Source organism: Paraburkholderia sp. A1RI-2L (genome assembly GCF_048957375.1).
Classification (GTDB): domain Bacteria; phylum Pseudomonadota; class Gammaproteobacteria; order Burkholderiales; family Burkholderiaceae; genus Paraburkholderia.
The window spans coordinates 688,060-800,274 of record NZ_JARBTA010000004.1 but is presented as its reverse complement, the minus strand read 5'-3'; the positions used below and the strand labels follow the sequence as shown (position 1 = coordinate 800,274).

General features: G+C 63.0%; 105 protein-coding genes and 9 pseudogenes (1 of these 114 only partly in view). 74 read left to right on the top strand and 40 right to left on the bottom strand.

What is annotated here, in order from left to right:
* Together PWP93_RS32105 and PWP93_RS32100 are read left to right on the top strand one after the other, a co-directional pair.
* A protein-coding gene (locus PWP93_RS32105) for an aldehyde dehydrogenase (NADP(+)) (RefSeq protein ID WP_421047593.1) crosses the window boundary here: on the top strand, positions 1-833 show its 3' portion. Its footprint begins 760 nt before the window's first position; the window shows 833 of its 1,593 coding nt (coding positions 761-1,593); the start codon falls outside the window, past its left edge; it ends in the stop codon at positions 831-833.
* The gene (locus tag PWP93_RS32100; RefSeq protein WP_421047592.1) at positions 826-1,848 is read left to right on the top strand and encodes an Ldh family oxidoreductase; all 1,023 of its coding nucleotides are present in this window, start codon (positions 826-828) and stop codon (positions 1,846-1,848) included. Before PWP93_RS32105 ends, PWP93_RS32100 begins: the two co-directional genes overlap by 8 nt.
* Positions 1,849-2,053: 205 nt before the next feature.
* Here the strand turns inward: PWP93_RS32100 and PWP93_RS32095 are convergent, their stop codons facing one another.
* The gene (locus PWP93_RS32095; protein WP_421047591.1) at positions 2,054-3,499 is read right to left on the bottom strand and encodes a DEAD/DEAH box helicase; all 1,446 of its coding nucleotides are present in this window, start codon (positions 3,497-3,499) and stop codon (positions 2,054-2,056) included.
* Positions 3,500-3,681: 182 nt separating this feature from the next.
* Between PWP93_RS32095 and PWP93_RS32090 the strand changes: the two genes are divergently transcribed.
* Complete coding sequence (locus PWP93_RS32090) at positions 3,682-4,218, top strand: transferase hexapeptide repeat family protein (RefSeq protein ID WP_421047590.1); 537 nt, start codon at positions 3,682-3,684, stop codon at positions 4,216-4,218.
* Positions 4,219-4,244: 26 nt separating this feature from the next.
* Here the strand turns inward: PWP93_RS32090 and PWP93_RS32085 are convergent, their stop codons facing one another.
* On the bottom strand, positions 4,245-4,979 hold the full coding sequence (locus PWP93_RS32085; RefSeq protein ID WP_421028156.1) for a metallophosphoesterase family protein: 735 nt from the start codon (positions 4,977-4,979) through the stop codon (positions 4,245-4,247).
* Positions 4,980-5,141: 162 nt separating this feature from the next.
* On the opposite strand from PWP93_RS32085, the gene PWP93_RS32080 reads away from it, so the two are divergent.
* From PWP93_RS32080 to PWP93_RS32065, 4 genes are read left to right on the top strand one after another with little or no spacing between them, the layout of a single operon-like run.
* A complete protein-coding gene (locus PWP93_RS32080; protein WP_421047589.1) occupies positions 5,142-5,513 on the top strand; it encodes a GFA family protein in 372 nt (123 codons plus the stop codon).
* The gene (locus PWP93_RS32075; protein WP_421028154.1) at positions 5,510-5,659 is read left to right on the top strand and encodes a hypothetical protein; all 150 of its coding nucleotides are present in this window, start codon (positions 5,510-5,512) and stop codon (positions 5,657-5,659) included. Before PWP93_RS32080 ends, PWP93_RS32075 begins: the two co-directional genes overlap by 4 nt.
* Positions 5,660-5,666: 7 nt before the next feature.
* Positions 5,667-6,407, top strand: a complete 741-nt coding sequence (locus PWP93_RS32070) for a response regulator (protein WP_421028153.1) — start codon at positions 5,667-5,669, stop codon at positions 6,405-6,407.
* Complete coding sequence (locus PWP93_RS32065; protein ID WP_421047588.1) at positions 6,404-7,780, top strand: ATP-binding protein; 1,377 nt, start codon at positions 6,404-6,406, stop codon at positions 7,778-7,780. Before PWP93_RS32070 ends, PWP93_RS32065 begins: the two co-directional genes overlap by 4 nt.
* Before the next feature lie 46 nt (positions 7,781-7,826).
* Here PWP93_RS32065 and arsH read toward each other — a convergent pair whose 3' ends face one another.
* The 5 genes from arsH to PWP93_RS32040 all read right to left on the bottom strand — a co-directional run bounded on the left by arsH (position 7,827) and on the right by PWP93_RS32040 (position 11,624).
* A complete protein-coding gene (arsH, locus tag PWP93_RS32060) occupies positions 7,827-8,549 on the bottom strand; it encodes an arsenical resistance protein ArsH (protein ID WP_421028151.1) in 723 nt (240 codons plus the stop codon).
* A 43-nt stretch (positions 8,550-8,592) separates the two neighbouring features.
* A complete protein-coding gene (gene arsB / locus PWP93_RS32055; protein ID WP_421047587.1) occupies positions 8,593-9,666 on the bottom strand; it encodes an ACR3 family arsenite efflux transporter in 1,074 nt (357 codons plus the stop codon).
* 17 nt (positions 9,667-9,683) lie between these two features.
* On the bottom strand, positions 9,684-10,178 hold the full coding sequence (locus PWP93_RS32050) for an arsenate reductase ArsC (protein ID WP_421028149.1): 495 nt from the start codon (positions 10,176-10,178) through the stop codon (positions 9,684-9,686).
* Positions 10,175-10,519 (bottom strand): ArsR/SmtB family transcription factor, encoded by a 345-nt coding sequence (locus PWP93_RS32045; RefSeq protein ID WP_421047586.1) that lies wholly within the window; start codon positions 10,517-10,519, stop codon positions 10,175-10,177. Before PWP93_RS32045 ends, PWP93_RS32050 begins: the two co-directional genes overlap by 4 nt.
* Positions 10,520-10,610: 91 nt before the next feature.
* Entirely contained in the window at positions 10,611-11,624 is a 1,014-nt protein-coding gene (locus tag PWP93_RS32040; protein ID WP_421047585.1) for a LysR family transcriptional regulator, read from the bottom strand.
* 243 nt (positions 11,625-11,867) lie between these two features.
* Here PWP93_RS32040 and PWP93_RS32035 point away from each other — a divergent pair, with 243 nt between their 5' ends.
* From PWP93_RS32035 to PWP93_RS32025, 3 genes are all read left to right on the top strand, one after another.
* The gene (locus tag PWP93_RS32035) at positions 11,868-13,163 is read left to right on the top strand and encodes an MFS transporter (RefSeq protein WP_421047584.1); all 1,296 of its coding nucleotides are present in this window, start codon (positions 11,868-11,870) and stop codon (positions 13,161-13,163) included.
* Positions 13,164-13,202: 39 nt separating this feature from the next.
* The gene (locus tag PWP93_RS32030; RefSeq protein ID WP_421047583.1) at positions 13,203-14,414 is read left to right on the top strand and encodes a M20 aminoacylase family protein; all 1,212 of its coding nucleotides are present in this window, start codon (positions 13,203-13,205) and stop codon (positions 14,412-14,414) included.
* Positions 14,415-14,552: 138 nt separating this feature from the next.
* Positions 14,553-14,804: a hypothetical protein gene (locus tag PWP93_RS32025; RefSeq protein WP_421047582.1), complete on the top strand. Its 252-nt coding sequence runs from the start codon at positions 14,553-14,555 to the stop codon at positions 14,802-14,804.
* Positions 14,805-14,839: 35 nt separating this feature from the next.
* On the opposite strand, the gene PWP93_RS32020 is transcribed toward PWP93_RS32025, so the two are convergent.
* From PWP93_RS32020 to PWP93_RS31995, 6 genes are all read right to left on the bottom strand, one after another.
* Positions 14,840-15,076: a hypothetical protein gene (locus PWP93_RS32020; RefSeq protein WP_421047581.1), complete on the bottom strand. Its 237-nt coding sequence runs from the start codon at positions 15,074-15,076 to the stop codon at positions 14,840-14,842.
* Between the two features lie 186 nt (positions 15,077-15,262).
* Positions 15,263-16,444 carry an ABC transporter ATP-binding protein gene (locus tag PWP93_RS32015; RefSeq protein ID WP_421047580.1) on the bottom strand — a complete coding sequence of 394 codons (1,182 nt, stop codon included), beginning with the start codon at positions 16,442-16,444 and terminating at the stop codon, positions 15,263-15,265.
* Positions 16,441-17,094, bottom strand: a complete 654-nt coding sequence (locus tag PWP93_RS32010) for an ABC transporter permease (RefSeq protein ID WP_421047579.1) — start codon at positions 17,092-17,094, stop codon at positions 16,441-16,443. Before PWP93_RS32010 ends, PWP93_RS32015 begins: the two co-directional genes overlap by 4 nt.
* A gap of 10 nt (positions 17,095-17,104) precedes the next feature.
* Positions 17,105-17,989: a glycine betaine ABC transporter substrate-binding protein gene (locus PWP93_RS32005; RefSeq protein ID WP_421047727.1), complete on the bottom strand. Its 885-nt coding sequence runs from the start codon at positions 17,987-17,989 to the stop codon at positions 17,105-17,107.
* 47 nt (positions 17,990-18,036) lie between these two features.
* Positions 18,037-18,753: an ABC transporter permease gene (locus PWP93_RS32000; protein WP_421047578.1), complete on the bottom strand. Its 717-nt coding sequence runs from the start codon at positions 18,751-18,753 to the stop codon at positions 18,037-18,039.
* A gap of 408 nt (positions 18,754-19,161) precedes the next feature.
* On the bottom strand, positions 19,162-19,905 hold the full coding sequence (locus PWP93_RS31995; protein WP_421047577.1) for a GntR family transcriptional regulator: 744 nt from the start codon (positions 19,903-19,905) through the stop codon (positions 19,162-19,164).
* Positions 19,906-20,199: 294 nt separating this feature from the next.
* Between PWP93_RS31995 and PWP93_RS31990 the strand changes: the two are divergent.
* Positions 20,200-20,425 (top strand): annotated as a pseudogene (locus PWP93_RS31990) (hypothetical protein); the annotation flags it as partial.
* Positions 20,407-20,763, top strand: coding sequence for a hypothetical protein (locus PWP93_RS31985; RefSeq protein ID WP_421047576.1), 357 nt, complete (start codon positions 20,407-20,409; stop codon positions 20,761-20,763). The pseudogene PWP93_RS31990 and the gene PWP93_RS31985, both read left to right, overlap by 19 nt.
* A 21-nt stretch (positions 20,764-20,784) precedes the next feature.
* Here the strand turns inward: PWP93_RS31985 and PWP93_RS31980 are convergent, their stop codons facing one another.
* From PWP93_RS31980 to PWP93_RS31965, 4 genes are read right to left on the bottom strand one after another with little or no spacing between them, the layout of a single operon-like run.
* The gene (locus PWP93_RS31980; RefSeq protein ID WP_421047575.1) at positions 20,785-21,642 is read right to left on the bottom strand and encodes an SDR family NAD(P)-dependent oxidoreductase; all 858 of its coding nucleotides are present in this window, start codon (positions 21,640-21,642) and stop codon (positions 20,785-20,787) included.
* A 53-nt stretch (positions 21,643-21,695) separates the two neighbouring features.
* Complete coding sequence (gene ribBA / locus PWP93_RS31975) at positions 21,696-22,865, bottom strand: bifunctional 3,4-dihydroxy-2-butanone-4-phosphate synthase/GTP cyclohydrolase II (RefSeq protein ID WP_421047574.1); 1,170 nt, start codon at positions 22,863-22,865, stop codon at positions 21,696-21,698.
* Positions 22,862-23,731: an enoyl-CoA hydratase-related protein gene (locus PWP93_RS31970; protein ID WP_421047573.1), complete on the bottom strand. Its 870-nt coding sequence runs from the start codon at positions 23,729-23,731 to the stop codon at positions 22,862-22,864. The genes ribBA and PWP93_RS31970 overlap by 4 nt, the downstream gene beginning before the upstream one ends.
* A 42-nt stretch (positions 23,732-23,773) precedes the next feature.
* Positions 23,774-24,721, bottom strand: a complete 948-nt coding sequence (locus PWP93_RS31965) for an alpha/beta hydrolase (RefSeq protein WP_421047572.1) — start codon at positions 24,719-24,721, stop codon at positions 23,774-23,776.
* A 320-nt stretch (positions 24,722-25,041) separates the two neighbouring features.
* Here PWP93_RS31965 and PWP93_RS31960 point away from each other — a divergent pair, with 320 nt between their 5' ends.
* On the top strand, positions 25,042-26,217 hold the full coding sequence (locus tag PWP93_RS31960; RefSeq protein ID WP_421028121.1) for a helix-turn-helix transcriptional regulator: 1,176 nt from the start codon (positions 25,042-25,044) through the stop codon (positions 26,215-26,217).
* 104 nt (positions 26,218-26,321) lie between these two features.
* Here PWP93_RS31960 and PWP93_RS31955 read toward each other — a convergent pair whose 3' ends face one another.
* On the bottom strand, positions 26,322-26,672 hold the full coding sequence (locus PWP93_RS31955) for a VOC family protein (RefSeq protein WP_421047571.1): 351 nt from the start codon (positions 26,670-26,672) through the stop codon (positions 26,322-26,324).
* A gap of 238 nt (positions 26,673-26,910) precedes the next feature.
* Between PWP93_RS31955 and PWP93_RS31950 the strand changes: the two genes are divergently transcribed.
* From PWP93_RS31950 to PWP93_RS31910, 9 genes and pseudogenes are all read left to right on the top strand, one after another.
* Positions 26,911-28,050, top strand: a complete 1,140-nt coding sequence (locus PWP93_RS31950) for an LLM class flavin-dependent oxidoreductase (protein ID WP_421047570.1) — start codon at positions 26,911-26,913, stop codon at positions 28,048-28,050.
* Positions 28,051-28,215: 165 nt separating this feature from the next.
* The gene (locus PWP93_RS31945; RefSeq protein ID WP_421047569.1) at positions 28,216-29,409 is read left to right on the top strand and encodes an acyl-CoA dehydrogenase family protein; all 1,194 of its coding nucleotides are present in this window, start codon (positions 28,216-28,218) and stop codon (positions 29,407-29,409) included.
* A gap of 10 nt (positions 29,410-29,419) precedes the next feature.
* On the top strand, positions 29,420-31,174 hold the full coding sequence (locus tag PWP93_RS31940; RefSeq protein WP_421047568.1) for an FAD-dependent oxidoreductase: 1,755 nt from the start codon (positions 29,420-29,422) through the stop codon (positions 31,172-31,174).
* The gene (locus tag PWP93_RS31935) at positions 31,171-31,707 is read left to right on the top strand and encodes a flavin reductase family protein (protein ID WP_421047567.1); all 537 of its coding nucleotides are present in this window, start codon (positions 31,171-31,173) and stop codon (positions 31,705-31,707) included. Before PWP93_RS31940 ends, PWP93_RS31935 begins: the two co-directional genes overlap by 4 nt.
* Before the next feature lie 20 nt (positions 31,708-31,727).
* Positions 31,728-33,497 (top strand): FAD-binding protein, encoded by a 1,770-nt coding sequence (locus PWP93_RS31930; protein ID WP_421047566.1) that lies wholly within the window; start codon positions 31,728-31,730, stop codon positions 33,495-33,497.
* A gap of 18 nt (positions 33,498-33,515) precedes the next feature.
* Positions 33,516-34,280, top strand: a complete 765-nt coding sequence (locus PWP93_RS31925; protein WP_421047565.1) for an SDR family oxidoreductase — start codon at positions 33,516-33,518, stop codon at positions 34,278-34,280.
* 11 nt (positions 34,281-34,291) lie between these two features.
* Positions 34,292-35,374, top strand: a complete 1,083-nt coding sequence (locus PWP93_RS31920; RefSeq protein ID WP_421047564.1) for a 2Fe-2S iron-sulfur cluster-binding protein — start codon at positions 34,292-34,294, stop codon at positions 35,372-35,374.
* Between the two features lie 110 nt (positions 35,375-35,484).
* On the top strand, positions 35,485-37,077 hold the full coding sequence (locus tag PWP93_RS31915) for a FadD3 family acyl-CoA ligase (protein ID WP_421047563.1): 1,593 nt from the start codon (positions 35,485-35,487) through the stop codon (positions 37,075-37,077).
* Between the two features lie 8 nt (positions 37,078-37,085).
* A pseudogene (locus tag PWP93_RS31910) lies at positions 37,086-37,346 on the top strand (transposase); the annotation flags it as partial.
* Positions 37,347-37,382: 36 nt separating this feature from the next.
* On the opposite strand, the gene PWP93_RS31905 reads toward PWP93_RS31910, so the two are convergent.
* The 3 genes and pseudogenes from PWP93_RS31905 to PWP93_RS31895 all read right to left on the bottom strand — a co-directional run bounded on the left by PWP93_RS31905 (position 37,383) and on the right by PWP93_RS31895 (position 39,098).
* The gene (locus PWP93_RS31905) at positions 37,383-37,616 is read right to left on the bottom strand and encodes a tautomerase family protein (protein ID WP_368602461.1); all 234 of its coding nucleotides are present in this window, start codon (positions 37,614-37,616) and stop codon (positions 37,383-37,385) included.
* Positions 37,617-37,706: 90 nt separating this feature from the next.
* Positions 37,707-38,395, bottom strand: a pseudogene (locus tag PWP93_RS31900) (SDR family NAD(P)-dependent oxidoreductase).
* A gap of 280 nt (positions 38,396-38,675) precedes the next feature.
* A complete protein-coding gene (locus PWP93_RS31895) occupies positions 38,676-39,098 on the bottom strand; it encodes a VOC family protein (RefSeq protein WP_421027326.1) in 423 nt (140 codons plus the stop codon).
* A 272-nt stretch (positions 39,099-39,370) separates the two neighbouring features.
* Between PWP93_RS31895 and PWP93_RS31890 the strand changes: the two genes are divergently transcribed.
* From PWP93_RS31890 to PWP93_RS31870, 5 genes are all read left to right on the top strand, one after another.
* Positions 39,371-39,760 carry a MarR family transcriptional regulator gene (locus tag PWP93_RS31890; protein WP_421047562.1) on the top strand — a complete coding sequence of 130 codons (390 nt, stop codon included), beginning with the start codon at positions 39,371-39,373 and terminating at the stop codon, positions 39,758-39,760.
* 132 nt (positions 39,761-39,892) lie between these two features.
* Positions 39,893-41,455, top strand: a complete 1,563-nt coding sequence (locus PWP93_RS31885; RefSeq protein WP_421047561.1) for a DHA2 family efflux MFS transporter permease subunit — start codon at positions 39,893-39,895, stop codon at positions 41,453-41,455.
* A gap of 106 nt (positions 41,456-41,561) precedes the next feature.
* The gene (locus tag PWP93_RS31880) at positions 41,562-41,999 is read left to right on the top strand and encodes a MarR family winged helix-turn-helix transcriptional regulator (protein ID WP_421027330.1); all 438 of its coding nucleotides are present in this window, start codon (positions 41,562-41,564) and stop codon (positions 41,997-41,999) included.
* A 56-nt stretch (positions 42,000-42,055) separates the two neighbouring features.
* Positions 42,056-43,579 carry an efflux transporter outer membrane subunit gene (locus tag PWP93_RS31875; protein WP_421047560.1) on the top strand — a complete coding sequence of 508 codons (1,524 nt, stop codon included), beginning with the start codon at positions 42,056-42,058 and terminating at the stop codon, positions 43,577-43,579.
* Positions 43,580-43,612: 33 nt separating this feature from the next.
* Positions 43,613-44,908 (top strand): HlyD family efflux transporter periplasmic adaptor subunit, encoded by a 1,296-nt coding sequence (locus tag PWP93_RS31870; RefSeq protein WP_421047559.1) that lies wholly within the window; start codon positions 43,613-43,615, stop codon positions 44,906-44,908.
* Here the strand turns inward: PWP93_RS31870 and PWP93_RS31865 are convergent.
* Both PWP93_RS31865 and PWP93_RS31860 read right to left on the bottom strand, forming a co-directional pair.
* Positions 44,905-45,840: a LysR family transcriptional regulator gene (locus PWP93_RS31865; protein WP_421047558.1), complete on the bottom strand. Its 936-nt coding sequence runs from the start codon at positions 45,838-45,840 to the stop codon at positions 44,905-44,907. The two genes, PWP93_RS31870 and PWP93_RS31865, sit on opposite strands and share 4 nt — an antisense overlap.
* Positions 45,841-45,878: 38 nt before the next feature.
* Positions 45,879-46,211 (bottom strand): ArsR/SmtB family transcription factor, encoded by a 333-nt coding sequence (locus PWP93_RS31860; RefSeq protein ID WP_421047557.1) that lies wholly within the window; start codon positions 46,209-46,211, stop codon positions 45,879-45,881.
* Positions 46,212-46,808: 597 nt separating this feature from the next.
* Here PWP93_RS31860 and PWP93_RS31855 point away from each other — a divergent pair.
* From PWP93_RS31855 to PWP93_RS31760, 20 genes and pseudogenes are all read left to right on the top strand, one after another.
* On the top strand, positions 46,809-47,816 hold the full coding sequence (locus PWP93_RS31855; RefSeq protein ID WP_421047556.1) for an AraC family transcriptional regulator: 1,008 nt from the start codon (positions 46,809-46,811) through the stop codon (positions 47,814-47,816).
* 480 nt (positions 47,817-48,296) lie between these two features.
* On the top strand, positions 48,297-49,661 hold the full coding sequence (locus tag PWP93_RS31850) for a Rieske 2Fe-2S domain-containing protein (RefSeq protein WP_421047555.1): 1,365 nt from the start codon (positions 48,297-48,299) through the stop codon (positions 49,659-49,661).
* Positions 49,662-49,829: 168 nt separating this feature from the next.
* Positions 49,830-51,236 carry an amidase gene (locus PWP93_RS31845; RefSeq protein ID WP_421047554.1) on the top strand — a complete coding sequence of 469 codons (1,407 nt, stop codon included), beginning with the start codon at positions 49,830-49,832 and terminating at the stop codon, positions 51,234-51,236.
* Positions 51,237-51,271: 35 nt separating this feature from the next.
* Positions 51,272-52,297 carry an FAD-binding oxidoreductase gene (locus tag PWP93_RS31840; RefSeq protein ID WP_421047553.1) on the top strand — a complete coding sequence of 342 codons (1,026 nt, stop codon included), beginning with the start codon at positions 51,272-51,274 and terminating at the stop codon, positions 52,295-52,297.
* Positions 52,298-52,306: 9 nt separating this feature from the next.
* Positions 52,307-53,635 (top strand): M20 family metallopeptidase, encoded by a 1,329-nt coding sequence (locus PWP93_RS31835; protein ID WP_421047552.1) that lies wholly within the window; start codon positions 52,307-52,309, stop codon positions 53,633-53,635.
* A gap of 46 nt (positions 53,636-53,681) precedes the next feature.
* On the top strand, positions 53,682-54,422 hold the full coding sequence (locus tag PWP93_RS31830) for an aspartate/glutamate racemase family protein (protein ID WP_421047551.1): 741 nt from the start codon (positions 53,682-53,684) through the stop codon (positions 54,420-54,422).
* 34 nt (positions 54,423-54,456) lie between these two features.
* Entirely contained in the window at positions 54,457-55,905 is a 1,449-nt protein-coding gene (gene iaaH / locus PWP93_RS31825; RefSeq protein WP_421047550.1) for an indoleacetamide hydrolase, read from the top strand.
* 79 nt (positions 55,906-55,984) lie between these two features.
* Positions 55,985-56,938 carry a VOC family protein gene (locus PWP93_RS31820; protein WP_421047549.1) on the top strand — a complete coding sequence of 318 codons (954 nt, stop codon included), beginning with the start codon at positions 55,985-55,987 and terminating at the stop codon, positions 56,936-56,938.
* Positions 56,938-57,768: an alpha/beta fold hydrolase gene (locus tag PWP93_RS31815; protein WP_421047548.1), complete on the top strand. Its 831-nt coding sequence runs from the start codon at positions 56,938-56,940 to the stop codon at positions 57,766-57,768. Before PWP93_RS31820 ends, PWP93_RS31815 begins: the two co-directional genes overlap by 1 nt.
* Positions 57,769-57,782: 14 nt before the next feature.
* Complete coding sequence (locus PWP93_RS31810) at positions 57,783-58,208, top strand: lipocalin-like domain-containing protein (RefSeq protein WP_421047547.1); 426 nt, start codon at positions 57,783-57,785, stop codon at positions 58,206-58,208.
* A 9-nt stretch (positions 58,209-58,217) separates the two neighbouring features.
* Positions 58,218-59,162, top strand: a complete 945-nt coding sequence (locus PWP93_RS31805; RefSeq protein WP_421047546.1) for a 3-carboxyethylcatechol 2,3-dioxygenase — start codon at positions 58,218-58,220, stop codon at positions 59,160-59,162.
* Between the two features lie 11 nt (positions 59,163-59,173).
* On the top strand, positions 59,174-59,974 hold the full coding sequence (locus PWP93_RS31800; protein ID WP_421047545.1) for a 2-keto-4-pentenoate hydratase: 801 nt from the start codon (positions 59,174-59,176) through the stop codon (positions 59,972-59,974).
* A gap of 82 nt (positions 59,975-60,056) precedes the next feature.
* Positions 60,057-60,998 (top strand): acetaldehyde dehydrogenase (acetylating), encoded by a 942-nt coding sequence (locus PWP93_RS31795; protein ID WP_421047544.1) that lies wholly within the window; start codon positions 60,057-60,059, stop codon positions 60,996-60,998.
* 11 nt (positions 60,999-61,009) lie between these two features.
* Positions 61,010-62,014, top strand: coding sequence for a 4-hydroxy-2-oxovalerate aldolase (gene dmpG, locus PWP93_RS31790; protein WP_421047543.1), 1,005 nt, complete (start codon positions 61,010-61,012; stop codon positions 62,012-62,014).
* 140 nt (positions 62,015-62,154) lie between these two features.
* Positions 62,155-63,198: a porin gene (locus PWP93_RS31785; protein WP_421047726.1), complete on the top strand. Its 1,044-nt coding sequence runs from the start codon at positions 62,155-62,157 to the stop codon at positions 63,196-63,198.
* 172 nt (positions 63,199-63,370) lie between these two features.
* Entirely contained in the window at positions 63,371-64,735 is a 1,365-nt protein-coding gene (locus PWP93_RS31780) for a purine-cytosine permease family protein (RefSeq protein WP_421047542.1), read from the top strand.
* A 257-nt stretch (positions 64,736-64,992) separates the two neighbouring features.
* Positions 64,993-66,126: an alcohol dehydrogenase catalytic domain-containing protein gene (locus PWP93_RS31775; RefSeq protein WP_421047541.1), complete on the top strand. Its 1,134-nt coding sequence runs from the start codon at positions 64,993-64,995 to the stop codon at positions 66,124-66,126.
* 60 nt (positions 66,127-66,186) lie between these two features.
* A complete protein-coding gene (locus PWP93_RS31770) occupies positions 66,187-66,672 on the top strand; it encodes a cupin domain-containing protein (protein ID WP_421047540.1) in 486 nt (161 codons plus the stop codon).
* Between the two features lie 26 nt (positions 66,673-66,698).
* On the top strand, positions 66,699-67,199 hold the full coding sequence (locus PWP93_RS31765; protein WP_421047539.1) for a hemerythrin domain-containing protein: 501 nt from the start codon (positions 66,699-66,701) through the stop codon (positions 67,197-67,199).
* 56 nt (positions 67,200-67,255) lie between these two features.
* Positions 67,256-68,247 (top strand): annotated as a pseudogene (locus PWP93_RS31760) (IS3 family transposase); the annotation flags it as partial.
* 20 nt (positions 68,248-68,267) lie between these two features.
* Here the strand turns inward: PWP93_RS31760 and tnpC are convergent.
* From tnpC to tnpA, 3 genes are read right to left on the bottom strand one after another with little or no spacing between them, the layout of a single operon-like run.
* On the bottom strand, positions 68,268-69,854 hold the full coding sequence (tnpC, locus tag PWP93_RS31755) for an IS66 family transposase (RefSeq protein WP_421044971.1): 1,587 nt from the start codon (positions 69,852-69,854) through the stop codon (positions 68,268-68,270).
* Positions 69,855-69,872: 18 nt separating this feature from the next.
* On the bottom strand, positions 69,873-70,241 hold the full coding sequence (tnpB, locus tag PWP93_RS31750; RefSeq protein ID WP_421043126.1) for an IS66 family insertion sequence element accessory protein TnpB: 369 nt from the start codon (positions 70,239-70,241) through the stop codon (positions 69,873-69,875).
* Positions 70,241-70,567, bottom strand: a complete 327-nt coding sequence (tnpA, locus tag PWP93_RS31745) for an IS66 family insertion sequence element accessory protein TnpA (protein ID WP_342964817.1) — start codon at positions 70,565-70,567, stop codon at positions 70,241-70,243. The genes tnpB and tnpA overlap by 1 nt, the downstream gene beginning before the upstream one ends.
* An 86-nt stretch (positions 70,568-70,653) precedes the next feature.
* On the opposite strand from tnpA, the pseudogene PWP93_RS31740 reads away from it, so the two are divergent.
* From PWP93_RS31740 to PWP93_RS31720, 5 genes and pseudogenes are all read left to right on the top strand, one after another.
* Positions 70,654-70,806, top strand: a pseudogene (locus tag PWP93_RS31740) (IS3 family transposase); the annotation flags it as partial.
* A gap of 161 nt (positions 70,807-70,967) precedes the next feature.
* Positions 70,968-71,711, top strand: a complete 744-nt coding sequence (locus PWP93_RS31735) for an SDR family NAD(P)-dependent oxidoreductase (protein ID WP_421047538.1) — start codon at positions 70,968-70,970, stop codon at positions 71,709-71,711.
* A gap of 22 nt (positions 71,712-71,733) precedes the next feature.
* Positions 71,734-72,488, top strand: a pseudogene (locus PWP93_RS31730) (alpha/beta fold hydrolase); the annotation flags it as partial.
* A 772-nt stretch (positions 72,489-73,260) separates the two neighbouring features.
* A complete protein-coding gene (locus PWP93_RS31725) occupies positions 73,261-73,548 on the top strand; it encodes a transcriptional regulator (protein ID WP_421047537.1) in 288 nt (95 codons plus the stop codon).
* Complete coding sequence (locus PWP93_RS31720; protein ID WP_421047536.1) at positions 73,538-74,830, top strand: HipA domain-containing protein; 1,293 nt, start codon at positions 73,538-73,540, stop codon at positions 74,828-74,830. Before PWP93_RS31725 ends, PWP93_RS31720 begins: the two co-directional genes overlap by 11 nt.
* Positions 74,831-75,418: 588 nt before the next feature.
* Here PWP93_RS31720 and PWP93_RS31715 read toward each other — a convergent pair.
* The 4 genes from PWP93_RS31715 to PWP93_RS31700 all read right to left on the bottom strand — a co-directional run bounded on the left by PWP93_RS31715 (position 75,419) and on the right by PWP93_RS31700 (position 78,750).
* Positions 75,419-76,539, bottom strand: a protein-coding gene (locus PWP93_RS31715; RefSeq protein ID WP_421047535.1) for an IS3 family transposase whose coding sequence is annotated in 2 segments (ribosomal slippage) — positions 75,419-76,281 and positions 76,281-76,539 — 1,122 coding nt in all. Because the reading frame shifts where the segments join, the coding sequence is not laid out codon by codon here.
* 104 nt (positions 76,540-76,643) lie between these two features.
* A complete protein-coding gene (locus tag PWP93_RS31710) occupies positions 76,644-77,441 on the bottom strand; it encodes an acetoacetate decarboxylase family protein (RefSeq protein WP_421047534.1) in 798 nt (265 codons plus the stop codon).
* An 89-nt stretch (positions 77,442-77,530) separates the two neighbouring features.
* Positions 77,531-78,232, bottom strand: a complete 702-nt coding sequence (locus PWP93_RS31705; protein WP_421047533.1) for a type 1 glutamine amidotransferase domain-containing protein — start codon at positions 78,230-78,232, stop codon at positions 77,531-77,533.
* A gap of 77 nt (positions 78,233-78,309) precedes the next feature.
* Positions 78,310-78,750 (bottom strand): cupin domain-containing protein, encoded by a 441-nt coding sequence (locus tag PWP93_RS31700; protein ID WP_421047532.1) that lies wholly within the window; start codon positions 78,748-78,750, stop codon positions 78,310-78,312.
* Positions 78,751-79,214: 464 nt separating this feature from the next.
* Here PWP93_RS31700 and PWP93_RS31695 point away from each other — a divergent pair, with 464 nt between their 5' ends.
* Positions 79,215-80,096, top strand: coding sequence for an NAD(P)-binding domain-containing protein (locus PWP93_RS31695; protein ID WP_421047531.1), 882 nt, complete (start codon positions 79,215-79,217; stop codon positions 80,094-80,096).
* Positions 80,097-80,622: 526 nt separating this feature from the next.
* Here PWP93_RS31695 and istB read toward each other — a convergent pair.
* From istB to PWP93_RS31680, 3 genes and pseudogenes are all read right to left on the bottom strand, one after another.
* Positions 80,623-81,407, bottom strand: a pseudogene (istB, locus tag PWP93_RS31690) (IS21-like element helper ATPase IstB).
* A 7-nt stretch (positions 81,408-81,414) separates the two neighbouring features.
* Positions 81,415-82,908 (bottom strand): IS21 family transposase, encoded by a 1,494-nt coding sequence (gene istA / locus PWP93_RS31685; protein ID WP_421047725.1) that lies wholly within the window; start codon positions 82,906-82,908, stop codon positions 81,415-81,417.
* A gap of 218 nt (positions 82,909-83,126) precedes the next feature.
* Positions 83,127-83,987: an IS5 family transposase gene (locus PWP93_RS31680; protein ID WP_421047530.1), complete on the bottom strand. Its 861-nt coding sequence runs from the start codon at positions 83,985-83,987 to the stop codon at positions 83,127-83,129.
* Between the two features lie 370 nt (positions 83,988-84,357).
* On the opposite strand from PWP93_RS31680, the gene PWP93_RS31675 reads away from it, so the two are divergent.
* Together PWP93_RS31675 and PWP93_RS31670 are read left to right on the top strand one after the other, a co-directional pair.
* Positions 84,358-84,645 (top strand): hypothetical protein, encoded by a 288-nt coding sequence (locus PWP93_RS31675; protein WP_421047529.1) that lies wholly within the window; start codon positions 84,358-84,360, stop codon positions 84,643-84,645.
* 203 nt (positions 84,646-84,848) lie between these two features.
* A complete protein-coding gene (locus PWP93_RS31670; RefSeq protein WP_421047724.1) occupies positions 84,849-85,133 on the top strand; it encodes a hypothetical protein in 285 nt (94 codons plus the stop codon).
* Between the two features lie 307 nt (positions 85,134-85,440).
* Here the strand turns inward: PWP93_RS31670 and PWP93_RS31665 are convergent, their stop codons facing one another.
* A complete protein-coding gene (locus tag PWP93_RS31665) occupies positions 85,441-85,638 on the bottom strand; it encodes a hypothetical protein (RefSeq protein WP_411187418.1) in 198 nt (65 codons plus the stop codon).
* A 291-nt stretch (positions 85,639-85,929) separates the two neighbouring features.
* Entirely contained in the window at positions 85,930-86,163 is a 234-nt protein-coding gene (locus PWP93_RS31660; protein ID WP_421047528.1) for a hypothetical protein, read from the bottom strand.
* 1,086 nt (positions 86,164-87,249) lie between these two features.
* Between PWP93_RS31660 and PWP93_RS31655 the strand changes: the two genes are divergently transcribed.
* Positions 87,250-87,987, top strand: a complete 738-nt coding sequence (locus tag PWP93_RS31655) for an IS6 family transposase (protein ID WP_421047527.1) — start codon at positions 87,250-87,252, stop codon at positions 87,985-87,987.
* A gap of 23 nt (positions 87,988-88,010) precedes the next feature.
* Here the strand turns inward: PWP93_RS31655 and PWP93_RS31650 are convergent.
* From PWP93_RS31650 to PWP93_RS31640, 3 genes and pseudogenes are all read right to left on the bottom strand, one after another.
* Positions 88,011-88,280: pseudogene (locus PWP93_RS31650) on the bottom strand (transposase); the annotation flags it as partial.
* Positions 88,273-88,753 (bottom strand): annotated as a pseudogene (locus PWP93_RS31645) (type VI secretion system amidase effector protein Tae4); the annotation flags it as partial. The pseudogenes PWP93_RS31645 and PWP93_RS31650, both read right to left, overlap by 8 nt.
* Positions 88,743-89,057 (bottom strand): hypothetical protein, encoded by a 315-nt coding sequence (locus PWP93_RS31640; RefSeq protein WP_421047526.1) that lies wholly within the window; start codon positions 89,055-89,057, stop codon positions 88,743-88,745. The gene PWP93_RS31640 and the pseudogene PWP93_RS31645, both read right to left, overlap by 11 nt.
* Before the next feature lie 681 nt (positions 89,058-89,738).
* On the opposite strand from PWP93_RS31640, the gene PWP93_RS31635 reads away from it, so the two are divergent.
* The 18 genes from PWP93_RS31635 to PWP93_RS31550 all read left to right on the top strand — a co-directional run bounded on the left by PWP93_RS31635 (position 89,739) and on the right by PWP93_RS31550 (position 109,637).
* Entirely contained in the window at positions 89,739-90,656 is a 918-nt protein-coding gene (locus PWP93_RS31635) for a VOC family protein (protein ID WP_421047525.1), read from the top strand.
* A 3-nt stretch (positions 90,657-90,659) separates the two neighbouring features.
* Positions 90,660-91,547 carry a CoA transferase subunit A gene (locus tag PWP93_RS31630; protein WP_175195112.1) on the top strand — a complete coding sequence of 296 codons (888 nt, stop codon included), beginning with the start codon at positions 90,660-90,662 and terminating at the stop codon, positions 91,545-91,547.
* Positions 91,548-91,593: 46 nt separating this feature from the next.
* Positions 91,594-92,355 (top strand): CoA-transferase subunit beta, encoded by a 762-nt coding sequence (locus tag PWP93_RS31625; protein WP_421047723.1) that lies wholly within the window; start codon positions 91,594-91,596, stop codon positions 92,353-92,355.
* A gap of 17 nt (positions 92,356-92,372) precedes the next feature.
* A complete protein-coding gene (locus tag PWP93_RS31620) occupies positions 92,373-93,275 on the top strand; it encodes an enoyl-CoA hydratase (protein WP_421047524.1) in 903 nt (300 codons plus the stop codon).
* The gene (locus PWP93_RS31615; RefSeq protein WP_421047523.1) at positions 93,272-94,396 is read left to right on the top strand and encodes an NAD(P)H-dependent flavin oxidoreductase; all 1,125 of its coding nucleotides are present in this window, start codon (positions 93,272-93,274) and stop codon (positions 94,394-94,396) included. Before PWP93_RS31620 ends, PWP93_RS31615 begins: the two co-directional genes overlap by 4 nt.
* A gap of 40 nt (positions 94,397-94,436) precedes the next feature.
* Positions 94,437-95,312, top strand: coding sequence for an enoyl-CoA hydratase family protein (locus PWP93_RS31610; RefSeq protein ID WP_421047522.1), 876 nt, complete (start codon positions 94,437-94,439; stop codon positions 95,310-95,312).
* Positions 95,309-96,478, top strand: coding sequence for an acyl-CoA dehydrogenase family protein (locus PWP93_RS31605; protein WP_421047521.1), 1,170 nt, complete (start codon positions 95,309-95,311; stop codon positions 96,476-96,478). The genes PWP93_RS31610 and PWP93_RS31605 overlap by 4 nt, the downstream gene beginning before the upstream one ends.
* Before the next feature lie 84 nt (positions 96,479-96,562).
* The gene (locus PWP93_RS31600) at positions 96,563-97,636 is read left to right on the top strand and encodes an acyl-CoA dehydrogenase family protein (protein WP_421047520.1); all 1,074 of its coding nucleotides are present in this window, start codon (positions 96,563-96,565) and stop codon (positions 97,634-97,636) included.
* A gap of 2 nt (positions 97,637-97,638) precedes the next feature.
* The gene (locus PWP93_RS31595) at positions 97,639-98,790 is read left to right on the top strand and encodes an acetyl-CoA C-acetyltransferase (RefSeq protein WP_421047519.1); all 1,152 of its coding nucleotides are present in this window, start codon (positions 97,639-97,641) and stop codon (positions 98,788-98,790) included.
* Between the two features lie 34 nt (positions 98,791-98,824).
* Positions 98,825-99,703 carry an SDR family oxidoreductase gene (locus PWP93_RS31590; protein WP_421047518.1) on the top strand — a complete coding sequence of 293 codons (879 nt, stop codon included), beginning with the start codon at positions 98,825-98,827 and terminating at the stop codon, positions 99,701-99,703.
* Positions 99,704-99,707: 4 nt separating this feature from the next.
* Positions 99,708-100,955 carry an acyl-CoA dehydrogenase family protein gene (locus PWP93_RS31585; RefSeq protein ID WP_421047517.1) on the top strand — a complete coding sequence of 416 codons (1,248 nt, stop codon included), beginning with the start codon at positions 99,708-99,710 and terminating at the stop codon, positions 100,953-100,955.
* Between the two features lie 101 nt (positions 100,956-101,056).
* Complete coding sequence (locus PWP93_RS31580) at positions 101,057-102,220, top strand: acyl-CoA dehydrogenase family protein (RefSeq protein ID WP_421047722.1); 1,164 nt, start codon at positions 101,057-101,059, stop codon at positions 102,218-102,220.
* Positions 102,217-103,023, top strand: coding sequence for an SDR family oxidoreductase (locus tag PWP93_RS31575; protein WP_421047516.1), 807 nt, complete (start codon positions 102,217-102,219; stop codon positions 103,021-103,023). The genes PWP93_RS31580 and PWP93_RS31575 overlap by 4 nt, the downstream gene beginning before the upstream one ends.
* Positions 103,020-103,511 (top strand): MaoC family dehydratase, encoded by a 492-nt coding sequence (locus tag PWP93_RS31570; protein WP_421047515.1) that lies wholly within the window; start codon positions 103,020-103,022, stop codon positions 103,509-103,511. The genes PWP93_RS31575 and PWP93_RS31570 overlap by 4 nt, the downstream gene beginning before the upstream one ends.
* A 37-nt stretch (positions 103,512-103,548) precedes the next feature.
* Positions 103,549-104,754, top strand: coding sequence for an acetyl-CoA C-acyltransferase (locus PWP93_RS31565; protein WP_421047514.1), 1,206 nt, complete (start codon positions 103,549-103,551; stop codon positions 104,752-104,754).
* A gap of 86 nt (positions 104,755-104,840) precedes the next feature.
* On the top strand, positions 104,841-105,929 hold the full coding sequence (locus PWP93_RS31560; protein ID WP_421047513.1) for a WD40/YVTN/BNR-like repeat-containing protein: 1,089 nt from the start codon (positions 104,841-104,843) through the stop codon (positions 105,927-105,929).
* A gap of 86 nt (positions 105,930-106,015) precedes the next feature.
* Entirely contained in the window at positions 106,016-108,469 is a 2,454-nt protein-coding gene (locus tag PWP93_RS31555) for an efflux RND transporter permease subunit (protein ID WP_421047512.1), read from the top strand.
* 85 nt (positions 108,470-108,554) lie between these two features.
* Positions 108,555-109,637 carry a Rieske 2Fe-2S domain-containing protein gene (locus PWP93_RS31550; protein ID WP_421047511.1) on the top strand — a complete coding sequence of 361 codons (1,083 nt, stop codon included), beginning with the start codon at positions 108,555-108,557 and terminating at the stop codon, positions 109,635-109,637.
* Positions 109,638-109,692: 55 nt separating this feature from the next.
* Here PWP93_RS31550 and PWP93_RS31545 read toward each other — a convergent pair whose 3' ends face one another.
* Positions 109,693-110,829: a YncE family protein gene (locus PWP93_RS31545; protein WP_421028095.1), complete on the bottom strand. Its 1,137-nt coding sequence runs from the start codon at positions 110,827-110,829 to the stop codon at positions 109,693-109,695.
* A gap of 364 nt (positions 110,830-111,193) precedes the next feature.
* Positions 111,194-112,111: a LysR family transcriptional regulator gene (locus tag PWP93_RS31540; RefSeq protein ID WP_421047510.1), complete on the bottom strand. Its 918-nt coding sequence runs from the start codon at positions 112,109-112,111 to the stop codon at positions 111,194-111,196.
* Between the last annotated feature and the right edge of the window lie 104 nt (positions 112,112-112,215).

Below are 112,215 nucleotides of genomic sequence, written 5' to 3'. Positions count from 1 at the left end.
ACGCGCGTCCCGAGCCGATTCCTGTCTATGCGGAAATGAGCGCGATCAATCCGGTGGTGCTGTTGCCGGGCGCGCTGGCCGCGCGCGGCGCGGCGATCGCGCAGCCGTTCACGGTTTCGCTCACTCAGGGTGCGGGCCAGTTCTGCACCAATCCGGGCCTGGTGCTCGCCGTGCAAGGCGAGCCCCTGCACGCCTTCGAGCAGGCCGCGAGCGCGGCGCTTGCGAATACGAGCGCAGCGACGATGCTCACGCCCGGCATTCACGCGAACTACTGCAAGGGCGTCGAGCGTCTCGCGGCGAACCCCAGCGTGGAGCGGCTTGCAAGCGGCGCTGCAGGCGGGCGTTTCGACGCTCAGGCGGCGCTCTTCGCGACCACGGCTGATGCGTTCCTTTCCCAGCCCGAACTGCGCGACGAAGTTTTCGGCCCGGTGTCGCTGATCGTGCGCTGCAAGGATCTGAACGAGCTGCATGGCGTGCTCAAGGCGCTGGAAGGTCAATTGACGGTGGCCATGCATCTGGACGCCGCCGACCACGCAGCGTGCCGCGCTCTGTTGCCAACGCTCGAGCGCAAGGCGGGCCGAATTCTCGTGAACGGTTTCGGCACGGGCGTGGAAGTCGGTCATGCGATGGTGCACGGCGGCCCGTTCCCGGCAACCACGGATGCGCGCACGACTTCGGTGGGCAGCCGCGCCATCGAGCGCTTCCTGCGCCCGGTTTCGTATCAGGATCTGCCTGACGCCTTGCTGCCCGCAGCGCTGCGCGCAGCCAATCCTCTCGGGCTCACGCGGCGCGTGGACGGCGTGATCGTTCGCGAGGTGCATAAGGATGACTAATCAAAATCCGGGCGTCACGCTGTCGCTCGACGAACTATTTGCATTGGCGCGCAAGGCGCTCATCCATCATGGCCTGTCGCTCGCGCACGCGGAAGCGATCGCGCACGTCATCACCCAGGGCCAGCGCGACGAGTGCCATTCGCATGGCATCTACCGTTTGCTCGGCTGCGTGCGCTCCGTGCGCAGCGGCAAGGTCGATCCGGGTGCGGAGCCCACCTTGCGCAACGTGTCGCCGGGCGTGCTCGCCGTGGATGCGCATTACGGCTTTTCGCTGCTCGCCTTCGAGCGGGGCTTGCCGGTGCTCGCGGAAAAAGCCCGCACGCAAGGCATCGCGGCGATGGCCATCAATCGCTGCTTCCATTTTTCGGCGCTATGGCCGGAGGTGGAAGCCGTTGCGGCGCAAGGCCTGGTCGGTCTTGCGATGAACCCGAGCCATAGCTGGGTCGCGCCGGCCGGCGGCACGCGCGGCGTGTTCGGCACCAATCCGATTGCGTTTGCGTGGCCGCGCGAGCATGGGCATCCGTTCGTGTTCGACTTCGCGACCAGCGCGATCGCGCGCGGCGACATCGAACTGCATGCGCGCGAGGGCAAGCCCATTCCCGACCATTGGGCAATCGACAGCGAAGGCAAGCCGACCACCGACGCGCGCGCCGCGCTGGAGGGCGCGATGCAGACGTTCGGCGGCCACAAGGGCTCGGCGCTGGCGGCCATGGTGGAGCTGCTGGCAGGCGCGCTGATCGGCGATCTCACGAGCATGGAGTCGCAGGCGTTCGACGATGGCGCGGGAGCGGCGCCCTGTCATGGCGAACTGGTGATTGCGATTGATCCGCGCCGGTTCCTGGGCGCGGACTACGCGGCGGGGCAGGAACGGGCCGAGCGGTTGTTTGCGGCGGTGGTCGGGCAGGGCGCGCGCTTGCCGTCGCAGCGGCGCTTCGAGGCGCGCGAGCGCAGCGAGCGCGATGGCGTGCGCATTCCGCAGGCGCTGTATGACGATGTGATGAAGTTGTTTGAGTGACACCCGAAGGGTGCTTGTGCGCGCGGCGCGGTTTATGCTGCGCCGCGCAATATTTGTATCTGCGCCATCATTCTCCACGTGGAGATTTATTGCAAATTTGGCAATTTTCCCAATTACGCGGAATAACGCTTTGATCGCCGGTGCCCCAGAGATCGCGTGCTGCCCGTGACGATCTGGCGTTGCGAGGTGGCGGAGACCCCACGGATCAGGGGCGGCGCTTGCCGCGGCCACCAGCGGGTTTTCCTGCCGGCGTACGTGGCCCCGCGGCTGGCTTGCCGGCGGCTTTGCTGCGTGGCTTTTGCACGCTGAATGGACTACCGGCGATCAAGCTCGTGTCCATACCCGTGGCTGCAGCGGGCTGTGCCGCGGGCTTGCGTTTGTTTTCGCCACCTTGCGGGCGCGGTTTTTTGCCGGGCATCTGCGCAGCGACCGGCGCAGCTTGCGGCACCTTGGGCTTCTTGGGCTTTTTGGGTTTCTTGATGATCTGGCCCGTCGCGCTGGTTTCCGGCACGCGGTGGTCGGCTTCGAAACCCGGCTCTTCTTCACGACGCAGCGTTTGCCCGATCAGCGCTTCAATGGCGGCCAGCTGCGGGGCTTCATCGGCACACACGAGGGACACTGCCACGCCACTGGCGCCCGCGCGGCCGGTGCGGCCAATACGGTGCACATAGTCTTGCGCCACGATCGGCAGATCGACGTTGATCACCAGCGGCAGGTCGTCGATATCCAGCCCTCGCGCAGCCACATCGGTAGCTACCAGCATGTTGACTTCGCCCGCCTTGAAGCGCTCCAGCGCTCGCAGACGCGCGGGTTGTGGTTTGTCGCCGTGGATGGTGTCGACCGCATAGCCCGCGTCGTCCAGTATGGCCGCCAGGTAATCCGCGCCTTTGCGGGTTTTGACGAACACCAGCGCGTGGTCCCACTTGTTCTCGGCCACCAGGTGCATGAAGAGATCAGGCTTGTTCTTTTTATCCACCGGCACCACCCACTGCTTGATCTTGCTGGCCGTGGCATTGGGCGGGCTGACACTGATATTGACTGGGCCGCGCAGAATGTTCGCCGCCATGGCGCGGATATCGTCGGTAAACGTGGCGGAGAACAGCAGGGTTTGGCGCCGGGCGGGCAGGGCCGCAAAGACGGCGTTGAGTTCGCGCGCAAAGCCGAGATCGAGCATGCGGTCGGCCTCGTCCAGCACCAGCGTTTGTACCTGATCGAACTGCACGGCGTTCTGGCGATTGAGGTCCAGCAAACGGCCCGGCGTGGCAACGAGCACATCCACGCCCTTGCGCAACTTCATCATCTGCGGGTTAATGCTCACACCGCCGTAGGCGGCCAGAAATCGCAAGTCGAGACCTTTGCCGTAGGCGATAAAGCTTTGCAGCACTTGTTCAGCCAGTTCGCGCGTGGGCACCAGTACCAGAACGCGCGCGCGGTTGCTGGGCACTGCCGGGCCGTGTTGCACCAGCCGTTGCAACAGCGGCAGCGCAAACCCCGCCGTTTTGCCCGTGCCGGTCTGTGCCGCGGCCATGACGTCCTTGCCACCGAGCACAGCAGGAATCGCCTTGGCCTGCACCGGCGTGGGTGTCTGGTAATTGAGGTCCTGCACATTGCGCAGCAAGGGATCGATCAGGCCAAGCGAGGCAAAGGACATTGGCGTATTCCGGGAAAAAAACGCAATTCTAGCGGTTGCCGCCCGCTTGCGCCGCGACGGCACGCTGCACTACGAGACATCGACGAGCCGTGCCGCCACCCGCGCGAGCCTCGATTACATCAACAACAAACACGCCGGGGCCGCCGCGAACCCGGCGACCTCAACTGCAACGGAGCCGCTTCATGGCGTTTTTTGAACTCAACGGCATGCGTCCTCGCGTCGACGCATCCGCGTATGGGCATCCTTCCGCAGTCGTGATTGGCGACGGGACGATTGGCGCGCATTGCTATATCGGCCCGCACGCGAGCCTGCGCGGCGACTTCGGGGCGATCGTGATCGAAGAAGGCAGTAATGTTCAGGATAACTGCACGTTGCACGTCGGCGTTCGCGAGACCTGCTGGCTGGGCGTCAATAGCCACATCGGACATGGGGCGGTCGTGCACGGCGCCCGTCTCGAACCGGACGTGATGATCGGCATGAACGCCGTCGTCATGGACGGCGTCGTGGTCGGCAGGCAAACGATCGTCGCCGCGTGTGCTTTCGTCAAGGCGGGCTGGGAAGTGCCGGCCGCCGTGCTGGTGGCCGGCGTGCCGGGACGCGTCGTGCGGCGTCTGGATGAAGCGGAGATTGCCGGCAAGGCGGAAGGCACGCGGCTTTATCAGCAGCTTGCACGGGATTGCTTGCGTACGATGACGGAGGTGGAGGGCGAGGCGCGATGATCGACACACCAACCCGCACGTTCCCCTCAACACCGCCCCTCACGCAACGCCCGTTCCCACTCGGGCCGCCCATTGGCGCGCGCCAGATCCGCTGCCGCATCCCAGTCATACTCCACCGCATGAAACTCGGCGCGCCAGCCTGACGCCGTGCGCGTGACCGTTGCATAGCGCGCGTGCGGCGAACCCGTCTCGATGCGATGCGGCCATGGGCGGTCATCGTCGTAGGCCTGAAGTCCCACGCTGCCCGGATTGACCACGAGCCGCCCATCGCCAAGTGTCGCGCAGCGCGGCATGTGTGTATGACCGCACAGAATCAGGCGTTCCGCACCATGGCCCGCGCGGCGCTCGACTTCCTCCAGGGTGGCGGCGCGGCATCCCGCATCCGTCACGGTCTCGAGAAAATAGTCGAGATCGTTGTCCGGGGTGCCGTGAACCATGAGCACGTCATCGCCGATGCTCAGCGTGGCCGGCAGCCGCGTGATCCAGTCGAGCTGGTCGGCGCGCAACGCCGCGCGCGCGAAGCGGTCGGATTGCCTCATAGGCTCGATGTCACTGCCCAGCAGTTGCCGTTCGTGGTTGCCGCGAATGGTGGGCAGGTCGAGCGCCATCAGCCGGTCGGCCGTTTCGGCTGGCAAGAGCGATCCGGACACGATGTCGCCGAGATTGACGATCAGGTCTGCGTCCTGCGAGCGGATGTGGCGCAGGACGGCGTCGAGCGCGGCGAGATTGCCGTGAATGTCCGAGAGTGCAGCGATTTTCATGACATCGCAATGGGTGAGAAGAGGTCTTCATTCTCGACCATGCCAGCGTGCATGTGCAATCTTTTGTATCGGCCATCCGCCCGGATACATTGGGATACATGCCGCCGCGCACGCTGCGCTATAACGTAGCCAACGCTATCGACGCGACGAGGAGAATGCACCATGAATGCCGAAACGCTGCACGGTTCCTGTCACTGCGGGGCCGTGCGCTTCGCGGTCCGCACCGCGCTCACGCCCGCTTCGCGCTGCAATTGCAGCCTGTGCCGTCGCAAGGGCGCGCTGATGTCGCCGCTGTTCGCCGCGAGCGAGCTGACCATCGTGAGCGGCCAGGACAACCTCACGCTCTATCAATTCAATACGCGCGTGGCGAAGCACTACTTTTGCAAGCACTGCGGCATCTATCCATTTCATCAGACACGCAAGGACCCCGCGCGATGGCGCGTGAACCTCGGTTGTCTCGACGGCGTGGACCCCTATGCGCTGGAAGCCGGCCTGAACGACGGCGCCAGTCTTTCCGTCGTGGAGGATGCGTGAAGCGGCTCTTGGCGGTGCTCGCGCTGCTGGCCGGCGGGCTGGCGACCGAGGCAGTGCATCCGCTGTCGTGCTCGCTCGCGACGCTCACGCGTCGCGAGAAAGTCACGCGTCATGGCAGGCGCAAGCCGGCGCCACGCAGCGTATGATCGGCGCATGGAAAAGACCGACCACATTCTGATCGTCGACGACGATCGCGGTATTCGCGAGCTGATTGCCGAGTACCTGGAAAAGAACGGCATGCGCGTGTCGCTCGCTGCGAACGGGCGCGAGATGCGCGCGGCGCTCGAGAACGGCGCGCCCGACCTCATCGTGCTCGATCTCATGATGCCCGGCGAAGACGGTCTCGTGCTGTGCCGCGACCTGCGTGCGAGCCGCTTGCGCGCGGTGCCGGTGCTCATGCTCACGGCGCGCGGCGAGGAAACGGACCGCATCGTCGGCCTCGAAATGGGCGCCGACGACTACCTTGCGAAACCGTTCGCCGTGCGGGAGCTGCTCGCGCGTATCCGCTCGGTGCTGCGCCGCACGCGCATGCTGCCGCCGGGTATGCAGGTGAGCGAGACGGCGTCGATGCTCGGCTTCGGCGAATGGCGGCTCGACACCACGGCGCGCCATCTGCTCGACGAGGACGGCACGCTCGTCGCACTGTCCGGCGCGGAATACCGGCTGCTGCGCGTGTTCCTCGACAACCCGCAGCGCGTGCTGACGCGCGATCAACTGCTGAACCTCACGCAAGGGCGCCAGGCGGACGCGTTCGACCGCTCGATCGATCTGCTCGTGAGCCGCTTGCGGCAGCGCCTGCGCGACGGCGCGCGCGAGCCTCGCTACATCAAGACGCTGCGCAATGAGGGCTACGTGTTCTCGTCGGCAGTGAACGTGATCGAAGGGGCGCCATGAACACCGCGAGTCACGACGCGCAGCGCGGCGCGGCCGCCGCGGCGGCGTCGCGCGGCCCGAGGTTGCGCTGGCCGCGCACGCTGTTTGCCCGGCTCGCGTTGATACTCTGCGTGGGCCTCGCACTGGCGCAGACGCTGTCGGTCTGGCTGACGCTCACCGAGCGCGACGAATCCACGGCCAATATGATGATGGATTATGTCGAGCGCGAAGTGGCCAGCTCGGTGGCCTTGCTCGACAACCTGCCGCCCGCGCAGCGCGCCGCCTGGCTGCCGAAGCTCGCGCGGCGCAGCTATGTCTTCATGCTCGATCCGGGCATGCCTGGCGTTGCGCCCGACGCACAGCTTTCGCGGCGTTACGAGTCGGCTATCGCGAAGGGCATCGGCAAGTACTACGCGCTCACGGTCAATGCGATTCCCGGCGAGCGCGAGCATCTGCAAGTCCATTTGCGGTTGAGCGACGGCTCGCCGCTTACCATCGACGTGCGCCCCCAGGCGGCGCTGCCGCTCTCGCGCTGGCTGCCGCTCGTGCTGATTCTGCAGCTCGTGGTGCTGGCCGTGTGCTGCTGGCTCGCGGTGCGCATCGCGACGCGTCCGCTCGATGCGCTCGCGCGCGCCGCCGACGCGCTGGGCCCCGACCTCAAGGCCGGGCATCTGGACGAGAGCGGCCCTTCCGAAGTCGCGCGCGCCGCGCGCGCATTCAACGCGATGCAGACGCGCATCGCCGGCTATATGACCGAGCGCATGCAGATTCTCGCGTCCATTTCGCACGATCTGCAAACGCCAATCACGCGCATGCGCCTGCGCGTGGACACCATGGACGACGACGTCCAGAGCGCGAGGCTCAGGCAGGACCTGCAAGAGATGGAGCAGCTCGTGAAAGAGGGCGTGGCCTACGCGCGCACGCTGCATGGCACCGCCGAGACGCCGGTGCGCGTGGACCTCGACGCGCTGCTCGACAGTCTCGTGTGCGATTACGCCGATGCCGGCAGCGACGTGCGCTACGAGGCGCGCGCGCCGCTCGCGGTGGTGACGCGCGCGCAGGCGCTCAAGCGCATCGTCGGCAATGTCGTCGACAATGCGCTGAAATTCGCGGGCGCGGCGGAGATTGCATTGAGCGAGGGGCCGGGCGAAGCGCAGGTCACGATCGCGGTGCTCGACCGTGGGCCGGGCATTCCCGAGCATGCGCTGGAAGCGGTGTTCGAACCGTTCCACCGGCTCGAAACCTCGCGCAATCGCGGTACGGGCGGCACGGGGCTGGGCCTCGCGATTGCACGTCAACTGACTAGTGCAATGGGGGCGCGGCTCTCGCTGCACAACCGCCCGGGCGGCGGGCTGGAAGCGCGACTCGTGCTGCATGACGAGCGCCGGCAATGACCCCGATGTGTTCAACGCGCATCGGGGTTTTCAAATATCCACGGTTTCAGATGCGAGTCTGATTCACCCGCTTCGACAATTCCTCTGCGCTTTCCTTGCGTTCGCTATACCGGTCCACCAGATAAGGCCCGATGTCGCGAGTCAGCAAGGTGAACTTCACGAGTTCCTCCATGACGTCCACCACGCGGTCGAAGTACGCAGACGCCCTCATGCGCCCGGCTTCGTCGAATTCGAGAAACGCCTTGGCAACCGACGACTGATTGGGAATGGTCAGCATGCGCATCCAGCGGCCGAGCACGCGCATCTGGTTGACGGCGTTGAACGACTGCGAGCCGCCGCTCACCTGCATGACCGCGAGCGTCTTTCCCTGGGTCGGCCGAACGGCGCCCACGGACAACGGAATCCAGTCGATCTGCGACTTCATGATCCCGGTCATGGCGCCGTGGCGCTCCGGCGAGCACCAGACCATGCCTTCGCACCATTGCACGAGTTCGCGCAGCTCGACCACTTTCGGATGCGTTTCGGGCGCGTCGTCCGGCAAGGGCAAACCGCCTGGATTGAAGGTGCGCACGTCGGCGCCCATTGCCGTGAGCAGCCGCGCGGCTTCCTCGGTCAACAATCGGCTGAACGAGCGTGTCCGCAGCGAGCCGTAAAGCAGCAGAATGCGCGGCGGATGTGTCGAAATTTTCCCCGGCTGCAACTGGCTGATATCGGGAATTCTGAAGTGCGCCGTATCGAGTTGCGGCAAAACGGTGGTGAGATCGGGCAAATGGGTTCTCCGGATTGGCGCCGAATGTGGGCGCGCGTGTTGTTCACGCGCATTCGTACCAGTCTTTAGAGCGGTTGACGATGCGCACGACGAGCAGCATGACCGGCACCTCGATCAGCACGCCAACTACGGTTGCGAGGGCAGCGCCCGAGTGAAAGCCGAACAGGCCAATTGCGGTGGCCACGGCCAGTTCGAAGAAATTGGACGCACCAATCAACGCGGATGGGCAAGCAATATTGTGCTTTTCACCGACTGCGCGATTAAGCCCATAGGCAAGCGCCGCATTGAAAAAGACCTGAATCAGAATCGGGACTGCCAATAAAAATATCACGAGCGGCTGCTCGATAATCGCCTGACCCTGAAAGGCGAACAGCAGGATAAGCGTTGCCAGCAGCGCAGCGATGGACCAGGGGCCGATCTTCGCCATGATTGCGTCGAATGCCGATTGCCCGTTGGCGAGCAGCAGCTTTCGCAGTATCTGCGCGAGCATTACCGGAATCACGATATAGAGCACGACCGACGTGAGCAGTGTCGCCCACGGCACCGTAATGGCGGAAATGCCGAGCAGCAGGCCGACCAGCGGCGCAAATGCGACCACCATGATGCTGTCGTTCAGGGCGACCTGCGACAGCGTGAAAAGCGGATCGCCGCCGGTCAGCCGGCTCCAGACGAACACCATGGCCGTGCATGGCGCGGCAGCCAGCAGAATCAGGCCGGCTACGTAACTGTCGAGTTGCGCGGCGGGCAGCAGCGGCGCGAATACGTGCTTGATAAACAGCCAGCCCAGCAACGCCATGGAAAACGGCTTGACGAGCCAGTTCACGACGAGCGTGACGCCGATGCCCTTGATGTGCTGGCGGACTTCATGGAGCGAGCGGAAGTCGACCTTGACGAGCATCGGTACGATCATCACCCAGATGAGCAGGCCGACCGGCAGATTGACCTGTGCGTATTCCAAGCGGCCGATGGCTTGGAACACGCCCGGAAAAACCCGACCCGACACGATGCCAGCGACAATGCACAGCGCGACCCAGACGCTCAGGTAGCGCTCGAAGAAGCTGATGGCGGGCTTGGGCGCGGCGTTCGCAGCGGTGGCTGCATTGGTGGGCGTATTCATCGGGATTGTGGAGCGTGTCAGCTGTGCAGGATGCCGTTCAGCGCGTGCTGGAGATCGGCATTTGATAAGTTATCCAGAGGAAGCGCGAGCAGCTGCAGCATGCGATAGCCGATGGCCTGGCGCGTGAGCTCGAACGCCTGGCGCTTGCCTTCGTCGCCGCCAGCGGCATGCGAGGGGTCGGGGTATCCCCAGTGCGCCGTGACCGGACTGCCCGGCCAGTATGGGCATGGCTCTGCCGCTGCGCTGTCACACACGGTAATGACCACGCGCATTGGCTGGGCATCGCTTGCTGCAAATTCGTCCCAGCTTTTGCTGCGGTAGCCTCGCGTGTCGACGCCGGCGTTCGCAAGCGCCTCCAGCGCGAACGGGTTGATGCGTCCGCTCGGGGCGCTGCCAGCGCTATAGGCCCGCACGTCCTTGCCGAGCTTGTGCGCCCAGTGATTCAGCATGCCTTCGGCAAGCACGCTGCGCGCTGAGTTGTGGGTGCACAGAATGAGTACGTTGGTGGTCATCGCGAAGATTTGTGATGGCTGCCGCAGGCTTGTGGAGGCGCGTTCACGGCGCACGCCGCGCCAGCGCAGCAGTTTTCCGTAAGAAAGCCCAGCAGATCGGTCATTGCATCGAAGTTCGCTGTGTAGATGACAAAGCGTCCTTCCTGGCGCGACTTCACGAGTTCCGCGTGGGACAGATCCTTGAGATGGAACGAGAGGCTCGAAGGAGCGAGATCCAGTTGCTGTGCGATTTCGCCGGCCGCCATGCCGTTTTCTCCGGCAACGACGAGCGAGCGGAAAATCGCGAGACGCGAATCATGAGCAAGCGCGCCGAGGGCGCGTACGGCAAGGCTGGAGTCCATGGCCGAGAGCATACACGTTATATTTCGATATTTCAAGAGTTATCGAAATGATGCGGCGGCCAGACGAAAGACGATGAGGCGGGCGTGTGGCTCATTTCGCCGTGCTTGCGCCTTTGCGCGTTCGCGCCGCCGCTGGTGCCGGTGCCGCTCGTGCCGCCTGCGCCCCCTGTGCCCCCTGTGCCGCAACACGCGGCGACGCCATCTTGCGGCCCCGATGACGCACCTCCTTGCTGAATTCGAGGCAGGTCTGCGTCATCAGATCGGGCGAGCGGTACACCATGAACACGTGATAGTCCGGCAGCTCATCGCGAATCGGCAGGGGCTTGAGCGCATCGGGATTCAGCACGAGCGGTCCGGTGCGGCCGTAGAACACGAAGTCGGACCATACGCTGATAAGGTCCGTGCACGTGGCCAGTTGCAGCCCGAGCAGGTTCGAACTGCTCTGCACGATATTGCGCGGCATCTCCAGCCGGTGCAGGCGCATCAGGCTCGCGAGCGGGCTGCCGGGGTCGTCGAGCGGATCGAGGGTGAGCCACTCCGCATCGATTAGCGAGCGGATGCGCGTCGCGCGCGCGAGCGGATGACCGGGGCGAGCAGCCACCAGCATACCGACCGAAAAAAGCGGCTCCCATTGAAACGCGCTGGTGCCGGGGCCGCTGTTCGTGGAGATGAGCGCGAGATCGAGATGACCTTCGCGCAGGCCTTCGAGAATCTGCTGCGGGCGCATCTCATAGGCACGAATGGCGACCGAGGGAAAACGCGCGCGAAAAGCGGCGATGGCCTCCGGCAAAGGGCCGCTCGATGCGACCGCCGAGAAACCGATATTGAGTTGCGCCTCGGCGTGGCCGCGCATCGATTCGATGTCTTCGAGCGCGTGACGCAATTCATGCTCGACCACGCTCGCGCGCTTGACCAGCGCGCGCCCGTAATTCGTGAGGCTCACCCCGCGCACCGAGCGCGAAATGAGCGTCACGCCCAGTTCGCGTTCCAGCTCGGCAATCGCCTTGGAAAGCGCGGGCTGCGAGACGTGCAGGCTGCGCGATGCCTCGTGCATGCTGCCGTGCTGCGCGAGCGCGAGCAGCACGCGCAATTGGTGCAGTTTCATCCGACGATTGCCTCCAGTGCTTCGCATGACCGGGGCGGCATGTCCAGGAGCGTCGGTATTTGTCCCGATGTCCGCTGACCGATGGTTATGACGGCGATTCTATCTGGTTATCACGATGAAAATTTCTCACTTTTTTCAAAAATGAACCTTGCCTGAATATCGATGCGTGCCTGCCGGCTCTCACTCGCGGCGCACGACGAACGCCACGAACGCGATGTTCAACCCCGCTTGCGGAGATCCGCCATGAATGACGCCACGCTCGCCATCGCGGGCGCCACCACCGCCCACGCGCCGGTGCGCCAGAGCCAGTTCCGCCTCATTGCCGCATGCTCGATTGGCAATGCGCTCGAAATGTACGACTTCACGGTCTACAGCTTTTTCGCGCTTCTGATTGGCCGGCTCTTCTTTCCATCGGAGAGTCCGTTTGGCTCGCTGCTGCTCGCGGTGGCCACCTTCGGCATCGGCTTCGTGATGCGTCCGCTCGGTGGCCTCGTGATCGGCAGCTATGCCGACCGGCGCGGCCGCAAGGCGGCCATGACGCTCACCATTGCGTTGATGGTGGCCGGCACGCTGTGCATTTCGCTGGCGCCCACCTATGCGCAGGCGGGCGTGTACGGCTCGCTCGTGCTGCTCGCGGGGCGCTTGCTGCAAGGCTTTTCTCTCGGCGGCGAGATTGGCGCGGCCACCTCCATGCTGATGGAATCGGGTTCGGTGGGGCAGCGCGGCTTTCGCGTGAGCTGGCAACTGGGCAGCCAGGGCATTTCCGCGCTGGTCGGCGCGTTCACGGGCGCCGTGCTTTACGCAACGCTTACGCCGCATGCGCTCGAAAGCTGGGGCTGGCGCGTGCCGTTTCTCATCGGCCTCGCGATCGCGCCGGTGGGACTCTATATCCGCGCGAAGCTCGACGAGACGCACGAGGCCGCGCCCGATGCGCCCAGCCCGCTCGGCACGCTCATGCGCGAGCACGGCGGCAAGGTGCTCCAGGGCATTCTCTCGGTCACGGCGGGTACGGTCGGCATGTATCTCGTGGTGTTTTTCATGCCCACCTACATGATTCGCGTGCTGAAAATGCCGCCTTCGCTGTCGCTGCTCTCGGGCTGCGCCACGGGGGTCACGATGCTGGTCGCCTCGCTCGTCTCGGGGCGGCTCGCCGATCGTCTCGCGCGGCGCAAGCCGCTCGTGATGGGCGCGGTCGCTTTCAACCTCATCGCGGTGGTGCCTGCGTTCTGGCTCATGACGCGCTTTCCCAGCGTGCCGCTGGTGCTGGTGCTCTCGGTGCTGCTGACGGCGTCCGCGAACCTCGGCTCGACACCCATGCTGCTCGTGTTCATGGAAATGTTGCCGGCCGGGGTGCGTGCGAGCGGCCTCTCAGTGATCTACAGCGTGGGCGTGACGGTGTTCGGCGGCAGTTCGCAGTTCGTCGTCACCTGGCTCATCGCGAAGACCGGCAACCCGCTTGCTCCGGCGCTCTACATGGTGGCCTGCGGCCTCGTCACGCTGCTCGCGGTCTGGAGCATTCGCGAGCGCCGCGCCGACTGATTCATTCGAACCTCTGGAACACCACAAGGACCCGCCCCTATGAAGCGCGAACCCACGCTCACGCCGTTTCAACTGCTGCCCACGCTGCTGCCCGAGATCGAAATCGATGCCGAAGCGTTCATCGATATTCGCAGGCAGATTCATTCGCAGCCCGAATTGGGCTTCGAGGTCGGGGCGACTGCGAAGCTCGTGGCGATGCTGCTCGAGAAGTGGGGCTACGAGGTTCACACGGGGATCGGGCGCAGCGGGGTGGTGGGGCAACTGAAAGTGGGCGAGGGCAAGCGGCGCCTGGGCATCCGCGCCGACATGGATGCGTTGCCCATTGTCGAGAACACCGGTCTGCCTTATGCGAGCCAGAACGCGGGCAAGATGCACGCATGCGGTCACGACGGCCACACGGCCATCCTGCTTGCGGCAGCCAAAACGCTGGCGCAGCGGCGCGACTTCGATGGCACCCTCAACCTCATCTTCCAACCCGACGAAGAGAACCTGTGCGGTGCGAAGGCGATGATCGACGACGGACTGTTCGAGCGCTTTCCGTGCGATGCGGTCTACGCACTGCACAACATGCCGGGCGTGCCGGCGGGTACGTTCCGTGTGCTCCCGGGTTCGGTGAGCCTTTCATCCGATGTGGCCGACGTCACGCTCGAGGGCGTGGGCGGCCATGGGGCCATGCCGCACCGCGTGAAGGATCCGGTCGTGGCGGCTGCCGCGTTGATCACGGCGCTGCAGACGATTGTTGCGCGCAACGTCGCGCCCGACGACACCGCCGTGGTGTCGGTGGGCTTCATCAAGGGCGGCGCGACTCACAACGTGATACCCGAAACGGTGACGCTGGGCGTCAACATACGCGCGGCGCGCCCCGAGACGCGCGAGCTGGTGGAGCAGCGCGTGCGCGAGATCGTGGCGGCCACGGCGCAGGCGCACGGCGTCCAGGCGCAGATCGACTACCGGCAACTCACGCCGCCGATGGTCAATACGCCTGACGAAACGTTGCTTGCGCAACAGGTTTGCGCGGAACTGGTGGGAGCGGAGAATGTCGTCGTTCAGGCCCCCAAGGGCCTGAACGGCAGCGAGGACTTTGCGTGGATGCTCAACGCGGTGCCGGGTTGTTATTTGCTGATCGGCAATGGCGAGGGCGAGTTCGGCGGCTGCATGGTGCACAACCCCGGCTACGACTTCAACGACCAGGTGCTGCCGCTGGGCGCGGCGGCATGGGTGCGGCTCGCGCAGCGCTTTCTTGCAGGATGAAAGTGTCGTGCTGACAAGCGGCTTTCATTGCGGCATGAAGGCCGCTTGTCCATCGTGAGTCCGCCATGTGCTTAAGCTTCTCTTCAGCCAGGCTTCGCTAACATCGCGAAACCTCTGCGCCCTGAAGTGAGTCTTGCCATGAAGCCGCTGCCGTCTGCACCGTTTCTTGCACGATTGCGTGCAGATCTGTTCGTCATCGCCATGGTGACGATGTTCATTCAAGCTGCCGTGTTCGTCGCGATCGTGGTGCTGCGCGTGCCGGAGATGTCGTTTGCGACGCCGGAGTTTCGTCTGGGCGTGGTGGGGATCGCGGCCGCAACGGTATTCGCGGTGCGCTGGATCGCGCGGCGTGCGACGCTTGACGCGATCAAGACGCATTCGCCGTCGTGAATCGCCGGGTCGCGGCGGTATCTCAGGTATCCGAATTAAATTGCGCCGCTGGCGATTCTCGCCGTCATCAACTCGCCGCCGGCGACGAGCTTGTCGACGATGCTGTAGCCCCCCATCAACGCTTCCGCTTCCGATGCAAACGCCCGCCCCGCCACGTGGTCGATGCGCAGCGAAGCGAACGGCATGGCTTCATCCGAGAAAATCAGGACCAAGGCGACGTGGTCGAGCGCAGCGGTGCCCTTGCGCGTGCGGCAGACCGTTTCGACGCTCACGTGGAGCGTGTGGCCGCGATGTTGATACGTGCGTTTCTTGCGTGAAACCTGGAGCGCCGGCGATTTGCGGCGTGTTGCGGGAGCCGGACATTATGCGCGTGTGAAACTTGGGAAACGCTTGACAACGCCGGCGCAACGCGCGCCCATGTGATGCGGGTACGCGCTGCGCCAACCCGGCCGTGCCGGTCAGGCCGTCGCGTTGATGGCGGCGGCTGCGAAGGCAAGCGGGCCGCCTGGCGGCTGGCCAGCTTGCTGCCGCGAGCGTCCCGAGCTCAGATAAGCGGCAATCGAGTCCTGCGTGATTTCGCCCATCCATGCGCCGTCGCCGTCGAGCACCGGCATCCATGAAGCGCTGAACTGGTACATCTTCGAGAGCACGATGCACAGATTGTCGTCCGCCGAGACGCTGGCCGGGAACGGCGTCACGCGTTCGCCGCATGCGCCGTCGCCACCACGCGCCGCGCGCCGCGTCACGTAACCGAGCGCATGGCCCGCATCGTCGAGCACGGTCAGATAGCGGCAATCGGTTTCGTCCATGACCGCGAAGGCGTGCGCGAGCGGCGTGTCCACGCGCGCCGTTTCGGGCTGCGTGGCGGCGTCGCCGGCCTTCACGAGCAACAGGCGCTTGAGTGTGCTGTCCTGGCCCACGAACTGCGCGACGAATTCGTCGCGCGGGCGCGCGAGCAGCGTGTCGGGGTGATCGTATTGCACGAGCTGCCCGCGCCGGAACACGGCGATGCGGTCGCCCAGCTTGATGGCCTCGTCGATGTCGTGGCTCACCATGATCACGGTCTTCTTCAACTGCCGCTGCATCTGGAAGAACTCGTTCTGAATGGTTTCGCGGTTGATCGGATCGACCGCGCCGAACGGTTCGTCCATCAGCAGCGCGGGTGGATCGGCTGCCAGCGCGCGAATCACGCCCACACGCTGCTGCTGGCCGCCCGAGAGCCCGCGCGGATAGCGCTTCAAATACTGCTTCGGATCGAGCGCGACCATCGACATGAGCTCCTGCGCACGCCCGGCGCAGCGTTTCTTGTCCCAGCCGAGCAGGCGCGGCACCACCGTGATGTTCTCCTCGATGGTCATGTTCGGGAACAGGCCGATCTGCTGGATCACATAACCGATATGGCGGCGCAAGTCGACTTCGTCGAGCCCAGAGGTGTCCTCGCCGTTGATGAGCACGCGGCCCGAAGTGGGCTCGATGAGGCGGTTGATCACCTTGAGCGTGGTGGTCTTGCCGCAGCCCGACGGGCCGAGGAACACGCAGATTTCGCCTTCGGCCACCGAAAGGCTCACCGAGTCGACGGCGCGCACGGCTTGGCCGTCCTTCTGCGTGAAGGTCTTGGTCAGCTTTTCGAGTTCTATCATATCTTCTGCACTCCTTTCGGTGTCAACGCGCGCTGCAGCCATTGCAGGATCAGGTCGGCGACGATCGCGAGCACGCTCACGAGCACCGCGCCCACCAGCAGCTTCATCATGCTGCTCTGGCCGATGGCGCGCAGGATCAGCGAGCCGAGACCTCCAGCGCCAATCACGGCGGCAATCGTCATCACGCCAATGTTCATCACGACTGCTGTGCGTACGCCCGCGAGAATCACGGGCACCGCGAGGGGCAGCTCCACGAGGCGCAGGCGCTGCCACGAGGTCATGCCGATGCCGGTGCCGGCTTCCTTGATACCGGCTTCCACGTTGTGTAGCGCGAGCCAGGTGTTGCGCACGATCGGCAGCAGCGAATAGAGGAACACCGCCGTGATCGCGGGCACCGCGCCGATGCCCTGGCCGAAGCGCGAAAAGAACGGGATCATGAGACCGAATAGCGCGATCGAAGGCAGCGTGAGCACGATGGTGGCGAGGCCGAGCAGCGGTCCCGCGAGCCACTCATGACGATTGATCAGGATGCCTGGTGGAACACCGGCAACGATCGCGCAGCCCACCGCGATGCTCACCAGCCAGATGTGCTGCACGGTGGGTTGCAGCAGCTCAGGCCAGCTGGAAGAGAGATAGTCGAATACGCTCATGAGATCTCCTTCAGGGCAGCGCGTGCGCGCGCAGGAACGCGTCGGCCACTTCGCGCGGCGACTTGCCGTCGAGATCGACCGCCTTGTTCATGTCCTGCATCACATCGTTGTTGATCACCGCCGAAAGCGCATTGAGTTGCGCCGCGAGTTTCGGATTGCGCTCGAGCGCCTCCTTGCGCACCACGGGCGTGGCGTTGTACGGCGGGAAGAAGCGCTTGTCGTCGTCGAGCGGCACGATGCCGAAGCCCTTCACGCGGCCATCGGTCGTGTAGACGAGGCCGATCTTCAGCTGGTTGGTGTGCAGCGCCGTGTAGACGAGCCCCGGGTCCATCTGCTTCAGTTGCGAGCGCTTGAAATGCATGTCGTAGGTTTCGAGCAGCGGCTTCAGGCCGTCTGGGCGGTTCGAAAATTCCGCGTCCATGCCGAACACGATGTGGCTGGCGTCGGGGCTGGTCTTCAGATAGTCGGCGAGCTGCGAAACCGTTTTGATGACGGTGGCCTGCATGAACGGGCTCGGCAGCCCGATTGCGTAGGTGTCGTTGAGCGGCGAGGCGTCGAGCCAGACGAGCCCGCGCGGCACGTCAAGCGCTTTCACGCGCTGGTACATTTCTTCGGGTGTGAGCTTTTCCGTGAGCTTGTCGTAGACGAGCGCCGCCGTGCCGGTGTAGTCCCACGCCAGATCGAACTGGCCGTTCTCCAGCGCGCTGCGCATGAGCGTGCTGCCGAGCCCGGAGCGGACTTCCACCTCATAGCCACGCGAGCGCAGATATTGCGCCGTCACTTCCGCGAGCACGTACTGCTCGGTGAAATTTTTCGCGCCCAGCACCAGCCTGGCGGAGAACGCCGAAGAACTTGCCGCCACGCACAGCGTGCCGACGGCGAACAGCCGCGCGATCTATCGAATCGTACTGCGAAACATGTGAAAGCCTGGGAACAGGGCGCTCATGCTGCACCTCCGCGGCGCGCCTGCCACCGGCGGCTTGCGGCCGCGACGGCGCCGTCCAGCACGAGCGCGAGTATCGCGGTGAGCGAGGCGCCCAGCAACAGCAACGGTTGATCGTTGAGATAGATGCCGGGAAAGATCAGCGAGCCGAGGCTGTCGGCGCCAATCAAATAGGCGAGCGGCGCAGTGCCCACATTGATCGCGAGCGCCGTGCGCACGCCGCCCACAATGATGGGCAGCGCCTTGGGCAACTCCACGCGGGTGAGCGACTGCCAGCCGGTCATGCCGATGCCCTTGGCGGTTTCGCGCAGCGCGGCGGGCACGTTCTTGACGCCTTCATAGGTGTTGCGCGTGATAGGCAGCAGCGAGGCGAGGAACAGCGCGATGATGGCGGGCAGGTCGCCGATGCCGAAAACGCCGAGCGCGATGGCGAGCACGGCCAGCGACGGAATCGTGTTGCCGATGTTGAAGACCTGCATGAAGCGCTCGGCCTGGCGCTGAAAGCGCGGCTGGCTGAGCAGCACGCCCGCAGGCACGCCGACGATGATGGCGAGTGCCATGGAATAGCCCACGAGCCGTATGTGCTGGCCCGCGTACCAGGCGAGATCGCCGGCGTGGCTGGCGAACGTTTCAGCGCCGATCCCAAGGGCGAGCGCCCATGCGATGACGGCAATGGCTATCAGGCTGCCCAGCCACTGGACAGTGCGTCGAGTCATGAAGATGCGCCCCCTCAATCTCGGTGCGGCGCGCGTGACCGAAAAAAAGCGCGTGCGCCGCGATGACGCCAGATGGCGCCGCGATGGAAGTTCGTGATCCCGGCATGGCCGCGATTGAACTGACGGAAACAGTCCTTGCTGGCCGCAACAAGAGGCGGTCAGCAGTCGAATGAACGCGCCGATGCGTTCGTCTGATTGTCATGTTCAGCCCAGCAGCGCAACGACGCCGTAGCGGGAAAGGTGCCCACACGTGTCATATCAGGTAAATGATTTGGATATCGAAATAAATTATGCAGGTATCATTTCCCGATTGAATTCAACAGGCTCCAGCGGAAATTATGTAATCGCGCGTGCGGGCATGCAGCGGTCAAACGCGGTCCGCTGCATGCCCGCCACAGTGCTATGGCGTCACGCCTCGCGCTTAGCGCCCGTGACGCCGAGAGTGCGCTCGGCCAGCACCGCATCGCGCTTGGCAAGCAGGTGGCCGCGCAGGATTTTCGCCAGTGCGGGGCCGTTGCGCGCTTCGAGCGCGGCAATCATGCCTTCGTGGTCGCGTATCGCGCTGTCCCACTTGCTGGTCTGAAAGTTGGAGCGAAAGCGCAGCGCTTGCAGACGGCGGTTCAGCGTCACGTAAGTCTGGCGGAGCGCTGCATTGCGCGCGGCGATGTTGATGAGGTCGTGAATCGCATGATTGCGCGAGTAATAGCCGGACAGGTCGTTCTGCGCACGGCTCAGCAGCATGGCGGCGTGCAGCGCCTTGATTTGCGCAAGCTCCGTATCGCTGATGCGCTCGCACGCGAGTTCGCCCGCGAACGCCTCGAGCCCGCTCATGAGCTCGAACATGTCACGTATCTCCGCTTCGCTCAACTGTGCAACCGTTGCGCCGCGGTTCGGCGAGATCTCGATGAGCCCTTCGGCGGCCAGCACCTTGAGCGCTTCGCGCAGCGGCGTGCGCGAAATGCCCAGCACTTCGCAGAGCTTGCGTTCATTGAGTTTCACGCCGGGCGCGAGCTGCCCTTCGACGATGAATTCGCGCAGGTGATCGACCACCGTGTCGTGCAGGCGCTGACGCGCGAGCTTCGGCAGCGCGAGCTCCGGTGCGCCAGGCGGGGCGGACGCGAGTTGCGCGTCCGGAATGTCTGGATTTTGCATACGAGATCCCGATCGTCCGACTTGCCACATTCTAGCCGAGAGGCCGCCGGCGCATTGCTGAGCCTTGCTGCCGGGTTTCCCCTGGGCGTTCGCCGACAAGTTGACCTGCATCTGCTCAATCATGCATTTGAGTATTTTGCATGCAAAATTCTATTCTTTGCGGCTTCGGCACCGCCGCATGCTCGCGCTCGATCGGGTACGGCATCATGGTGCACAACGTGGCCGCGATCGACGCGATGCTGGCCGATGGTCACGAAACCCGATTTTGTAAGTTATCCAAAATGTGGGGTAGCAGGCGCGTTTTTGGGCGAGCACGGCGAAGGCCCGTGCCGGGGGCGGATGAGTTGCCTGGCAGTACGGACCACGAATCAACGTGGCATTCGCCGAAATTAAGGCGCTCTTCTATCGCGCGAATCGCACGAGTCCGGACCGCATCGTTCATCCGCCGAAAATGGACGATGTCGAGAATCTCCGCTTCGCGCCCTGCTATCACGAGCGCGCGTGGCGGCCCGTGCCCGGCTGATCGGCATGGAATATCACGCGCGATCCGCTCACGGGCGCAGAAGGACGCTGCTTGGCTGGATCCCGGGCGTTGCGGCTGCGCCCGTCGAATCGTCGTGCTGCGGCATGGCCGGCAGCTTCGGCTACGAAAGGGAGCATTACGCCACCTCGCTCGCGATGGCGGAGCTGTCACCACTGCCCGCCATGCGCGCCACGCAGGCAGCCGGCGACGCGCTGGTGGTCGTCGACGGCACGAGCTGCCACCATCAGAACGCCGACGGCGCAAGCGCGCAGGCGCTGCGCGTCGCTCAGGTTCTCGAGCGCGCGCTGGATGTGGCGCTTACCAGGGCGCGGTAAGACGCGTCGGGGCGCATAGCGTCAGGCTACGATGGCCGGATGCGCCTGCACCGGCCCGCCTAGCTGCTCGCGATGCGAGGGCGGCTGGCGTCCGTCGATATCGGTGATGCCGTACTCGCGCGCGAGTTCGGCGCCCACGAGCACAAGTCCGGATTTTTCGGTGCGGTGCGGATCGCGATAGAGCGCGTCGACGAGCCGCCCCGTGAACTGCGGGCTTTCCGCAAGCTCGCAGAAGCCGGCGTACTGCTCGGGATGCGCGGCGATTACGCGTTCGGTGCGCTCGGTCTTGAGCATGCCCATCCAGATCGACACTGCCGCCACGTTGAACGCGCGCAGATCCACGGCCATGTCTTTCGCGAACTTGTCCACGCCGGCTTTTTGCGCCCCATAGGCCGCGCCATGCATGTAGCAGCTCGCGCCGAACGATGAGGTGAACGCGATCAGGCCGTCGCGCTGCGCGGCCATCATGCGTGCCGCGTGCCAGCTTGCGACGTAGGCTGAGCGCAGGCCCACGTCCAGAATGTTCACCAATTCCAGCGGTTTTTCCCAGAACGGTGCGGGGCGGATCAGCTCGTCGTGCAGGACCGTGGCGTTGTTGACGAGCACGTCGATTCGGCCTTGTTCGTCGCGGATGCGCGTGAAGATGGCTTTGACCTGGTTGTCGTCGGCGTGGTCGCAGGCTAGCGCGATGCCGTGGCCGCCCAGGCGGGTGATTTCTGCCGCGGTGGCGTGGATGGTGCCGGGTAGCGGCGCGTCGCCATCGTTCTGCGAGCGGCCCGTTACGTAGACTGTTGCGCCGGCAGCGCCTAGTGCTAGCGCGATGCCTTTGCCTGCGCCGCGCGAGGCGCCGGTGACGAGGGCGATGTATGGGGTGGGCATTAAGGAATCCTTCGGGTGGTTATATCAGCGAAAAAGCGCGACCCAAACCGCGCTCACGCGTCAACAAGCTTTCGTGCATCGCACGCAGCAAACGCAGCAGCCCGTATCGCGCCAACTGCATCCGCAGAAACATCCGGCAAGTCCCCAAGTGGAATAAACGCACTGATCTCCAGCCCATGCCCCGAAAGCGCGGGCAACTTGAGCGGTGTCGCAAGCACGTTAAGACGAGACAGACCCAAATCGCGCAGAATCTGCGACCCGATACCGTACTGGCGATTGCCCGATTCAGCACCGTGGCCGCTGTTCGCATGAGCCGCCTCACCCGCGCCGGTGCGCAAAGCACAATCGAGCAGCACGGCTACGCCACACCCTGCCTGCGCGATGCGCGTGAGCGCGCCATGCAGCGCAAGTCCATGCGCATCCGGGTCTTCATCGAACAAATCGAGCAGCGCGGCGCGCTCCTGCACACGCACGAGCGTGGGCGCGTCCGCGCTGGGCTGGCCGCGCACGAGCGCGAGATGCGTCGCGCCGCGCACGCGGTCACGATACTCGATCGCCTCGAACGGCCCCCAGGCAGTGGCCAGCGTGCGCGACGCCACGCGCTCCACCAGCGATTCGCGCTCGCTGCGATAGCGGATCAAATCGGCGATGGTGCCGATCTTCATGCCATGCTCGCGCGCAAAGGTCATCAGCTCGGGCAGGCGCGCCATGGTGCCGTCGTCGTTCATCACCTCGCAGATCACGGCGGCCGGCGTCAGGCCCGCGAGCGCAGTGAGATCGCAGCCAGCTTCGGTATGGCCCGCGCGCACCAGCACGCCGCCTTCGCGCGCGATGATCGGAAATACATGGCCCGGTTGCACGAGATGCTCGGCGCGCGCGCCCGGCGCGATGGCCGTGCGGATCGTATGCGCGCGATCGGCCGCGCTGATGCCCGTGGTTACACCTTCGGCTGCTTCGATGCTCACTGTGAAGGCCGTGCCGTATTGCGCGCCGTTGTGCGCGCTCATCGGGCCCAGTTGCAGGCGCGCCGCGTGATCGGCGCTCAGCGTGAGGCAGACGAGGCCGCGCGCGTGGCGCGCCATGAAATTGATGGTCTCGGGCGTGACGCAGTCGGCGGCAATCACGAGATCGCCTTCGTTCTCGCGGTCTTCTTCGTCGACGAGAATCACCATGCGGCCTGCGCGCAGTTCTTCGACGATGGCGGGGGTGTCGGCCAGTTTCATACGGTCTGCTCCTCGCGATTGGCGCTATTGACGCGGTTGCCTGGATGGGTGGCGTGAAGGGCGGTGCGATCGGCCGCGCCGAACGCGGGCGCGCGGCGCTCCGTGAATGCGCGGGTGCCTTCGCGGAAATCGTCTTGGGCGGTGCAGGCGAGGAAGGCGCGCTGCTCGGCCACGAGTTGCGCGCCCAGCGTGTGGCGCGGCGCATCGGAGATCAGATGCTTGGTGTGCGAGAACGCGGCGAGCGAGAGCGCTGCGAGGCGAGCGGCGCGCTCAGTGGTGGCCCTGGCCAGCTCGGCGGCGGGCACGACCCAGTTCACGAGGCCGACACGCAGCGCATCTTCAGCGCTGTAGCGTTCGTCCAAATAGAGCCATTCGGCGGCCGTGCGCGCGCCCATCAGGCGCGGCAGCGTGAAGGTCGCGCCGCCATCGGGCGAGGTGCCGAGGCGGTTGTACGCCGAGGTGAAGGTGGCGTCGGCGGCGGCAATCGCCACATCGCAGGCGGCCACCAATGAAAGGCCGAAGCCAGCTGCGGTGCCGTTCACGCTCGCCATTACCGGCTTGGCCGAGTGGGAGATCAGCTCGACCGCGCGCTGTGCATGACGCACGAGCTTGCCGATGGTGCGCTCGCGTCGCGCGGCGGAGAGTTCGAGCGCCGCGCGCATGGCGTGCACGTCGCCGCCCGCCATGAATGCACGGCCTGCGCCGGTCAGCACGATGGCCCTCACGGCGGGCTCCTGGGTGAGGCGCTCGAGCCGCGTGCACAGCTCGACGGCCATCGCTTCGCTCAGTGCGTTGAGTGCGTCGGGCCGGTTGAAGGTGAGCGTGGCTACGCCGTTGGCGTGCGTGGCGAGAATCGTGTCGGTCATGAGGCGTCCGCGCGCGTAGGTGCGTAAAGGTGTAGGAAGGTATCAGGGATGCAGCGCGGCGCGCAGGGCGCGGGCGCCCAGTTCGAGCGCGGCGCTTGCGGCGTCGAGCACGCCGATCATGCTGGCGAAGCCGTGCATCTGGCCTGGCCAGCGCACGTGCGTGACGGGCACGCCCGCCTGTGCGAGCCGCGCGGCGTAATGTTCGCTCTCATCGCGCAAGAGATCGCATTCGGCGCTCACGATGGTTGCGGGCGCAATGGCTTCGATGCGCTCCGCGCCCAGCGGACTCGCGAGCGGCGAAGCGCGGTCCGCTTGCGGTTCGAAGTACTGATCTTTGAACCAGCGCATGAGGCCCGCATCGAGGAAATAGCCGCTGCCATACGTTTCGTATGAAGGATGATCATGTGCGCAGTCGACCACCGGATAGAGCAGCAACTGGTGCGCGATCGCCACTTCGCCGTGCAGCTGCTGCGCGCAGACGGCGGCCAGATTGCCGCCCGCGCTGTCGCCGGCCACCGCGAGCGCGCCCGGAATCGCGCCCAGTTGCGCGGCGTGGGCTGCGGCCCAGCGCACCGCCGCGATCGCGTCGTGTGCGGCGGCCGGAAAGCGCGCCTCCGGCGCGAGCCGGTATTCGACCGATAGCACGAGCACGTTTGCGCGCGCCGCGAGCGTGCGGCAAATATTGGCGTGCGTGTCGATCCCGCAAGCGACGAAGCCGCCGCCATGGAAGAACACGAGCAGCGGCAGGGTTTTCCCGCCCTCATGGGGCTGAGGGATCGGACGATAGAGCCGCGCGGCGAGCGGGCCGGCCGCGCCTGGCAGCGCCAGGTCTTCTTCGGCAGCGATGGCGTCGCCCTGGTTGACCAGGCTGGATGCGCCGCCCGCCGCAATGGCGGCGCGATAGCTGGCGGCGTCGAGCCGGCTGTAATCGGGGGCGGGCATGCCGGCGAGCGTGGCGAGCAGTGCGGCGGCCTGTGGGTCCAGCGCCATGAAGGTGTCTCCCTGAAAACGTCATCGAAGCGCGCCTTGTTGGCGCTGTTTAGCGCATTGGAGCGCTTGCGCGAAGCGCTTGCATCGTCCGATTAGACGAGGAGCGTGGACCGTGACCGGCGTAATGTCCGGACATCCGCAATGCAGGCACACGGCCCGCACGATCGCCCCAAAAAAAGCCCGAAGCAGTTGGGGGACGCGGATGAATACAAATGAAAAGGCGAACGCGCCAGCCAGGGGAATATCCCGATGGCAGCGGCGAGACAGCCCCGTAAAGTTTGCCGTCGCTAGGGGCGGCATGGAGGACGGAGACTGTGTTGATGGAGACAAGATGGGCCCCGGAAGAGGGCCAGGACGCCGGTGTCATGGCTGGCGTCGACCTTTCGCAATTCAGCGCGCTGATGGCGCGCGTGTACCAGGGGCCGCTGGAAACGGTGCCATGGTCTGGGGCGCTCGAACTGGTGCGCCAGCATCTGGACGCAGCCTATGCCACGCTGATCCTGCGCTCGCCTTCGAGCGACCGGCGCGGGTTGATGGTGCACGCATCGGAGAGCGGCATACCCGATGAGTCATCGTATAACGACTATTACTATTCGCTCGATCCCTTTGTCGGCCTGCCGGCGGACCGTGTCGTGACCGTGGACGAGGTGTTCGGCGAGACCGGCTGGCTCTCGAGCGAGCTGTACAAGCAATTCCTGAAGCCCAGTGACGTGCGCTATATCATGGGCGCCGACCTGCGCACCGAGTCGGGCGTGGAGTGCCGTTTCCGCGTATGCCGCAAGCACGCCGGCACGCAGTTCACGGCGCGCGACAAGGCGTTTTGCGCGCTGCTGCTGCCGCATCTTCGCCGCGCGGTGGAGCTGCATTCGCGTCTGGACGTGGTGGAGTCGGAGCGCACGCTCTATGCGAGCGCCATCGACCGCATGCTGGTGGGCATGGTCACGCTCGACGAGAGCGGGGCGATCATGAACACCAATAGCGTCGCCGATGAAATCCTCGCGGAAAGCGACGGCCTGCGCATTTCGAAGGGGGCCGTCGAGGCGATGGACAGCCAGGAGAACCGCACGCTGCAGCGGCTGATCCGCCACGCGATGATGGGCCACTTCGGCACCGCCGGCCCGCTGGTGGAGGCCATGCCCGTGACGCGCAGCGGCGACCGGCCGAAGCTCGGCGTGCTGGTGCGCACCGTGCCGCTTTCGGAGTGGTCGGAGGACAATCGCCGCCGGCCCGCGACCGTGCTGTTCCTGCGCGATCCGGACCGCAAGTCGCAGCGCTCGCAGGAAATCGTGCGCAAGCTGTTCGATCTCACGCCTGCCGAGACCTCGCTCGCGCTGCTGCTGACCAATGGCCCTACGCTGGAAGAGGCAGCAGAAGAACTGGGCATCAGCAAGAACACGGCGCGCGCGCATCTACGCTCGATTTTCTCGAAGACGGGCGTGACGCGGCAGGCGACGCTCGTGCGCATTCTGCTTGGCAGCGTGGTGCCGCTGGGTTGAAGGGCGCGCGCGCTTTGTGGCGCTTTCTTCGTACTTCAAAGCGCCTGATGTTGTCTATCGTTGGTAAGTAAAGGGCGGCCTCATGCAGGCTGCCCTTTTGCATTTCACGGCCGGTTCTTTTGCGTGAGCACGAGCAGCGCGCCGTTGCGGTCCTCCAGTACTGCGCGCAATTCGTGCGGACCCTGCTGCACGGGTGCTCGCACGCTGGCGCCCGTGGCCACTACGCGCTCCATGGCCGCATAGAGATCGTCATCCTCTGCAATCCGAAACGTTAGCGCGGGACGATCGACAATGCGCTCGTCGCCGGCTACCAGCGCGATCGTGAGCGGACCGCCCTCCAGCGCGCAATACCGCTCGCCGTCGCGCATTTTCACCGTGAGCCCAAGCCCGTCGACGAAGAACGGCAGCGCCGTCTCGATCGCGTCCACCGGGTACAGCATCATCGAAGCCTTCATTGCATTTTCCCCTTGAGTTGGTCTGGCGCGGCTGTGCCATGTGGGGATGCTAGCGCGCGTATGGGCGCGCGCCATGTCCGATTGGACTAGGGGTGTGCCTAAACCTCCGCTAATCCAAACAGACGATGCATCGCTTGCCTTGCGCACAGAAACTTCATCTCGTGGACCGTCACGATCACACCTGCGGCGGCAGCGCGGCACCCGCCGCCCCCGTCCGACAAACAAGGAGACAGCTGCGATGAAGTTTTCCCTGATTTACGAAGCCCAGACGACCGATGCCTCCCGCGAAGGCGACCACCGCATCTTCAAGGAGACCGTCGAGCAGGCACTGCTCGCCGAGCAGATGGGCTTCGATACCGTCTGGTGCGTCGAGCACACCTCGCTCACCAACTATGCGCACATGAGCGCGCCGGAAACGTTCCTCGCCTATCTCGCGGGCCGCACCACGCGCATCGGTCTCGGCCATGGCGTTGTCTGCCTGCCCCCCGCGATGAATCACCCGATCAAGGTGGCCGAGCGCGTTGCGCTGCTCGACATTCTTTCGCAGGGCCGCGTGCACTTCGGCGTGGGCAAGGGCGGCAGCCAGCAGGAAGCGGGCGCATTCGGCTATGACCTGGGCGAGTTGCAGCCGATGATCGACGAGTCGATGTATCTCGTGCCCAAGATGTTCGTGCAGGAAGAGATCGAGCACGACGGCAAATACATCAAGATTCCTAAGCGTCCGATTCACCCGAAGCCGTATCAGGATCCGCATCCGCCCATGTACATGGCCTGCACCAACAGCGACGCCCTGACGCGCGCTGGCCAGCGCGGTCTTGGCGCGCTCGTGCTCGGCTTCGGCGGCCCCGACGAAGTGGCGAAGAAGAACGCACTCTATCGCCAGGCATACAGCACGCGCAAGGCCGAGGACCAGGTGGGCTTCCGCCCGACCGAGCACCTCGCCGCGCTGTGCCCGGCTATCGTGATGGGCGACGGCCAGCAGGCCCGCAAGATCGGCATTCGCGGCCAGCGCTATTTCATGGAGTCGCTCGCGTACTGGTACACGGGCGGCGAGCGTCCGGACCCGTCGAAGTGGGGCGACGACCTCGTGCAAGCCGATAGCGGCCAGATGGTGATCCGCTCGCGCTTCGCTTCGGAAGAAGTGGTGGTGGACTTCAGCGACCCCGCGCTCTCGATGATGAACCCCAACCACGCGTACGGCACGGTGGACGATTGCATCGGCTACGTAGGACGCCTGATGGAAGCGGGCGTGGACGAAGTGCTGTTCCTCGTCCAGATGGGCACGGTGCCGCATGAAGCTTCGATGGAATCGATCCGCAATATCGGCGAGCACGTGATTCCGTACTTCAGCCGCGTCAAGGCGCGCGCCGCCGCCTGATCCAGGCGCAAGCGCACACGCGCCCCGCCCGGCGCAGGTCGTGATGCAAGTTGCGACAGGCCGCGACTGAAAAGCGGCCAGCCGGGCTCGGGCGCCCCAGCAGATCGAATCGACGACGAACCACCGTGGCGCACGGCGCCACCGAAGAAGACATAGGAGACAGCGGTGCACCGAGACCACGAATCGAATGCCCTTGCGGCGGAACTGATCGCACGCGCCCACGCGCTCGCCCCCATGCTGGCCGAGCGCGGCGACGCGGCGGAGGCCGCGGGCCGCATCCCGGCGCAGACCATTGCCGACATGCAGGCGGCGGGCTTCTTCAAGGTGCTCCAGCCGAAGCGCTACGGCGGCTATGAACTGGAGCCGCAAACGTTCTTCGAAATCCAGATGGCGCTCGCGCGCGGCTGCATGGCCACGGCATGGGTGTACGGCGTGGTGGGCGTGCACAACTGGCAACTCGCGCTGTTCGACGAGCGCGCGCAGCAGGATGTCTGGGGCAAGGACCCGGCCACGCTCATCGCTTCCACGTATATGCCGGTAGGCAAGGTTACGCCGGTGGAAGGTGGCTTCCGGCTCTCGGGCCACTGGAAATTCTCCAGCGGCAGCGAACTGTGCGAGTGGGTGTTCCTCGGCGCGCTCGTGCCGCCGGCGCGCGCGGGCGAGCCTCCCGAATACCGCACCTTCCTGCTGCCGAAGTCCGACTACAAGATCGAGCGCGACTGGGACGTGTTGGGCCTGCGCGCGACGGGCAGCCACGACATCGTGGTGAACGACGTGTTTGTGCCTGAATACCGCACGCACAAGGCCGTGGACGGCATGATGGGCACGAGCCCGGGTCTCGCGTTGAACGATGCGCCGCTGTTCCGTTTGCCGTTCGCGCAGATCTTCGTGCGCGCGGTTTGCACGGCGTGCATCGGCGCGCTGCAAGGGGCAGTCGACGACTTCCGCGCCTACGCGACCAACCGCGTGAGCGCCAATAGCGGCGCAAAGACCGCCGACGACACCGGCGCCCAAAGCGCCTGCGCGAACGCGGCTGTTGCCATCGACGAAATGCAGGTGCTGTTGCGCCGCAACTTCGATGAACTGCTCGCTGGGGTGCAGGGTGGCCCCGAAGTATCGATCGAGCGGCGCGTGCATTTCCGCTATCAGTCGGCGCAGGTGGCGGAGCGCTGCGCGCAGGCGGCCAATGCGCTGCTGCGCTACGCGGGCGGCAACGGCATTTACCGGCGCAACCCGCTCGTGCGGCGCTTTCTCGACCTGCACGCGGCGCGCGCGCACTACGCCAACAATCTCGACCGCTTCGGCCAAAACCTCGGCGCGGTGATGCTCGGTCGCACCAACACCGACTTTTTTATCTGAGGCGGCGCTCATGAACGATCGGTCCACGGAAACTGAAACGTTCGATGTGCTGATCGTCGGTTCTGGCGCGGGCGGCATGCTCGCCGCGTGCCGCGCCGCCGATCTCGGCCTCTCGGTGCTGGTGCTCGAAAAGAGCCCGCATTACGGCGGCACGTCGGCGGTGTCGGGCGGCGGCATCTGGGTGCCGTGCAATCACCATATCGCTGAGGAAGGCGGCATGGATACGCGCGAGGCCGCCCGCATCTATATGGAAGCGTGCACGCAGGGCGCGGCAACCAACGGGCGTCTCGACGCCTATCTCGACACTGCGCCCGAGATGCTGCGCTATCTGGAGGCGCGCACGCCTGTGCGCTACCAGTCGCTTTCGCGCTATGCCGACTACTTCCAGAGCCAGCCCGGCGCGATGCCCGGTTATCGCGCGCTCGATCCGCTGCCGTTCGACGGCGGGCGTCTGGGTGCCGAACTCGCGCGGCTGCGTCCGCCTTCGCCCGGCACGCTGATCGGCGGTCGCGTGGCGGTGACCTCCAAAGAGGCGCACACGCTGCTCGCGAAGGAGCGCGGCTTTATCACGCTCGCGCTGCGCGAATTCGGGCGCTACTGGTTCGATATCGGCGCGCGACTACGCTCGCGGCGCGACCGGCGGCTCACGCTCGGTAATGCGCTCGTGGGCGGCCTGCGTTACGCGCTGCTCGAACGCAAGGTGCCGCTGTGGCTTTCCACGCCCATGCGCGAGCTGATCGAGGAGAACGGCCGCATTACGGGCGTGGTGGCCGAGCACCGGGGCAAGACGGTGCGCCTGCTTGCGCGGCGCGGCGTGATTCTCGCGGCGGGCGGCTTCGAGCGCAATCAGGCGATGCGCGAGCGCTATCTGCCGCAGCCCACTGAGACGCAATGGAGCGCAACGCCGCCGTACAACACCGGCGATGCCATCGTGGCCGGCGAACAGGCGGGTGGCGCGCTCGCGCTCATGGAACACGTTTGGGGCGCACCCACGGTGCGCGTGGAAGGCGAGGAAAAGCAGCGTGCGCTGTTCGTGGAGCGCAACCTGCCCGGCTGCGTGATCGTCAACGCGCTCGGGCGGCGCTTCGTCAACGAGGCCGCCCCGTACTCGGAGTTCGTGCCCGCGATGTACCGCGATCACGCGGCAACAGGCGCGAGCGTGCCCGCGTGGATGATCTTCGACGCGCGCTTTCGCAAGCACTACCCGTGCGGCCCGATCATGCCCGCATCGATGATGCCGGACTCGCGCATTCCCGCCGCGTTTCGCTCGATTCTGCAGCGCGCGGATTCGCTCGATGCGCTGGCCGCGCAAATCGGCGTGGATGCGGCCGGCCTGCGCGAGACCGTCGTGCGCATGAACGGTTACGCGGCAAGCGGCGTGGACGAGGAATTCGGCAAGGGCGGCAATGTGTTCGATACCTACTATGGCGACCCGTCGGTGCAGCCGAACCCGTGCCTCGCGCCGATCGGCGAAGCGCCGTTCTACGCGGTGCGCATCGATGCGGGCGACATCGGCACGAAGGGCGGCCTGCTCACCGACGCCGACGCGCGCGTGCTGCGCGCCGATGGCAGCGCCATCGCGGGCCTCTATGCCATCGGCAACACGAGCGCCTCGATGATGGGCGCGAGCTATCCCGGCGCGGGATCGACGCTCGGGCCAGCGATGACCTTCGGCTACCGCGCCGCCAATGACCTCGCTGAACCAAAAAATTCGGTATCCGTATCAAACGACCACCAAGACGAGCTTCGTGGAGTCACACAATGAGCGAACTTTCCCTGGAACCGCTGCGCGCGGACATGCTGCAAGCGATGCGCCGCCTCGCGCGTTCGGTCACCGTCATCAGCTGCTGTGACGGCGAGCGCCGCTATTCGATGTCGGCCACGGCCGTGGATTCGCTGTCGACCGAGCCGCCTTCGCTGCTCATCTGCATCAACCGCGCTTCGTCGATTTATCCGCCGCTCGCGGCGGGTGCGGACTTCTGCGTGAACCTGCTGGCGGCGCAGCAGCAGGGCATCGCCATCGATTGCAGCGGGCGCCTGAAAGGCGAGGAGCGCTTCTCCACCGGCAACTGGCAGCGTTGCGCCGATGGCGTGCCTTATCTGCACGGCGCGCAGGCCAATCTCGTGTGTCGCCAGGATGGCCGCTTCGACTACGGCACGCATACGGTGTTCATCGGCCGGTTGCTCGAAGTGAAGCTGAGCGGCGATATCGATCCGCTTGTGTACGTGGATGGCGCTTACACCACGGCCCCCACGGCGGCGGCTTCCGCCGCGCTCGCACGTTGCGCCACCGTATGAACGCGCGCGGTGCCCACGCCATGAACGACGCGAACACGCACGCCCACGCAGGCGCGAGCGCGACGCCCGTGGAGCCTCCGCTCGTCGTCGCCGATGCAGCGGCGCACCGCTGGGACGACGCTTGCGGCGTGCTGATTGCCGGTTTTGGCGCGGCGGGCGCGTGCGCCGCGCTGGAGGCGGCGCAGGCCGGTGCGCGCGTGCGCATCGTCGAGCGCTTCGAGGGCGGCGGCGCGAGCGCAAAGAGCGGCGGCGTGGTCTATGCGGGCGGCGGCACGACCTACCAGCGGGAGGCCGGCTATGCGGACACGCCCGAGGCGATGGCCGCCTACCTGCAAGGCGAGGTGGGCGACGCGGTTTCGCCGGACGCGCTCGAACGCTTTTGCAACGGCAGCGTTGCGCAGCTCGCGTGGCTCGAACGCCAGGGCGTGCGCTTCGGCTCGACAATGCCCGCGCGCAAAACGTCCTATCCGCCCGAGCGCGCGTTTCTCTATTACTCGGGCAATGAGGCCGTGGGCGACGCGCCCGTCGTGCCGCCCGCGCCACGCGGGCATCGCACGAAGGGGCGCGGCATGTCGGGGCGCGTGCTGTTCGACACGCTGCGCCGCGCCGTGCAGGCCGAGCCCAATGTCGAGATCGTGCGCCAAGCGGGCGTGCGCAGGCTCATCGTCGATACAACCGGCAAGGTGATCGGCGCGCAGGTCTGGCGCGTGGAGCCGGGCCGCGCGCAGCGCCAGCACGCGCGCCTCGCCCGCTGGGCCGACAAGTTGCACAACGGCCTGCCCGCGCTGGCCGACCGCCTGCGCGCAGCATTGCTTCGGCTGGAATTGCGCGCGAGCCGTGCGCTCGATATCCGTGCCGACGCGGTGGTGCTCGCCACGGGCGGCTTCATTTTCAACCGCGAAATGGTCGCGCAGCACGCGCCGCGCTATCTCTCCACCTGGCGTCTTGGCACCACTGGCTGTGACGGCTCGGGCATTCGCCTGGGTCTTTCGGCGGGCGGCATCGCGGACGGCATGGAGCGCGTCTCCGCGTGGCGCTTCATCAACCCCCCGTTCGCGTGGGCGCGCGGCTGCGTGGTGGACGCGCGCGGCGAGCGCTTCTGCAACGAAGAGGTCTACGGTGCAAAGCTTGGCCATGAAATGTGCGAGACGCGCGACGGACGCGCCTGGCTGATCCTCGACGCCGCGCTCGTGCGCGAGGCCTTGCGCGAGTGCGTGCGTGGCCGCTTGTGGGCGTTCCAGAGCGTGCCCGCGCTGATGCTCATGCTGGGCGGACGCAAGCGCGCGGCTACCGTTGCGCAGCTAGCCGAGCAGATCGGCGCCGACGCCGCCACGCTCGAACGCTCGCTGGCCGCGTATCGCGCCGCCGCGCGGGAAGGACGCGATGCGGCCTTCGGCAAATCCGCCGCGGTGCTCGCGCCGCTCGATCAAGCGCCGTTCTATGCGCTCGACATATCGGCGGCGAGCCGCACGTTTCCGTGCCCCGCGATCACGCTGGGTGGCCTGCGCGTGGACGAAACCACCAACGCCGTGCTGCGCGCCGAAGGCGGCGTCGTCGAAGGGCTTTACGCAGTGGGGCGCGCCGCGCGCGGCCTCGCTTCGAATCACTACGTGAGCGGCCTCTCGCTCGCGGACTGCATCTGGTCGGGTCGCCAGGCGGGACGCGCGGCAGCGCGCGAAACACCGGCCGCACGCGAGCGGACACTCAATTATCAGGATGCCGAACGTAATGCATCCGCGATTAAAACAGAAAGCGCGAAAGTCATTCCGCTTTATCCACTGACTCACTGACGAAGAGAGAGAACGAAGATGGGAGACAGACTCAAGGGCAAGATCGCCGTGATCACGGGCGCCGCTAGCGGCGTAGGCAAGTGCGATGCGCTGCTGTTCGCCGCCGAAGGCGCGCGTGTCGTGCTCACCGACGTGAACGAGGAAGCGGGCCGCGCCGTGGCCGCGCAGATCGGCGATGCGGCGCTGTTCGTGCGCCACGACATCGCCTCGGAATCGGGCTGGAACGACGTGTTCGGCGCCGCGCAAAAGCAGTTCGGGGCGCCCAACGTGCTCGTGAACAATGCGGCCATCCTGCAACTCGGCAGCATCGAAGATGCCACGCTCGAACAATGGCGGCGCGTGCTGCGCATCAACGCAGAAGGCTACTTCCTTGGCTGCCAGGCCGCGGTGCGTGCGATGAAGGAGAAGGGCGGCTCGATCGTCAATATGTCTTCGGTGGCGGCGCTGGGCGGTCTGGGCGCGTTCTGCGCTTACTCGGCGAGTAAGGGCGCGGTCACGGCCATGACGCGCTCGATCGCCGCGCACTGCAAGCAGCAGGGGTACAAGATTCGCGCGAATACCATTCATCCAGACGGCATTCTCACGCCCATGACCGAGCCGTTCTTCGGCTCGGCAGAAGCGGGGCGCTCGCAGATCACCGAATCGGTCGACCCGCGCGCGCGCATGTGCCTGCCCGAAGACATCGCGCAACTCGTGCTGTTCCTCGCCTCCGATGAATCGCGCTTCATCAACGGCAGCGAGTACCGCATCGACAATGCGCAGATGATCATGGGCGTTGCCTGAGGTAATCCATCATGACCGAAGCGCGTTTTCATCGGCTGCGGGTAGCCGACGTGATAGCCGAAAGCGCCGATGCGCGCTCGTTCGTGTTCGAACTGCCCGTAGCGCTGGCCGACGCATTCGCATACCGGCCCGGGCAGTTCCTGACGCTGCGCCTGCCGGCCGAGCAGGCGCCGTTGCAGCGCTGCTACTCGCTGTCGAGCGCACCAGGCGTGGACACGGCCCCGAAGATCACGGTCAAGCGCGTGCGCGAGGGCCGTGCCTCCAACTGGCTGTGCGACAGCGTGCGCCCCGGCGACGAACTCGACGTGATGACGCCTGCGGGCGTCTTCACGCCGCGCTCGCTCGACGACGACCTGCTGCTGTTCGCGGCCGGCAGCGGCATCACGCCGGTGCTCTCGATTCTCAAGGCGGCGCTGGTGGGCGGGCGCGGCATGCTCACGCTGATCTATGCGAACCGCGACGAATCCGTGGTGATATTCGGCGCGGCGCTGCGCGAACTCGCGCAACGGCATCCCGGCAGGCTGCGCGTGATTCACTGGCTCGACAGCGTGCAGGGCGTGCCGCAACAGCGCCACCTGGAAGAACTGGCGCGGCCGTGGAGTCGTCAGGAATGCTTTATTTGCGGCCCGGCGCTTTTCATGGAAAGCGCACTGGGCGCGATGCTCGCACTCGGGCTGCCGCGCGCGAAGATTCATGTCGAGCGTTTTGCTTCGCTGCCGGACCGGCCCGCGCAGACGGAACCGTCCGCGCGCACCAAGCCGCCGGCGCAAAGTCTTGAACGTGATGCTACGAAAGGCGGGGCCGAAAGCGCCCCGCAAACCGCGCGCATCGTAACGCAACTCGACGGCGCCAGCGCGCAATTCACTTGCGAGCCCAACGAGACGCTGCTCGACGCGATGGAGCGCGCGGGTCTCTCGCCGCCCAGTTCGTGCCGCAGCGGCTTGTGCGGCGCGTGCATGTGCCGCGTGGAGGCGGGCAGCGTAACGCTGGCCGAGAACGGCGTGCTCGACGACGAGGAGCGCGCTGCTGGCTGGACGCTCGCGTGCAGCGCGACGCCGGCGAGCGCCGAGCTGCGCATCGTCTTTCCCGACTAGGCGCCGCGCGTGCACGCCGTGCATGCGAGGTGCCTGACCCTCAGCGCTGCCGCAACGCGTGCTCTCGTGGACGCACGCAGCGACGGCGCATGTATTTCCGGAGTCCTTAAATGACGCCCGACCCGACGACGCTCCACGAAACCCTGACCACCCCCGCGCTGATCGCACGCGGCGCGGCGCGCTACGGCGCGCGCATTGCGATCGAAACGCCCGAACGCAGCCTGAGCTACGCCGAACTCGACGCCGCGCGCATGGAAGCGGCGCGCGCGCTGATGGCCTGCGGCATCGAAGCTGGCGAGCGCGTCGCCATCTGGGCGCCCAATCTGGCCGAATGGATCGTTGCCGCGCTCGCGATTCAAAGCGTGGGCGCAGCGCTCGTGCCCGTGAACACGCGCATGAAAGGCCTCGAAGCAGGCGCGATTCTCGCGGACAGTGGCGCGCGCGTGCTGTTCAGTTGCGGCGCGTTCCTTGGCGAGGATTATCCGGCGATGCTTGCGCCGCACCGGCCCGCCACGCTTGAACGCGTAATCGTGTTCGGCGGCGCGTCGCATGCCGATGGCCGCGACGAAAGCTGGCAGCAGTTTCTCGCGCGCGCCTCGCAAACGCCGCTTGAAGCATTTCGCGAGCGCGAAGCGCAAGTGGGCCCCAACACGCTGATGGACGTGATGTTCACCTCGGGTACCACGGGCCGCCCGAAGGGCGTGATGACCGCACATGGCCAGAACGTGCGCGCGGCGTACGGATGGGCCGAGATCGCGACGCTGCGCGAGGGCGACCGCTATCTGATCGTGAGCCCGTTCTTTCACGCGTTCGGATACAAGGCGGGCTGGCTCGCGGCGCTCACGAGCGGCGCGACGGTGCTGCCGCATCTCGTGTTCGATCCGAAGCTGGTGCTCGAGCGAGTCGTGCGCGAGCGCGTTTCCGTGCTGCCCGGGCCGCCCACGCTCTATCACGCGCTGCTCCAAACGCCGGGGCTCGCGGGTCTCGATCTTTCTTCGCTGCGCGTGGCGGTGACGGGCGCAGCCGCCATTGCGCCCAGCCTCGTCGAGCGCATGCGCGCGGAGCTGAACTTCGAAACTGTCCTCACGGGGTACGGGCTCACCGAGTCGTGCGGCTTCGCCACGCTGTGCCGCCATGGCGACGACGCCGTGACAGTGGCGCAGACCTCGGGCCGCGCGATGCCGGGCATGGAGTTGCGCATCGCCGACGCGGATGGGGAGCCGCTTGCCGCTGGCGAGACCGGCGAAGTCTGGGTGCGTGGCTATAACGTGATGCGCGGCTATCTGAACGATGCGGCGGCCACGGCGCAAGCGGTCGATGCACAGGGTTGGCTTCACACGGGCGACCTTGGCACGCTGGACGAGCGTGGCTACCTGCGCGTAACCGACCGCATCAAGGACATGTTCATCGTGGGCGGATTCAATTGCTATCCGGCTGAGATCGAGCGGTTGTTCGCGGCGCACGAAGCCGTGGCGCAGATTGCCGTGGTGGGGATGCCCGATGAGCGCCTGGGGGAGGTCGGGCATGCGTATGTCGTGCTGCGTGCGGGCGCTCGGACGGATGCGGCGGCGCTTACCGAATGGGCGCGCAGGAATATGGCGAACTACAAGGTGCCTCGGCGCATTGAGATTGTTGAAGCGTTGCCCGTGAGTGCGGCGGGGAAGGTACTGAAGTATCGGTTGCGGGAGGGAGTGGCGGCTTAGGGCGAACCTCGGACAGAGGCTACGACCACGACAAATATCGACGTCCACTGCATGCCGCCGGCATTGCAACCGAAATCGCTCGACGTGGTCAGCCTCATGGTAGTGGGCTAGGCAAAACACGCTGGGTTGTTGAGCGGACCATCTCGTGGCTTCACAACTTCCGCCGACTGCGCATCCGCTTCGAACAGCTCGCTTCTATCCACGAGGCTTTCCTCAGAATCGCCTGCTGCATCATATGCTGGCGACACCTGCAAAAGTCATTCTGTTAACACCTCTAAGCCCGCTCTCGAGCGGACAGCGCGCACTTACTTGATAAGTCCCTTCTGTCTTCGATAGACGTCGGTAGGCAGGCCGCCCCATCCCCAGTTTTCCGTTGGCACTTCTTCGATGACGACGAACGTCGCCTCCAGCGGTTTGTTCAGAACGTCAAGCAGGAGCTGGCTCACACCCTTGATGAGCAGGGCCTTTTCTTCCGCCGTGACGGAATCCGTGCCGGGCCGCGTGCCCTCGCGTGTAACCTGAATTGTGACGATCGGCATTTTGCTTTCCTTAATGGTGGTCGTGGCAGGGAGTGCCGGCGAGCGGCGCTCCCCCTCGGCCCGGTGGGGCCACGTGGCGCGCAGTGCACCTTAGTGGCCGGCGACCTGGCCGCCGTCGACGTGGAGGATTTCGCCCGTCACGAAGGGCGCCGAGTCCAGATAGAGGATGGCGTTCACGATGTCGCTCATCTCGCCCATATGCCCCATCGGATGCAGCGCGCCGAGCCGGCGTGAGTTTCGGGCGCGTGCATCGGCGACTTGATGATGCCCGGCGAGACCGCGTTGGCGCGAATGCCGCGCTTCGCATATTCGATCGCCAGCGAGCGCGTTGCAGCGGCGAGACCGCCCTTGCTCAGCGAGGCCAGCACTGAAGGGACGCCGTCGATCGCGTGATCGACGAGCGTCGTCGTGATTGTGACGACGTGGCCGCTCTCATGCTTTTCCATCTCTGCAATGGCGAGCTGCGTGACATGGAAGAAACCGTCGAGGTTGGTGGCCTTGATCGCCGCGTAGTCTTCCACGGTGTATTGCGTGAACGGCTTCGCGATGAAAATGCCCGCGTTGTTGATCAGCGTATCGACGCGGCCAAAGCGAGAGACGGCCGTTTCGATGACGCGGCGCGCCGTGGCCGAGTCGGCGATATCGCGAGCCACTGCGACGAGATCGCTATCGTCAGTCTGTTTGATGTTGCGCGACGTCGCGACCACCTTGTGGCCGAGTGCGCGGAATGCCTTCGCGGTTTCGGCGCCAATGCCTTGCGATGCGCCGGTGATCACGATGACTTTGGGGGCTTGACTCGTATGAACCTCGAAGTAAGTTGGACTCTGTTTCTGATCGGGCTTGCTGCTCCGATGACGATCAATTTACGCATCCACGCCGCCCGTTTGAATGCAGGACGCGGACAAAAAGTTGTGAGTCGCAGGAACAAATGAGAGCAAGCGGCGGGCGACGGCGCACGGCGGAAAAGGTTATGCGAATGGTGTTTGAGACGATTTGGATAACTGAGTAATTTTGGCAGGCCTTACCGCGTGATCCATCACACGCGGTTGTCTGCGAAGCTCAGGAGGCTTGCATGCGCGGATCGTGGTCGAATTCAAGCCTGATCCCCCCCGGCTCGTACACCATGGTATGGCGTTTCGGCCCCGGCCCGAGGTTTTCCGGGGCAAATTCGATTTGCACGCCGGGCCAGGCGGACACGCGCGAAAAGATATCGTTGAGTGCTTCTTCGCTGACTACCCGTAAGGCAAGATGATGCAGGCCCACATGGGTCTTGCGGTCGAACTCGACCAGGCGGCTCGGATCGGTCACTTGCCAGAGGGTCAACATGACGTGACCGTCCGAAACGAACGCCGCCGGATAACTGGGTCTTTCGCCAACCTGTTTCCAGCCCAGGCAATTCACGAAGAAGTCACGCGTGACATTCAGGTCGCGCACAGTCAGTCCGACATGATCGATGCCCAGTGTAAGCGGTTTGTCAGTCATGCTTCGATTCTCCTGAGTAAAGAGTGCGTCGATCCTGCGTTCCACACTTCACGGATCAAAACGCTGCCGAAACAATATAGCTGTGAAGATCGGCGTCGATTGTCCCTTGCCGGTCACATCACTTTTTACGCGGTGTATCGCGTCGCGCGCAGAAGGCGGTTGGGCGTTGCATCGGGGCGGGCGCCGACCCCTCTCATGTGATCTCGGAAACTTCCTTGCATACATCTGCAATGTCAGATATAGTGAAAATCAGATATCTAGAAGAGCAATCGATGAACGATCCCGTCAATGAAGATTTCGAGCGCACGCAGAAGCTGGTGTTCGTGCTCGGTCAGGCGCACCACCTGATGGCCACCGAACTCAGGGCAGGACTCAAGGACGTGGGTCTGAACCTGCAGGAGCGCGGCATTCTGCTGACGCTGGCCGGCGGGAGCGCCAAAGCGCCAGCGGCGCTGGCGAAGCTGCTTGGCGTCCACCCGGCCCGGATGACCCGCGTGCGGGACAAGCTCGAAACCAGCGGGTTCGTGGAGCGCGCGCAATGGCACGGACCGGCGCCTCGTGGACGTTTCGTTGACGCGGGAGGGCCGCGCGGTCGCAGCCCGCAACGCAAACGTTGCCCCTGGCGCCTGGAGCGAGCGGCTCTCGCACTTTTCGAAGTCTGACTTCGACGCGTTGAGCACGCTGCTTTCGAGACTGCTCCATGGCTAGGGGCTTTTTTTTTGCCCAATTATCAGACATGTCAGATAGCGGCCCGTGCTCGACGGGACATTCGCACCCAGACGAGAGAACCTAACATGAATCCATCGACCAACCCAGGCGGGCCAGCCCAGCTGACTGGCGCGAAGTTCGCGCTCGGCACCTTCGCCGTGGCGCTCGCCACCTTTATGAACGTGCTGGATTCGTCGATTGCAAACGTCGCGATTCCCACGCTCTCCGGCAACCTCGGCGTATCGATCGACGAAGGCACGTGGGTCATCACGCTGTTTGCCGCCGCCAATGCGGTGTCCATTCCGTTGACCGGGTGGCTGACGCAGCGCGTGGGCCAGGTCAAGCTGTTCGTCTGGGCGATTCTGTTGTTCGTGCTTTCGTCGGCGGCCTGCGGTATGGCCCCGAACCTGCTGACGCTGCTCGTCGCCCGTATCGTTCAGGGCGCCGTGGCGGGGCCGCTGGTGCCGTTGTCGCAAGCCTTGCTGCTCGCCTCCTTCCCCAAGGAAAAGAGTTCGAATGCGCTGGCGCTGTGGGCGATGACCGCGACTGTCGGACCGATCGCGGGCCCGGCGCTCGGCGGCTGGATCACCGACAGCTACAGCTGGTCGTGGATCTTCTATATCAACGTGCCGGTCGGCCTCTTCGCCGCCGGCGTGATCTGGGCGATCTACCGCGACCGCGAGTCGGCGGCACGCAAGCTGCCCATCGACAAGGTCGGGCTGATCTCGCTCATCGCGTGGGTTGCCCCGCTGCAGATCATGCTCGACAAGGGCAAGGATCTCGACTGGTTCAGCTCGCCAGTCATCTGGGTGCTCACCATCGTCGCCGCGGTCAGCTTCGCGTTCTTCCTGATCTGGGAATTGACTGAGGAAAAGCCGATCGTCAACCTGCGGCTGTTCACCAAACGCAACTTCCTCGGCGGCACGATTGCGATTTCCGTCGCGTATGCGATCTTCTTTGCAAACCTCGTTATCCTGCCGCAGTGGATTCAGGGCTTTCTCGGCTACCGCGCGGTGGATGCGGGCCTCGTCACCGCGCCGCTGGGCATCTTCGCCGTGATCCTCGCCCCAGTAATGGGCAAGGTCATGCCGCGCTCCGACCTGCGGGTGCTCGCCACGCTGGCGTTCGTGGGCTTCGCCGCCGTGTTCTTCATGCGCTCGAACTATACGACCGGCGTGGATGCGTGGGCGCTGATTCTGCCGACGCTGCTGCAAGGCATTCCCACGGCGCTGTTCTTCACACCGCTTACCGGCATCATCTTGTCGGGTCTGCGGCCCGACGAGATTCCGGCTGCCGCGGGCCTATCCAACTTCGTGCGCATTTTCGCCGGCGCCGTGGGCACGTCGCTTATGAGCAACGCCTGGAACGACCGCACGATCCTCCATCACGCCCGGCTTGCCGAGCAAACGAGCGTGGAGAATCCGGCTTTCACCGGAGCCATTGCGCACCTGCAGGCGACGCTGGGCGGCGGCATTCCCAAGGCCACGGCCTTTTACGCGAACTCGCTCAACGCACAAGCCACAATGCTGGGGTTGAACGACATCTTCTGGATATCGGCGGTGATCTTTGTCGTCATCATCCCGCTGATCTGGTTGACGAGGCCGCTCAAGGGCGCTGGCGCGGGCGCGGCAGGCGCTGGCGGACACTGAATTCTGCAGTTGACTCCGGTCCGGAGGGCAGGTGAGCCCCGCCTGTTTCTTCTTGACAATATCTGACAATGCAGATATTGTGACGTTCAACACGGAGGATGTCTCGATGGACCACTACACAGCGAGAAATTTCATGCTCACGGAAAGTGTCGGTTTCAGGATCGTCAAGGCGCGCAATCTGGTCGTCGCGGAGATGGACGCGGCGCTCAGAGACCTCGATATCACGGGCCAGCAAATGGGCATTCTGCTTTCGTTGAAGCAGGGTGTGGCCACCACGCCGTTCGAACTGTCGAAACTGCTCGGCATCGATACGGGCCTCATGACGCGGATGCTGGACAAGCTGGAATCGAAAGGGCTGCTGGAACGTTCCCGCGACGCAGACGACCGTCGCGTGGTCAATCTGAACCTCACTGCAAAGGGACTGGAAACGGCGGAGCAGATTCCGGAAGTCGCACCGCACGTGTTGAACGCACGCTTGCGCAAATTCACCAAGGCGGAGTTTGCCGAACTGAACCGCCTGCTTCGCAAGTTCACGGACGACTGAACGGTGCGGCCGTGGTGCCGTGCTTTTTTTCGACCATTAATCTGATATGTCAGAAAATGAAATCGCAGACTTCTAAAGCAAGCATCGGTGTCCATACGCTGAAGCTGGGTGTATCGGCGATCGCATTGGCCACGCTGGCGGCTTGCGCCAACTACGCGGGCATCCACAGCGACAAGCAGATGGCCCAGCCGCAACAGTACGAGACGGCGCAGAGCCTGCCGCAAGAGCAGGGGCACTGGCCGTCCGCCGATTGGGTCGACCAGTTCGGCGACGCGCAGCTGAAGGCGCTGATTGCGGAAGCGCTGCAGGGCAGCCCTACGGTCAAGCAGGCCAAAGCGCGCGTCGCTCAGGCGCAGGCCTATAGCGAAACCGCAAAGGCAGGCACGCTGCCGCGCGTGGATGCGAGCTACACGCTCACACGCCAGCAGTACAGCAGCACGGCGCTGATTCCGCCGCCGTATGCCGGCTCGTGGCAGACCGAAAACAAGGGCCTGCTCACGGCTTCCTACGATCTCGACCTGTGGGGGAAGAATCGCGAGGCGCTGCGCGCGGCCGTTTCGGAGACAGCAGCGGCAGAAGCCGACGAGGAAGTGGTCAAGCTCACGCTGGATACCTCGATCGCGCGTACCTACAACCAGCTGGCGCGGCTCTACGCCTTGCGCGACATCGCGCAGGAAGAAGTCGCGCGCCGCGAGCAGATCGACCGCATCACGGCGGGCCGCATCGCAACGGGCCTCGACACGCAGGTGGAACGCAAGACCGCGCAGGCGAACCTGGCGACAAGCCGCTCGCGGGTGAGCGCGCTCGACGGCAGCATTCTCACGACGCGCTACCAGTTGGCCGCGCTGATGGGCAAGGGCCCCGACCGCGGACTCGCGATCACGCGCCCGACGCTCAGCGCGGGCGACGAGGTGCGTTTGCCGGACAACCTGCCCGCCGATCTCGTGAGCCGGCGCCCCGATATCGTCGCGGCGCGCTGGCGCGTGGACGCGATCACGCACGAGGTGAAGGAAGCCAAGGCCGAGTTCTATCCGGACATCAACCTGAGCGCCGCGATCGGTCTGGACGCGTTCGGCTTCGGCCGCTTCCTTAGCGCCGCGAGCCGCACCGCGTCGGTCGGCCCTGCGATCCATCTGCCGATCTTCGACGGCGGCGAGTTGCGTGCGCAGTTGAAGGGCCGCTACGCGGAGTTCGACTACGCGGTGGCCGCCTACGACCAGACGCTCATTGGCGCGTTGAGCGGCGTGGCCACGCAGCTCGCGCAGATCCATTCGAGCGATGCGCAGTTCGTGGATGCCCAAACCGCGCAGCAGGCAGCGCGCGACGCCGACCAGCTTGCGATCACGCAATACAAGGGCGGCCTGACCAATCAGCTCACGGTGCTCAACGCCGACGTCACGGCGCTGAACGCCGACGAAACCATCGCGAACCTGAAGATGGATCGCCGCGATCAGCAGATCGCTCTGGCGTCCGCGCTGGGGGGCGGCTATGTCGACACTTCAGCCGATACGGTCCGCCCCGCGGGCGTTGCCGCCCAACCCAACCCTCAAGCCAATTCCGTCATTGCCGTCGCGCGTTGAACGGCATGGTTGCAACCCGTCAGGAAAACTGAAATGAGCGAAACGACCACGACCGACCGCAAGCCGGCGGAGCGCCTCGACGAGAAGAAAGGCGGCGCGCAAGCTGCCCCGGCCAACAACGACCAGCAGGCCACGCCTCCGGGCCGCCGCAAGCGCCTGATCGCGCTGCTCGGCACCGTGACGTTGATGACGGGCGCTGCCTATGGCGCGTACTACTTCACGGAAGGCCGCTTTCACGAAACCACCGATGACGCCTATGTGAGCGGCAACCTCGTGCAACTCACGCCGCAGGTCCCTGGCACAGTGGTGGCCGTCAACGCCGACGACACGCAGATCGTGAAGGCGGGTGACCCCGTCGTGACGCTCGATCCGGCCGACGCAAGAATCGCGCTGGCCGATGCCGAAGCATCGCTCGGGCAGACCGTGCGCCGGGTGAGCGGCCTCTATGTCAACAACGACTTCTATGCGGCGAACGTGGCGCAACGCGAATCGGACCTGGCTCGCGCCAACGACGATCTGCGCCGCCGCATGGCCGTCGCGGACTCGGGCGCCGTTTCCGCCGAAGACATTGCCCACGCGCGCGATGCCGTGCAGGCCGCACAGGCCGCGCTCGACGCCGCGCGTCAGCAAGGGGCGGCGAATCACGCGCTGACCGATCGCACGTCGGTCGAACAGCATCCGGACGTGCAGGCGGCCGCCTCGAAGGTGCGCGCGGCGTGGCTCGCGTATGCGCGCGATACCTTGCCCGCGCCGGTCACGGGTTATGTGGCGCAGCGCCAGGTGCAGGTTGGCGAGCGCGTGTCGCCCGGCACGCCGCTGATGGCGATCGTGCCGCTCGACGGCGTGTGGGTGGACGCGAACTTCAAGGAAGTGCAGCTCAAGCACATGCGCATTGGCCAGCCGGTGACGCTCACTGCCGATGTCTACGGCTCGAGCGTGAAGTATCACGGTCGTATTGAAGGCTTTTCGGCGGGCACTGGCAGCGCCTTCGCGACGCTGCCGGCGCAGAACGCCACGGGCAACTGGATCAAGATCGTGCAACGCCTGCCGGTGCGCATCGCGCTCGATCCACGCGAACTCGCGGCGCGTCCGTTGCGCATCGGTCTTTCGATGACGGTGGATGCCGATACGCACGACGAATCGGGCTCGCAGCTCGGCGCGGCGCAAAACACGCGCTATTGCACCGGCGTCTTCGCGCAGTACGACGCGCAAGCCACCGGCAAGATCGAAAAGATCATCAAGCAAAACGAAATGGCTGCACCGGCGACTGCGTCACAACCTTCGCCGCAACGTGTGGCTTCGCACGAGCACAAGGCAATCGCGGGCTAAGGTTGTTTGGCAGCCCGGCTCAACGCTTCCGCATCGGCGGCAAGCGCTTTGGGCACCGCCTCGCGCAGGTAATCCATGAACGTCTTGATTTTGGCGTCGAGGTACTTTCGCGAGGCGTGCACCGCATAGGCGGTCAACCTCGGCAGACGATACTCCGGCAATAGACGCACCAGCGCGCCGCTATCGAGCATGGCCAGCGCCGTCGACATCGGCAGCGCGCCAATCCCCACGCCTTCGCGAAGGGCGACACTGAGTGCATCGGGAAGATTGATCTCGACGGGCGCCTTCGGGAACGCCACCGTTTCGCGGCCGTTGGGGCCATGCAGATGCCAGCGATCGCGCGGAAAAAATGTCGTGGCGAACTGCAGGCACGAGTGTGCTTCGAGGTCCTTCACCATGCGTGGCACGCCGCGGGTATTCAGATAGGCGGGCGCCGCACACAGCACGTTATGGACTTCGCCCAGCCGGTGCGACACGAGCCGGGAATCTGGCAACTCCGTCGTACTCAATTGAAGCATCACGTCATAGCCGGCCTCGACGATGTCGGGCGCGTGCTGCGATAACGTCAATTCAATCGACACCGCGGGATACCGCTCACGATAGCGCACGAGCGCCGGGACCACATAGGCCTGACCGAAGCTCGGCGACGCATGAACACGCAGCCGCCCCGAAGGGGCGACATGTGCATTGGCCGCATCTGCCTCGGCCTCGTCGACATACGCGAGAATCTGCTCGCATCGCTCCAGATAGCGCTGGCCCGCCTCGGTTAGCGCGAGCCGCCGCGTACTCCGATGCAGCAGGCGCGTGCGCAGCTGCGACTCGAGTTGCGAGATCGCCCGCGATGCATTGGCAGTTTGAATGTCCAGGCGCAGCGCCGTGCGCGTAAAGCTTCCCTCTTGCGCAATGCGGACGAATATCCGCATCTTGTCCATTACGCGTATTCCCACGGATAGCTCTGCCTCGCACGCAATTACGCCGCAAACTCGCGCCATGCCAGATTCCCCCATAAATGCAGGCGAATCTGTTCGGCAAAGGTCCGTATCACTTCTTCGTTACGTGAAAGAAACATCCATTGTCCGACTCGCGTCGAAACGAGCAGTCGCGCTTCGACCAGTACGGCAAGATGCGCCGATATGGTGGACTGCGAGAGCCCGCTGCGAGCCTGGACGGCGTGTGCGGGCACGCCGCGGCCCAGATCGACAGGGCTTTCGGGAAAGGCATCGGCGGGGACCTTCAGCCACGCGAGGATGTCGCGCCGCAGTGGATTGGCGAGGGCCTTGTGAATCCGGTTCGCGTCTATCATGGCGTTCCTTGTGCTCTCGCGTGCTTCAATGCGGCTGCATCAACAACGTTCTGGCGATGGTTCCCGCCCGGGGCTCCGGTTCCTGCAGTATCGGGATAGTCTGTGCACGAATTGGATAGTTCACCACGTGGGGTTGGAATAGTCTGCGTGCAACAATCTTGATCGCGATCAAGCATTCAGGAGAGCAGTCAAAAATAGATGGAGACAGTGCGAATGCACATGCATGACGATGGTTTGCAGCGTTGCAATGCCATCTACACCCCATTGACCCCGGCGGACCTCCTGCTTCGCAGAACCGAAGTCTATGGCGACAACACAGCAGTTCTGTACGGTCGGGTGAAGCGCACGTGGCGTCAATCGTTCAAAACGAATGCGTTCGACTGGCTAGCGCGCTTGCCCAGATGGGTGTTCAGCGTGGCAATACGGATGCTCCCGAACAATATCTCGGGTCGGAAAACATTTCGAGCATCGAGACTTAGGGCCATTTTGCGTTGTCGCTAGGGGAGACACGTATGGGTGGGTTGTTTTAAGGAATGTATAATTATTTAAAAATTCGGTACTGATCCCCAATAGCTGAATATCTTCCGAGTTAAAGCAATGGAACAGAAAACGGAGATTCATTCCGAGGCTGGCAACGACTCCAGTCCCTCAAATGAGGTCGAGCTATTTCGGACCCGGGATATAGAACAGGCCAGAGATTGGGGGACACGTACATTCTGTGAAAACGAACTTCGAAATATTGATGTGCGCGGTGAACTCGACGCACGTCTAATGTATCGAAAGTACGGATCAATCGGAATTGGACGAATGAGTTATGGCGGCGAACTCAGGATTCGACCGACTACATTTGACGACTTCTATTTAGTACAAGTGCCGCTCAGTGGCGGTGAGCACATCACCAATGGCAATCAGTCCGTCAGTTCATCGCCTACGGTAGGTTCGATTCTTAATGCCGGGCAACAACATGAAATCGTCCATACGACGGGAACTGAAAAGCTGATTCTCCGTATTGATCGCGGTTTGGTGGAGCGCCTGTGTGGGCAGCATCTTGGCAATGATGCCCAAACCCGAGTGGAATTCGAAACCGCGATGCCGCTCGATTCCGCACCCGGCAGACGGTGGGCTTCCACCATGCAGTGGCTCTTCGATTACCTGGACGGTGCTCCTTCGTCATCGCCACTGTTGGCAGCGCAAATCGAGCACATGATTGGCTCGCTGCTGCTCGTCAGTCAAGCAAGCAATCATAGTCTGGCACTCAACGAAGATCGGTCACGCTTCGTGACTCCAGCATTTATAAGGAAAGCAGAGCTTTTTATCGAGGAGCGGGCGCACGAGCCTATTACGGTGGGGACCATTGCGGAGCACGTCGGGGTCAGTACCAGTTCGTTGTACACAGGATTCAGAAAGTACCGGAATACATCACCCATGCACCTGCTGAAAAGCATCAGACTCAATCGGGTGCGTGAGCAGTTGTTGAAGTCAGATCCAAAAAATACAACGGTGACGGCAGTAGCGTATCAGTGGGGTTTTGCCCATCTAGGGCACTTCAACACCTATTACAAACGTTGGTTTGGTGAGACCCCTAGCGAAACACTAGCTCGCTGAGCCGGCTGAACTGGCGCTCCCCGATGAATACACCGGGGCGGTCATTGGGGCAGCGTCACGAACTCGCACCTGACGCCCGGTTGAGCGTCAACGGATCTTCACCACGTGCGGCCAGAATCCAGAAGTCGCGCGCCGGCTCGCCAATGCGCTCGATGATCCATGGGCTTCCCACGTGGTACTTCGGGCCTCCGCTGGCCTTCCAGTGTGGGATCCCTGCCAGGCTCGAAACTAGAAGCACTGCGAACGAAATACTGATCAATTCAAGCGCTAACCCGGACGGGGCTCTCAGGAGCCCCGTTCGCGTTTGTAGGGATAAACCTCGAAACGCATATTGAATGCACAGATGGGATAGGGCTCGTAGTCATTGGAGTGTCGATTACGCAGTCGGGTAATACGATTTGTCTCGCGGTCACTGCCTTACTTGGTGCGCAAAAAATTACCCCCTTTACAAGGGCTAACCCCCTCCGAGGAGACATACAGATGTCGGTCCAAACTGTTGTTCGCCGTCGCGTAGCGCAGCATTCGATCAGCGATTCGCGCTACAACGATGCAAAGTCGCAATCGCAATACCAGCCCTACAAGGACGCAGCTTGGGGCTTCATCAACCACTGGTATCCGGCGATGTTCAGCAAGGAACTGGTGGAAACCACGACCGAGAACGAAGAAGAGCTCCGGACCGGCATTAAGGGCATCATGATCGCCGGCGTGCCCATCGTGCTGCGTCGCGTCGACGGCAAGGTCTACGCAGTCAAGGACCAGTGCGTTCACCGTGGCATTCGTCTCTCCGAGAAGCCGATGTGCTTCAACAAGGAAACGATCACGTGCTGGTACCACGGCTTCACGTTCAATCTGGACGACGGCAAGCTCTCGACCATTGTTGCCAATCCGGACGACAAGCTGATCGGCACGACCGGTATCACGACGTACCCGGTTCAGGAAGTCGCGGGCATGATCTTCGTGTTCGTTCGTGAAGACGACTTCCCGCTCGAAGACGTTCCCTCGCTGTCGGACGACTTGCCGTTCCGTTTCCCGGAAAACAACGAGCGCTTCCCGCACCCGCTGTGGCCGGACACGCCGTCGATCCTGGACGAAAATGCAGTCGCTCACGGCATGCACCGCACGGGCTTCGGCAACTGGCGTATTGCGTGCGAAAACGGCTTCGACAACGCACACATCCTGGTCCACAAGGACAACTCCATCGTTCACGTGAACGACTGGGTGCTCCCGCTGGGCATTGTGCCGGTCTCGAACGATTGCATTCAGGTCGTTGAAGACGAAAACGGCCCGAAGGGCATGATGCAATGGCTGTTCACGGACAAGTGGCTGCCGGTGCTGGAAAACAAGGAACTGGGCCTCAAGATCGACAACCTGAACGGTCGATTCTATCGCACGTCGGTGGTCCTCCCGGGCGTCCTTATGGTCGAAAACTGGCCGGAAGAGCACGTCGTTCAGTACGAATGGTACGTTCCGATCACGGACGATCTGCACGAGTACTGGGAGGTGCTGGTCCGCATTTGCCCGACTGAAGAAGATCGCAAAAAGTTCAAGTACCGCTTTGACCGCGTGTACAAGGAACTGTGCCTGCACGGCTTCAACGACTGCGACCTCTACGCCCGCGAAGGTATGCAGCACTTCTACGCGGACGGCACGGGCTGGGATGACGAGCAACTGGTCTCGACCGACATCTCGCCGGTCACGTGGCGCAAGCTCGCCTCGCGCCACAACCGTGGTATCGCGAAGCCTGGCAAGGGCGTCTACGGTGCGGTGAAGACGCATAGCACGCGCCTCAAGGAACTCGCTGATGGCAAGCGCCCGGCATACTTTGTGGAACAAGTCTGGTTCTAAAGCTTGATCGGCACTCGTTAGGGTGCCTATGAAATCTCTTTGGAAACTTGTAGCACCCTGATGCCTGGTTACGAGGAAGAAGATCGGTTCGTTATCCTCTCGGTCTCCATTCTCGTTTCTGAGCGCTATCAGGCCCGGACCTAACTAAATTTATTACCCGTATCCGTCATGAGAAGCCTTCCACGCGACCTGCCAAATTTCGAAATCTACGACCTGTCGTTGCAGATTCGCAGTGGCAAGATCAGTCCGGTAGAAGTCACCAAGGCGATTCTGGCCCGCGTGGAAGCACTGGACGCGAATTTGCATAGCTATGCCCTTGTCGTTCCTGAGCTGGCATTCAAGCAGGCAGGGCAAGCGGAGAAAGAGATTCAGGCCGGGAACTTAAGGAGTCCCCTGCACGGGATTCCGCTCGCAGTTAAAGATCTGTTCGATACCAAGGGCATAGTGACCGCCGGTGGTATGCCGATCCATGCACAGCGCGTACCCACAGAAAACGCGACGGTCGTGCAACGCCTGCAAGATGCAGGGTCGGTGATGCTGGGCAAGCTGCAAATGACGGAGGGCGCATTTGCCATCCACCATCCGACGATCCCTGATCCTGTTAATCCGTGGGGTGCCGCGCACTGGTGTGGTGCGAGTTCCTCGGGTTGCGGTGTCGCTACGGCGGCTCGTCTGTGCTACGGCACGCTCGGTTCGGATACGGGGGGGTCGGTGCGTTTCCCCAGTGCAGCGAACAATCTGACTGGATTGAAAACCACGTACGGCACGGTCAGCCGTAAGGGCACGATGGAAATGGCGGCATCGCTGGACCACGTGGGCCCCATGGCTCGCTCGGCCCGTGATGTGCTGCTCCTTCTCGCCATTATTGGTGGTCACGATACGCAACGACTGCTTGCGACCATTGACGAGCAGCGATTCCACAATTTCCTGAAAGGTTTCAAGGGATTGCGAATCGGCATGGACGAATCGTGGATTTCTGATGGCGTCGATCCAGTGATTCAGCGCGCGATTCAGCAGGTCAAGGCCATCCTTGCCGAGGCCGGCGGCGAAATCAAGAGCATCAAGGTTCCGGATACGCGGGCCACCAGTTCCAACTGGGAGCATCACTGCGGGGTTCAAACGGCTGTTGCTCATGAAGCGACGTATCCCGTCAAGGCCGCTGAATACGGTCCTGCACTGGCCCGATTGATTGATCAAGGGCGGGAACTGAAGGCGGTGGACTACGAGCGAATCATTCGTGATGCGCAGCAGTTTACGCGCGAGATGGACGCGGTGTTCACAGAGGTCGATGTGGTATTGGCCCCGGTGCAGCCCTACGCGGCTCCGACGTATGAGCAGCTGGCAGGTTTGGCTTCGGATCCTGAGGCTAACCGGCGCCTGATTCAGTTTACGTCTCCGTTCAACGCCTCGGGACACCCTGCATTGTCGGTACCCATTGGATTTACCGAGCAAGGTTTGCCCATCGGTGGGCAATTCATTGGCCGCAAGTATCAAGACGACCTGCTGTGTATGGTCGGAATGGTATTGCAGAGCCACAGTGACTGGCATCGTCAGATCCCGCCTGGGTTGGCTTGATTGATATTGAAAATGTTTATTTTGCGGATTAAGTCATGACCCAAGCTCATCAGGTAACCATTAACTTCGCAGACGGCGTGAGCCGTACATTTGCCGCCGGGCTGGGTGAAAACGTTCTCGAAGCCGCAATCAAGGCCGAAGTGCCTGTGCTGTATCAGTGCAAGGCCGGGGCCTGCGCGTCCTGCACGTGCGAGCTTGAGGAAGGCGAGGCCGTGACTATCCCTGGCGCCAGTTCGACGCTCCTGGCCTCGGAATACGCAGAAGGCAATCGGCTGCTCTGCGTGACGAAGGCTGAATCGGATTGTTCATTCAACGTCGCATACGGCTCGGAAGTCGGCTCGTCGGTCGCCCAGGAGGTGAAGGTCTTCATCGACTCCGTGGAGCGTATCGCACCCAACGTCATGCGTCTGACTGTCGAACTGGCCGAAGGCAACTGGCTCGAATTCAGGCCCGGGCAATACATGCAGATCGCGGTACCGGGTTTGGGGGTTCTCCGCAGCTACAGCCCGTCGTCCACGTCGCTGACCCTGCCCAAGATGGAATTTTTGGTCCGGTTGCTGCCCAATGGCGCGATGTCCACGTTCCTTGAGAACGAGGCACACGTGGATCAGGTTCTGACGATGAAGGGCCCCTATGGTGCGTTCTTCCTGCGTGAAGAGCATCGTCGCGCGCCGCACATCTTCGTTGCCGGTGGGACGGGTCTGGCTCCGATTCTGTCGATGATTGATGGCCTCCGGCAGGCCTCGGGCAAGAAGCCGCCGATGCTGCTCTCGTTTGGTTGCGCGGTCCCAGAAGCGCTGTTTGCGCTGGATGACATGGAACTGCGTCAGCACTGGCTGCCAACGTTGAAGACCCGCATCTGCGTGGATCGCAACGCGACGGAAGGCATGCACGAAGGTTCACCGGTCTCGGCCCTCGAGGAAGGGGATGTGACGGATCCGAATACGGTGGCTTATCTGTGCGGCCCGCAGCCGATGATCGACGCGGCAACCAGACGTTTGATCGAGTTGGGCATGAAGCCGGAGTTGATTTTCGCAGAACAGTTTGTTGCATCGAACTAAGGAATGGACATGGAATTCAAGCCTACGAAGCAAATGCCGTTTTCGGCTCAGCAGACCGAATGGTACGAAAAGGCCAAGACCAACCTTAGTTCAAAGCGTCTTCAAATATTGCTGTTCGAACTGACGGATATTCACAGCCCTACGGGTTCGACGCGTGAAGCGGCTGACCATTTGCAGCATCACATGGAGATGATCGGGCTGCAAACGAAAACGCACGACAACTCGGCCATCAGCCGTTCGGTGATGGGTGAACACCGGGGCACCGGTGGCGGCGCGTCGTTGCTGCTTTACGCGCCTATTGACACTCACCTGGATCGCACCAAGGAAGAAGAGATTCTTTCGGGCCCCGGTCAAGAAGCGGATTTGCAGCCGCACGCCAGGCAGATCGAAGACTGGGTATTCGGCCTCGGCGCTTCGAATCCGAAGGGCATGATTGCCACGCACGTTGAAGTGGCAACGGCAGTGCTGGAAGCGGGTATTCCGCTGAAGGGTAATCTGCTTGTCGGTATGGCCGATGGCGGTATGCCCGTTGATATCAAGGAGCGTCATTCGGGCATGTCGAATGGCGTGATCAATTTGCTGAATCGTGGCATGTACCCCGATTTCGCAATCATCATGAAGCCGTGGAACTGGGTCTACCACGAAGAGCCGGGTATGGCGTGGTTCAAGATCACGGTCAAGGGCACGATGGGCTATGCGGGTATCCCGCACGACGTGCCGGGTTTCCGTTCATCTGTGGTTCCCGCTGCCACGGTGATTCAGGAACTGCAAGCGTGGCTTCCCGAATACACGAAACGCAACACGTCGGGCGTTATCGAGCCCCATGGCTGGATTGCGGGCGTTCGCGGCGGTCAAATTGAAAGACCTGCATTCCCGTCCGCAGTCACGGAGATCTTCTTCGACATTCGTGTGAATCCCCGGACGAGTCCCGCCGATGTCAAGGCACAGTTCGCGAACTTCATCCAGGACGTGAAGACTCGCCATCCAGAAATCACGATGGATTGGGAGATGTACGGCTCGGTCCCGGGCGGCACCACTGATCCGGAAAACTGGATTATCCAGTCGGCCAGGCGCGGTTGGGAGCACATCGAGGGACGTCCGCATGGCGTACCCGACATGCTGGCCGGTCAAACCGACGGTGCGGCGCTGCGTCGTTACGGTGTGCCGACTGCTCGTATTGGTTGGCCGTGGCCGGCTCAGGGCGCGCCGGTGCCTGTTGCCGAGGGCTTGGGCGGCATGGGCGCCACCTACGTTCCCGACCTGATGCCCTGTGCAGAAAAAATCCTGTATGCGGTGATCGACACGCTTACCCGCGACCGGAGCGAGCTTGGCCTTTAAGTTTCTCTAGTGGCAGTTCCATAAAAAAGCAAGGACGGAGACAGACATGAGCAAGAAGCGCATCAAGATGATTTTCCCGGTTCCGATGAGTGAGGCAACGCGTCCTCTGGTGGAATCGCAACTGCCGCCTTCGATGCAGCGCCCGGACATCGAAGTCGAATTCGTGGGCGCCGGTCAGGTCATGACACTCGCAGATTCGTATCTCGACATGGCAGTCATGGAAATGGCCGTGATTCAGGCGGGCATCAAGGCTGAAGAGCAGGGCTTCGATGCCGTGTGTATCAACACGGTTTCGGATTCGGGCCTTTATGCGCTCCGCTCGCGTTTGTCGATTCCGGTGATGGCCCCGGCTATCACGTCGTTCCATCTCGCGTGCTCGCTGGGTCACAAGTTCAGCGTCCTGACGATGTGGCCGCAATGGCACGCGCTGTACAAGAAGACGACGAAGGAATACGGCTTGGAGCATCGTCTCGCCTCGATCCGCGACATTGGCGTTCGCCCCGATACGCAGGATCTACTGCAGGGCAAGGAAGACATCGTTTTCTCAGCCCTGGTCGAGGCGGGCAGGAAGGCCGTCGAAGAAGACGGTGCGGACGTGCTGGTGCTGGGTTCCACCACGATGCATCAGTCGCACGAATACCTGGCCAGACATCTGAGCGTACCGGTTCTGAATCCGGGCGTGGTCGCATACAAGTACTGTGAAATGCTGCTCGATCTCGGTCTGTGCCACAGCAAGGCCGCATTCCCGAGCCCGGAAACGAACAAGGACGCGGCGTTCGGCCTCTGAAGCTGCCAAGGGTGGCTGCCGCCAAGGATTAGATATGACCCACGATAAAGATCAACCGTTCATGGATTTCACGATGGCCGATGCCGCTCAGGCCTTTCATGATGGATCGGTGACGAGTACGCAGTTGGTATTGGCCTGTCTGGAACGTATCAACGCGGGAAAAGCCCTGAATGCATTCGTTACCGTTGATGCGGAGGGCGCTTTGAAGGCGGCAGCCGCTATTGATCAGGCACGGCGCACAGGGACTCCATTGGGGCCTTTGGCAGGCATCCCTATCGTGGTCAAGGACAACATCCATAGCGCAGGTATCCGCTGCACCGCAGGCAGTCCCGCATTCGCAGACTTCGTGCCCGTCACGGACGCACCGACCTTGCGCAAGCTCCGGGATGCAGGAGCCATCGTGCTGGGCAAGACCAACATGCATGAACTGGCCTACGGGGCGACGGGCTACAACGGCGCCTTCAATACGGGCGCAGGCCGTGGGGTTCGTAACGCATACGACCAGAGCAGGATTGCAGGCGGTTCGTCCTCGGGTTCAGCCGCTGCGCTGGGTGCGCGTATGGCACTCGGGGCATTGGGAACCGATACAGGGGGATCGATGCGCATTCCCCCCGCACTCAATGGCGTGGCTTCGCTGCGTCCGACGTGGGGCCGCTACTCGGGCCTGGGCGTGATCCCCATTGCCAGGACGCGGGATACCGTGGGTCCCATGGCATTGAACATGCACGATGTGGCGCTCCTCGACGGTGTGATTTCAGACGAGTACGCGTTGCCCCACGTGGAACTCAAGAAGCTGCGGCTAGGCCTTCCCGCCGAGTTTTGGGCGAATCTCGATCCCGACACACACGAGGTCGCGGGCTCGGTGATTACGCGTCTCACTCAGCTGGGCGTTACCTTCATTGATCTGGGCAAAACTGGATTGAAGGAACTGAATGATGCAGTTGGCTTCCAGGCTGTGGTTGGCGAGTCCCGATCCAGTATGGAGCAGTACCTGAAGGACAACGGTCATCACATGACGGTCGAGATAATGGCCAGGAAGATCGCCAGTCCGGACGTGAAGTGGATTTATGAAAACTGGGTGCTGCCCAACAAGTTCCCGAATGCCGCCGGTGAACTGGTGGACGTGGCGCCCATGTACGAACAGGCACAAAAGCCCGGGGGCGGACGGGATCAGTTGCGGGCCAGGTATGCCGAGCTTTTCGCACAGCATCAGCTAGATGCGCTGATGTTCCCGACTACCGCGTGCGTGGCACCCGATGCCGATGACAGCATTTATGAGGAAGCGAGCTTTCGGCGCCTGATCCAGAACACCGAGCCGATGGCGAGTGCCGGGCTGCCCGGCTTGAATCTTCCAGCTGGACTCGGTTCCCGAACGGGGCTCCCTGTTGGCATGGAGTTCGACGGTCCGCAAGGTTCGGATCGACGGTTGCTCGCCATTGGCATTTTGCTGGAAAGCGTTTTGGGCTGCATTGCTCGCCCCTGATGGGTATCTATTGATGCGCGTCGGCGCCTTCCGGCCCCGCAACGGACCTATACGTTGTTTCTGCAAGGATTGAACAGAGATGATTAATGCGCTGAGCTACATCGTGGTCGAAACCCCACGCATGCAGGAATGGATCGATCAGGTAACGAGCCATATCGGCATGCAGGTCGAAGTGATTGAAGCTGGAAAGACCATGCGCATTCGCGCAGACGAAAAGATTCAGCGGTTTGTCGTCACTGCTACCGGCGGCGAGTCCACGATGGGGATGGGCTTTGAAGTTCCTGACGCCGCGACCCTGGCGGCGTGCACGATGGCACTGGAGGACGCTGGTTATAAAACGACGCCCGGTACGGCTGAGGAAATCGAATTCCGCGGCGTCAAGAACATGGTGCACTTCAGTGACGACGATGGTGTGCATCTGGAAATCGCCTACGGTCTGGCCGATGCGGATACGGAATTCGTGCCCGGTCGTCCGATTGGCGGTTTCCGTACCGGCAACATGGGCCTGGGTCACGTGGCGCTCATTACCGAGCACTTCGAAGCGCTCTCGAACCTGTATCGCAACGTGCTGGGCATGCACCTCACGGACTACACGTATAAGCCGTTCAAGGTCGAATTCCTGCACTGCAACCCACGGCACCATACGATTGGTATCGCGCACACGGGTGGCAAGGCCGGTATCTATCACCTGATGCTCGAATACAACGACTTCGATGACGTTGGTCGCGCGTACGACACCGCGCTCCTGAAACCGGATTCGATTGGTGTGACGCTGGGTCGTCACATCAACGACCACGCCACCTCGTTCTATCTGAAGAACCCGGATGGATGGATGTTCGAACTGGGTTGGGCTACGCGCACGGTCGGACCTGACTGGGAAGTTGAGGAACTGAAAGGCATGAGCCTCTGGGGTCATGACCGGACGTGGCTTCCGGATCACAAGCGCGAAGAAGCGCGACAAATTCTCAAGCAACTGGCGGCCGAAGGTATGCGCGCACCGGTTGTTATCCCCAATACACAGAAGGCAAAGTGATGAGCAACGCAACTCCCGAAATCGCAAATTCAGTCACGCTGGGTGACTTCACGCTGAACTATCACGACCTTGGTGAGGGTGCGGGCGATCCGATCCTGCTGATTCACGGTTCGGGGCCCGGTGTCACGGCCTGGGCCAACTGGCGCGGCATTATCCCGGTGCTGAGCCAGAAGGCGCGCGTTATCGCACCGGATATGCTGGGCTTTGGATATACCCAGTGCCCCGATCACCTCAAGCTGACTCCCGCTGTCTGGGTGGAATCGTTGATCGCGTTGCTCGATGCGCTGAAGATCAAGAGGGTGTCGGTGGTCGGCAACTCCTTTGGTGGTGCCATCGCACTGGCACTGGCCACGTCACATCCCGGGCGTGTGAATCGTTTGGTACTGATGGGTGCGGCAGGCATCAACGCTCCGATCAGCGAGGGTCTGGAAAAAGTATGGGGCTACACGCCAGGCCTCGAAGCCATGAAGGGGCTAATGGAAGTGTTCGCCTACGACCACTCGATCATCACCGACGATCTGGTTCGTATGCGTTACGAGGCATCGATCCGTGCAGACGTGCAAGAACGATTTGCCCGTCTGTTCCCGGCACCGCGTCAGCAGGGCGTGGAAATGCTGGCCCTTGCTGAATCGGATTTGTTGGCGATCACGCACAAGACATTGCTCATCCATGGCCTGAACGACCAGGTGATCCCGGTCGAGTGGTCGCGACGTATGAAGACGTTGCTCCCGAACTCGACGCTGCAAGAGTTTGATCAGTGCGGACACTGGGTCCAGATCGAGAAGGCCGCGATGTTTACGCTCGCGGTTTCGGACTTCCTGCTCAATTAATTAACGGGACAAAGATGGAAAATCTCGAGATCACAGGCCGTTGGAAAATTCAGGCCTGGGAACAGATTTTTGATGACGGTCGAGTCACCTACCCAATGGGTACGGAACTCGAAGGGTTCATGGAATACGGGCCGAACGGCATGTTCTGTGCCATCAGCAAAAAAGATCGCGCACAGTTCACGACCGGTGGTCAGTGGAATGCTTCGGACGCAGAGAAGGCCCAGGCATACAACACGTACCTGACCTACGCCGGCGATTGGAGCATCGAAGGTAACGTGGTAACGCATACGGTCAAGCACTGCCTGTTCCCGAACTGGGTAGGCGGCGAACAGAAGCGCAATGCGGAGCTGAAAGGCGATTTGTTGTCGCTGACCACGCATAAGCTGGAAGCGGGTACGTCGGAAGCCCGGGTCGCTCGTCTCATATTCAAACGCGTTTGAGGCCTGTGCATGTCAGTTATTCTTGAATGCCTTTCCCATACGCCGCTGCACGGGTATTTCGATCCGAAGCCCGAAGTCGTTGCGGAAGTGGCCAAAATGAGTGCGGCCGGACGGGAACGCGTTCGCCAGTCCAATCCGGAACTTGTGGTCGTGTTCGCTCCCGATCATTACAACGGCTTGTTCTATGAATTGATGCCCAGCTTCTGTGTCGGGGCCAAAGCCCATGCTATTGGCGACTATAAGAGCCTGGCCGGAGATCTGCCGGTTCCGACTGAAGATGCGAGGGCGATGGTCGAGTACGTGCTGAACCTTGATATCGATATGGCGATTTCGTATCGCATGTCCGTGGACCACGGTGCGGCACAAGCTCTCGAAGAAGTGACGGGCGGGCTCGACAACTACCCGGTCATTCCTGTTTTCATCAATTCCGTTGCGCCTCCGATGTCGCCGCTTCGTCGCTCGCGCATGATGGGCCAGGTGATTGGCGAGTACCTGAAATCGACGGGCAAGCGTGTGTTGATTCTCGGGTCAGGCGGGATTTCCCATGAGCCGCCGATTCCTGAGCTGAAGAATGCTACGCACGAGATCTCGGAGCGGCTGATCCACACGGGTCGCAATCTCAGCCCGGAGGATCGGAATGCGCGTCAGGAACGCGTTATCAATGCGGCCAGGGCATTCACCGCATGTGAGGCGCCGGGCATGCGTGCGCTGAACCCTGAATGGGATATGGCTTTCCTGACGATGATGAAAAGCGATTTGCTTGCCGTAGATCGTCTGAGCAATGAGGACGTTTCGCGTGACGCGGGCAAGAGCGCGCACGAGATCCGGGCATGGGTCGCAGCGTTTGCCGCACTTTCCGCGTTTGGCGAGTACGAGGCTGGAATCGACTTCTATCAGGCCATACCTGAATGGATCGCCGGGTTTGCCTACATGCATGCGGCACCCAAGGCGTAAGGAGAAAATATATGAGCAAGCAGGCTATCGCAGAACGATTGCGGATTGCAGAAACTACCCGCCAAACTATCGCTCCGATACGCGCGGGAGTAACGGTCCCTGCGGTTCATCCGGAAATCGCGCTTGATGATATGGCAACTGCCTATGCGGTGCAGCAGATCAATGTCGAGGCGCGTGTCGCTCGCGGCGAACGCATTGTGGGTCGCAAGATCGGTCTGACCTCGATGGCGGTACAGAAACAGTTGGGCGTCGATCAGCCTGACTTCGGCACGCTGTTCGCGAACATGGCCTACGGCGACAACCAACCAATGCCGCTTGCAAGCCTCATCCAGCCGAAGGTCGAAGCCGAAATCGCACTCGTGCTCAAGCGGGACCTCGTGCGCGAGAAGCACACGTATGCGGACATCATCAACGCAACCGACTACGCGCTGGCTGCGATCGAAATTGTCGATAGCCGGATTCGTGGTTGGGATATCCGCTTCGTCGATACGGTCGCCGACAACGCGTCGAGCGCGATGTTTGTCGTTGGCAGCCGTCCGGTTCCGCTCGCCAATGTCGATCTGTTCAACGTTGCGATGACGCTCGAATGCGAGGGCTCGGTGCACTCGCGCGGCAGCGGTGCCGCGTGCCTTGGCAATCCGCTGAACGCAGCAATCTGGCTTGCCGATCGCATGGCGCAACTCGACACGCCGCTGCGTGCGGGCGATGTGGTGCTCACGGGTGCACTCGGCCCTATGGTCGCTGTGACGCAACCTGGCACCTATACAGCGAATATCGAAGGACTCGGCAGCGTGCGCGCGACTTTTGCATAACGGCTCACGCATTCAAACACAGCTTTGCATGGGACTGGAGTTAGCGCTAAAGCGCTGACTTCAGTCGACAAGGAGAAACGACATGCCTTCGACAAAACTCAAGGCCGCGATCATCGGCTCGGGCAACATCGGCACCGACCTCATGATCAAGATCATGCGGCACGGCAAACATCTGGAAATGGGCGCGATGGTGGGCATCGATCCGAATTCGGACGGCCTTGCGCGCGCGGCGCGCCTGGGCGTCGCGACCACGCACGAAGGCGTGCAGGGTCTCGTGAACCTGCCGGTGTTCAAGGACATCGAAGTGGTGTTCGACGCGACCTCGGCGGGCGCGCACGTGAAGAACGACGCGTTCCTGCGTCAGCACAAACCCGGCATCCGCGTGATTGACCTCACGCCCGCCGCAATCGGCCCGTACTGCGTGCCGGTCGTGAACCTCGACGCGCATCTCGACGCGCCGAACGTCAACATGGTCACCTGCGGCGGCCAGGCCACGATCCCGATGGTCGCAGCCGTGTCGCGCGTGGCGAAGGTGCATTACGCGGAAATCGTCGCGTCGATCAGCAGCAAGTCGGCCGGTCCGGGCACGCGTGCGAACATCGACGAATTCACTGAAACGACGTCGAAGGCGATTGAAGTCGTCGGCGGTGCAGCGAAGGGCAAGGCGATCATCGTGCTGAATCCGGCTGAACCGCCGGTAATGATGCGCGACACCGTCTACGTGCTGTCTGAAGCCGCGGATCAGGCCAAGGTTGAAGCTTCGGTCGAGGAAATGGCGAAGGCCGTGCATGCCTACGTACCGGGCTACCGCCTCAAGCAGAAGGTGCAGTTTGACGTGATCCCCGCGGATGCACCGCTCAACATTCCGGGCCTCGGCAAGTTCAGCGGCCTGAAGACCTCGATCTTCCTGGAGGTCGAAGGCGCAGCCCACTATCTGCCGGCCTACGCGGGCAACCTCGACATCATGACCTCGGCGGCGCTTGCCACGGCGGAGCGCATCGCCAGCACAGTTGTAGCGGCATAAAGGACTGCGAAATGAGCAAGAAACTCTATATCTCCGATGTGACGCTGCGCGACGGCAGCCACGCGATCCGCCATCAGTACTCGATCAAGAACGTGCAGGACATCGCACGCGCACTGGACAAGGCGAAAGTCGATTCGATCGAAGTTGCACACGGCGACGGCCTGCAAGGTTCGAGCTTCAACTACGGCTTTGGCGCGCACAGCGACCTCGAATGGATCGAGGCCGTGGCCGATGTGATCTCGCACGCGAAGATCGCGACGCTGCTGCTGCCCGGTATCGGCACGATTCACGACCTGAAGGCTGCCTACAACGCGGGTGCACGTGTGGTGCGCGTGGCGACGCATTGCACCGAAGCCGATATCTCAAAGCAGCACATCGAGTACGCACGCGAACTCGGCATGGATACGGTCGGCTTCCTGATGATGAGCCACATGACCACACCGGAGAGTCTGGCGGTCGAAGCGAAGAAGATGGAAAGCTACGGCGCGACCACGATCTATGTGGTCGACTCGGGCGGCGCGCTGACGATGAACGACGTGCGCGATCGCTTCCGCGCGGTGAAGGCTGTGCTGAAGCCCGAAACGCAGACCGGCATGCATGCGCACCACAATCTGTCGCTCGGCGTGGCGAACTCGATCGTCGCGGTGGAAGAGGGCTGCGACCGGATCGACGCATCGCTCGCGGGCATGGGCGCAGGTGCGGGCAACGCGCCGCTCGAAGTGTTCATCGCGGCCGCCGAGCGCATGGGCTGGAACCACGGTACCCATCTCTACACGCTGATGGATGCCGCCGACGACATCGTGCGTCCGCTGCAAGACCGTCCGGTGCGGGTGGACCGCGAGACGCTCGCGCTGGGCTACGCCGGTGTCTATTCGAGCTTCCTGCGTCACTCGGAAGTGGCGGCAAGGAAGTACAACCTCAAGACCGTCGATATCCTCGTTGAACTGGGCAAGCGCCGCATGGTCGGCGGCCAGGAGGACATGATCGTCGACGTCGCGCTTGATCTTCTTAAGTAGTAGGGGGGGCGGGCGTAGTCAGCGCTGCAAATATTCCCGCCGAAGTCAGATGTGAGTTTGAAAACAAATATGTATTTTCCGGAGACACTCAATTGAATACGCAAAAAACTCTCGCTAAATCGCTCGTCGTGGCATCGGCTATGTTGTTTGCCGCTGCCGCACATGCTCAAGGCAGCGTGACGTTGTACGGCATCGTCGACGGCGGGCTTCTCTACCTCAGTAAGACCCGGGACGCGGCGGGCGGTAATGGCGGAAAATTCTTCGGCTTTACGGACAGTGGTCAGATGCCATCGCTGTTCGGCCTGAGCGGCGACGAAGATCTCGGCGGCGGTCTCCACGCTGAGTTCAAGCTCGAGAGCGGTATCAGTATTGCCAACGGCGGCCTCAACGATTCGAATGGCAACCTGTTCGGCCGTCAAGCGTGGGTCGGCCTGCGCGGCAACTTCGGCACTGTGCACGCGGGTCTGCAGTACTCACCATTCTTCAACTCCGTGTACGCGCTCGATCCGCGCAACATGTCGCAACTCGGCAGCTCCCTTGTGCCGTTCATCAATAATACGGTCGTGACTGGCATCTTCAGTGCAAACGCACTGACCTACACGAGCCCGGTGATGGCCGGCCTGCAAGGCAGCGTGATGCTTGCACTGGGCGGCGTGGCGGGTGATTTCCAGGCCGGTCGCGCGTACTCGGCCAATCTCTCGTACAACTGGAACGGTCTCGGCGTCTATGCCGGCTACTACAACGGTAACGAGGGCCCCTCTGTCTCGCCGCTGCCCTCGACGCTCGGCATGATCGGGAGCGTGATTGGCGCCAGCTACAAGTTCAGCGCTGTAACCGTCAAAGCATCGTTCACCAACTACAAGATGGCCCGAAGCGGCATCAACAATGACGTCTGGAACAGTGGTTTCGACTTTATGGCCACCCCGACGATCGATCTGAACGGCGGCGTCTGGTACATGGTGAATCGCAACGACACTGGCAGCAAGTCACTGATGGGTGCGCTTGGGACGACTTATTTCTTGTCAAAGCGTACCGGTCTTTACGCGCAGGTCGGAGTGGTGAACAACAAGGGCAGCCAAAATCTCGGACTTGAGATCGGCAATGGCGGTAATACGCCGAGCTCGCTGTACGCGCCGGCAGGCACTACCGTCGGTGTCGATATCGGCATTCATCACGTGTTCTGATCCACAGAGTTACGGCGCCGATCCGGGGCTGCGTCCCAGTTACTCGGCATTCACGGGGTATCCGGGAGATTGATGGCAATACCTTTCGACACTTTTAATGTCGGCATATTTTATTCATATAATTAGTATAACTATATAAATTGTCGCAGCGGCGACAAAATAGGAGACTGTGATGGCTGGAACGCTTGATCCGATCGGCAACGCCGAGCTGGATGTATCGACTGTACGTCTGCCTGAACAGGCGCGTATGCCAAAGTTTGCACTCACCATGGCCTGGTGGGCGCTGTGCAGCGCTATGGTTTACCTGATCATTGGTGCGACGCTCGCGCTTTACTACGGAACGGCCAATGCCGCCATCGGCATGGCGCTTTCGGTGGTGGTGTATTCCGTCGTGAACTACGTGCTAACCCGTTATTCGATCCACACCGGCCTGTCAGTCTCGTTGTTTTCGCGCCTGTTGTTCGGCAGTGCGGGAGCGGCTCTGGCCACCTTGGTATTTGCCGCAACCGTAATCTACTACGCGGTCTTCGAGAGTTCGGTTATCGCAGTGGCGCTGCACAGCATGGTGCCGTCGATCTCCTATCCGGTCGCATCCCTACTGGTCGTGATCTATAGCGTGCCGCTAGTGTTCGGTAGCGTGCAGAAATGGCTGGACAAGCTGAATGGTGTGCTGCTGCCGTTCTATGTGGTCGGTATGATCGCGGCAGTTGTGCTGGCTACTCGCACGTTTGGATACAGCGATGCCTGGCTTCACTTCGGGGCGCCGACAAGCGGTGTCTCGGCCAGCGGTTGGTGGAACTGCTTCGTGTATTACATGGGCGTCTGGCTGTTCATGATGGCCGCCTTTGATTTTGCGCGTTTCGGCAAGAAGGAGGACATCAATTACCACTGCCTTGTCAACTTCGGCGCGCCGTTCTGGACGGTTATCTTCGGTATCAATGGCCTGGCCGGCGTCTACCTGGTCAGCACCATTCATGATGCCGGTGCCCTGTCCGAAATTACGGTAGTCCTGGGAATTTTGAAGTTGATGGGTTGGTGGGGCTTTGCATTCCTCGTAGTGACGCAGACTCGTATCAATACCGCGAACTACTACCTGGCGACCGTCAATACGCAGGCGCTGTTCGAGAAGGCCGTAGGCTTGAAGTTGCCGAAATTTGTATGGACGATTCTGGTGGGTGCAGTGGTCTATGCATTGATGCTTGCCGGTATTTTCGAGAAGCTGCTGCTTGCGTTGTCCTACCAGGGCGTATTTGTGGTGGCTTGGGTAGCAGTGGCGCTCGCGCACATTCTTTCGAAAAAGTCTGTGCTTACTAGCGATAGCGCGATCGATGCCGCAATCGAGTCTGGGCCGGCCTTCAATGTTGGCGGTCTGGCGGCGTGGCTGGTGGGTGTGGTGGCCGGGATTGTAGTCATGAATCTGTCTGCTCCGCTCAATTCCTTCTCATCGATCGTGACCTTTGCAGTATCCGCTGTGACTTACAGTCTGTTTGCCCCGAGTCATGCGCGTCTGATGTCTGTGACCAACGCTGAGGTCTAAGGTGCATGCGTTGCCCACACGTTTATCGCCGCGCGTGGGCGGCGCTTTCACGAGATTGCGAGGAGAGGACTGTGTCGACGCAGGGGCAAGTCGGTCCGGTGACCAGCCCCAGAACTCTTTGCTGAATCAGGTCTTGCCGGGGGGAGGCCGGTTTTTATCACTGAGCATGGCAACAGGCCTCTGACTGACCTGGAGTGGGCACGTAACGAAGGAGCCTGACGTACTGTGCGTTAGGAGCACTTAAAGGAGATGTACGAATGAGCAACGAAGGCCGATACATGCGCGCTGCGCGCCTCCACGACAACACGTCGGGCAAGTTCAGCATTGATACGATTCCGTATCCGACGCTCAAGCGTCCGTCCGACGTCGTGATCAAGCTCAAAGCATCTGGCATCGTTCCGAATTTGGGGAATGTGATCACCAACTACCGTTCGGAAAAGCCGTATCTGGCGCATGCGGCACTGCCCGCCATCTACGGTCTGGACGCGGCAGGCGTAGTGGCTGAAGTCGGTCCCGCAGTGACGGGCCTCAAGGTCGGCGACCGCGTGTACATCAATCCGGGCCGTTCGTGCGGTTCGTGCCACGCCTGCCGCGTGGGCGAGCCCATCAACTGCGAAGCCTACGCATTCCAGGGCTACTTCGGCTTCGGCCCGAAGTCGCAGTTCCTGTATGAAGAGTACCCGTACGGCGGCCTCAGCGAATACGCTACGGCGCCTGCAGACGGTCTGGTGAAGCTCGGTGACAAGGTTTCGTTCGAAATCGGCGCACGCATGGGCTATCTCGGCACGGCTTATTCGGGTCTGCGCAAAGCACAAGTCGCGGCCGGAAAGTCGGTGATGATCATCGGCGGAACGGGCACGCTGGGCCTGTGCGCCGCGCTGATCGCACGTGCAATGGGCGCGACGAAGATCCTGGTCGTGGCTCGCAACGAGGAAACACTGGCCCAGGTCAGGGCAATCGACCCGGCTCGTATCCTGACGTACTCGGTCGCTAACGGTTCGTCGGGCATGGCTGCATGGGCCAAAGGGCAGACGGGCGGCGTGGGTGTCGATTCGGTGGTGGATGCTATCGCTCCGGGCCCGAACATGCAAGTCACCAAAGACGCATTCGGTGCGCTGCGTCGCGGCGGCAAGCTGGTGGAAATCGGTGCCCAGATCAATGAAGTGCCGGTGAATATGCACGAAATGATGTGCTCGGCGCTGTCGGTGATTGGCTCGCTCTGGTTCACGGTTGGCGAAGGCCAGGATCTGGTCGCGATGATCGAAGCCGGTACGCTCGATGTGTCGTCGTTCAAGAACCACACCTACACGCTCGATCAAGCCAATGAAGCGCTGGAAGACGCAGCGAAGCGCGTCACGGGCTTCGTCAACGTGGTGGTTGTTCAGGAATAAGGGGTATACGAAATGGTACGTCGCGTTGTAACCGGCCAAATAAATGGCAAGTCCGTTATCTTGAGCGATTCCGAAGAGCCGGGCCATGCTTTCGCAGCCGTTCCCGGTTTCAAGACCACGCAGATTTGGGCAACGAGTCCTGAAACGGTGCTCCCGCATGCGGCAGGGGACCCCGTTGCCGCCGCAGCCACGGTGATGCCGGCGCTGAATGGCACGCGTCTGATGATCGTGCAGTTCCCACCCGATGCTGTGATGGCTGATCCTGCGTTCGACGGCGCTGCCGCGGGCGCCGAGTATGCGGCCATCCTGCCGGCTCTGGCTGAATGCTTCGAACCCGATGGATCGGGCTTTCATATCACCGACTCGGTTGACTACGACATCGTCCTCAGCGGCGAACTCTGTCTGGAACTCGATGACGGAGAAACGCGTGTTCTGAAAACCGGCGATATCGTGGTTCAGAACGGTACACGTCACGCATGGCGTAACAAAAGCAACGCACCTGCCGTGATGGCTTCGATTCTGATTGGAGTCCAACGGAACGCTTAGCCAGGAACCGAAGTGGGGAATTAAAAATGAACGCTCAACAGACTAATCACAATGACCACCATGCACAGCGCACGACCAAGCGCGTCGAAAAGCTGGAATGGAGCGATGCTCTGCTACTCGGACATGGTCCTATGGATGATGAGCATCGTGAGTTTGTTCAGGTTGTCACTGCATTGCGCAATAGTACGGCACACACCGCTTTGGCTGCTCTAGAGGCAGTGGAGAAGCATTTGATTGCCCACTTCGATCTTGAACACGCGTGGATGGACAAAACGGGTTTTCCCGAAGTCTATTCCAGGTGCCATCGAGATCAACACGACGAAGTTCTTGGTTCAGTGTTTCAAGTTCATCAACTGGCAGCTATCGGTCAGATTGGGCTGGGCGCCGTGCATAGACTTGCACAATCGCTGATGGACTGGTTTCCGGGCCACGCGGACTATATGGACTCGTCCTTATCGGCGTGGATCAACGGTAAAACTCATGGCGGTCAGGCAGTGGTATTGCGGCGCAATCTGAGCTTCCCCTGAAATTTCGCCTTCCAGCAGGTCGTGTGTAAACTCGACCCAAAAGAAGGAAAGAAGAGATGTTCAAGGTACCAAAACAGGCGTACACGCCGGAGTTCCGGGCAGCGGCCGTGCAACGAGTCAAGGACGGGTAAGCGTAGGCGCAGTGGCCCGCGAGTTGGGCGTGTCGGAGCAGATGCTGCGCAACTGGGTGAAGGCCGAGCAGGCCGGCAAACTGAACGGTCCCGGCGCGAAGGTGGTCACGCTCGAGCAAATGGAGCTCTCGCGGTTGCGCGCCGAGAACAAGCGCCTGCAAATGGAGCTTGAAATCGCAAAAAAGGCGGCGGCGTACTTCGCGAAGGACCTTCTGTGAAGTACGCGTGGATTGCAGGGCAGTGCCGGCACTATCCGCTGTCGACGCTGTGCGAAGTCCTTTCGGTGAGCGTGAACGGCTATCGTGCCTGGAAGCGCGGCGGCACGCCCGTGCGCAAACGGTTGACCGACCCGCAACTGCTTACGCTGATTCGGTCGATTCGTGCCGAGGTCAAGGGCGCCTACGGCTCGCCACGCATCACCGAGGAGATTCACGCACGCAAGCAAGGCGCGCGTGGAGCGTTTGATGAGCAAGAACGGTATTCGGGCACGCCACAAACGCCGCTACCGCGTCACGACTGATTCCCGGCACAAGCTGCCTGTCGCGCCGAATCTGTTGAACCGCGAGTTCGCGCCGGCTGCGCCGAATCAGGTGTTCAGTTCGGACATCACGTACATCTGGACCGACGAGGGCTGGCTGTATCTGGCGGTCGTGCTGGACCTGTTCAATCGAGAAGTCGTGGGGTGGTCCATCAAGCCGCGCATGACGGCCGACATTGTGACCTACGCGCTGACGATGGCATGGTTTCGCCGGAAGCCCGCGCCCGGTGCGCTGCACCACTCGAACCGTGGCAGTCAGTACGCGAGCCACGAATTTCGGTGCAGGCTGGCTGACTATGGCATGCGTTGCTCTATGAGCCGCAAAGGAAATTGCTGGGACAACGCGCCGACGGAGAGCTTCTTCAACGTAATCGGTAATTCACCGACGTTCTTGCGATCTCAGGCGCTCTGATGCAAGGGCGAGCGCAGGGGATTGCCGGCGAAGAGTGATTTCCACATCCTCGGCGTGAGTTCATGCACGCGCGATGCCGGATGCTGGCCCACGCGCTGCAACACGTCGACCAGATAGTCGTAGGGATCGATGTCGTGCAGCTTGCACGTCACCAGCAGGCTTTGCGCGATACCGATCTGCCTGGCGCCGAGTTCGGTCCAGCAGAACATCCAGTTCTTCTTGCCCATTGGGATGGCGCGCAGCGCCCGCTCCAATGAATTCGTATCGATCTCGACATCCGCATCATCCAGATACAGCAACAGGCCATCGCGGCGCTCACGGACATAGGCCAGCGCCTTCGTGAGCGGACTGCTCGGCAGCAAGCCTTGCGCTTCGAACTGCCTGTCCACCCAGACGAAGAACTGCTGCGCCACCGGCTTCGCATGCTGCTGCCTCCATGCGCGCTTGCCGGAGCCTGTCAGGCCCTTCTGCCGGATGTCTTCCTCGACGCGATACAGCGCGCCGATATGCTCCAGCGCTTCGGCCACGCGTGCCGGCTCGATCTCTTCGGCCTTCACGAAGGCACGCCTGCTGTGCGCCCAGCACTGCGCGTGGGCCAGACCCGTCTTCTTCGCATACCAGGCGTACGCCTTGTAGCCGTCCGTGTGCAGGACGCTGCCAGCCGCCGCGGTTTGCCCGAGCAACTGCTCGACGTGCTCCTGCCGCCGGCTCGGCTGGTAGTGGAAGCAGATCTCCTCGAGCTCGCCCATCACCGGCCAGAAGTACGCCGACTTCATCTTGCCCGGGCCGTCCCGTCCGGCCTTGATCGGCGTCTCGTCCATGCGCTTGACACGCGAGCTCAGGATCGACTGCCACTGCGCGTCGTGGACGGGCTCGATCAGCGCAATGGCCGCTTGCGCGATCTGCGTGAGCCACTGCCGCGACACGCGGATGCCGCACTGGGCAAGCCGCTGATGTTGGCGGTACAGCGGCAGGTGGTACACCAGCTTGTCGATGAGCAGCCCGGCGATGAACGACACATCGGCGCGGCTGCCTTCGATCACACCAACCGGCGCCGCAGGACACGACAGTGCCTGCGTATCGCGCCGCTTGATCACCGGGCGCACGTACTTGAGCACGACATAGCTGCCGGGACGTTGGGCCAGCCGGTGGCTCACACGCTCGCCGATTACTTCGTAATCCTCGGGATCGAGACCTGCGCTCTCGGGGTTCGCGATCTCGATGACTTCGACCGGCACCTTGCCCTCGTCGAAGAACAGCGTTGATTCGTCGACACCCGGGCGACTGGGCGTGGTGCTGCGCTCGTGGCCTGCTATGCGCGTCTTCCTGCCCGGCGCCGGTGCATCGGGCACAGCATCGAAGGCTTCGCCCAGCGTGCCTTGTGCCGCATCGGGCTGTACGATGCGACGCTCGCTCTTGCGGCCGAACAGCTGGCGCTGGAACCACGCGACTTGCGCGCGCAATTGTGCGTTCTCGCTCAGTACCGCTTCGCATCGCGCTGACAACGCCGCCACGTGCGCAGTGAGCGCTACGAGCGTTTCGTCGGTGGCGGCAGTCGATGGCATGGCCACCATCATAGGGCAACGCATGCCTCATGGCGAGGGCCTCACCGGCGACTGTGGCTGCGTGTGCCGGTAACGATGCCGCTGCCGGACGACCTCGATTCCCTCGAGCAACAGCTTCAGTTGGGTGACATCGATCTCACGCGTGTCCGCCCGGTTCCAGTTGGCCAGAAATCGGCCTTGCTCGAGCCGCTTGGCCCAAACGCACCAGCCGCTGCGATCGAAATAAAGCACCTTGATTTGCGTGGCACGACGATTGATGAACGCGAACAGATGGCCCCCAAGTGGATCGACCGGCATGCTGTGGCGTGCGATCGCGTGCAAGCCATCGAACGAGCGCCGCATGTCCACGGGTGCGCCGTACAGGAACACACGTACCTGCTGCTCAGGGAAGAACATCAGCTTCTCGCGATTGTCAGAACGATGCCGCCGGGCAGATCGAGGCGGATCGTCAGATTCGCCTGTCCAGCCTGCGTGCCCGGGTTGATGTGCGTGTCAGTTGCCGCAATGGTCCCCAGATCGACAAAGGCCGAGTCCCCGGCGGATGCATCCACGCCACACGGAGATGCCAGGCCCTGCAAGCGCCGCCGCCAATGATAGAAGCGAAACTCCGACACCGACTCCTCACGGCAGAACGCTCTGACCGTCAGTCCGCGCTCTGCGAAGCGTGCCAGCCTCTGGCGCCACGCTAATTCCACTTCCTCTCGCTTCGCTGCTGCCTTCATCGTCTGCTCCTGATCGCATTGAACGAGGAGCATTCTGCAACGACATCTACGCGAACTCTATAACGCTCATGGCTTACCGCTTACTCTTCAACAGCCTGAAAAACGAACGGGTTCATGCAACGCGCTATCGCACGCATCGCGAAGCCGCAGCGGACTTGTTCGAATACATCGAAGTGTTTTACAACCGCAGTCGTCGTCATTCGTCGCTTGGCTTTGTGTCGCCGGACCAGTTCATGTGAGACTGGCTCGTGGCTCAGCGGGCAAAGGATGTGGCTGCATAACCCCGGGCCTCTGGAAGGCGAAAAACAGAGGGAAGGTCAATCTGGTGCACGAGGATCGGGTGCCTGACGAATCACAGGCGGAGGCCGCGTAACTCGCTGTGACAAAAAAGGAGACAAAGATGTTGATGAACGGGAAGGTTGGTCTGGTGACTGGTGGCGGTTCTGGAATGGGTAGGGCCGCTGCACTGGAACTCGCCAGGGAAGGGGCCACGGTTGTTCTGGCCGGTCGTGACGAAGACAAGCTGGTTTCGGTCCAGAAAGAGATCGAAGCCCTGGGTGGCCAGGCGGCAATCCTCCAGGCCGACGTTTCGAAGCGCGAAGACAATCAAGCGCTTGTTGAATTCGTGGAAAAAACGTTCGATCGCCTCGATTTCGCATTCAACAACGCCGGCGGGCACGGGGACTTCAAACCCATTCACGAAACGCCAATCGATGAAGCGGAATGGGTGATCGATCTGAACTTCAAGGGCGTGTATTACGGTGTCAAGTATCAGGTCGAAGCGATGCTGCGTTCTGGTGGAGGATCCATCGTCAATAACGCCTCGATCTTTGGATTGCGCGGTATGGATGGCATAGCCCACTATGTGGCGGCCAAGCACGCAGTGGTGGGGCTGACCCGTGCAGTCGCCAAGGAATACGCGGTTCAGAACATTCGCGTGAATGCTGTGTGTCCGGGAGCCACCGAGACGCCGAATTACATGCGCAGCACTGGTGGCGATGTCCATCTGCTGGATGCAATGATTCCGATGCATCGCATCGGCCAGCCCGACGAGGTTGCGAGTGCTGTGATATGGCTACTGTCAGATCGATCTCAGTACGTGACGGGAACGACCCTGAGCGTTGACGGTGGCATGACGATCTGAGATTGCAGGACGGGATCCCGTGGTGGTAATGCTCCACGGTTCGGGCCCCGGTGCAACTGGCTGGGCCAACTACTATCGAAACATTGACGCGTTTGCTGGTGCCGGATACCGCCTTCTGCTGATCAATATGCCGGGCTTCGGCAAGAGCGATCCGGTCGTCATCGACCGGGGCTCCCGTTCCGAATTCAACGGTCAGGTCGTTCGCGCTGCTTTGGACCAGATCCAGGTCGATAAGGTAAGCGTGGTCGGCAATTCGATGGGTGCCCACTCGGCTACGGCGTTTGCTTTGAAGAACCCGGAGCGGGTCAACCGTCTGGTCTATATGGGCGGCGGTACTGCTGGGCCCTCGATATTCGTTCCGCAGCCGGCTGAAGGGATCAAACTCCTGAACTTTGTGTACAGGGAACCCACGCTCGAAAACGTCAAGCGCATGATGAATGTGTTTGTCTACGATGCCTCGGCCCTGACCGACGATCTGCTGCAACAGCGGGTGGACAACATGCGGGCCAGCAAGCACCACCTGGATAATTGGGCGAAAAGCATGGCCGCGAATCCGAAGCAATTCTCGGACTATCAAACGCAACTCAACGAGATGAAGGCGCCTGCACTGATCATCTGGGGTCGGGAGGATCGCTTCCTTCCCTACGACATGGGCCTCCGTCTGATGGCGGTCTCCCCAATGCCGAATTCCACATGTTCAACCGCTGCGGTCACTGGGTGCAGTGGGAACACGTGGAAAAATTCAATCGCATGGTGTTGGATTTCCTGTCCAACTGAGAGTCCCTAACACGACCTGGATATCAAGCCATCGGCCCCTATCCATGGGGGCATCGCCACGGGTTACGTGATCGATGCGGCGGGCAGCTACGACTGGGCGTTCGGGATCGCCCGACTGCTTCTGCTCGCAGGCGCGACGGTGGTTCTGAACACGCTGCAACGTCTCTCAAATGGCCGTTCTTGGCGAGCCCCCCACAATTTCCCGTTGCGCGCGGCGGCGCGGGGCCTGTGGCAGACCCGCGGAGACCGTTTCTCACATCGACGCAACTAACTGCTTCGTATGACGACCCCCACGACCGCCGGACTCCGGCGCACCGCGATCGGGCGGGCAGGGTGCGCCGCCGCAGCCCGCATCGTGGCAGTCCATGAAGTGACGCGTGGGCCGGCGGGGACGGCTACTTGGCCGGACATCGCATCGGTCATATCGACCCGTTGAGAGTCCTTGTCGGACCTTCGCGACACCACTAGTAGGAAAACCAGCAGCGACATCGACATTGTGCGGATTCTCCGCTGCAGGTAAGGTGCGATCGGCACCCTCCAGGTCGCTTATTTCTCCGATCGAAATCGACTCTGGGAGACTTGCTTGGTACCCAAACGGTACCAACCGCCCTTACCCAGTGATCTTGGACTGAGATTCGTACCCGGTCGGATACGAGTTACTCGGAGCGCGCCGACTTGATTATCCTTCGTACCCGAGCGGAACTTTTTCTGTAGGCATCAGCCGCCTTGCTGCTATGATGTACCCGACCGGGTACGAACAGAAGGGCCACTTGTGGATCAATCGGATTTCCCCATAACGGACGTTGAGGAGCTTGGCAACATTGTTCGCGCTGCACGCATCGCGCAGGGGCTCACGCGTGATGACCTGGTCAACGTCACGGGGCTGTCGCCCAAATTCATTACGCATGTGGAGTCTGGAAAGCCGACAGCCCAGATAGGCAAGGTTTTCGTCTTGCTCTCCGAGCTGGGCATCATGCTCCGTGCTCAGACATCTGTCGCTATTTCGGCCAAGACAGCGGCGCAGGCCCGCCGCAAGCGTAGGAGCCCGAATGCCGAATAGGGAACTCGTAGCGTGGGCCAATGGCGAGCGCATGGGGGTCGTCGCAGACAACGACGACATCTGGTCGTTCACGTACGTCCCACAATGGCTCGCTGCCAAAAGCGCCTTCCCACTGTCGCCGGCGTTCCCGCTGCGGCAGGAGCCCTTTATCGACGGCTCAAGCAATCGTCCTGTGCAATGGTTCTTCGATAACCTGCTTCCCGAGGAGGGCATGCGCCAAGCGCTCGCACGCGAGGCGAAAATTGATGGGAGCGATGCCTGGGGCCTCCTCGGTTACTACGGTCGGGAATCGGCTGGCGCGCTCACACTGCTCGCGCCCGACGAAAAAGAGCCTCCTGGCGCATTGCGGCCGCTGTCGTTTGCCGATCTTGAGGTGCGGATTATCGCGATGCCGCAACGGCCTTTGACCGCTGACGCGCCCAAACGCATGTCGGCGGCAGGGGCACAGCCCAAGCTCCTCGTAACGATGCGCGGCGAGCCGCCCGTCTGCGAGCTCTTTGAACCGGAAGGCAGTGAGCCCTCGATGCAACTGCTCAAGCCGGACGCACGCGCGGTAGGCTATCCCCACTCTGCGATAAACGAGTTCTTCTGTATGCGACTTGCGCGAGCCGTGGCACTGCCCGTACCCGCGACGCACTTCGTACGCGTCCCGACACCGTGCTACATCGTCGACCGTTTTGACCGGGATACGACGGCGCAGCCAACGCGCCGACTGCACGTCATTGATGCAGCGCAGTTGCTCAACTTCTCGAAGGACTACAAATACGACGGCGCCAACGCGCAGCGGCTGCGAGAGGCCATAGACAGAACAAGTACCCGGGCAAATACCCGACTGGAGATTTTCCGGTGGGCCATCTTCAACGTGCTTGTCGGTAACGGCGACGCGCACCTGAAGAATCTTTCGTTTTTCGTGACGCCGCTCGGCTATACGCTGGCACCGTTCTACGACATCGTCAGCACGGCCGTGTACTACACCAGAACATATCAGCCGGAGCGCGCAGACCAGTGGCCGAACTGTGAATTGACCATGCAGGTAGGCGACGCCAGGCATTTTGCTGACATCTCAAGACAGAACATGTTGAAGCTGGCGGATGAACTCGGGGTCCCAGGAAGGGGCGCCGAACGCCTCCTTGACGGGATGCTAGAAGTGTTCCGTGCGCGCGTGGATGAGACATTCAACGCGGTCGTGAACATTGCGACGCCAGACGCGGGGGAGATGCGCCTGCTGAACTCAATACGCGCAATGCCGATTGCTGAGATGTCTCGGGCGCTCACTCACTGAGGCTTTTTCGACCCAATACGAGGGCTATGGCAGGTTGCAAACTGGAACGGCCATTCGCGCGGGGTCTCCGCCGTCAAGTTGTCGGCCATTGCGGACGTTCACGTGTGGGCTCTTGAGCGGCGGCTGACCAACGCCGTGCGGCCGTTCGCATTGGAGCGATAACCCCTCTTCTCAAGACGCGGAGCATGGCTACGGACGCACTCCGCTGCGAGCGGAAAAGAGCGTGCTCGAGCGCGGCGAAGCCATTCGGAGTGTTGCTAACGCTGATCACGATATGGTTCAACGGGAAGCACCCGCATGCGCCTTTCTTTTGGGGGCGGCTGCACAGATTTCCGGGCGACACTCGCGCGTTCACAGGGCGCGGGGTGTTGCCAACGCGCCGCTCAAACGGTTTTTTTAGCTTAGACTTCTTCCATGCTTTTCCGCTTGCGCAGCAAACCAACTCAGCTCGTCGTTCAAATAAGGTGTAGTGAGAACAGTTGCAGTTCGAGTACAAACCATTTGATATCATCGGCTCCTGAAAAATAGAATGCCTTCATCCTGACCTGCCCCCTTCAATAGGGCCAATGGTCTTCTAGCAAAGTCCCTTTAAACCAGCTCCTGGAATGCGGCAGGAGCATCCGCTGTTGCCCGATGTTTCGCCGCGAACTCCGATGGCGAGAGGTAATTCAGTGCGCTGTGCGGCCTCTGTTCGTTGTAGTCCTGACGCCATGCCGCGATGACGGCGCGCGCGTGGGCGAGCGTCGTGAACCAGTGCTCGTTAAGGCATTCATCGCGGAACTTGCCGTTGAACGATTCGATGTACGCATTCTGCGTCGGCTTGCCGGCCTGAATCAACTTCAGGGTGACGCCGCTCGCATAGGCCCACTGGTCGAGCGCGCGGCTCGTGAACTCGGGCCCCTGGTCTGTTCGCACCGCTTTGGGATAGCCACGGAAGCGGGCGGCACGGTCCAAAGCGCGAGCGACATACAAGCCCGAGATGCCGTGGTCGACGACGATGTCGACAGCCTCTTTCGTGAAATCGTCGACGATTGTCAGGCACTTCAGGCGCCGCCCATTGGCAAGCGTATCCATCACAAAGTCGATTGACCAAACCTCGTTGGGCGCGTTCGGCAGGGCTAGTTGCTCGCGTTCCATCATGACACCGTGGCGCTTGCGACGGCGCCGCACAGTCAGCCCCGCCTCACGATACAGGCCATACACCCGTTTGTGACTGGCGTGCGTGCCTTCGCGTTCCACCAAGGCATGTAGCCGACGGTAGCCGAAGCGGCGACGCTCGTGCGCCAGCTCCACCAGACGCGCCGTCAACGCTTCATTCTCATGGTCCGGCTTCGCCTCATAGTGCAACACGCTGCGAGAAAGCCCGACAAGCCGGCAGGCGCGGCGCTCCGAGATGTTGACCTTCTCCCGAATCGCCACCACTGCTTCGCGCTTGGCTTGCGGGCTCAGGGCTTTCCCTTGACGACAACTTTCAATGCTTCCATGTCGAGCATTGCCTCGGCGAGCAGCTTCTTCAGCCGCGCGTTCTCAGCCTCCAGGTCCTTCAGCCGGCGTGCGTCCGAGACCTCCATGCCGGCGAACTTCGCACGCCACGTGTAGAACGACGCGTCACTGAATCCGTACTTCCTGCACAGTTCCTTGACCGGCATCCCGGCCTCGGCTTCCTTCAGAAACCCGATGATTTGCTGTTCCGTAAAGCGCTTCTTCATGTTCGTCTTCTTCTCCGAAAACGAACTTTACTAGACTCCGGATGGCCCTGTTTGCGGGGGGGCAGGTCACGGCGAGCAAACGCTCGCCGAGACTACGGCGCTAGTTATTTCTCGCCATCCTTTTTGAAGCGTCGAGCAGTCGGGAAGTGACGGAAGTCATCGTATTTCTGGCCATAAATGAACGGGACGTACGCAGCGCGGTCGGTCAGGGTGTCGAACCAGGGAACGGTCCACGACGACTCGCCCTGCGAATAGTAGGCGTTCCCGACCTTCACGATGGGAATCGTGTGCAGCGGGTCCATGTCGTTGCCCGAGAATTTGAGCGTCGCATGACCCTCACGCCGCACTCGATACGCTTCGCGGTTCTTCATGCAGGTGAGGATGACGTCGTCCTGCAGTCCGAACCCACTCACGTGCGGAGTAGCCTTGAGTTCGAAGTCGAGACCTTCGAATTCGACCGGCCCGAGGTCCGGCCCAAACTCGCCCTCGATTTCGATAAGACGCGTGCCATTGCGCTCGCCATAGCCATACATCTCGTGGCCGTCCACATAGAGCTGCGCGAAGCCGGTCTTCTTGGGCTCTCCCCACATTTCGCGTCCAATGGAAACAGGCATGTCGCCGCTCACCAAGATGTAGAGCATCGTGGTGCCTTCGAACTGCTTGTAGCGGCAGCGAAGGAACACGATTGCACAGTCGAACTCCCCGCACATCGCGCTTTGCCAGCGAGATACATTTGCGTACGCGATGGGCTCGTCCGGAAGCTCGAAGCAAGGGGCGAGCACAGAGCGTAAGAATTCGCGAGTCGTCTCAAACTCGACCGTGATGCCTTCAGTCGTGAAGCGACCGTCAGCGAGCAGCTTCTCGATCTCCTTGACTTCATCCGGCGTCTTAACAAATCCCATGCTTGTCTCCTTTCAAATCCACTGTGTGAAGTGCTTTCGCGCGTGTGCGTGAAAGCACACGGACGCCAGGCACACGAATCATTCTTATGTCACGCACGAAGTGCGTCGGCGTTGGCCTGAAGCAGGTCAATTACTACCTTGGCGACCGCCGCCGATGAGGCCGGGTTCTGGCCAGTAATCAGCAGGTCGTCGACCACGCAGTGGTTTTGCCAGTCGGCCGCTTTGGTGTACGACGCGCCGAGGTTCTTCAGCTCAGTCTCGACAAGGTATGGGACGACTTTTTCAAGTTGAACTGCGGCTTCCTCGCTGTCGCTGAATGCCGTAACTTTTCGACCGCGTACGAGCGGTGCTCCGCTCGGAGTTTTGGCTTCGAGTAGAACGCATCCGGAATGACAAATCGCGGCGACCGGACGACCAGCAGCATGCAGGTTTTGAATCAGTCGAATCGAATTCGCGTCGTGGCGCAGGTCGAACAGCGGGCCATGGCCACCGGGATAGAGCACCGCGTCAATGGTGTCTGGCGTTACCATGTTCAACTTCTCGGTGTTGTCGAGAGCGGTGAGTAAGTTGCTGTCGCGCAGGTAGCGCTGGTAGACCGGTGTGTCCTTGATGGCGTCAATCGACAGTGGGTCGACCGGTACCTTGCCGCCTTTCGGAGAAGCGAGGCGGACGTTGACGCCAACGTCGAAAAACGCGTAGTAGGGCACGAGGAATTCCTCGAGCCACACGCCGGTTTTGCGTCCGGTGTCGCCGAGTACGTCGTGCGAGGTGAGGATGATGAGTGCGGTCATCGTAAAGTCCTTTGAAGCTTGCTCGAACGCGCCGCGTTATTGCGGCGCATTGGTTGGCGATGTCTACAGCCTGCGCGTTATGCAGCGAGTTGCTTCGCCCAGAGTTCTTGCGCCGTATCCCACGACTGTATGACGTGCGAGCCATCCTTTTTGACCCACGAGAGCGGGCCAACCATCTGCAGAACGAACGTGGTGTCTTCGCGCATTACTGTCTCGTCGTGCTCCGCGCCGGCCGCTTCGTAGATGAAGCCGTCTTTGATGCCGAGAACACCACCCACTTCGGGACCGCCGCGAACTTGAATCGCGCCGTCGAAAATCCAGCCTTCAGCCGGACCATGGTGAATGTGGGGTTGAAGTACCGAACCCTTCGGACAGAAGAAGAGAACAGTCCAGAAGGCCATTTCCGGTGAAACATGCAGAAGCTTCCATTTCACGCCACCGCTGTGGAAGTCCTCGGGAAAGTCCTGCCATGCAACTTGGTCGACCTGCACGTAGTCGTCTTGCGCTTTTGCCTTCATTTCGATGCCTCGCTTGGTGGGGATAGACGATTTTCAAGTTATCACCGTCATCAAGGCTTCCGTATCCACTTTCGGCAAGCCACTTCGCAGTAGGGGAATGCGAGCGCCACACGCGATTGTTTTCCTGTTCTCCTGAGAACATCGGTCCGCGTTTGATGGACCATTCTTTCCACCTGGGGAAAACCCACATCTTGACTCGACGAATGAGTTCGAATTGAAGACGACGTGTTTGAGGGGAATTGACCTGGAATGCTTATGGAGCATGGGTTTCGAACAGCGATGGCTTGCTGGAGTTTGCGTTCGACGCACTGTTCAAAAATGAAGGGAGCTGCGCTTCAATGCCCCCACGGTTGCCAAATCTGGCTACGTCCCAGAAAACTTTGACGGCATAGTTCACTCAACCACTGCGGACGCAGTTGTGGAATTTAACTGCTCTATCGGGCACTTCCTTCAAAGGTGAAAACATGGCGAAAACCGTAGGCGTTATTGGCACCGGACTCATGGGGTCGGCCCTCGTCAACACGTTGTTGAAGGCTGGAACACAGGTTACGGTCTGGGATGGTCGCAAAGAGGCGACGGCAGGTGTGGTGAAGAACGGTGCAAAGCTGGCTGAGTCGTTTGTCGAACTTGTGAACGGAAACGACGTCGTCATCTCGATTGTCAGCAGCGCGTCCATTGGCGCTAACCTTTTCCGCGAGCACGCGGCACAGCTGAAACTGGATGGTAGATACATCGCGAATCTGAGCACCGCGATGCCGGAAGACGGCGAAGCTTTTCGTGAAATCGTCGAAGGCAATGGTGGCCGTTTTATCAACGCGGCTATTTCTTCCTATCCGGACCTCATTGGCGGCCCGTACACGGCCATTCAGTATTCCGGCAAGGAGGATGTCTGGCGCGCGGTCGAGTCGACGCTTACGCCATTGGCACCGGAAGGCACCATCTACACGGGCACGCGCCTGGATGTGCCGTGTATCGTCGACGCAGCAATGACCGGCAGCTTTTACGCCGTCGGCCTCGCCGGTTTTCTCGAAGCAGCGGCCTATGCGAGAGCGCGTGGTGTCTCGCCATCGCAACTCGGTGACTTCGCGGACAAGATGCTGGACCTCGTACGCTACAAGGTTCACAAGAGCATTCGTGAAATCGAAGCTAACAACTTCGAAACCATCCAGGCGACGGTCGATGTTTACCTTGATGCCGTGATTCAGTGGCGCGATGCTCTGAAGGACGCCGGCCTCCGCGCGAGCCATATCAGCGCCTTGGCCGATGACCTCACCGTCACGCAGGAAGCGGGCTACGGGTCGCTCGGCTTCACCGCGCAGTTCAAGGTGGCGTCAAAGACGAACTGATTCTGAGCATGCGTGGGAAGGGAGCAATCTGAAAGCTCAGGTTGCTTTCTTGTCGGCAACTAGCTTTGAGGATGTCGTCGATGGACGTATTGCTGGGAAGCGTGGTCAATCGCTTGGTGCTCATTTCAAAATCTCGCGAAAAAGTTTGCGTGATTCCTTTATACAAACGGTTGAGAAGTGGTCATATCCGGTTTTGGCAACCAGGTAGCAACACCCAATGTTTCGACATGTACGGTCAGGCAGAGGGGCTCGGAGCATAGGTATGAGTCTGCAGGTAGCGCGTCGCACAGAGCAGGCGGAAAACCAGGCGGACCGCATCCTCGCTCTATGCGGCAGGGAGCGGGCAGCGTTTTGGTCTTCGGGCGGCCCGGTGCGACCGGTGCCCCGTGCTCGCCGGGCGCAGGTCTTCCGCGACATCCTGGGGGGGCTGTCAGTGCGCCGTGTCACGGGGCGGCGTAATCGAGCCGGGTATGGGCGGCGTAATGGAGCCAGCAGAAACGGGGGTAAAGCGCAGATTCGAACGGGCTCAAGAATGCGGTTTTTTGCCCGATTTGGTAACCGCGTTTTCACTGCTTCCTGGCATCGGTTTGGGTTTGCGGAAGCTCTCGTCTTCGATCACGACGCGATAGGCGCCGTGGCGTAGCCGGTCCAGCGTCGCGGCGCCCAGAATGCGATTGTCGGGGAACGCGTCGTCCCATTCGCTCAGATCTAAATTCGACGTGAGGATTGACGCCGCGCGCTCGTATCTGGCGGCGATCAGATCATGGAAGTCTTCGTCGTGCGGTGGGTGCAGCGGTTTGACGGCGAAGTCGTCAATGATGAGCAGCGGCACGCGTACGAACTGCTGGAACTTGCGCTCGTACAGGCCCGTGGCGCGGGCCGCGTGCAGCTTCTTGAGCAGGTCAGTCTGCGAGATGAACAGCACGTCACGCCCTTGCCGGGCCGCACAGTGGCCCAACGCCTGCGCTAGATGGGATTTGCCGACGCCTGTCCCGCCGACCAGCAAGACACAGACCCTCTCGTCGATGTAGCGGCCGGTTGCCAGATCGTGGATGTAGGTTCGGTTGAGCTTGGGCACCAGATCGAAGTTGAACGTCTCGAGCGTCTTGCCCATCGCGAAGCCGGCACGGGCCGTACACCCAGCTTCTTCGTGTCGCGCCGCGCGATTTCGTCGTGCAGCAGCATGGCGAGGAACTCGGTGTAGGCAAGCTGGCCGTCAATGGCTTCGCGGTTTCGCTGTTCGAGCGAGTCGAGGATGCCGGAGAGGCGCAGCTGCTTGAGGATGGGGTTCAGTTCGGGGCTCGGATTCATGGCTGGTTCAATGGATCAGAAGGGATTGAAGGTCGCGGCCGAAGCGACCGCCGTTCAGGTAGGTATCGGTGGGCGCCGTCGTGGTCGATGGCGTCGCAGCCTCGCTGTCGAGCCCCTTGTCGAGGATCGTCTTGATGGTGCGATACTGGGGACTGGAGAACGCGAGCGCACGCTCGCACGCGGCGTTCAGGCGCATATCGCCAACCTTCTCGCGCAGGCGCACGATGCCCTGTGCGCCGCGCAGGTTCTCAAGCACCGTGTTGTTGAACATCGCGAGGATGACGGCATGGCAGGCAGGCCCGATATCCTTCGCACGCGCGAGGCACCACTGGGGATCGTGCTCGAGCCAGGCCTGTGCCTCGGGCGGCTGGTGGTCGCGCACGGTGTGGCGGTCCCCCGGCTTGCGTAGCCGTGGATGGGTTGCGACGAGCTCGTGCCGGTGGAACGCCTGCACGACCGTGTCGGTGGCCTTGAGCCACAGCTGCTTGCCGACCAGCGTGAAGGGCACTGAGTACAGCGCCTTCTTGTAGACGACGTGCCCGTCCGTATGCACCTTGACCTCGGACCACACGGCCAGTACCGGCGGCACGTCGGGCAGGCGCGTGAGCAGCGGCCGCTCGATCGCAAAGCGCGTGAGCGGTTGCTCGTGCGTGGTGCCGTGATCGCGCACGCCGCCCTGCTGCAGGATCCACTCGTGCAACTGACGGTTTGCGTCGGCCAGATCGCGGAACTCGCGTAGTGGTACGAAGGACTTCTTGACGTACTTGACTCCGGATTCAACGATTCCCTTCTTGGCTGGGTCGTACGGCGGACATGGATCGATGCGGAAACCATATGCTTCGGCGAGCCCCGCGTAGGAGCGCTGGACTTCGGGGCTATGCATGCAGTGCCGGATGATCGCGCACTTGGCGTTGTCGATCGTCACCCGGGAAGGACAGCCGCCGAACCATTTGAAGGCGCGGCGATGACAGGCCAGCCACGTCTCGACGGTCTGGTCCAGTACAACCTCGGCATACTGGTGCCGGGACCAGCACAGGGTCATGACGAAGATCCACGTCTTGAGCGGGATACCGGACTCGTGCGTGAGCACGGGGCCGGCGCCGAAATCAACCTGGGCGGCTTCGGCGGGCGCGAACTCCAATATCGTCGTCGCCTTGACGACGCGTTCGGCCGCCAGACGGCGCAGCATGCGCTTCACGGCATCGTAACTGCCGGTATAGCCGTGATTGCGCTGAAGGGCTGCATGGATTGTGGTGCCCTGGACGCCGGCGTCAAGCCACTCGCGAACCTGCTCGCGGTACGGCTCCACCGTGGAAATGCTACTGCGTGGCACCTGTCTTGGAACGCCGCTGACGACGTACGCGATCTCTGCGTCATCCGGCATGGGCTGCGCCGGATCGAGCCAGCCTCGCGACTGGGCTTCCTGCCGTAGGGCTGCAAGCTTGGCTCGGCCCATCAGGCATCGCCGCGCGATGTCGCGGTCGGAATCACCGCGTCGCATGCGCACAAGGATGTGACCAACTGGTTGCGGGTTTCGGTTCACTGCGAACGGAAGAACCACGATGGACGCTGATGATCGCGCGAAGTCAGGCGCATCGTTGCAAGAAACGACAGTTATTCGGCATCGACGCCTGCATTATGATCAGGAATGAAAATTCACAATGGGCGTGAGTATTCATGACGCGTAGCGCCCTCAGCCAAATACGAATCGTCGATGATTCAGCAGTAGTGGCGCAGGTTGATCATCGTATAGGCAAGCGTCTTGAACGCGTAGTGCATATCACTAATGCGTTCAAAGCGTAGCAGCAGACGGCGGAATTTGTCCTCCCAGGCGAAGACCCGCTCAATGGTCCTGAAACGCTCCTCGAAGATGGCCGGATCATAGCGCTGCTTGCGGCCGCGCTTCGGTGTTTTGCGCCCGCGTGGATTCTCGGGGATGTTTGGGATCATGCCGCGGTTGAAAATCGCCTTGCGGTTGACCCTGCAGTCGTAGACGCCATCCAGGCTGAGGATTGAACAGCGCAGGTCCGCGCCAATGGCGCGTGCCATCGCGGTAAGACTGGGCAGCGCGTCGCGCAACAGCGGCGATTCGTTGCGGTTGCCGGGAGCGCTGATAAATGGAGCAATGACGTTGCAGTTGCGATCGCACAAGGCCACCACCTTGTCGCCCTTCATATGCTTGTGCCCGCTGTATCCGAGATTGTCGCCGCCTTTCGTCGCAGCCGTCGTGGTACCGTCGCCGTGGATGACCGAAAGATCAAGCCGCCGGTCCTTATGAAGTTGCTGAACCGAGCCCGAAAAGATGGCATCGATGCAACCGTCGTCCTGCCAGCGACGAAACATCCGGTAGATACGCGTATAGTGGATTTCAGGGTCACCTTCTGCATTCCTCTCGATCGGCAGCATCTTCCATTGACAACCCATATACAGTGCCTGCAGGATGTAGTTGAAGATTTTGTGCAAGGCCAGTGTGGGGGAAGGTCCGCGCCGGCCCAGGCTCAGATGCGGCCAGACAAATTGCTCGAACTGCTCCAGGCTCAATCTTGTTGGAATCACTTGCCAGCATGGACTTCGGGTCATTCGCTGTGTCCAGAAATCTAGACTCTACCCGATCAGGTGCCGCCGGCCCGAAACCCACTCCGGAGCTGACTCGCAGACAAATTCAACGATCTCGGAAAACTAGCAACCAGTTGAAACCGACCAAGCAGTTGTCGGTGAGCCTTATCGAAGGGGGCCACCTGCAGTTGGAGGAGGAATGAGGCTGATAGCTGTGCCATGTCATCCGAAACAGGATTGACGACCATGCAGGCAGTGATCTGCTTTGCAGACCTCGTGAACCACCATACGCGCGCCGGCACCGGCGGTCAATTCAATTCTGGTAACCGTATTGGCGTCGCCCTGCGGTTCCCTTATCAAGGTATAGTGGGATTCCCCCCCCGGAGTGACCAACATGCCGATACGACCGCTTCTTCTCTACAGGGGGTACGAACTTCATCCCCTCGTCTTCGCTCGCACATTCAGTCGCTTTGACGGACATTCCCGTTACGACGAAGGGTATGACATTGCGGTACGGATATGTCGCCCGGGCGCGATAGCGACCTCTGCCGCAAGCCGTGTTTTCAGGCCGAACCAGGCTCACGCATTCTCCGACTTCGGTATGGCGAGGCGTGCCGCCCGGCAGCATGGAAAAGACATCATCGACGGAAAGGTGGGCGGTTCTTCGGTCGTCGATATGTGAAAGCGCAGCTGGCGTGTGACATCAGCCGATTTGCTCCGGCGGCGAATTGCGCTTTCCTTGATGCCGCCTTGACCGTAGCTGCTTCTGCAATGCGGTTCTGGCGCCGTGCATCCTTAGGCGCATTTCCTTCGTTCGTGCAAACGCGGCGGATGCCCGTGGCGAACCGCGAACCGTACGCACCCTTCCAGACTGGTGTCACCTTCATGCAAAGTAACCGTACCGAAATTCCGTACTACCTGGTTTTACGCGCCGGCTGTCTGCCGTACGTTTTGAACGCTGACCGCCATGTCGTGCGCCGCGAGGCAAGCCTTCTTCTGCGGGCGTTCGCGAGAGCGCAGGGTGTGCCGACCTCAATCGAGGACGACGCGTGGAACGCCTTTTCCGGCTCGGAAGCCATTTTGCTCATTGAGCGCGCGCAGATGCTGGCCTACGCACTGGTTCGCGGGACCGAAAGCGAACATCAACTCCGGTTACTGGCTGCGCTCTGATTGCACCAACGTGCGTATTCGTTGTGGACTGCGAGCACATCCATTCGTGCGCACATTTGCTGATCATCTTTCAGCATGTAGAGCCATCAACCCAATGGAGCGCCCCATGTAACGGACGATCGGGTATCGCGGGTTCGAGATTCACGTCTAACCCAGCCGGTCTGCAGAGGATCTCTACGAGATAACGTTTCGGACCAGGGCCGCCACAACCAGCACGAGGTGGGCGAATGCGGTGTCCAATTTCCATCGACCTGTCGCATAGCCGTGCGCCGCGTGCCGTCATGGCGCTATGACAAGCAAGCCCATCTCAGTACCTCCTCGCATACCCTTCGCGCCACAGGGCAGCACCCACGGAAGTCAGCAACGCAACGTCAGCTGCGCCCAGATCATCCCATGCACTGGCCAGCCATTTTGCAAAGCTCGCGCAGGCATGATCCAGATCGACCACGGCGCGACCTTCGCGATTCAGTTGCTCGAAGACAGAGATCACATCATCAGGGGTCATCGTCGTTCCCTCGTTGAGACGTTCGGCAGCCTGCGTGCAATTCTTAAGGCCGCCCCCAAAATCGATTCGCTCCGTCTCTGCGGCACGTAGCAACGCGCCAGTCGGCGGGTGTCCGGGTGAACTGAAGCGCTTCACTTACGAGCGTCGCGTAAACAGGCGGATGGCAACGGTTGAGCCTTTGCAATGCCGTTCTCCGCCGCTGGACGACAATGCCCTGTAAGTGAAGGAGCCGTGGCGGCCCCCTGCATATTGATCAATCGACCAACGCCAGACAAGCGATGGGGCATCGAATTACGATTCCGGACCAATCAGAACATCAACTGCGGCCTGACCCGCAATCTCCGCTACGAGGTACGCCCAGCGCTCTGAGAACGGACCATGTCGAACGGGAACGACAGCCCCGTCGATGCTGGTGCGGCCAACGTTATGGCCCTCTATTCTGAACGTCACACTGTACATATCCTGAGCAACCTCGGTGAGTGCCACATGGATCTCGAAACCCCGATAGGTGATCAATCGATTCATCTCTGCTCCTGGGTCGCGGACCTGGCGCACGGCGCGGATCGTATGAATATCCGAGGCACAATGCACTCTACACGTCCGCAATCTAATCGCGTTTCAGATTGCATTCCGGCAGATCCTGAATGTAATGCCAAGGCCGCAGTGACACTGGCAGGCGGACCCTCGTTGCCCACGTTTTCGCCAAGGTCCGAGGCTCCGCTCCCAGATTGCACATTGCGACGGTTCAAGTTTCACGTAATTCTGCGAGTGCCGAGGCGGACGGTCCTATTCTAACCGTAGCTCTCTTTCGCCAACCACTGACTGCAGGGTGCCAAACGCGTTCCATTCCACCAATCCAGCCTGCCTGCGCCGCCGCGCAAGACGTCGTTGGGAGTAGTCGCGCGTCCGTTGTCTTTGTTCGCCGCGCGGCTCGCGTCTCGTGTTCCTTGTTAGGTCCCTTACAGATCAATTCATCGACGGCTCTTTGAAATTGAGCGGGTTAGATAGTTAGTTACGAGAAGACTGCAGGTAGCAGCCGCCACTACAAAAGAGAAGATGAAAAAAATGCTTGCGATCCATTCAAGGACTGTGGCGACGACGGCTGCCATTTTGCTTTTTCCCGATCTGCGTCCTGCACACGCGAGGCGCCCGTGCTTCTAGCAAGACTCCTCGGTGTAAATCGAGCGCGGCCAAGCCTCGTGGACATGACTTGGCGCATCCCGGACAAGTGCCGTACGGGACTTTCCCGTTCGGTCGCATGTGCTGAATCTCCATGCATGCGCTGTGGCTCATCTCATTCCGCTCGTGTTTGCCAGAGAAGCGCGTCACACGGATAGCACCATTCCGGTCGACGGCATTCAGCGTAGCATGAGTGCGCACAAGGGACGCGGTTAGCCCAAGGCAGCGACTTAGCCGCGCCTGGATGGCGTGGCATCTGTTTGACGGTCGACGGTCGAATGAAACAGCCCGAGGATCGCTTGCGCATTGTCATGCGGTCTGTTCATCCCAGTCTAAACGCGCCTTTCCAGGGTACCCCTCCACGGCTCTGGTGCAAATAGGGTCGGGGCAATCGGTTAGAGTTGTCGGAGCAAAATGAACTGATGAACCGCGATGAGCAAGCTGAAGAGTCTGGAGGAGTTGTTCGGTGGACGTCATTTTGATCGGGAGATCATCATTCTGTGCGTTCGCTGGTATCTGCGCTACAAGCTCAGCCTGCGCGATCTGGTCGAGATGATGGCCGAACGGAAATTATCGCTGGCTCACACGACGATCCTGCGCTGGGTGAGACGCTATACGCCCGAGTTCGTCAAACGCTGGAACCGCTTTGCTACGCCAGCTGGTCGCTCGTGGCGCGTCGACGAGACCTACCTGAAGATTCGCGGCAAATGGGTCTACCTGTACCGGGCGGTGGATCGGGCTGGCCAGACGGTGGACTTCCTGCTCAGGGCGAAGCGCGACGTGGCCGCGGCCAAAGCCTTTTTCAGCAAGGCCATCAGGCATCAGGGCCAGTCGCCGGAGACCATCACGCTCGACGGCTATGCGGCCTCGCACCGCGCGGTGCGCGAAATGAAGGCCGATGTTCTGCTGCCTGAAGACACGAAGGTCCGGTCCTCAAAATATCTGAATAACTTGATCGAACAGGACCATCGTCACATCAAATCGAGAACGAACGTGATGCTTGGATTCAAGCGGTTCAGGAGCGCCGCGACCACAATTTCAGGCATCGAATTGACGCATCGCATTCGCAAGGGTCAGTTCGATCTCACGGAACTCGGCCTCAAGGAGGTCACTGCGCCCGCCGTATGGAATGCGGTCCTTTCTACTATCCTTCTTATAGGAACCTTCTAAACCTGCTTTCCTATTTGCACCAGAACCCCGTCAACCACCGCAATCAGGATGTCCTGGCAGCCACGGGCCTTCAGTTCGTTGAACACCTTGAGCCAGAACTTCGCGCCTTCGGTCTGCTCGATCCACAGGCCCAGTACATCGCGCTGGCCATCGGCCTGAATGCCCAGTGCCAGATAGACCGCCTTGTTGCTGACCACGCCGTCGTCGCGGATCTTGACGCGCAAGGCGTCGAAGAACACCACCGGGTACATCGCATCGAGCGGACGGTTCTGCCAGGCCAGCGTTTCGGCCATCGTTCCATAGATCGATATGGCCGCCGCTTGCGCTCTCCGCGCTCTCACCGTCGCGTGTCCAATATTGCGAGAATTGAACAATCCCGGTACGCCCCTTGAACTTATCTTGCCAGTCAGGCCCGGTTATGTTCTCAGGACTTCGGCAGTCCGGCAAAGGGTTGTAGCTTGAGCCATTGTCCCATTTCATCGGCGCGCGTTGCCGTTGCCTTTCCATCCAGGATAATGCGGCCGATGGTCGGCTGGCCTGATGAAGGCTGTACCAGCCTGGACGAAAACGACTTCATATTAATCCCTACACGATGAAGCGTAACGCTCATGCGAATGGCGCATTGATTGTGGTATGCGGGATTGTCGTACGGATTGCCGCCTGGATAGTTCGCCCAAAGCTCGGTGAACGTCACGACCTTCAGTGGAACTTCCTTTATCGAACCTGGCGTGTTGTTCGTCTGTACAACAGTTTTCTTATTCGGCATTGCTCCATCCTTCATGGCTTAGTGCTTCATCGCCCCAGTGAATCTCGTAGGCGTCTGCGCTATTGGTGTGGATGCGAGGCAAATGACCGTTGCCGTCCGCACGGCCGCATATGGTTTGCCCGTCGGGCTTCTTGATAAGGTACGGGTAGCCCTGTAAAGACACGTTGCGCGCGCTCACCGTTACCTGTTCGTCGTACTCGCCGGTAGATTGCTGTTTGAGCGGTTCGCCGCCCTGTATGCAGCCCATTGCCTCCGGTTCATGCGATTCGAACGTATGCCACGCGCTATCCTGCGACGCGCTCATGACCGGAGGCGGGTCGCATTTGCAGATGCAGATATCGCCGTCGAGCGCTTGTTGTTTTCCATGCATCGTCGCGTTCTGGTGCGGACCCGTCGCGCCGATGACGCCTTCTGACTTGCAGCATTCGCACCTCACCCTCGCGCCGATGAACGCGGTGCGTGCATTTGTCGATGCCCTCCAGAACCACGCCGCCGTTAGCGGACCTATGCCCCGTTCGCAAGAGTGCCCGCTTCATTTCGTACCTCCCGCACGGTGTTTCTGTTGTTCCCACATTTGCAGCCCTCTTGGTCGACGAAAGCGGCCGGCGACTATGGCCGCCGACAGATCGAGCGAGATTTCACCCAATCGGGCAATGTCAACATGGAGGCAAAGACACGAGCCATCAGAAAGAGACGAAAACGGGATGCGAACAATGCGTACTGAATTGCCGAGAGTTAATGGTTTGACTGTCGATAAATCCGACCTGAGATAGCGAACTATTCGGACGGTCGAACTTTGACCCGAGTATTCGAGTGCTCGCGCACTAGCGGCCGCCAGCCTTCAGTGGGCTAGGGAATACCCGCGCTATGCCGCCGGCACCCCAGTCAAACCAACCGCCACCCAATAGTCCCAACAGACGATGTTGCCCCCGTCCCCGGCGGCCAGAATAGACCTCACTACAACGGGCTTTCTGGAGGGGCGAAGATGAGCGAAGTGCGAGCGTTGGGCTACGTCGTCGTGCAGTCGGCGCAGGTGGACAAGTGGCGCGACTATGCGCGGGACGTGCTCGGCATGGAGGTGCTTGAGGCGAATCAGGGCACGAATGAAGCAAGCAGCGCGCTCTACCTCAAGATGGACGAGCGCGATTTCCGCTACCTGATCGTGCCAGGCGACGAAGACCGCTATTTCGCCTCGGGCTGGGAACTGGCCGACGAAGCGTCGCTCGTCGCACTGGTCGCACGGCTCGAACAAGCGGGCGTCGAGCCGCGTCGCGCCAGCGCCGAAGAAACCGCGCTGCGCCGCGTCCAGGCGATGGTCTGGTGTCTCGATCCCTCCGGCAACCGCCACGAATTCTTCTGGGGCATGCGCTCGGACTTCCGCCGCTTCGTCTCTCCCGTGGGCGTGCCGGGTTTCGTGACCGGCGCGATGGGCCTCGGCCACACGGTGCTGCCCGCACCGGCGTTCGACGCCACCGACACGTTCCTGCGCGATGTGCTGGGCTTCGCGCTCTCCGACATCTACCGCGTGCGCTTTTCCGCCGATCCGGCCGAGCCCGAAAAGCGCATCCACTTCCTGCATTGCGGCAACGCGCGCCATCACAGCCTCGCGATCATGGACCTCGCCGTGCCCTCGGGCTGCATCCACGTGATGGCCGAGGTACCCGCCATGGACGAGGTGGGCCGCGCGCTCGACCGCATGAACGCGCACGGCGTGAGGCTCTCGGCCACGCTCGGCCGCCACTGCAACGACCACATGACCTCGTTCTACATGAAGACGCCGGGCGGCTTCGACCTGGAATACGGCTATGGCGGCCTGCAGGTGGACTGGCGCGAGCACAGCGTCTACGAAGCCACGCGCGTGAGTCTCTGGGGCCACGATTTCAGCATCGGATTTGGAGGATAACTGATGAAAACGCTCGATAAACGCCTGAGCGCACGCGACGTGGTCGCGCAGCTCGAAGACGGCATGACCATCGGCATCGGCGGATGGGGTCCGCGTCGCAAGCCCATGGCGCTGGTGCGCGAGATCGCGCGCTCGTCGCTGCGCGATCTCACCGTGGTCGCCTATGGCGGCCCTGATGTGGGTCTGCTGTGCGCCGCCGGCAAGGTCAAGAAGGTGGTGTTCGGCTTTGTTTCACTCGACGTGATTCCGCTGGAGGCGCATTTCCGCCGCGCTCGCGAGACCGGTGCGATCGATGTCTGGGAACTCGACGAGGGCCTGCTGCAACTGGGCCTTCGCGCCGCCGCCGCGCGCTTGCCGTTCCTGCCCACGCGCGTGGGCCTCGGCACCGATCTGCTGCGCCATGCGCCGCATCTGCGCACGGTTCGCTCGCCTTATGACGATGGCGAAACCCTGCTCGCGATGCCGGCCATCGAGCTCGACGCCGCGCTGCTGCACGTCAACGCCGCCGACGCGATGGGCAATACGCGCATCGACGGTCCCGATCCGTTCTTCGACGCCTGGTTCGCGCGCGCCGCGAAGCGCACCTTCGTGAGCTGCGAGACGCTTTCGGAGTCGCTCGCGAGCGCGGATCTCGAAGCGGCGCGCCGCAATCCGTTCGAGCGCTCGCTCGTGACGGGCGTGGTGCACGCGCCGTGCGGCGCGCATCCCACTTCGTGCGCGCCGGCCTACGGTTGGGATCTGCCGCATTTGAAGGCCTATAGCGCCGCTGCGGCGAGCCCGGAACAAACCGCCGCGTATCTGCGCGACGTCGTGGGCCCCGACGAGTCCGCCTGGTTGGCGGGCGCGGGCGGACCTTCCCATATCGCGGCGCTGCCGCTGCCGATTCTGTAAAGGAGCGAGCGTGAACGAAGCAATCGACTATTCCCTCGCCGAGCTGATGATCGTCGCCTCGGCCAGACTCTGGCGCGATGACGGCGAAGTGCTGGCCACCGGCATCGGCACGGGGCCGCGCCTCGCGGCGGGCCTCGCGCGCCTCGCGTACAACCCCGGCCTCATGCTCACCGATGGCGAGGCTTATCTCGTCGAAAACCCCGCGCCGCTGGGCCCGCGCGATTCGACTTATCGCGTGGCGGCGAGCGGCTGGATGACCTACGAGCGCGTGTTCGACTGCGTGTGGCACGGTCGCCGCCACGCACTCGTCATGCCCACGCAGATCGACCGCTTCGGCCAGGCCAACATCTCGTGCCTCGGCAGCGACTACGCGAAGCCGAAGACGCAACTGCTGGGCGCACGCGGCTTTCCGGGCAACAGCATCAATCACGCGAACTCGTTCTTCGTGGCGGGCCACAGCACGCGCACCTTCGTGGCCGGCGAGGTCGACATGGTGTGCAGCGTGGGCTACAACCCGGCGCGCGAGATCGAAGGCATGCGCGCGTTCACGGATCTGCGCGCGGTGGTCACCGACCTCTGCGTGATGGACTTCGGCGGCCCGGACCACACGGTGCGCGTGCGTTCGCTGCACCCGGGCGTGAGCTTCGAAGAAGTGCAGGCGGCCACGGGCTTCCCGCTCATCGCTGCCGACGACATCGGCACGACCGCGCCGCCCAGCGCCGAGGACCTGCGCATCGTGCGCGCCCTCGACCCGCATAACCTGCGCGCAGCGATCCTGCGAGACAACCCCGCGCCGCGGCGCGTGTAAAGCGAAGCGAGGCCATCATGCAGGACAGTCTTTCGCACAACGATGAAGTCGTGCTTTACGAAGTGAAGGATGGCATTGCCACCATCACGATGAATCGCCCCGAGTACCACAACGCGCAGAACTCGCAGATGACTTATGCGCTCGACGCGGCGTTCAAGCGCGCGTCGCACGACGACGCCGTGAAGGTCATCGTGCTCGCGGGCGCGGGCAAGCATTTTTCGGCGGGGCACGACATCGGCACGCCGGGGCGCGACATCGACAAGTCGTTCGAGCGCCAGTCGCTCTGGTACGACCACGTGAACAAGGAAGGCGGCGAATTCCTCTACGCACGCGAGCAGGAAGTCTATCTGGGCATGTGCCGCCGCTGGCGCGACTTGCCCAAGCCGACCATCGCGATGGTGCAGGGCGCATGCGTGGCGGGCGGCCTGATGATGGCGTGGGTGTGCGATCTGATCGTCGCTTCGGAGGATGCCTTCTTTGCCGATCCGGTCGTGCGCATGGGTATTCCCGGCGTGGAGTATTTCGCGCATGCCTATGAGTTGAATCCGCGCATCGCCAAGGAGTTCCTGTTCCTCGGCGAGCGCATGAACGCGCAGCGCGCCCAGCAGATGGGCATGGTCAATCGCATCGTGCCGCGCGAGTCGTTGCACGAGAGCGTTCACGAAATCGCCGCGAAGATTGCAGCGATGCCGCGCCTTGGCCTCACGCTCACCAAGCAGGCGATCAACCACGTGGAAGAACTGCAAGGCAAGCGCGCGGCGATGGATGCCGCGTTCGCCTGGCATCACTTCGCCCATGCGCACAACGAACTCGTGAGCGGCGACCGCCTGGGCGGCTATGACGCGCGCAAGATGGCGCAGTCGCAGCGAACGCCCGACGCGCAGCAAGCGAAGCAAGCCGCGCCGGAGAGCACGTCATGAACGCGCTTATGTCCGCCGTGCCTGACGCACTGCGCACGCCGCTCACGGACCTGCTCGGCTGCCGTTACCCGGTCGTGCAGACGGCGATGGGCTGGGTGGCCGATGCACGCCTCGTCGCGGCCACCTGCAATGCGGGCGGTTTCGGTTTTCTCGCGGGCGCGACGCTGGAGCCGGATCGCGTGGAGGCCGAGATCCTGCGCGTGAAATCGCTCACCGACCGGCCCTTCGGCATCAACCTCCATATGTTCCAGCCCAACGCGGCGCAGGTCGTGGATCTCGCGATTCGCCACCGGCTGCGCGCGGTGAGCTACGGACGCGGCCCCGATGAGAAGACGATCCGCCGCTTCAAGGACGCGGGCGTGCTCTGCATCCCCACGGTGGGCGCGCCCAAACACGCGGCCAAGGCCGTCGAACTCGGCGCGGACGCGGTGACGGTGCAGGGCGCCGAAGGCGGCGGCCACACCGGCTCGGTGCCGACCACGCTGCTGCTGCCGCGCGTGCTCGACGCCGTGCAGGTGCCGGTGATCGCGGCTGGCGGTTTCTTCGACGGGCGTGGTTTGGCCGGCGCGCTCGGCTACGGCGCAGCGGGCATTGCGATGGGCACGCGCTTTCTCATGACCGAGGAATCGCCCGTGCCGCGCGAAACGCTCTCGCGCTATGTGAACGTGAAAGATCCGGCGCAGATCCGCGTTTCCGCGGCGCTCGACGGCCTGCCGCAACGCATGATCGACAACCCGTATCTGCTGCATCTGGAATCGCTCCGGCCGCTCTCCCGCACGCTCTTCGCGCTGCGCACCGCGCAGGCTTGGCGCAAGCAGAACGGCCTGTCGCTCGCGCAGATGGCGTCCATCGGCATGAAGGCGCTGCGCGAGCACGGCTATACCGCGAGCCAGACGCTCATGGCCGCGAACGCGCCATACCTGATCCAGCGCGCGATCGTCGAGGGGCAGCCCGACGAAGGCGTGCTGCCGGGCGGCCAGGCGGCCGCGATGATAGGCGCGATCGAGCCGTGCGAGACGGTGATTTTGCGCATCGTGCATGAGGCTTGCGAGCGGCTGGATGCGCTTGCGGCGCTACGCGGCGAGAGCGCGCGAGCGCAAGCCACCACGGTGCGTGTGTAACGAATATTCACCACCCATTCACGAGATGAGGGACGGGGACATGACACAAGCAAGCCATAACGGAACAACACAGGGGGCGACCCCGGCCACCACCGCCCAAAGCGGACGGCAGCCGGCCTTTTCGATCGCGCGCGTGGGCAAGGACGGGGCGGTGGCCGAGCTCGCGCTCGAGCGCCCGCCCGTCAACGCGCTCGACAGCGAGGACTGGTACGCGCTCGCCGCCGCCATCGACGCGCTTGGCCGCGACGAGAGCGTACGTGTGATCGTGCTGCGCGGCGTTGGCCGTGGCTTCTGCGCCGGCGTCGACATCAAGGAACTGTCCGCGCATCCCGAGCGCATCGTCGCGGTGAACGCGGGCAACTACGCCACGTTTCGCGCCGTGCACCGCAGCCCGAAGCCGGTGATCGCGGCTGTGCATGGTTTCGTGCTGGGCGGCGGCATCGGCATCTGCGGCGCTTCCGATATCGTCGTGGCCTCGCAATGCGCGCGCTTTGGCGTGCCCGAGATCGACCGCGGCGCGATGGGCGGCGGCGCGCATCTGCAAAGAATGTTCGGCGTGCAGAAGGTCCGCGCGATGTACTTTACGGGCGACATGGTGGGCGCCGACGAGGCATGGCGGCTGGGCGCGGTGGAGCGCGTCGTGCCGCGCGAGCAGTTGCGCGAGGCGGCACTCGAACTCGCGCAGCGCATTGCCGAAAAGAGCGGCACGATGCTCGCGCTCGCGAAGGAGGCGCTCAACGGCGTGGAAGACGGTGACCTCGAAAGCAAGTACCGCTGGGAGCAGGGCTTCACGCTTCAGGCCTACATGTCGAACGATTCGACCGAGGCGCGCAGCGCCTTCGTGGAAAAGCGCGAGGCGAAATTCGAATCCGCACAACTCGCACAATCCGCACAACCCGGCGAGGCTCGCGCATGAAGCTCGACTACACCCCGCAACAACGCGCGCTCCGCGAGGAAATCCGCACGTGGCTCGCCGGGCACGTGCCGCGCAAGCCGCTGCCGAGCTTCGACACCGAAGCGGGTTTCGCTGCGCATCGCGAGTGGGAGCGCACGCTGCATTCGGGCCGCTGGAGCATGGTCACCTGGCCGCGCGAGCTGGGCGGGCGCGGCTGCGACCTGATCGAGTGGTTGATCTTCGAAGAGGAATACTGGCGAGCCGATGCCCCCATGCGCGTGAACCAGAACGGCATCTTCCTGCTCGGCCCCACGCTGATGGACTTCGGCACCGACGAGCAGAAGGCGCGCTTCCTGCCCGCGATGGCCTCGGGCGAGCATGTGTGGGCGCAAGGCTGGTCCGAGCCGAACGCGGGTTCGGACATGGCGGCGATCCGCTCGAGCGCGTTCCGCCACGGCGAGGACTACGTGCTCAACGGCCAGAAGATCTGGTCGACGCGCGCGGTCTGGGCCGACTGGATGTTTGGCCTGTTTCGCAGCGACTCGCAGTCCACGCGCCACCACGGCCTCACATTCCTGATGGTGCCGCTCAATGCGCCGGGCGTGACGGTGCGGCCGATCAAGCAGTTGAACGGGCAGACCGGCTTTGCCGAGATTTTCTTCGACGACGTGCGCGTGCCAGTGGCGAACCGCATCGCGGGCGAGGGCATGGGCTGGCACGTGGCGATGGCGACGGCGGGTTTCGAGCGCGGCCTGATGCTGCGTTCGCCCGCGCGCTTCCAGCGCACGGCCGAGTCGCTGCGCGAGTTGCTCCTGGCGCATCCCGAGGCGGCGCGGCGCGACCCGTCGCTGCGCCAGCGCGTGGCCGCGGCGTGGATGGACGCCCAGGCGTATGCGCTCTCCACCTACATGACGGCGAGCCGCTTGCGGAAGGGCGGGCATATTGGCCCGGAATCGAGCACCAACAAGGTGTTCTGGTCGGATCTGGATTTGCGGATGCACCAGACCGCGCTCGACATCCTGGGTTCGCAGGCGGAGGTGATGCCGCACGGCGACGAGGCGCACGCGCATCTGGGCAACTGGCTCGACGGTTTCCTGTTCGCACAGGCCGGTCCGATCTACGCGGGAACCAACGAAATCCAGCGCAACATTGTTGCCGAACGCATGCTGGGCATGCCGCGCGGGTAGCGAAAACAACGACGCAGCAGTTGGTCGCCGTATGGCATTAGATTCGGAATGCTGATGATATGGAGCCAGCTGAAAAGGAGATTTATGGACTTTTCATTCGACGAAGACCAGGAAGCGCTGGCCGATTCCGCACGCCGCTTCCTGATGACCGAGCTCACGCCGGAACTGCTCCGCGAACTGTGGGAGACCGAAAGCGGACGCTCGGAACGTCTCTGGGAGCAGTTGGCCGCGCAGGGCATGACCGCGGTGTCGGTGCCCGAAGAACACGGCGGCCTGGGCATGTCAGCTGCCGAATGGGCGCTGCTCGCGCAGACCTGGGGTTACTTCGGCGGCGCCGATACGCTCATGGACACCGCGTTCGTGACGGTGGCGATGCTCGCACGGCTCCCCGCGAGCGACTGGCGCGACACGCTGCTGGCGCAGATCGCAGCGGGCAATGCGCGGGTGGCGCTCGGGCATCCGGTGAATCCGCACGTGGCCGATGCGCACGTCGCTCACTTGCTGCTGTGCGAGCGCGACGGCGAACTGCACCGCGTGGCGCCCTCGGCCTGCACGCGCAAGGCTGTCCAGAGCGTGGATCCGTCGCGGCGCATCTTCGAGGTCCAATGGACGCCCGACGTGTCGTCGCCCCGCACCTCGACGCGCCTCGCGACGGCCGCAGAAACCGCTCCGATTCTCGACGCCGCGCTCGATCACGGCGCGTTCGCGGTAGCCGCCCAATTGCTCGGTCTCACCCAGCGCGTGCTCGACGCTGCCATCGACTACACCTCGCAGCGCAAGCAGTTCGGCAAGCCCATTGGCGGGTATCAGGCGGTCAAGCACCTGCTCGCCGATGTCGCGATCCGCTACGAGTTCGCGCGCCCCGTGGTCTATCGCGCGGCGTGCGCGCTCGCAACGGATGATCCGCAGCGCGCGCTCTATGTCTCGCACGCGAAACTCGCCGCGCTGGAAGCCGCGCAACTGGCCGCGCGCAACGCTATCCAGGTGCACGGCGCGATGGGCTACACGTGGGAGCTCGACCTGCAAATCTTCGTCAAGCGCATCTGGGCGCTCGCGGGCAACTGGGGCGATGCCACGTTCCATCGCGAGCGCGTCGCCAGCACGCTCATCGACGCGCGTACGCCCATCGGCCCCGCGCGCACCTTCGAACTGGAGTGACCATGAAACAAGCCTATATCGTCGACGCGCTGCGCACGCCCACGGGCCGCCGCAAGGGCACGCTGGCGCCGGTGCATGCCGCCGACCTGGGCGGCTTCGTGCTGCAGGAAATCGTCAAGCGCAACGCCATTCCCGCCGAGGACTACGACGACGTCGTGTTCGGCTGCGTGGACACCATCGGCCCGCTCGCCGGCAATATCGCGCGCACCTGCTGGCTCGCCGCTGGCCTGCCGCTCACGGTTCCGGGCGTGACCGTGGACCGCCAGTGCGGCTCCTCGCAGCAGGCCGTGCACTTCGCGGCGCAGGCCATCATGAGCGGCACGCAGGACGTGGTGGTCGCGGGCGGCGTGCAGACCATGACGCAAATCCCCATCTCTTCGGCGATGACGGCGGCGGTGCCGCTCGGCTTCACCGACCCGTTCTCGGGCAGCAAGGGCTGGCGCGCGCGCTTTGGCGATGCGCCGGTCTCGCAGTTCGATGCGGCCCAGCGCATTGCCGATCACTGGAACCTCTCGCGCGAAGCGATGGAGCGCTACGCGCTGGAAAGCCATCGCCGGGCGGTGGCCGCGATCGAGGAAAAGCGCTTCGAGCGCGAGGTCGTGTCGTGCTTCGGCCTCTCGCGCGACGAGACTCCGCGCCCAGACACCACGCTCGAAAAAATGGCTTCGCTTGAACCGCTGATGCCGGGCGGCTCGCTCACGGCGGCCGTGTCGAGCCAGACCTGCGACGCGGCGGCGGCGCTGCTGATCGTCTCGGAAGACGCGCTGCAACGCTACGGCCTCACGCCGCGCGCGCGCATCCATCACCTGAGCGTGCTCGGCGACGACCCGCTCTGGATGCTGACCGCGCCCATTCCCGCCACGCGCCATGCGCTCAAGAAGGCGGGCCTCTCGATGAAGGACATCGACGCGGTGGAGATCAACGAGGCGTTTGCCTCGGTCGCGCTCGCATGGCTTGCCGAAACTGGCTACGACGCAGCGCGCACGAATCCGAACGGCGGCGCGATTGCGCTGGGGCATCCGCTGGGCGCAACGGGCGCGCGTCTCATGACGACGCTGCTGCACGAACTCGAACGCACCGGCGGTCGATATGGACTCCAGACGATGTGTGAGGGCGGCGGTCTCGCGAACGTGACTATTATCGAGCGCCTTTGAGCGCGGCGTGACAAGACTTAACGAGAGGTCAGGCATGGGAATCTGCAAGGAACGGACCGTGATCGTCACGGGCGCGGGCGGCGGGCTGGGGCGCGCGTATGCGCTGACGCTGGCGGAGCAGGGCGCGGCGGTGGTGGTCAACGACGTGCGCGAAGACGCGGCGCGCGCCGTGTGCGAGGAGATTGCGCAGGCGGGCGGCCGCGCGCTCGCGAACGCCGACGACATCACGCGCATGGACACCGCGCAGCGCATCGTCGATGCCGCGCAGGAAGCCTTCGGCACGGTTCACGCGCTTGTGAACAACGCGGGCATTTGCCGCGACCGCATGTTCACGAGCATGACCGAGGACGATTGGGATGCGGTCATGCGCGTGCATCTGCGTGGCCACTTCTGTCTCGCGCACATTCTCGCGCGCGGCTGGCGCGATGCCGCGAAGGCGGGCACGCCGGTGGCGGCGCGCATCGTCAACACGAGTTCGGGTGCGGGGCTGCAAGGCTCGATCGGGCAATCCAATTATGGCGCGGCCAAGGCGGGCATTGCGGCGCTTACGCTGATGCAGGCCGCCGAGCTCCAGCGCTACGGCGTGTGCGTGAACGCGCTCGCGCCGGCGGCGCGCACGGCGATGACCGAAACGCTGTTCGCCGACGTGATGAAGAAGCCCGAGAACGGCGGCTTCGACGCCTTCGATCCGGCCAACGTCGCGCCGCTCGTGGTGTGGCTCGCGAGCGAGGCATCGGGCGCGGTGACCGGGCAGGTGTTCGAGGTCTCCGGCGGCATGATCGCGGTGGCCGAGGGCTGGCGCACGGGCCCGAGCGTGGACCGGGGCGCGCGCTGGCCCGCGCACGAAGTGGGCGCGGCAGTGGCGGCGCTGGTCGAGCAGGCCCGGCCCGCGCAGCGCGTTTACGGAAGCTGATGTCATGGACCTCGTACTCACCGAAGAGCAGGTCATGATTCGCGACAGCGCGGCCGAGGTGCTCGCGCAGCAGAGCGCATCCGCCGACGTGCGCCGCGCGATCGAGCGTCATGCGGGCTATGATGCCGTGCTCTGGCAGACCGTGGCGGCGGAACTCGGCTGGTGCGGCCTGAGCGTGCCGGAGCACGCCGGCGGCGCGGGACTGGGCGCCACGGAGCTCGTGCTGCTAATGGAGCAGCTTGGGGCAAGGCTCGCCTGTGTGCCGTATTTCGGCACGGCGGTGCTGGCGGCACAGGCACTGGCGCGTTGCAGCGGTGAATCAAACGAAGCCGATGCGGATGAAGGCTCCGAGGAAGCCGTGCGCTGGCTCGCGCGCATCGCGGCGGGCGAGACGCGCGCGGCGCTGGCGATCGGAGCGCCATTCGACGACGCGGGCGAGCGCGTGGCATCGGGTGTCGAAGCGCATGAAACGCCCGAGGGCTTCCGCCTGAGCGGCACGCTCGCCGCCGTGCTGGATGGCGTGATGGCCGACCTGCTGCTCGTGCCCGCGCGCCTGACCGATGGCAACAGTAGCGGCGAAATCGCGCTGTTCGCGGTCGAAACGGCACAAACGGGTGTGGCGCGCACGCCGCTCGCGACGCTCGATACCACGCGCGCCATCGCAGGCATCGCACTGGACAACGTGCGGGTCGCGCCGGCGGCGTGCCTCGCGCGCAGTGTGGTGGCGCGGCGCGCGCTCACGGAAACGGCATGGCTTGCGGCGCTTGCGCTCGCGGCCGAGCAGTTGGGCGGCGCGCAGCAATGTCTCGACCTCACGCTGGCCTACACGGCGGAGCGCGTGCAGTTCGGGCGCGCCATCGCTTCGTTCCAGGCGGTCAAGCACCGCTGCGCCGAAATGCTCGTGGCGGTGGAGGCGGCGCGCTCCGTAGTGTTCGGCGCGGCAGCCGCCTGGGATGCCGCGCAAGGCGTGCCTGCGGCTGCGCAATACGCCGATATCGCGGTCGCCAAGGCGGGCGCGAACGACGCGTTCCGCTTCTGCGCCCAGGAAGCCATCCAGCTGCACGGCGGAGTGGGGTTTACCTGGGAGTACGATCCACATCTTTATCTCAAGCGCGCACAGGCTTGCGGTGCGCTGTTCGGCTCGACGTCGCAACTCTATGGCTGGCTCGCGGGTCACGTGATCGACGGTGCGAGCAGCCATGCCGTGGCCGAACACACGAGCGCAGCGGTGCTTGCAGGAGCGAACGCATGAACGCACGCATTGATCGAGACTTCAGCGCGGATTTCAACGCGCACCTCAACGAACAGTGCGGCAACCGCGAAGCGCGCTTGCGCGCCGGGATTGCCGCCTGGATGGAGGCGCACCTCACGGGCGAATTCGCCTGCCTGCGCTACCGTGGCGGCCCCGGCGACGAGGACGCGTTCCCGGAACTGCGCAAGGCGTGGGAGCGCGAGCTTGCGGAGGGCGGCTGGACTGGCCTCGGCTGGCCCGTCGAAGCAGGCGGGCGCGGCTGGAGCATTGCCGACCAGGTGATCTTCCACGAGGAATACGCACGTGCGGGCGGCCCGGGCCGCATGGGCCATATCGGCGAAGGGCTGCTCGGCCCCACGCTGATCGCCTGCGGCAACGCCGACCAGCGCGCGCGCTTCCTGCCCGGCATCCTCGCGGGCTCGCAGTTCTGGTGCCAGGGCTATTCGGAGCCCGGCGCGGGCTCGGACCTCGCGAACGTGCGCACGCGCGCCGAGTGCCAGGCCGATGGCGCGTGGCGCATCGACGGCCAGAAAGTCTGGACCTCGCTCGCGCACGACTCCGAGTGGATCTTCGTGCTCGCGCGCAGCGACCCGCAATCGCGCGGCAACAAGGGCCTCTCGTTCTTCCTCGTGCCGCTCGACCAGTCCGGCGTCGAGATCCGTCCGATCCGGCAGATGAACGGCGGTGCGGAATTCAACGAGGTGTTCTTCGATGGCGCCCGCGCCGAAGCCGCCGATCTCGTGGGCGAGCCCGGTGACGGCTGGCGCATCGCGATGACGCTGCTCGCCTTCGAGCGCGGCATCTCCACGCTCGGCCAGCAGATGCAGTTCATCCGCGAGCTCGACTGGGTGATCGACGCCGCGCGCGAGGCGGGCGTGGCCCACGATCCCGCCATTCGCGCGCGCATCGCGAAGGCGTGGGCCGGGCTGCGCACGATGCGCTACAACGCGCTGCGCATGCTCGCAGGCGCGGGCCAAGGCGCTGCGGCTGGCGGTGCGCCCGCCGCCGGTACGCTCGACAAGTCCTCACTCATCTACAAGTACTACTGGTCGAACTGGCACCGCGATCTGGGCCAGCTTGCGATGGACGTGCTCGGCGAGCGCGCGAACCTCGTCGATGCGAACGACGCGAAGCGCAGCCGTCTGCAGGGCGTGTTCCTGTTCTCGCGCGCCGACACCATCTACGCCGGCACCAACGAAATCCAGCTCAACATCATGGCCGAGCGCGGGCTCGGCATGCCGAAAGAACCCAGAGGTCAAGCATGAACCACGCTCCACAAGGTCTGTCCATCGCGCCGCCCTATGTGGCCGGTCATCAACTGCTCGCGGGCAAGTCGGTGCTCATCACCGCCGCCGCCGGTGCCGGCATCGGCTTCGCGGCGGCCCGGCGCAGCGCGGAAGAAGGCTGCCGCGCGCTGTTCATCTCCGATATCCACGAAAAGCGCCTCACCGAAGCGCTCGCCAGGCTGCGCGACGAAACCGGTCTGGAAGCGGTCTACGGCCGCCTCTGCGACGTCTCCAACGAGGAGCAGGTGAGAGCGCTGGTGGCCGAAGCCGAGGACAAAACCGGCGGCGTGGACGTGCTCGTGAACAACGCGGGTCTCGGCGGCTCGTGCCGTCTAGTCGATATGGACGATGCGCAATGGTCGCGCGTGCTCGACATTAGCCTTACCGGCACGTTCCGCATGATGCGCGCGATGTTGCCCCACATGCAGGCGCGCGGGCGCGGCACGATCGTCAACAATGCGTCGGTGCTGGGCTGGCGGGCGCAGGCGGAGCAGGCGCATTACGCGGCCGCCAAGGCCGGCGTGATGGCGCTCACGCGCTGCGCGGCGCTGGAGGCCGCGCCGCACGGGGTGCGCATCAACGCGGTGGCGCCGAGCATTGCGTTGCACGATTTTCTGAAGAAGTCGGCTCCGGCCGAACTGCTCGAACAACTGGCCTCGCGCGAAGCATTCGGGCGCGCAGCCGAAGTCTGGGAGGTGGCAAACGTGATGGTGTTCCTCGCAAGCGACTACGCGTCGTATATGACCGGCGAAGTGCTCTCGGTAAGCAGCCAGCACGCATGATGAGCACGCTCGAGGTTTCCGCCGAAGCCACGCCCGTGCGCGTGTTCGCGCAGCCGGGCGAACTGCTCGATGCCGTGGGCGAGCGCCTCGGCGCGAGCCCCTGGTTCGACATCGACCAGGCGCGCATCAACCAGTTCGCCGACGCCACGCTCGACCATCAGTGGGTCCATGTGGACCCCGCGCGCGCCGCAAGCGGTCCATTCGGCGGCTGCATCGCGCACGGCTATCTCACGCTCTCGCTCGTCAATCATTTCCTGCCGCAAATCGTGCGCATCGACGGCGCGAGCATGGGCGTGAACTACGGCTGCGAGCGCGTGCGCTTTCCGGCGCCGGTGCGCGTGGGCGCACGCGTGCGCGGCGTGGGTGAGCTGTTGTGCGCCGAAGCGCTGGAAGGCGGCGTGCAGGCATGGATTCGCGTGAGCGTGGAGATCGAGGGCGAGGCCAAGCCAGGCTGCGTGGTCGACACCATCAGCCGCTATTACTTCTGACTCCGTATTTATCCGATTCGAAACAGGAATGCATTCGATGAACGAAGCCGTGATTGTCTCCGTGGCGCGCACCCCCATCGGCAAGGCCTACCGGGGTGTTTTCAACGATACCGAAGCGCCCGCGCTGGGCGGCCACGTGGTGCGCGCGGCGGTTGAGCGCGCGGGCCTCGAAGGCCGCGAGATCGACGACGTCATCATGGGCTGCGCCGCGCAGCAGGGCACGCAGGGCTATAACATCGGCCGTCTTTCGGCGATTGCTGCCGGGCTGCCGGCGAGCGTGCCGGGCATGGCGCTCGATCGCATGTGCTCGTCGGGGCTCATGTCGATCGCAGTGGCTTCGCGCAGCATCGCATGCGGTGACGCCGATATCGTGGTGGCGGGCGGCGTGGAGTCGATCACGCTCACGCAGAACCGCCACAAGAACAGCTACCGCGCGCGCGCCGAGAGCGTGCTCGCGCAACAGCCCGCCGCCTATATGGCGATGATCGAGACGGCGGAGGTGGTGTCGCGCCGCTACGGCATCAGCCGCGCCGATCAGGACGCGTACTCGCTCGTGAGCCAGCAGCGCACGGCGGCGGCGCAGGCGGCAGGGCGCTTCGACGCCGAGATCGTGCCGCTCGACGTGCGCCGCGCGCTGTTCGACAAGGAGGGCAATGGCACCGGCCACGAGAACGTGCGCGCCGAACGCGACGAATGCAACCGCGCCGAAACCAGCGCCGATAGCCTCGCCGCGCTCAAGCCGGTGTGGCGCGGCGGCGAGGCCGTGGCGCAGGGCGAATTCATTACCGCCGGCAATGCCTCGCAGCTTTCGGACGGCGCGGCGGCGGTCGTGGTGATGAGCGCGCAAAGCGCGCGCGCACGCGGCCTCACGCCGCTGGGCACGTTTCGCGGCCTCGCGGTGGCTGGCTGCGAAGCCGACGAGATGGGCATCGGACCGGTCTTCGCGGTGCCGCGCCTGCTGGAGCGCCACAAGCTAACGGTCAGCGACATCGGCCTGTGGGAGCTCAACGAGGCCTTCGCGTGCCAGGCCATCTACTGCCGCGACAAGCTCGGCATCCCGATGGAGCGCCTGAACGTGAATGGCGGCGCGGTTGCGCTCGGCCATCCGTTCGGCATGTCGGGCGCGCGCATGACGATGCACGCGCTCATCGAGGCGAAGCGGCGCGGCGCGCGGCTCGCCGTGGTGACGATGTGCATCGGCGGCGGCATGGGCGCGGCGGCGCTGTTCGAAATCGCGGCGTAGACCGCGCGAGCAGGCACTACAAGCGGGACCCGCAGTCACACAAAGCAGCAGTAGCAAAAAAACGCACTACCTGGAGGAGACACTCCGTGAAAACTACGCTTCCCGGCCTGCTGATGTCGGCGGCGGTGCTGGGTGCGGCGCTCTTTGCGTTCGCGCCGCGCCCCTTGCCCGCATTCCCTGCCAGCACCATCGCGGCCAATCATCTGCAGATCAACGGCCTCGCGCAGGCCGGCTCGCGCGCCGTTGCTGTGGGCGAGCGCGGCGTGATCCTGCTCAGCGACGACGCGGGCGCAAGCTGGCGGCGCGCCACCGTGGATTCCAAAGAGGCGTCCACGTTGACCCAGGTGTTCTTCGTATCGCCGCGCACGGGCATTGCTGTGGGCCACGACGGCGTGATCCTGCGCACCGTGGACGGCGGCGAACACTGGCAGCAGACTCACTTCGATCACCGCCACTCCGACCCGCTGCTCGCGATCTGGGGGCAGCCGAACGGGCCGCTCTTCGTAGCGGGAAGCTTCGGTCAACTCCTCGTGTCGCACGACGAGGGCGCAACGTGGAGCGTCGAGAAGACCTCGGCCGAAGACCGCCATCTGAACGCGATCGCGGGCGACGGCAAGGGGCGCATCGTGATCGCGGGCGAGACCGGCACGCTGCTGGTGTCCAACGACAACGGCGCGACCTGGGACAAGCGTTCGTCGCCCTATGCGGGGTCGCTGTTCGGCGTGCTGCCGCTCGCCGATGGCGCATGGCTCGCCTACGGCATGCGCGGCAACGTGCTGCGTTCGACCGACGGCGCGCAGACGTGGACGCATGTCGACAGCGGCGTGGGCGTCTCGTACTTCGGCGCGGCGCAGTTGAATGGCGGCCGGCTCGTGCTGGTCGGGCAGGGCGGCGCCATCGTTACCTCCGACGACGCGGGCGAGCATTACGCAGTGCGCAAGGTGGGCGGCGTGCAAAGCCTGGCCGCCGTGCTGGACGACGGGCAGGGCCGCCTGCTGGTGGCCGGCGAGCCCGGCGTGATGCGCTGGACGCTGCCCGCGCAGACCGTGCCCGCGCCGCGCGATATTGCCAATGGCAAGAGTGCGGCCAACGCGTCGAAGCTCGCGGGCTCCGAAGCCCCCAACGGCGCATCGCCCAACCCACCTGCGGCCGCCCAGGCCAACGCGCCTTCCTGAACTCGCGGCGCCGTGAATTCTCTTCGCTGATCCCGTTGCGCTGGTTCGCAGTGCAAACCGCTGTGCCATTCGTTGTGAGACGCACTATGACCGCCTCTACCCGCTCCACCGCGCTCGCGCGCTTCGTCGACCGCTGTGCCGGCGCCATCATGCGCCACCGCCTCGTGCTGCTCGCCGTGTGCCTCGCGCTGACCGCCGCCTTCGGCGTGTCGGCCACGCGTCTGCGGCTCGACCCGGGCTTCAACAAGATGATCCCGATGGAACACCCGTACATGCAGGTGTTCAACCGCTATGCCAGCGCCTTCCCCGGCGCGAACACCGTGCTCGTGAGCCTGCGCTGGAAGGGGCAGGGCGACATCTATAACGAGCAGTTCATGGACGAACTGCGCCACGCCACCGACGACGTGTTCTTCATCCCCGGCGTGAACCGCTCGCGCGTGTTCTCGCTCTTCACGCCGAACGTGCGCTACACGGAAGTGACCGAAGCGGGCTTTCGCGGCGATGTGGTGGTGCCCGGCCAGTTCAGCAGCGCCAACCCTGAGGATCTCGCGAAGGTGCGCCGCAACGTGGCGCGCTCGGGCCAGATCGGCCGGCTCGTGAGCAACGACCTCAAGGCCGCGCTGATTCGCGCAGAACTGCGCGAGACCGATCCCACCACCGGCAAGCGGCTCGACTATGGCTCGGTGGCGAAGCAACTCGAACAGATTCGCGCGCGCTACGCCAATCGGAATGTCGAAGTGGACATTATCGGCTTTGCAAAGCTCGTGGGCGACGTGGAGTCGGGCATCGCGGGCGTGATGGTGTTCTTCGGCATCGCCTTCGCGGTGACCGCCGCGCTGCTGCTCGCCTACACCCGCTCGCTCAAGACCACGGCGCTCGCGCTGTGCGTCGCGCTGCTGCCGGTTGTCTGGCTGCTGGGCGCGCTGCCGATGCTCGGTCTTGGCATCGACCCGATGTCGATCCTCGTGCCGTTCCTGATTTTCTCGATCGGCGTCTCGCACGCGGTGCAGATGACCAATGCGTGGAAGCAGGCGTTGGCCACGGGTCTTTCATCGGTCGACGCCGCGCGCGACGCGTTCCGCAAGCTGTTCGTGCCGGGTACCGTGGCGCTGCTCACGAATGCGCTGGGCTTCATGGTCATCATGCGCATCCAGATCGACATCGTACGCGAACTGGGCATTACCGCCTGCCTCGGCGTGCTGCTGATGATCGTTACGAACAAGGTGTTCCTGCCGATCCTGCTTTCGTACACGCAGCTGGAGCGCAGCGCGCTTGCGCGTGCGCAGCGCGGCGCGGCACATGCACCGAGCGGCGGCTGGGCGCGTTTCGGCGTGTTCGCAAGGCCACTGCCCGCGCTGGCCGTGTTCGCGGCGGCGCTCGTGCTGCTCGCGTTCGGCACACAAGCCTCGCGCGGCCTGCAGATTGGCGACATCGGCTCGGGCGCGCCCGAACTGCGCGCGAACTCGCGCTACAACATGGATAACGCGCGCATCACGAGCCAGTACAACATTGGTGTCGATGCGCTCGCCGTGATCGTGGAGACCCAGGGCTACGACGACGCCTGCCTCCATTACCCGGTCATGAGCGCCATCGAGCGCTTCGAGATGCAGATGCGCGGCGTGGCCGGCGTGCAGTCGGTGGTGAGCGTGCCGTCGCTCGCGAAGGTGTCGATTGCCGCGTTCAACGAAGGCAACCCGCGCTGGGCCTCGCTGCCGCGCTCGGCTGATGGCCTCACGCAGGGTTCGAGCGCGTTCGACCCCGATAGCGGCATGAACACGGAGAACTGCCAGGCGATTCAGGTGCTCATCTACACCGACAACCACGAGGGCAGCACGATCGCGCACATCGTCGACGAGATCAAGCGCTTCGCGGCCGAGGACCAGACCAGGGGCGTGGCCTTCCACCTCGCGGGCGGCAACGTGGGCGTGATGGCGGCCACCAATGAGGCCGTGGCCGACGCCGAGATCGCCATGCTGCTTTCGATCTTCGGCGCTATCGCGCTGCTGTGCCTCGTGACCTTCCGCTCGTGGCGGGCGGTGCTGTGCGTGATCGTGCCGCTCACGATCGTCTCGATCCTCTGCAATGCGGTGATGGCGAAGCTCGGCATCGGCCTGAAGGTGGCGACGCTGCCGGTGATTACGCTGGGCGTAGGCGTGGGCGTCGATTACGGCATCTATCTCTACGAGCGCCTGCAACACGAAGTGCGCGCGGGCGCGAGCCTGCCCGAGGCGTTCGGCGAGGCGATGCGCCAGCGCGGCACCGCAGCCCTCTTCACGGCGGCCACGATGTTCATCGGCGTGGGCACGTGGGCAGGTTCCGCGCTCAAGTTCCAGGTGGACATGGGCGTACTGCTCGCGTTCATGTTCCTCGTGAACCTGTTCGGCGCGGTGTTCCTGCTGCCCGCGCTCGCCGCCTGGCTGGGCGTGGAGCGCGCGGAGCGGCGCGTGGACGAGCGTGCCGCGAACGCCGCAACCGCAACGAGCGCCGAGGCCGCAGCCCTTCACGCGAGCGTGAAAGAACCCGCGCATGCACGCCCATGAAGCAATTCATCAGCATCCCTGAATAACATGAAGCACGCGCCGCGCGGAAAAACCGTGCGGCGTCCACTCAAGGAAGGAGAACCCTATGTCCGCACGTCCGTACAAGATCGAAGCGCAGCCGCTCGTGCAGCGCTATGCCCGTGGCTGGCACTGCCTCGGGCTCGCGAACGACTATCGGGACGGCAAGCCGCATACGCTCAACGTGTTCGGCAAGCGGCTGGCCGCATTCGCCGATTCTACGGGCCAGATTCGTGTGGTGGACGGCTATTGCCCGCACATGGGCGCGGACCTCTCGACCGGCCGCGTGGAAGGCGACACGCTCGTGTGTCCGTTCCACGGCTGGCAATGGGATGGCGATGGTCAATGCCAGTCCATTCCCTATTGCAAGCGCATTCCGCCCAAGGCAAAGATCGGCGCGTGGCGAACCTGCGAGCAGAACAAGCTGCTGTTCGTCTGGCACGATCCCGAAGGCGGCGAGCCGCCCGAGAGCGTGGCGATCCCGCCCATCGCCGCGTGCGAATCGGACGAGTGGTCCGACTGGGTCGTGGACAAGATGGTCATCGGCACGAACTGCCGCGAACTGGTGGACAACATCTCGGACATGGCGCATTTCGCGACCGTGCACGGCGCGCCGGTGGGCTACTTCGCGAATCTGTTCGAAGATCACAAGGCCACGCAATTACTGGTGGGCCGCAGCGCGCGGCTCGGCGACGACGAGCTGATCGCGCTCTCCACCTATTTCGGCCCGGCATATCACATCACGGAGATGTCGGGAACCAGCGGCGGTCACCCGATCAACTCGATCCTGCTGAACTGCCACGTGCCCATCGACATGAACAGCTTTGAGCTGCGCTATGGCGTGATGGTCAAGAAAATTCCAGGTCTCCCGGAAGAACAGAACATGGAGATTGCGCGCGCCTATGTGGCCCAGGCGCAGGCGGCGTTCTATGAAGACGTGGCGATCTGGGACAGCAAGACCCGCATCGACAATCCGCTGCTCTGCGAAGGCGATGGTCCGCTCTATCAGATGCGCGACTGGTACAACCAGTTTTACCTCGATGCCGCCGACGTGCGGCCCGCGACCCGCGCACGCAAGGTCTTCGAGATCAAGGTGAACGAGGGCGGTTCGGTGCCGCCGCTGCATCACGTGTTCGAAAGCCGAGCATAGAAAAAGTGTGCTGGAAAGCAGGGGGGCGCGGCCCGAACAGCCGCGCCCGATTCGTTTAATGCGCGTTGAACACGAGGATGCCGCCAAACGGGAAGTTGGTGGCGCCGGGCTGGAACGGCACGTAGACCTGATTGGTTGCGCCATCCACGGCCACCGAGTGCACGCCGTTGCCGACCGGAACCTGCGCAATGAGCTTGCGGCTCGCTCCGTCGATTACGCCGAGCAGCGGCGTATATCCCGAGTCGGCCGCCGTGCCGTTCGCCGTTTCGTGCCGGGCGGGCAGGAAGTAGCGGTTCGACACCGAATCGTAGGCCACCTGATCGACACCGCCGAAGGGTACCGTGGCGAGCGTCGAGCCCGTGGTGCGGTCGAGGATCAGCGAGCCTAGCTTCTGGCCCGCCGGCTGATCGCAGCCCACCAGCATGTCGTTGTTCGGGCCGAGCGCGAGCCCGGTCGGCGAGCAGTTGCCAAGCGGATAAACGCTCGACACGGCTGGCGTGCCGGCCACGACCGAAGCAGCCGGAATCACATCGACTTCGCCTTCGGGGTTGGCCGGCGTGCCGTCGTTGTTGATCAGGAAGCTCTTCGTTTTGGGATCGTACGCGCAGGCCTCGAGACCCGACGAGGTCGTGAACGTCAGCTTCGACATGACGGTGCGGGTCTTGTTCGAAATGAAGGTCGTGAACGGCGGCGTGTCGCCGGGGCTCGCGAACATCACGATGTCGTCATCCGGGTCGTAGCAGCCTTCGTCCACGCGCTCGCCCGCGTCGCTCACCGCAATCGTGCCCACCACCTGCTGCGCCGCCGTATCGATCACCTTGACGTTGTTCACGTCGCCCGCGTACAGCGTGCTGGTGCCGGGAATGCCGACGAGGCCGTCGGGGCCAGAGGTATCGGTGGTTTTGCCGATGCCAGTGAAGCCGCCCTTGATTTGCGCGACGAGCGTATTGGTGTGCGTATCGACGACATCCACGGAGGAATTGTTGCGGTCTGCCAGGTAGTACTTGCCGGAGTCGACGTAGCTGATGTCGAAGCTGAACGCCGGGTTGGTCGAATTGGGCACTTTGATCGTCGCCTGCTCTGCGGGCGCGGCAACGGTGCTGGCCGAGCTGCCATTGTTGCTGCTGCCGCCGCACGCCGCCAGGCCCACTGACAAGGCGAGCGCAATTGCGGACCGGAATCGTCCTTGCATGTCATCCTCCATTTCTGTTTGCGTGTCGAAATTGGTGATCGCTCTATATGCAAACATTAAATTAGAGCGCGGCATGCATGAAAGAAGATTTCATTGCCGAATCAAAGATGGCGGCGCATCAATCCATAAAAGGTGTTTTATTTCAATGTGTTGCTGATGGGTACCGGAATGGTATTTTCAGTCGATCCTTTTTTGATTAATTTGAGAAGGATTTGCAAACGGTACGACTAATGAAAGCCTTGTATTTAAATTGAAAATATAATCCGGCTATTTATTCTTTTAATTTTTCAATTTTTAAAAAATGAGTTAATTGATTCTCTTAATTCATAATTAACAAAACGGCAAGCGTGCCGGCGCAGTGGTTTCATCGATATCCGATCGGCTCGTGCGGATGCGCGTTCCTCAAATCTTCGAGGAAGGCCTGCACGATGGGATCGTGGCTGCTGCGCTTCTGGGTGACCATGTGAAACGTCACTTCATAGGCTAGCTTCGCGGGATTGAGCGCCGCGAGCCGCCCGCTGCGCACGAGCGGCGCCGCGAACTGCTGCGGCAGGTAGCCCAGATGGTGGCCCGAGAGAATCAGGAGCGACACCGCCTCCATGTTGTCGGCCTGCGCGGTGACCTTGTTCGCGCTCGTCGAATGTTGCGCCTCCGGCGTCGGGTAAGTGCGCCAGACCCATTCGTGATGGGCGGCCTCGGAGGGGGAGAGCTTGCCCGCGCGCTCGAACAGCGGATGGCCGCGCCCGCAATAAGCGATCTGCCGCTCGATAAAGAGCGGCGTGTATTCGAGCGTGGGCACGCGATGCCAGAAATAGCCCACGGCGATCTGAATGTCGCCATTGAGCAGTTGCTCCTCGAGCTCGCCCGGCGATTTCACGGAGATCGAGAAGCGGACCGCTTCGTCGCGCTGCTTGAACGAGGCGATGGCTTCGCTGATGCGCGCGTTCTCGCCGATCGGCGCGTGGCCGATCAGGCCGATCGCCAGCGTGCCGACCAGCTTGCGATCGAGGTGCCGCGCCTTGAGGGCGAATTCCTCGGCGGCGGCGAGCAGCGTGATGGCCAGCTCGTACATGCGCTCGCCTTTTTCGGTCAGCCGAAAGCCGCTGCGGCCGCGCTCGCACAGCCGGTAGCCGAGGCGCGTCTCGAGCGTCGAGAGTTGCGCGCTGATGGTGGGCTGGCTCACGTTGAGCGTCGTTTGCGCGACGCTCACGCCGCCGGCTTCCACCACTGCCACAAAAACGCGCAGCAGACGCAGGTCGAGGTCGGTCAGGTTGCCGAGCATGGCTTCTCCGGGGAATTCTTCGATACATAGTATTTTATCAATGTAAACAGTGGGGAATCGTTATTTATCTTTGCTTGACGGATGCTTGAAACTGCGCCTGTAGC

What these genes read in the sequence shown, in the direction of transcription:
- PWP93_RS31970 (WP_421047573.1), bottom strand. Translation starts at nt 23,731, where the DNA reads ATGACCGACACGATTCTCGCCACGCACGCCAACGGCGTAGCCACGCTC.
- PWP93_RS32030 (WP_421047583.1), top strand. Translation starts at nt 13,203, where the DNA reads ATGAAGCGCGAACCCACGCTCACGCCGTTTCAACTGCTGCCCACGCTG.
- PWP93_RS32065 (WP_421047588.1), top strand. Translation starts at nt 6,404, where the DNA reads ATGAACACCGCGAGTCACGACGCGCAGCGCGGCGCGGCCGCCGCGGCG.
- PWP93_RS32050 (WP_421028149.1), bottom strand. Translation starts at nt 10,178, where the DNA reads ATGACCACCAACGTACTCATTCTGTGCACCCACAACTCAGCGCGCAGC.
- PWP93_RS31625 (WP_421047723.1), top strand. Translation starts at nt 91,594, where the DNA reads ATGATCGTCGCCTCGGCCAGACTCTGGCGCGATGACGGCGAAGTGCTG.
- PWP93_RS31620 (WP_421047524.1), top strand. Translation starts at nt 92,373, where the DNA reads ATGCAGGACAGTCTTTCGCACAACGATGAAGTCGTGCTTTACGAAGTG.
- ribBA (WP_421047574.1), bottom strand. Translation starts at nt 22,865, where the DNA reads ATGAAACTGGCCGACACCCCCGCCATCGTCGAAGAACTGCGCGCAGGC.
- PWP93_RS31980 (WP_421047575.1), bottom strand. Translation starts at nt 21,642, where the DNA reads ATGCCCACCCCATACATCGCCCTCGTCACCGGCGCCTCGCGCGGCGCA.
- PWP93_RS32000 (WP_421047578.1), bottom strand. Translation starts at nt 18,753, where the DNA reads ATGACTCGACGCACTGTCCAGTGGCTGGGCAGCCTGATAGCCATTGCC.
- PWP93_RS31670 (WP_421047724.1), top strand. Translation starts at nt 84,849, where the DNA reads ATGCAAAGTAACCGTACCGAAATTCCGTACTACCTGGTTTTACGCGCC.
- PWP93_RS31890 (WP_421047562.1), top strand. Translation starts at nt 39,371, where the DNA reads ATGAACGATCCCGTCAATGAAGATTTCGAGCGCACGCAGAAGCTGGTG.
- PWP93_RS31805 (WP_421047546.1), top strand. Translation starts at nt 58,218, where the DNA reads ATGTCAGTTATTCTTGAATGCCTTTCCCATACGCCGCTGCACGGGTAT.
- PWP93_RS31995 (WP_421047577.1), bottom strand. Translation starts at nt 19,905, where the DNA reads ATGCAAAATCCAGACATTCCGGACGCGCAACTCGCGTCCGCCCCGCCT.
- istA (WP_421047725.1), bottom strand. Translation starts at nt 82,908, where the DNA reads ATGCGACGCGGTGATTCCGACCGCGACATCGCGCGGCGATGCCTGATG.
- PWP93_RS31545 (WP_421028095.1), bottom strand. Translation starts at nt 110,829, where the DNA reads ATGCAAGGACGATTCCGGTCCGCAATTGCGCTCGCCTTGTCAGTGGGC.
- PWP93_RS31660 (WP_421047528.1), bottom strand. Translation starts at nt 86,163, where the DNA reads ATGAATCGATTGATCACCTATCGGGGTTTCGAGATCCATGTGGCACTC.
- PWP93_RS32045 (WP_421047586.1), bottom strand. Translation starts at nt 10,519, where the DNA reads ATGGACTCCAGCCTTGCCGTACGCGCCCTCGGCGCGCTTGCTCATGAT.
- PWP93_RS31555 (WP_421047512.1), top strand. Translation starts at nt 106,016, where the DNA reads ATGACCGCCTCTACCCGCTCCACCGCGCTCGCGCGCTTCGTCGACCGC.
- PWP93_RS31565 (WP_421047514.1), top strand. Translation starts at nt 103,549, where the DNA reads ATGAACGAAGCCGTGATTGTCTCCGTGGCGCGCACCCCCATCGGCAAG.
- PWP93_RS31960 (WP_421028121.1), top strand. Translation starts at nt 25,042, where the DNA reads ATGGAGACAAGATGGGCCCCGGAAGAGGGCCAGGACGCCGGTGTCATG.
- PWP93_RS31885 (WP_421047561.1), top strand. Translation starts at nt 39,893, where the DNA reads ATGAATCCATCGACCAACCCAGGCGGGCCAGCCCAGCTGACTGGCGCG.
- PWP93_RS32035 (WP_421047584.1), top strand. Translation starts at nt 11,868, where the DNA reads ATGAATGACGCCACGCTCGCCATCGCGGGCGCCACCACCGCCCACGCG.
- PWP93_RS31915 (WP_421047563.1), top strand. Translation starts at nt 35,485, where the DNA reads ATGACGCCCGACCCGACGACGCTCCACGAAACCCTGACCACCCCCGCG.
- PWP93_RS31820 (WP_421047549.1), top strand. Translation starts at nt 55,985, where the DNA reads ATGATTAATGCGCTGAGCTACATCGTGGTCGAAACCCCACGCATGCAG.
- PWP93_RS31570 (WP_421047515.1), top strand. Translation starts at nt 103,020, where the DNA reads ATGATGAGCACGCTCGAGGTTTCCGCCGAAGCCACGCCCGTGCGCGTG.
- PWP93_RS31550 (WP_421047511.1), top strand. Translation starts at nt 108,555, where the DNA reads ATGTCCGCACGTCCGTACAAGATCGAAGCGCAGCCGCTCGTGCAGCGC.
- tnpA (WP_342964817.1), bottom strand. Translation starts at nt 70,567, where the DNA reads ATGAAGGCAGCAGCGAAGCGAGAGGAAGTGGAATTAGCGTGGCGCCAG.
- PWP93_RS31590 (WP_421047518.1), top strand. Translation starts at nt 98,825, where the DNA reads ATGGGAATCTGCAAGGAACGGACCGTGATCGTCACGGGCGCGGGCGGC.
- PWP93_RS31675 (WP_421047529.1), top strand. Translation starts at nt 84,358, where the DNA reads ATGCCGATACGACCGCTTCTTCTCTACAGGGGGTACGAACTTCATCCC.
- PWP93_RS32095 (WP_421047591.1), bottom strand. Translation starts at nt 3,499, where the DNA reads ATGTCCTTTGCCTCGCTTGGCCTGATCGATCCCTTGCTGCGCAATGTG.
- PWP93_RS31785 (WP_421047726.1), top strand. Translation starts at nt 62,155, where the DNA reads ATGTTGTTTGCCGCTGCCGCACATGCTCAAGGCAGCGTGACGTTGTAC.
- dmpG (WP_421047543.1), top strand. Translation starts at nt 61,010, where the DNA reads ATGAGCAAGAAACTCTATATCTCCGATGTGACGCTGCGCGACGGCAGC.
- PWP93_RS31830 (WP_421047551.1), top strand. Translation starts at nt 53,682, where the DNA reads ATGAGCAAGAAGCGCATCAAGATGATTTTCCCGGTTCCGATGAGTGAG.
- PWP93_RS31850 (WP_421047555.1), top strand. Translation starts at nt 48,297, where the DNA reads ATGTCGGTCCAAACTGTTGTTCGCCGTCGCGTAGCGCAGCATTCGATC.
- PWP93_RS31640 (WP_421047526.1), bottom strand. Translation starts at nt 89,057, where the DNA reads ATGAGCGCGTCGCAGGATAGCGCGTGGCATACGTTCGAATCGCATGAA.
- PWP93_RS31935 (WP_421047567.1), top strand. Translation starts at nt 31,171, where the DNA reads ATGAGCGAACTTTCCCTGGAACCGCTGCGCGCGGACATGCTGCAAGCG.
- iaaH (WP_421047550.1), top strand. Translation starts at nt 54,457, where the DNA reads ATGACCCACGATAAAGATCAACCGTTCATGGATTTCACGATGGCCGAT.
- PWP93_RS31955 (WP_421047571.1), bottom strand. Translation starts at nt 26,672, where the DNA reads ATGAAGGCTTCGATGATGCTGTACCCGGTGGACGCGATCGAGACGGCG.
- tnpB (WP_421043126.1), bottom strand. Translation starts at nt 70,241, where the DNA reads ATGTTCTTCCCTGAGCAGCAGGTACGTGTGTTCCTGTACGGCGCACCC.
- PWP93_RS31835 (WP_421047552.1), top strand. Translation starts at nt 52,307, where the DNA reads ATGGAATTCAAGCCTACGAAGCAAATGCCGTTTTCGGCTCAGCAGACC.
- PWP93_RS32015 (WP_421047580.1), bottom strand. Translation starts at nt 16,444, where the DNA reads ATGATAGAACTCGAAAAGCTGACCAAGACCTTCACGCAGAAGGACGGC.
- PWP93_RS31855 (WP_421047556.1), top strand. Translation starts at nt 46,809, where the DNA reads ATGGAACAGAAAACGGAGATTCATTCCGAGGCTGGCAACGACTCCAGT.
- PWP93_RS31895 (WP_421027326.1), bottom strand. Translation starts at nt 39,098, where the DNA reads ATGACTGACAAACCGCTTACACTGGGCATCGATCATGTCGGACTGACT.
- PWP93_RS31795 (WP_421047544.1), top strand. Translation starts at nt 60,057, where the DNA reads ATGCCTTCGACAAAACTCAAGGCCGCGATCATCGGCTCGGGCAACATC.
- PWP93_RS31585 (WP_421047517.1), top strand. Translation starts at nt 99,708, where the DNA reads ATGGACCTCGTACTCACCGAAGAGCAGGTCATGATTCGCGACAGCGCG.
- PWP93_RS31635 (WP_421047525.1), top strand. Translation starts at nt 89,739, where the DNA reads ATGAGCGAAGTGCGAGCGTTGGGCTACGTCGTCGTGCAGTCGGCGCAG.
- PWP93_RS31610 (WP_421047522.1), top strand. Translation starts at nt 94,437, where the DNA reads ATGACACAAGCAAGCCATAACGGAACAACACAGGGGGCGACCCCGGCC.
- PWP93_RS31655 (WP_421047527.1), top strand. Translation starts at nt 87,250, where the DNA reads ATGAGCAAGCTGAAGAGTCTGGAGGAGTTGTTCGGTGGACGTCATTTT.
- PWP93_RS31860 (WP_421047557.1), bottom strand. Translation starts at nt 46,211, where the DNA reads ATGATAGACGCGAACCGGATTCACAAGGCCCTCGCCAATCCACTGCGG.
- PWP93_RS31810 (WP_421047547.1), top strand. Translation starts at nt 57,783, where the DNA reads ATGGAAAATCTCGAGATCACAGGCCGTTGGAAAATTCAGGCCTGGGAA.
- PWP93_RS31580 (WP_421047722.1), top strand. Translation starts at nt 101,057, where the DNA reads ATGGAGGCGCACCTCACGGGCGAATTCGCCTGCCTGCGCTACCGTGGC.
- PWP93_RS31720 (WP_421047536.1), top strand. Translation starts at nt 73,538, where the DNA reads ATGCCGAATAGGGAACTCGTAGCGTGGGCCAATGGCGAGCGCATGGGG.
- PWP93_RS31680 (WP_421047530.1), bottom strand. Translation starts at nt 83,987, where the DNA reads ATGACCCGAAGTCCATGCTGGCAAGTGATTCCAACAAGATTGAGCCTG.
- PWP93_RS32100 (WP_421047592.1), top strand. Translation starts at nt 826, where the DNA reads ATGACTAATCAAAATCCGGGCGTCACGCTGTCGCTCGACGAACTATTT.
- PWP93_RS31705 (WP_421047533.1), bottom strand. Translation starts at nt 78,232, where the DNA reads ATGACCGCACTCATCATCCTCACCTCGCACGACGTACTCGGCGACACC.
- PWP93_RS32040 (WP_421047585.1), bottom strand. Translation starts at nt 11,624, where the DNA reads ATGAAACTGCACCAATTGCGCGTGCTGCTCGCGCTCGCGCAGCACGGC.
- PWP93_RS31865 (WP_421047558.1), bottom strand. Translation starts at nt 45,840, where the DNA reads ATGGACAAGATGCGGATATTCGTCCGCATTGCGCAAGAGGGAAGCTTT.
- PWP93_RS31875 (WP_421047560.1), top strand. Translation starts at nt 42,056, where the DNA reads ATGAAATCGCAGACTTCTAAAGCAAGCATCGGTGTCCATACGCTGAAG.
- PWP93_RS31815 (WP_421047548.1), top strand. Translation starts at nt 56,938, where the DNA reads ATGAGCAACGCAACTCCCGAAATCGCAAATTCAGTCACGCTGGGTGAC.
- PWP93_RS31605 (WP_421047521.1), top strand. Translation starts at nt 95,309, where the DNA reads ATGAAGCTCGACTACACCCCGCAACAACGCGCGCTCCGCGAGGAAATC.
- PWP93_RS31735 (WP_421047538.1), top strand. Translation starts at nt 70,968, where the DNA reads ATGTTGATGAACGGGAAGGTTGGTCTGGTGACTGGTGGCGGTTCTGGA.
- PWP93_RS31920 (WP_421047564.1), top strand. Translation starts at nt 34,292, where the DNA reads ATGACCGAAGCGCGTTTTCATCGGCTGCGGGTAGCCGACGTGATAGCC.
- PWP93_RS32080 (WP_421047589.1), top strand. Translation starts at nt 5,142, where the DNA reads ATGAATGCCGAAACGCTGCACGGTTCCTGTCACTGCGGGGCCGTGCGC.
- PWP93_RS31615 (WP_421047523.1), top strand. Translation starts at nt 93,272, where the DNA reads ATGAACGCGCTTATGTCCGCCGTGCCTGACGCACTGCGCACGCCGCTC.
- PWP93_RS32085 (WP_421028156.1), bottom strand. Translation starts at nt 4,979, where the DNA reads ATGAAAATCGCTGCACTCTCGGACATTCACGGCAATCTCGCCGCGCTC.
- PWP93_RS31965 (WP_421047572.1), bottom strand. Translation starts at nt 24,721, where the DNA reads ATGGCGCTGGACCCACAGGCCGCCGCACTGCTCGCCACGCTCGCCGGC.
- PWP93_RS32090 (WP_421047590.1), top strand. Translation starts at nt 3,682, where the DNA reads ATGGCGTTTTTTGAACTCAACGGCATGCGTCCTCGCGTCGACGCATCC.
- PWP93_RS31595 (WP_421047519.1), top strand. Translation starts at nt 97,639, where the DNA reads ATGAAACAAGCCTATATCGTCGACGCGCTGCGCACGCCCACGGGCCGC.
- PWP93_RS31870 (WP_421047559.1), top strand. Translation starts at nt 43,613, where the DNA reads ATGAGCGAAACGACCACGACCGACCGCAAGCCGGCGGAGCGCCTCGAC.
- PWP93_RS31880 (WP_421027330.1), top strand. Translation starts at nt 41,562, where the DNA reads ATGGACCACTACACAGCGAGAAATTTCATGCTCACGGAAAGTGTCGGT.
- PWP93_RS31840 (WP_421047553.1), top strand. Translation starts at nt 51,272, where the DNA reads ATGACCCAAGCTCATCAGGTAACCATTAACTTCGCAGACGGCGTGAGC.
- PWP93_RS31665 (WP_411187418.1), bottom strand. Translation starts at nt 85,638, where the DNA reads ATGACCCCTGATGATGTGATCTCTGTCTTCGAGCAACTGAATCGCGAA.
- PWP93_RS31930 (WP_421047566.1), top strand. Translation starts at nt 31,728, where the DNA reads ATGAACGACGCGAACACGCACGCCCACGCAGGCGCGAGCGCGACGCCC.
- PWP93_RS31925 (WP_421047565.1), top strand. Translation starts at nt 33,516, where the DNA reads ATGGGAGACAGACTCAAGGGCAAGATCGCCGTGATCACGGGCGCCGCT.
- PWP93_RS32025 (WP_421047582.1), top strand. Translation starts at nt 14,553, where the DNA reads ATGAAGCCGCTGCCGTCTGCACCGTTTCTTGCACGATTGCGTGCAGAT.
- PWP93_RS31780 (WP_421047542.1), top strand. Translation starts at nt 63,371, where the DNA reads ATGGCTGGAACGCTTGATCCGATCGGCAACGCCGAGCTGGATGTATCG.
- PWP93_RS31905 (WP_368602461.1), bottom strand. Translation starts at nt 37,616, where the DNA reads ATGCCGATCGTCACAATTCAGGTTACACGCGAGGGCACGCGGCCCGGC.
- arsB (WP_421047587.1), bottom strand. Translation starts at nt 9,666, where the DNA reads ATGAATACGCCCACCAATGCAGCCACCGCTGCGAACGCCGCGCCCAAG.
- PWP93_RS31695 (WP_421047531.1), top strand. Translation starts at nt 79,215, where the DNA reads ATGGCGAAAACCGTAGGCGTTATTGGCACCGGACTCATGGGGTCGGCC.
- PWP93_RS31950 (WP_421047570.1), top strand. Translation starts at nt 26,911, where the DNA reads ATGAAGTTTTCCCTGATTTACGAAGCCCAGACGACCGATGCCTCCCGC.
- PWP93_RS31575 (WP_421047516.1), top strand. Translation starts at nt 102,217, where the DNA reads ATGAACCACGCTCCACAAGGTCTGTCCATCGCGCCGCCCTATGTGGCC.
- PWP93_RS31800 (WP_421047545.1), top strand. Translation starts at nt 59,174, where the DNA reads ATGAGCAAGCAGGCTATCGCAGAACGATTGCGGATTGCAGAAACTACC.
- PWP93_RS31940 (WP_421047568.1), top strand. Translation starts at nt 29,420, where the DNA reads ATGAACGATCGGTCCACGGAAACTGAAACGTTCGATGTGCTGATCGTC.
- PWP93_RS31540 (WP_421047510.1), bottom strand. Translation starts at nt 112,111, where the DNA reads ATGCTCGGCAACCTGACCGACCTCGACCTGCGTCTGCTGCGCGTTTTT.
- PWP93_RS31765 (WP_421047539.1), top strand. Translation starts at nt 66,699, where the DNA reads ATGAACGCTCAACAGACTAATCACAATGACCACCATGCACAGCGCACG.
- PWP93_RS31600 (WP_421047520.1), top strand. Translation starts at nt 96,563, where the DNA reads ATGGACTTTTCATTCGACGAAGACCAGGAAGCGCTGGCCGATTCCGCA.
- PWP93_RS31700 (WP_421047532.1), bottom strand. Translation starts at nt 78,750, where the DNA reads ATGAAGGCAAAAGCGCAAGACGACTACGTGCAGGTCGACCAAGTTGCA.
- PWP93_RS32070 (WP_421028153.1), top strand. Translation starts at nt 5,667, where the DNA reads ATGGAAAAGACCGACCACATTCTGATCGTCGACGACGATCGCGGTATT.
- PWP93_RS31710 (WP_421047534.1), bottom strand. Translation starts at nt 77,441, where the DNA reads ATGGGATTTGTTAAGACGCCGGATGAAGTCAAGGAGATCGAGAAGCTG.
- tnpC (WP_421044971.1), bottom strand. Translation starts at nt 69,854, where the DNA reads ATGGTGGCCATGCCATCGACTGCCGCCACCGACGAAACGCTCGTAGCG.
- PWP93_RS31630 (WP_175195112.1), top strand. Translation starts at nt 90,660, where the DNA reads ATGAAAACGCTCGATAAACGCCTGAGCGCACGCGACGTGGTCGCGCAG.
- PWP93_RS31845 (WP_421047554.1), top strand. Translation starts at nt 49,830, where the DNA reads ATGAGAAGCCTTCCACGCGACCTGCCAAATTTCGAAATCTACGACCTG.
- PWP93_RS31775 (WP_421047541.1), top strand. Translation starts at nt 64,993, where the DNA reads ATGAGCAACGAAGGCCGATACATGCGCGCTGCGCGCCTCCACGACAAC.
- PWP93_RS32010 (WP_421047579.1), bottom strand. Translation starts at nt 17,094, where the DNA reads ATGAGCGTATTCGACTATCTCTCTTCCAGCTGGCCTGAGCTGCTGCAA.